The sequence below is a fragment of the Serratia sp. Sp408 genome (genome assembly GCF_057180665.1).
Map to the genome: position 1 here is coordinate 228,397 of NZ_JBXUFT010000004.1, position 102,143 is coordinate 330,539.

72 protein-coding genes, 3 tRNA genes and 3 pseudogenes (1 of these 78 running past the window's edge) are annotated in these 102,143 nt (G+C 56.9%); 30 read left to right on the forward strand and 48 right to left on the reverse strand.

All coding sequences use genetic code 11. The features are described 5' to 3' along the window. From AC2AXP_RS15045 to AC2AXP_RS15060, 4 genes are all read left to right on the forward strand, one after another. Window positions 1-136: the end of a PepSY-associated TM helix domain-containing protein gene (locus AC2AXP_RS15045; RefSeq protein WP_484381784.1), read on the forward strand. The gene continues 1,253 nt to the left of window position 1, outside the view; 136 of the gene's 1,389 nt are visible here — the last part of the coding sequence; its start codon lies off the left edge, out of view; it ends in the stop codon at window positions 134-136. 79 nt (window positions 137-215) lie between these two features. Further along, entirely contained in the window at window positions 216-545 is a 330-nt protein-coding gene (gene osmE, locus AC2AXP_RS15050) for an osmotically-inducible lipoprotein OsmE (protein WP_004960655.1), read from the forward strand. Between the two features lie 157 nt (window positions 546-702). Then, window positions 703-790 (forward strand) — tRNA-Ser (locus tag AC2AXP_RS15055). Between the two features lie 237 nt (window positions 791-1,027). Further along, window positions 1,028-1,103: transfer RNA gene (locus tag AC2AXP_RS15060), tRNA-Thr, on the forward strand. Between the two features lie 41 nt (window positions 1,104-1,144). Here AC2AXP_RS15060 and AC2AXP_RS15065 read toward each other — a convergent pair. The 6 genes from AC2AXP_RS15065 to AC2AXP_RS15090 form a co-directional block, all read right to left on the reverse strand. Next, entirely contained in the window at window positions 1,145-4,291 is a 3,147-nt protein-coding gene (locus AC2AXP_RS15065; RefSeq protein WP_233092351.1) for a DUF4214 domain-containing protein, read from the reverse strand. A gap of 186 nt (window positions 4,292-4,477) precedes the next feature. Next, complete coding sequence (locus AC2AXP_RS15070; RefSeq protein WP_156000356.1) at window positions 4,478-4,636, reverse strand: hypothetical protein; 159 nt, start codon at window positions 4,634-4,636, stop codon at window positions 4,478-4,480. Between the two features lie 129 nt (window positions 4,637-4,765). Then, window positions 4,766-5,140, reverse strand: a complete 375-nt coding sequence (locus AC2AXP_RS15075; RefSeq protein ID WP_004960662.1) for a VOC family protein — start codon at window positions 5,138-5,140, stop codon at window positions 4,766-4,768. 257 nt (window positions 5,141-5,397) lie between these two features. Further along, window positions 5,398-5,474: transfer RNA gene (locus AC2AXP_RS15080), tRNA-Pro, on the reverse strand. Between the two features lie 75 nt (window positions 5,475-5,549). Next, the gene (gene yejM, locus AC2AXP_RS15085) at window positions 5,550-7,337 is read right to left on the reverse strand and encodes an LPS biosynthesis-modulating metalloenzyme YejM (protein WP_004960691.1); all 1,788 of its coding nucleotides are present in this window, start codon (window positions 7,335-7,337) and stop codon (window positions 5,550-5,552) included. 10 nt (window positions 7,338-7,347) lie between these two features. After that, window positions 7,348-7,575: a YejL family protein gene (locus AC2AXP_RS15090; RefSeq protein WP_004960694.1), complete on the reverse strand. Its 228-nt coding sequence runs from the start codon at window positions 7,573-7,575 to the stop codon at window positions 7,348-7,350. Between the two features lie 159 nt (window positions 7,576-7,734). Between AC2AXP_RS15090 and yejK the strand changes: the two genes are divergently transcribed. Further along, window positions 7,735-8,742 carry a nucleoid-associated protein YejK gene (gene yejK, locus AC2AXP_RS15095; RefSeq protein ID WP_198773446.1) on the forward strand — a complete coding sequence of 336 codons (1,008 nt, stop codon included), beginning with the start codon at window positions 7,735-7,737 and terminating at the stop codon, window positions 8,740-8,742. 92 nt (window positions 8,743-8,834) lie between these two features. Here yejK and rplY read toward each other — a convergent pair whose 3' ends face one another. Both rplY and radD read right to left on the reverse strand, forming a co-directional pair. Beyond that, a complete protein-coding gene (rplY, locus tag AC2AXP_RS15100; protein ID WP_004960703.1) occupies window positions 8,835-9,119 on the reverse strand; it encodes a 50S ribosomal protein L25 in 285 nt (94 codons plus the stop codon). A gap of 173 nt (window positions 9,120-9,292) precedes the next feature. Next, window positions 9,293-11,050 carry a DNA repair helicase RadD gene (gene radD / locus AC2AXP_RS15105; RefSeq protein ID WP_004960704.1) on the reverse strand — a complete coding sequence of 586 codons (1,758 nt, stop codon included), beginning with the start codon at window positions 11,048-11,050 and terminating at the stop codon, window positions 9,293-9,295. Window positions 11,051-11,306: 256 nt separating this feature from the next. Between radD and rsuA the strand changes: the two genes are divergently transcribed. The 3 genes from rsuA (at window position 11,307) to AC2AXP_RS15120 (ending at window position 14,197) form a co-directional block, all read left to right on the forward strand. Further along, window positions 11,307-12,020, forward strand: coding sequence for a 16S rRNA pseudouridine(516) synthase RsuA (rsuA, locus tag AC2AXP_RS15110; RefSeq protein WP_004960707.1), 714 nt, complete (start codon window positions 11,307-11,309; stop codon window positions 12,018-12,020). Window positions 12,021-12,054: 34 nt separating this feature from the next. After that, on the forward strand, window positions 12,055-13,266 hold the full coding sequence (locus tag AC2AXP_RS15115; protein ID WP_039991894.1) for a Bcr/CflA family multidrug efflux MFS transporter: 1,212 nt from the start codon (window positions 12,055-12,057) through the stop codon (window positions 13,264-13,266). Between the two features lie 586 nt (window positions 13,267-13,852). Beyond that, window positions 13,853-14,197, forward strand: coding sequence for a YejG family protein (locus tag AC2AXP_RS15120; protein ID WP_004960716.1), 345 nt, complete (start codon window positions 13,853-13,855; stop codon window positions 14,195-14,197). Between the two features lie 8 nt (window positions 14,198-14,205). On the opposite strand, the gene yejF is transcribed toward AC2AXP_RS15120, so the two are convergent. From yejF to AC2AXP_RS15165, 9 genes are all read right to left on the reverse strand, one after another. Beyond that, window positions 14,206-15,798, reverse strand: a complete 1,593-nt coding sequence (gene yejF / locus AC2AXP_RS15125; protein ID WP_198773444.1) for a microcin C ABC transporter ATP-binding protein YejF — start codon at window positions 15,796-15,798, stop codon at window positions 14,206-14,208. A gap of 1 nt (window position 15,799) precedes the next feature. Continuing rightward, window positions 15,800-16,825 (reverse strand): ABC transporter permease, encoded by a 1,026-nt coding sequence (locus tag AC2AXP_RS15130; RefSeq protein WP_004960721.1) that lies wholly within the window; start codon window positions 16,823-16,825, stop codon window positions 15,800-15,802. Further along, window positions 16,822-17,898 (reverse strand): microcin C ABC transporter permease YejB, encoded by a 1,077-nt coding sequence (locus tag AC2AXP_RS15135; RefSeq protein WP_004960725.1) that lies wholly within the window; start codon window positions 17,896-17,898, stop codon window positions 16,822-16,824. The genes AC2AXP_RS15130 and AC2AXP_RS15135 overlap by 4 nt, the downstream gene beginning before the upstream one ends. Window positions 17,899-17,908: 10 nt before the next feature. Then, a complete protein-coding gene (locus tag AC2AXP_RS15140) occupies window positions 17,909-19,717 on the reverse strand; it encodes an extracellular solute-binding protein (protein ID WP_484381785.1) in 1,809 nt (602 codons plus the stop codon). Between the two features lie 81 nt (window positions 19,718-19,798). After that, complete coding sequence (locus tag AC2AXP_RS15145) at window positions 19,799-21,394, reverse strand: cyclic di-GMP phosphodiesterase (protein ID WP_004960732.1); 1,596 nt, start codon at window positions 21,392-21,394, stop codon at window positions 19,799-19,801. Between the two features lie 101 nt (window positions 21,395-21,495). Next, the gene (locus AC2AXP_RS15150) at window positions 21,496-22,161 is read right to left on the reverse strand and encodes a TetR/AcrR family transcriptional regulator (RefSeq protein ID WP_004960736.1); all 666 of its coding nucleotides are present in this window, start codon (window positions 22,159-22,161) and stop codon (window positions 21,496-21,498) included. A 156-nt stretch (window positions 22,162-22,317) separates the two neighbouring features. After that, window positions 22,318-22,893, reverse strand: coding sequence for a bifunctional murein DD-endopeptidase/murein LD-carboxypeptidase (mepS, locus tag AC2AXP_RS15155; RefSeq protein WP_004960739.1), 576 nt, complete (start codon window positions 22,891-22,893; stop codon window positions 22,318-22,320). Between the two features lie 414 nt (window positions 22,894-23,307). Further along, window positions 23,308-24,012, reverse strand: a complete 705-nt coding sequence (locus AC2AXP_RS15160) for a phosphatase PAP2 family protein (RefSeq protein WP_004960745.1) — start codon at window positions 24,010-24,012, stop codon at window positions 23,308-23,310. 48 nt (window positions 24,013-24,060) lie between these two features. Continuing rightward, entirely contained in the window at window positions 24,061-25,035 is a 975-nt protein-coding gene (locus tag AC2AXP_RS15165) for a CobW family GTP-binding protein (protein ID WP_039991896.1), read from the reverse strand. 319 nt (window positions 25,036-25,354) lie between these two features. Here AC2AXP_RS15165 and AC2AXP_RS15170 point away from each other — a divergent pair, with 319 nt between their 5' ends. Next, complete coding sequence (locus tag AC2AXP_RS15170; protein WP_004960753.1) at window positions 25,355-25,666, forward strand: type 1 fimbrial protein; 312 nt, start codon at window positions 25,355-25,357, stop codon at window positions 25,664-25,666. Window positions 25,667-25,717: 51 nt separating this feature from the next. Here the strand turns inward: AC2AXP_RS15170 and AC2AXP_RS15175 are convergent, their stop codons facing one another. Next, complete coding sequence (locus AC2AXP_RS15175; protein ID WP_039991897.1) at window positions 25,718-27,193, reverse strand: mannitol dehydrogenase family protein; 1,476 nt, start codon at window positions 27,191-27,193, stop codon at window positions 25,718-25,720. 314 nt (window positions 27,194-27,507) lie between these two features. Here AC2AXP_RS15175 and uxuA point away from each other — a divergent pair, with 314 nt between their 5' ends. Beyond that, complete coding sequence (uxuA, locus tag AC2AXP_RS15180; RefSeq protein ID WP_004960759.1) at window positions 27,508-28,701, forward strand: mannonate dehydratase; 1,194 nt, start codon at window positions 27,508-27,510, stop codon at window positions 28,699-28,701. Between the two features lie 131 nt (window positions 28,702-28,832). On the opposite strand, the gene yeiP is transcribed toward uxuA, so the two are convergent. Together yeiP and mtr are read right to left on the reverse strand one after the other, a co-directional pair. Continuing rightward, window positions 28,833-29,405: an elongation factor P-like protein YeiP gene (gene yeiP / locus AC2AXP_RS15185; RefSeq protein ID WP_004960762.1), complete on the reverse strand. Its 573-nt coding sequence runs from the start codon at window positions 29,403-29,405 to the stop codon at window positions 28,833-28,835. Between the two features lie 157 nt (window positions 29,406-29,562). Then, a complete protein-coding gene (gene mtr / locus AC2AXP_RS15190) occupies window positions 29,563-30,798 on the reverse strand; it encodes a tryptophan permease (RefSeq protein WP_004960765.1) in 1,236 nt (411 codons plus the stop codon). A 274-nt stretch (window positions 30,799-31,072) separates the two neighbouring features. Between mtr and AC2AXP_RS15195 the strand changes: the two genes are divergently transcribed. Then, window positions 31,073-31,327, forward strand: coding sequence for a YkgJ family cysteine cluster protein (locus tag AC2AXP_RS15195; protein WP_039991899.1), 255 nt, complete (start codon window positions 31,073-31,075; stop codon window positions 31,325-31,327). Window positions 31,328-31,331: 4 nt separating this feature from the next. On the opposite strand, the gene AC2AXP_RS15200 is transcribed toward AC2AXP_RS15195, so the two are convergent. The 4 genes from AC2AXP_RS15200 to AC2AXP_RS15215 all read right to left on the reverse strand — a co-directional run bounded on the left by AC2AXP_RS15200 (window position 31,332) and on the right by AC2AXP_RS15215 (window position 37,048). Continuing rightward, window positions 31,332-32,510: a sugar efflux transporter gene (locus AC2AXP_RS15200; protein ID WP_198773440.1), complete on the reverse strand. Its 1,179-nt coding sequence runs from the start codon at window positions 32,508-32,510 to the stop codon at window positions 31,332-31,334. A gap of 186 nt (window positions 32,511-32,696) precedes the next feature. Further along, on the reverse strand, window positions 32,697-35,177 hold the full coding sequence (torA, locus tag AC2AXP_RS15205; protein WP_198773439.1) for a trimethylamine-N-oxide reductase TorA: 2,481 nt from the start codon (window positions 35,175-35,177) through the stop codon (window positions 32,697-32,699). Window positions 35,178-35,190: 13 nt separating this feature from the next. Next, on the reverse strand, window positions 35,191-36,351 hold the full coding sequence (locus AC2AXP_RS15210; protein WP_004960781.1) for a NapC/NirT family cytochrome c: 1,161 nt from the start codon (window positions 36,349-36,351) through the stop codon (window positions 35,191-35,193). Window positions 36,352-36,625: 274 nt separating this feature from the next. Beyond that, window positions 36,626-37,048: a nucleotide triphosphate diphosphatase NUDT15 gene (locus tag AC2AXP_RS15215; protein ID WP_273869518.1), complete on the reverse strand. Its 423-nt coding sequence runs from the start codon at window positions 37,046-37,048 to the stop codon at window positions 36,626-36,628. Window positions 37,049-37,295: 247 nt separating this feature from the next. Here AC2AXP_RS15215 and fruB point away from each other — a divergent pair, with 247 nt between their 5' ends. From fruB to fruA, 3 genes are read left to right on the forward strand one after another with little or no spacing between them, the layout of a single operon-like run. Then, on the forward strand, window positions 37,296-38,429 hold the full coding sequence (fruB, locus tag AC2AXP_RS15220) for a fused PTS fructose transporter subunit IIA/HPr protein (RefSeq protein WP_004960786.1): 1,134 nt from the start codon (window positions 37,296-37,298) through the stop codon (window positions 38,427-38,429). Next, a complete protein-coding gene (fruK, locus tag AC2AXP_RS15225) occupies window positions 38,426-39,367 on the forward strand; it encodes a 1-phosphofructokinase (protein WP_004960790.1) in 942 nt (313 codons plus the stop codon). Before fruB ends, fruK begins: the two co-directional genes overlap by 4 nt. Before the next feature lie 11 nt (window positions 39,368-39,378). Continuing rightward, on the forward strand, window positions 39,379-41,070 hold the full coding sequence (gene fruA / locus AC2AXP_RS15230; protein ID WP_004960793.1) for a PTS fructose transporter subunit IIBC: 1,692 nt from the start codon (window positions 39,379-39,381) through the stop codon (window positions 41,068-41,070). Window positions 41,071-41,177: 107 nt separating this feature from the next. Here fruA and nfo read toward each other — a convergent pair whose 3' ends face one another. Both nfo and AC2AXP_RS15240 read right to left on the reverse strand, forming a co-directional pair. Then, the gene (gene nfo / locus AC2AXP_RS15235; protein ID WP_039991900.1) at window positions 41,178-42,017 is read right to left on the reverse strand and encodes a deoxyribonuclease IV; all 840 of its coding nucleotides are present in this window, start codon (window positions 42,015-42,017) and stop codon (window positions 41,178-41,180) included. A 100-nt stretch (window positions 42,018-42,117) separates the two neighbouring features. Further along, a complete protein-coding gene (locus AC2AXP_RS15240; RefSeq protein ID WP_484381786.1) occupies window positions 42,118-43,194 on the reverse strand; it encodes a YeiH family putative sulfate export transporter in 1,077 nt (358 codons plus the stop codon). 253 nt (window positions 43,195-43,447) lie between these two features. Here AC2AXP_RS15240 and yieE point away from each other — a divergent pair, with 253 nt between their 5' ends. Beyond that, window positions 43,448-44,326 carry a DNA-binding transcriptional regulator YeiE gene (gene yieE, locus AC2AXP_RS15245; protein WP_039991901.1) on the forward strand — a complete coding sequence of 293 codons (879 nt, stop codon included), beginning with the start codon at window positions 43,448-43,450 and terminating at the stop codon, window positions 44,324-44,326. Window positions 44,327-44,493: 167 nt separating this feature from the next. Continuing rightward, complete coding sequence (locus tag AC2AXP_RS15250) at window positions 44,494-45,972, forward strand: amino acid permease (RefSeq protein WP_484381787.1); 1,479 nt, start codon at window positions 44,494-44,496, stop codon at window positions 45,970-45,972. 38 nt (window positions 45,973-46,010) lie between these two features. Here the strand turns inward: AC2AXP_RS15250 and AC2AXP_RS15255 are convergent, their stop codons facing one another. Beyond that, window positions 46,011-46,958 carry a GGDEF domain-containing protein gene (locus AC2AXP_RS15255; RefSeq protein ID WP_004960805.1) on the reverse strand — a complete coding sequence of 316 codons (948 nt, stop codon included), beginning with the start codon at window positions 46,956-46,958 and terminating at the stop codon, window positions 46,011-46,013. 356 nt (window positions 46,959-47,314) lie between these two features. Here AC2AXP_RS15255 and AC2AXP_RS15260 point away from each other — a divergent pair, with 356 nt between their 5' ends. Beyond that, the gene (locus AC2AXP_RS15260) at window positions 47,315-48,397 is read left to right on the forward strand and encodes a FecCD family ABC transporter permease (protein ID WP_004960809.1); all 1,083 of its coding nucleotides are present in this window, start codon (window positions 47,315-47,317) and stop codon (window positions 48,395-48,397) included. Further along, window positions 48,397-49,185 carry an ABC transporter ATP-binding protein gene (locus AC2AXP_RS15265; protein WP_004960811.1) on the forward strand — a complete coding sequence of 263 codons (789 nt, stop codon included), beginning with the start codon at window positions 48,397-48,399 and terminating at the stop codon, window positions 49,183-49,185. Before AC2AXP_RS15260 ends, AC2AXP_RS15265 begins: the two co-directional genes overlap by 1 nt. A 54-nt stretch (window positions 49,186-49,239) precedes the next feature. Here AC2AXP_RS15265 and AC2AXP_RS15270 read toward each other — a convergent pair whose 3' ends face one another. From AC2AXP_RS15270 to puuR, 4 genes are all read right to left on the reverse strand, one after another. Continuing rightward, the gene (locus AC2AXP_RS15270) at window positions 49,240-51,231 is read right to left on the reverse strand and encodes a ligand-gated channel protein (protein WP_198773987.1); all 1,992 of its coding nucleotides are present in this window, start codon (window positions 51,229-51,231) and stop codon (window positions 49,240-49,242) included. A gap of 242 nt (window positions 51,232-51,473) precedes the next feature. After that, complete coding sequence (locus tag AC2AXP_RS15275; protein ID WP_198773988.1) at window positions 51,474-52,469, reverse strand: ABC transporter permease; 996 nt, start codon at window positions 52,467-52,469, stop codon at window positions 51,474-51,476. Then, window positions 52,466-53,977, reverse strand: a complete 1,512-nt coding sequence (locus AC2AXP_RS15280) for a sugar ABC transporter ATP-binding protein (RefSeq protein WP_039992644.1) — start codon at window positions 53,975-53,977, stop codon at window positions 52,466-52,468. The genes AC2AXP_RS15275 and AC2AXP_RS15280 overlap by 4 nt, the downstream gene beginning before the upstream one ends. Before the next feature lie 165 nt (window positions 53,978-54,142). Continuing rightward, the gene (gene puuR, locus AC2AXP_RS15285; RefSeq protein ID WP_004960821.1) at window positions 54,143-54,700 is read right to left on the reverse strand and encodes an HTH-type transcriptional regulator PuuR; all 558 of its coding nucleotides are present in this window, start codon (window positions 54,698-54,700) and stop codon (window positions 54,143-54,145) included. A 358-nt stretch (window positions 54,701-55,058) separates the two neighbouring features. Between puuR and AC2AXP_RS15290 the strand changes: the two genes are divergently transcribed. Further along, entirely contained in the window at window positions 55,059-56,477 is a 1,419-nt protein-coding gene (locus tag AC2AXP_RS15290) for a glutamine synthetase family protein (protein ID WP_004960823.1), read from the forward strand. A 536-nt stretch (window positions 56,478-57,013) separates the two neighbouring features. Continuing rightward, window positions 57,014-58,384, forward strand: coding sequence for an APC family permease (locus AC2AXP_RS15295; protein WP_004960827.1), 1,371 nt, complete (start codon window positions 57,014-57,016; stop codon window positions 58,382-58,384). Window positions 58,385-58,474: 90 nt separating this feature from the next. Here AC2AXP_RS15295 and sbcB read toward each other — a convergent pair whose 3' ends face one another. Continuing rightward, window positions 58,475-59,902 carry an exodeoxyribonuclease I gene (gene sbcB, locus AC2AXP_RS15300; protein ID WP_484381788.1) on the reverse strand — a complete coding sequence of 476 codons (1,428 nt, stop codon included), beginning with the start codon at window positions 59,900-59,902 and terminating at the stop codon, window positions 58,475-58,477. Between the two features lie 71 nt (window positions 59,903-59,973). After that, a complete protein-coding gene (locus AC2AXP_RS15305; RefSeq protein WP_004960835.1) occupies window positions 59,974-60,198 on the reverse strand; it encodes a hypothetical protein in 225 nt (74 codons plus the stop codon). Between the two features lie 249 nt (window positions 60,199-60,447). Here AC2AXP_RS15305 and AC2AXP_RS15310 point away from each other — a divergent pair, with 249 nt between their 5' ends. After that, window positions 60,448-61,557, forward strand: a complete 1,110-nt coding sequence (locus tag AC2AXP_RS15310; RefSeq protein WP_039992645.1) for an SDR family oxidoreductase — start codon at window positions 60,448-60,450, stop codon at window positions 61,555-61,557. Window positions 61,558-61,561: 4 nt separating this feature from the next. On the opposite strand, the gene AC2AXP_RS15315 is transcribed toward AC2AXP_RS15310, so the two are convergent. Then, window positions 61,562-62,308 (reverse strand): S24 family peptidase, encoded by a 747-nt coding sequence (locus AC2AXP_RS15315; RefSeq protein WP_004960840.1) that lies wholly within the window; start codon window positions 62,306-62,308, stop codon window positions 61,562-61,564. Between the two features lie 173 nt (window positions 62,309-62,481). On the opposite strand from AC2AXP_RS15315, the gene AC2AXP_RS15320 reads away from it, so the two are divergent. Both AC2AXP_RS15320 and tmaR read left to right on the forward strand, forming a co-directional pair. Then, window positions 62,482-63,249, forward strand: a complete 768-nt coding sequence (locus tag AC2AXP_RS15320) for an N-acetylmuramoyl-L-alanine amidase (protein ID WP_004960842.1) — start codon at window positions 62,482-62,484, stop codon at window positions 63,247-63,249. 240 nt (window positions 63,250-63,489) lie between these two features. Next, entirely contained in the window at window positions 63,490-63,807 is a 318-nt protein-coding gene (gene tmaR / locus AC2AXP_RS15325) for a PTS system regulator TmaR (protein WP_039992647.1), read from the forward strand. Between the two features lie 292 nt (window positions 63,808-64,099). Here tmaR and AC2AXP_RS15330 read toward each other — a convergent pair. The 6 genes and pseudogenes from AC2AXP_RS15330 to AC2AXP_RS15355 form a co-directional block, all read right to left on the reverse strand. Next, window positions 64,100-64,452: pseudogene (locus AC2AXP_RS15330) on the reverse strand (MmcQ/YjbR family DNA-binding protein). Window positions 64,453-64,560: 108 nt separating this feature from the next. Next, a complete protein-coding gene (locus AC2AXP_RS15335) occupies window positions 64,561-65,400 on the reverse strand; it encodes an amino acid ABC transporter ATP-binding protein (RefSeq protein ID WP_004960852.1) in 840 nt (279 codons plus the stop codon). 14 nt (window positions 65,401-65,414) lie between these two features. After that, a complete protein-coding gene (locus AC2AXP_RS15340; RefSeq protein ID WP_039991904.1) occupies window positions 65,415-66,329 on the reverse strand; it encodes an amino acid ABC transporter permease in 915 nt (304 codons plus the stop codon). Between the two features lie 38 nt (window positions 66,330-66,367). Then, window positions 66,368-66,871, reverse strand: coding sequence for a GNAT family N-acetyltransferase (locus tag AC2AXP_RS15345; RefSeq protein WP_004960857.1), 504 nt, complete (start codon window positions 66,869-66,871; stop codon window positions 66,368-66,370). Window positions 66,872-66,885: 14 nt separating this feature from the next. Beyond that, complete coding sequence (locus AC2AXP_RS15350) at window positions 66,886-67,809, reverse strand: ABC transporter substrate-binding protein (protein ID WP_371901896.1); 924 nt, start codon at window positions 67,807-67,809, stop codon at window positions 66,886-66,888. A 219-nt stretch (window positions 67,810-68,028) separates the two neighbouring features. Continuing rightward, window positions 68,029-69,213, reverse strand: coding sequence for a M20 peptidase aminoacylase family protein (locus AC2AXP_RS15355; RefSeq protein ID WP_004960865.1), 1,185 nt, complete (start codon window positions 69,211-69,213; stop codon window positions 68,029-68,031). 228 nt (window positions 69,214-69,441) lie between these two features. Between AC2AXP_RS15355 and AC2AXP_RS15360 the strand changes: the two genes are divergently transcribed. Beyond that, entirely contained in the window at window positions 69,442-70,428 is a 987-nt protein-coding gene (locus AC2AXP_RS15360) for an MsnO8 family LLM class oxidoreductase (protein ID WP_039991905.1), read from the forward strand. 9 nt (window positions 70,429-70,437) lie between these two features. Beyond that, window positions 70,438-71,775: an LLM class flavin-dependent oxidoreductase gene (locus AC2AXP_RS15365; RefSeq protein ID WP_430299681.1), complete on the forward strand. Its 1,338-nt coding sequence runs from the start codon at window positions 70,438-70,440 to the stop codon at window positions 71,773-71,775. 358 nt (window positions 71,776-72,133) lie between these two features. On the opposite strand, the gene fyuA is transcribed toward AC2AXP_RS15365, so the two are convergent. From fyuA to ybtA, 7 genes are all read right to left on the reverse strand, one after another. Further along, window positions 72,134-74,155, reverse strand: a complete 2,022-nt coding sequence (gene fyuA / locus AC2AXP_RS15370; protein ID WP_484381789.1) for a siderophore yersiniabactin receptor FyuA — start codon at window positions 74,153-74,155, stop codon at window positions 72,134-72,136. Window positions 74,156-74,285: 130 nt separating this feature from the next. After that, on the reverse strand, window positions 74,286-75,863 hold the full coding sequence (gene ybtE, locus AC2AXP_RS15375; RefSeq protein ID WP_484381790.1) for a yersiniabactin biosynthesis salycil-AMP ligase YbtE: 1,578 nt from the start codon (window positions 75,861-75,863) through the stop codon (window positions 74,286-74,288). A gap of 3 nt (window positions 75,864-75,866) precedes the next feature. Next, on the reverse strand, window positions 75,867-76,670 hold the full coding sequence (ybtT, locus tag AC2AXP_RS15380; RefSeq protein ID WP_273869485.1) for a yersiniabactin biosynthesis thioesterase YbtT: 804 nt from the start codon (window positions 76,668-76,670) through the stop codon (window positions 75,867-75,869). After that, window positions 76,667-77,767, reverse strand: coding sequence for a yersiniabactin biosynthesis oxidoreductase YbtU (gene ybtU / locus AC2AXP_RS15385; RefSeq protein WP_273869482.1), 1,101 nt, complete (start codon window positions 77,765-77,767; stop codon window positions 76,667-76,669). Before ybtU ends, ybtT begins: the two co-directional genes overlap by 4 nt. Further along, window positions 77,764-87,255: a yersiniabactin polyketide synthase HMWP1 gene (gene irp1 / locus AC2AXP_RS15390; RefSeq protein WP_484381791.1), complete on the reverse strand. Its 9,492-nt coding sequence runs from the start codon at window positions 87,253-87,255 to the stop codon at window positions 77,764-77,766. Before irp1 ends, ybtU begins: the two co-directional genes overlap by 4 nt. 88 nt (window positions 87,256-87,343) lie before the next feature. Beyond that, window positions 87,344-93,454, reverse strand: a complete 6,111-nt coding sequence (gene irp2 / locus AC2AXP_RS15395; RefSeq protein ID WP_484381792.1) for a yersiniabactin non-ribosomal peptide synthetase HMWP2 — start codon at window positions 93,452-93,454, stop codon at window positions 87,344-87,346. 190 nt (window positions 93,455-93,644) lie between these two features. Next, window positions 93,645-94,604 (reverse strand): yersiniabactin transcriptional regulator YbtA, encoded by a 960-nt coding sequence (gene ybtA, locus AC2AXP_RS15400; protein WP_273869476.1) that lies wholly within the window; start codon window positions 94,602-94,604, stop codon window positions 93,645-93,647. Window positions 94,605-94,860: 256 nt separating this feature from the next. Between ybtA and ybtP the strand changes: the two genes are divergently transcribed. The 4 genes from ybtP to ybtS are packed head-to-tail and all read left to right on the forward strand — an operon-like array spanning window position 94,861 to window position 100,964. Beyond that, window positions 94,861-96,573, forward strand: coding sequence for a yersiniabactin ABC transporter ATP-binding/permease protein YbtP (gene ybtP / locus AC2AXP_RS15405; RefSeq protein WP_484381795.1), 1,713 nt, complete (start codon window positions 94,861-94,863; stop codon window positions 96,571-96,573). Then, window positions 96,560-98,362, forward strand: coding sequence for a yersiniabactin ABC transporter ATP-binding/permease protein YbtQ (ybtQ, locus tag AC2AXP_RS15410; RefSeq protein WP_484381793.1), 1,803 nt, complete (start codon window positions 96,560-96,562; stop codon window positions 98,360-98,362). Before ybtP ends, ybtQ begins: the two co-directional genes overlap by 14 nt. Beyond that, complete coding sequence (gene ybtX / locus AC2AXP_RS15415; RefSeq protein ID WP_273869472.1) at window positions 98,355-99,632, forward strand: yersiniabactin-associated zinc MFS transporter YbtX; 1,278 nt, start codon at window positions 98,355-98,357, stop codon at window positions 99,630-99,632. Before ybtQ ends, ybtX begins: the two co-directional genes overlap by 8 nt. A 27-nt stretch (window positions 99,633-99,659) precedes the next feature. Beyond that, the gene (gene ybtS, locus AC2AXP_RS15420) at window positions 99,660-100,964 is read left to right on the forward strand and encodes a yersiniabactin biosynthesis salicylate synthase Irp9/YbtS (RefSeq protein ID WP_484381794.1); all 1,305 of its coding nucleotides are present in this window, start codon (window positions 99,660-99,662) and stop codon (window positions 100,962-100,964) included. A 117-nt stretch (window positions 100,965-101,081) separates the two neighbouring features. Here ybtS and AC2AXP_RS15425 read toward each other — a convergent pair. Next, a pseudogene (locus AC2AXP_RS15425) lies at window positions 101,082-101,192 on the reverse strand (Arm DNA-binding domain-containing protein); the annotation flags it as partial. 484 nt (window positions 101,193-101,676) lie between these two features. On the opposite strand from AC2AXP_RS15425, the pseudogene AC2AXP_RS15430 reads away from it, so the two are divergent. Further along, window positions 101,677-102,015: pseudogene (locus tag AC2AXP_RS15430) on the forward strand (DinB family protein); the annotation flags it as partial. Between the last annotated feature and the right edge of the window lie 128 nt (window positions 102,016-102,143).

Consider the following 102,143-nt stretch of genomic DNA (forward strand, 5'->3'; position numbering starts at 1 on the left):
TACGCCGAAGGGATGGTTGAGCGTTATTGTGGTGTGCACGCTATTGCTGGCGTTTGCCTTGCCGGTGATGGGCATCAGTCTGCTGCTGTTTCTGTTGTGCGATCTGCTGCGTTATCTTTGGCAAAAACAGCACTGAGCGTTAAAGTGAAATTTGTCGAAAAGCCTTTTGCCATCTAGACTTAGAAGACAATAAATGCACGTTAAGAGGACAAGCTATGACGAAGAAGCTGGTTTTAGCCGTTAGCACAGCCGCGGTATTTTCCATTCTTGCTGGCTGTACCGCTTACGACAGGGCCGCCAGTTACGTTAAGGAACCTGTGGTAAGCGATGTGAAAGTAGGGATGACTAAGCAACAGGTACGCGCTATCGCCGGACCGCCGTCCACCTCTGCGACCCTGATCCATGCACAGGGCACCTGTGATACCTATGCGGTCGCGCCACGCGATGGCAAGGCGCAAACCTATTTCGTCAGCTATAACGATACCGGTCACGTGATGAACAAGGGCTATCAGAGCTGTTCGGAATACGACTCACAGCCTAAATAACTGGCTGCGAAACAATCAAAAGAGCCCCGTTTTTGCGGGGTTCTTCATTTTTAAGCCGCCAAAAGGCTGAAGATTAATCACTTGTGCGGCAAGCTGCATTTTTTTATCAAAAAACGATAGACATTTCAGAACGGTATCGCTAATATCTGCGCCCATCGGAAGGATGGCTGAGTGGTTTAAGGCAGCGGTCTTGAAAACCGTCGAGTGTAACAGCTCCCAGAGTTCGAATCTCTGTCCTTCCGCCAAATTCAAACCCCAGGCTCACTAGCCTGGGGTTTTTGCTTTTTGGAGCGGGTTTAACGCCGCGCCGCTTGTCGGAACGCCAGCGCCGGGCAGGCGTGTTACGCAGTTGCAGGGCGCAGCACCGCATTAGCGGGATTTTTAGCCGATTGAATCAATAATCTGTTGATTAGCCTTGATTGTTCTCGTTTGGCTGTATTATATTGCGCTCCACGGAAACAGACCGACTTTCCAACAGATTCGCCGGCTTAGCTCAGTAGGTAGAGCAACTGACTTGTAATCAGTAGGTCACCAGTTCGACTCCGGTAGCCGGCACCATAAAAGAAACCCCAGCATTTATGCTGGGGTTTTTTCTTGCGTCAGGCAAACGTCTCATGCTGGGCGGCGGCAATGCCGCTCAGGGCAACCTCTGGCGAGTCATAGTGTAATTGCAATGCCGTTTGATAAATGTCGCGATCGCCGAGAGAAAACACCATATCCCGATCGTCAAACGACTGATTGGCGTTGTTGTCCACGATCACATACAGCGCGTTCCCCAGTTTCAACGCACCCACTTCAGCCAGTTGTCCATCGCTGGCACCTGCGGTCGCCGCGCTCAATACCGAAGAGAACAGCGCCTGGGCGGAGCCGTTGGCGGCACCGTCAATCGAGTCAAACAGGGCATTCAGCTTACTGCTGCTGGTGTAATCCCCGTACACCGCCATCTGCTTTTCGGCCCTGGAGGAAAATGACCATTGATGTCCGGCTTCTCCGGCAACGATCCTGTCTAGCGGCGACAGCACATCAATGACTTTCACCATGCTGTCGACGCTGCTGTGCTCGAAGGTGGTAATATCGACGCCTGAACCACTGCCGCCTGATACCGTGGTGTTGCCGATAACCTTGAAGCTGTCATCGGCATTGCCGCCGGTGACGCGCAGCTGATAGCCGCTCAATCCGTCGAGCAGTTCACTGAAACGTGCGTTGTCTTGCAGCGAGAGCAGGTTTTGATAAAAATCACCGCCGCCGGTACCGCCGACGTCAAGGGTCAGGTTGTATTGCATCTGGGTGTAGGGCAGCATGTCGTCCTGCATCGCGCCGACATGCTGCAACGAGTCGCTAAAGTCGGCCTTGATGTGCAGGTTAACCTCATAATTACTGCTGTATAAGCCAATGCCATCAACGGTGACGTCGGTGAGGTGGTTATTACCGCCGGACAGGGTCAGCGAGGTATTTACCGACTGGACAAAAATACTTAGCGCTCCTGCCGGTTGCTCACCAAAGTGTGAGGTAAGGCCGAGGGTGCCCGCATCAATATATTGCCCTTTATTGGGGGCAGCGCCTGAACCTACGTCCAAATCACGCATAATACTCACCGTCAGCGCCTTCTGGTCGTTGTTGATACGGGGGTAATGTGCGGTTTCCAACTGCAGATGGCTGTCGCTGCCGAGGTTGTTGGCAATCACCAGTTGATCCTCAAGCGGAACGTTGATAACGCGAACCTGATCCGGTTTTGCCGTTAGCAGCATGGCCGGGAACTGTGCATTCACATAATCGATCCGATCCTGGGTAAGCGAGGCTACGTCGTCATGATCAGGGTTGTTAATGGTCGCCATATTGACATACAAACCGCGATCGAAGACTTTTGCGCCGTCGTTGCCAACCCGCTGGCCATCCAGATAAATTTCACCGGTACCGGTATAGCCGCTCAGCTCGACGTATTGGAAGTTGCTGAAGTTTTTCAGGTTATGGCTGACGGCGCCAGTGATGCTGCCATCAGGCTGAGTGGTTAACTGAATGGTTTTGGTAATAAAATTGGCGTCCATGATGGAATAGGCGCTTTCGGCTGTGAACTCCTTACCGCTGGCGTAAAAATTCTCGCTGACGTTGTTGGCTCCGCCATTGACGCTGTTTCCTTGCCAGCGCAGCGTATTGATACCGTCATCCAGATAAATCTTCAGATTGGCCTGGCTGAGATCGGCATCGCCAGTGAAGAGCACATTATCGTTTTCTACGCCCAACTGCAGCGTGCCTGCGGCAGCGTTGAGTGCTGCGTTATTCAGTTGCAAGCTTAACGATTTATCCTGATTGACCAACGAAGCGACGGTCGTCGGGTTGGCGGCCAGATCGCCGGTCAGTGTGACGCCGTCGAGATCCATAGCGTGCGACAGATCGACGCTCGCGGCATGGTTCACCTGCAGCACCAGCGAGGTAAAGAGCGTGAGCTCGCTGTCGGTTACCTTATGGTAGCCGTAGCCGTTAACATCGCCCGACGGATTGCCGCCGTCCTGGCTGACATCCAGTTGCGGGATTGTTTTGTAGCCAAGCGAGGTGGCCAGAGCATGATTGAACTCGAAAATCTTGCTGACGGACACCGGATTGTTACTGCCGATCAGACTTTCACCGGTGCGGAAGGCCTCCAGCACTACTAGCGAGGCCTGCAGTTTATCGTTGCCCGCGCGCAGTAAAATGGCCTGGCTTTCCATCTCGCTTAACGGTCGCTGATTACCATGCAGGGTGTAATAGAGTTTCACATAGTCTTCGGCTCCGCTGAATTCGCCGCTTTTGGCGAGAATTTTCAACAGATCGTACTCGCTGGCACCACTGGCGAGAAACTTGGACCAGGCTTCCAGCCCAGAGGCGTCCACGCCGCGCCCGGCTATCGACAGGTACAAGGCGGCCACGGTTTCCTGGTGTTCCGCCGTTGGCATTTCTCCCGGACCGTACACATGTTCTACCTTCGCCAGTTTTTGCTGGGCGGCTGAGTCACTTTCGGCGGTCGAGGTACGCAAATCGTCAATCATCATGCTGAGAACGGCGCCGCGACTTAGCTGCTGTTCGGCCATGGCGCCGAGATAATGGTTCATCGCGACCTCGTTGGGCGCGTGGGTAAACAGCTGAACATAAATCTTGTTGATGAACTCGCTGTCGTTGAGGGCAGCGAACTTCGCCGGTCTGGTGTCGATAAATTTCTGTGCAACATTGGCAAAGGTATTTGTTCCACTGCCGATGACGTTACCCCAATAAGTCACGCCATCGGCAGTGGCGATGGCGCCAACGGCATAAAATAGCGCCAGTACATCTTGAGCCCCGCTGTGGGCTGCCGGCGTATCGGCAACGCCCGGATAAAGTGCCTGCATAATAGAATCATCCAATATGGTTTGCTGTTGCAGCATCGTCTCATCCTGGCCCTGATAATTGAGCAATGCATCTGACAGGCCGGCAGCAACGTTGCCGAGGGTTTTCCCACTATTTAACTGATTGACCAGTGAGGTAACTTCGCTAGAGGACGGCGGTTGCTGATACAGGTTGCTATAAACAAACGATACCTGCTGTTCCTTTGACATCTCACCGTAATGACGTTGTCCGTCAGGGCTACGGATCAGCCAGGCGGCAAGTTCGCTGGTACTCATACCGTCCATCAGTTTTTTTGCAAAGTATTCCACGTCTTTTAATGCCGGCTTTTTGCCCAGAGTGGTCTGGAAAATGCTGGCTGCGCTTTGTTGATACAGTAATACGTTCATCATGTTTCCTTGGTGAATAGCCACAAGTAGCACTATAGCGTAGTACCATTTTTCGATTTTTTGCCATGTCAGCCAGGGAAAGAGGTTCTATTTCAGCAGGATATAAATAAAATTGTTAATTATTTCATTTTTAATTGAACGGCTTTCGGCGCAGGAAAACGGACGCCGTCTAATGGCGCCCGCATGGGGTCAGTAGGTTTGTGGCCCCACCGAAGGCGCACACTTGGCGTCGGCGCTGGCTTCATTGCAGTGTGGGGTGGGGTCGCCAGTTGGCGGTGGTGGTGGGCCACTGCCGGAAGAGCAGGCAGCAAGCAGCAAGGCTAATAACAGAGGGATTGAACGTTGCATCGAGCCTCCTTAAATCATGCTCAGGGCACCTTTAAGGTATAGCAGAGAAACCCCGTTTCAGGTATGGGTTATGCGGGCGGGCGCGGCCAGCAGACGGGCAGACCGAACAGACCGGCGTCAGGGGCAGCGCTAGGTATCCGGCTGATGGCAGACCGCTTCAATATTGTGGCCATCCGGACCGATGACAAAGGCGGCATAATAATTTGCATGGTAGTGCGGTCGCAAACCGGGTGCGCCGTTGTCCTGCCCACCGGCTTCCAGTGCGGCACGATAAAACGCGTCGACCTGCCGGCGGCTGTGCGCAATAAACGCCAGATGCAGCGGGGCCGGTTTTTCCGTGGTTTGAAACAGACATAATGAAACATTACTTTCTGTGCCAAGTTCAACGCCGTAAGTCGGCTCGCCCTCGGACAATATGCTGACGCCGAGAGGCTCCAGAGCCTTGAGAAAGAAGGACTTACTGACGTCATAGTCACTGACGCCGAATTTTACGTGGTCAAACATCTGCTCACCTCACTGTTATCCTGTGGTTGCAAACCCGCGATGGAGGGATGATTAAGCAGTATAGTCGCTGGTGGCGCTGGCTGGCCGCACGGCCTTTGCCGGCTATGAGCGAGCCGTTGTGCCGCAACGCCGAGTGATGGAGCGTTGGCGGCCACCGACAGGTTGAGATGTTCTGCCATGGTCAGCGGGGCAATGGCGATACCCTATGACAGGCATAAAAAAACCAACCGCAACGGGTTGGTTTCTAAAGGAATGTTTGGTCGGCATGAGAGGATTCGAACCTCCGACCCCCGACACCCCATGACGGTGCGCTACCAGGCTGCGCTACATGCCGACGCGATAAAAACAGTCTACCTTTTCCCGATGCCATTGCAAGATGGCCGCGTCTGATTGCTTTAGTTTTAAGCAGTTAGTTGGCAATAAAGCGTTTTACATCGGTCAGAACCTGCAACAGCAGACCAAGCTGCGGTTTTTCGTCCTTTATTTCGCTATCGTTCTTGTCGTAGGCGCGGTAATTGCCGTTGTTGTCCAGCACGATGGTTTGCGTCGGCGTGGTGATCACCAGCAGATCGCTGTTGCCGGTAGCAACCCAATTGTTACGTCGTTGAGCGGTAAACAGGTCTTCACCCTGTGAATAATCGTTGGCCGCGGTTTTAACGTGCAGCAACCGCTGCATCAGGGTGCGCATCACGTCGTTATGGTTGGTCAATTTGTTGATGGTCTGCGCCGGCGTGCCTGGCCAGTGGATCACCAGCGGCACCTGCAACTGCGCCGGGCTGAAGCTACTGCCGGCACCCCAGTGGCCTTTGCCGGTATCGTTGAATTCAACGCCGTGCTCGGCGGTGATCACCACCACGGTTTTTTCCAGCATGCCACGTTGCTTCAGCGTGTCGAGCACCTGGGCGATTTGCGCGTCAACCTCGCGTGCGCCGCTGCGGTAGCGTTGCATAAAATCGGCCGGCGTTGGCGTATCGCCATTGTCGGACGCCACTGTGTCATTGCCGCGCAGGTTGAGATAGGAGAACCACGGCATATTGTTGCCTTGATCCGCCAGCCAACGCTGCCACTGCTGCGTGGTGGCGCTGTCGTTTTGCACCTGCGCCGGCGGCAGGGTGAAATCGGTCAGCAGTGCCTGACGGTAAAGCGGTGCGTTGAAACCGTCCGAAGAGAACAGGCCGAACTGATAACCCTGGCTATTGAGCGCATTGATCAATGCTGACGACTTGCGCGATGCCAGAATGCCGTCCAGGTAAGTCGGGGAAATGCCATAGAACAAGCCGAACAGGCTGGTATCGGCATGGTTGCCGGTACTGTAGTGATCGGTGAAGCGCACGTTTTCCTGCGCGAAGCGGGTGAGGGCGGGCATGTCCTGCGCCACATCCTGAGTGCGTATGCCGTCTACCACGATCATCAGCAGGTTATAACCGCTGCCCTTGTCGCTGTAGCTGAGATCGTTGAGAGGATACTCAACCGCAGCAGCAGCCGGGTTGCCTTGCTGCACCAAACGGCGCTCGTATTCTTGCGGGTCGAGCAGGCCGTGTTTTTCCAGGAACTTGCGCGCGGTCATCGGGTACGACAGCGGCAGATTGGCGCGCTGCATGGTAATCGGCCGATAGAAATTGGCGTCCGCCCAGATGTAAATCAGGTGCGAGGCAAAAAACGACACAATAAACAGCGCGGCCAGCGGCTTGCCGAAGCTGCGGCGATTCAGGCTGCGCAGCTTTTGCCAACTCCAGGTGGCGAACAGCATTTCCACCAGGAAAATCACCGGCACGCAAATGAACATCAACTGCCAGTCGCGCGCCAGTTCGCTCTGGTCCGGGTTGACCACCAGTTCCCATACCACCGGATTCAGGTGCAGGTGGAAGCGGGTGAACACCTCGCTGTCGACCAGCAGCAGGGTCAGCCCGGCGGTAGCCAGCGCGGCGGAGATAAAGCGCAGCAGCCGCTGCGACATCACCACGAAGGTGAGGGGGAAGATGATCAGCAGGTAGCCGGCAAAGACGATAAAGCTGACGTGCCCCAGCAGGCTGACCAGCGCATACACCCGGCCCAGCAGCGAGGCAGGCCAGTCGGCGACAAACAGATAGCGGCTGCCCAACCCAAGGCTGAGCAGAATGTTGAACAAGGCGAACCAGTGCCCCCAGCTGATCATCTGGGAGACTTTTTCACGATAACGCTGACGGTTTGTCACCATAAATTAAGTATTAATGCGCTTTGTCGTCACGGATAGAAGCCTGTAGGGCTTCAGCAAACGATCTCGCCAACGTCTGCCGCTGTGCGGGAGAGACGCTGGTGTTGATCAAGTTGGTTACCATGTTGCCCAACACCATCAAAGAGAGATCGGTGGGAGTATGGTGTTTTTCCAGAACGTTGACTAGCTCAGAGAGCAGTTGTTCAACATGTTCGTCACTGTAACGGGATGATTGTGGCATAAAGTTGAGCTCAAAACCTGACAAAGTCCCATATCTTACCGTATAGGGCCGTGATTTTCCGCTCTAATTTATCGCTACCTGCGGATCGTCGCCATCTTTCAATTGCAGCTCTCTGCCTTCGGTGTTTGAATACGCGCTCAAAGAACAGGAGGATTTATCATGAGTCTGGATATTGACCAGATCGCACTGCACCAGTTGGTAAAACGCGACGAACAAACGCTGGATGTGGTGCTGCGCGATTCCCTTCTTCCCGCCAATGCGGCAGTGGAAGAGATGATGGCGGAGCTGCACCGCGTTTACAGCGCCAAAAGCAAGGCTTACGGCCTGTTCAATGAAGAGAGCGAGTTGGCGCAGGCGTTGCGGACCTGCCGCAAGGGCGACGAAGATTTCCTGGCATTCAGCCGTGCCGCCACCGGACGTCTGCGCGACGAGCTGGCAAAATATCCGTTTGCCGAGAGCGGCGTGGTACTGTTCGGCCAATACCGTTACCTGGCGGTGGAGTATTTGCTGATCGCGGTGCTCAACAGCTGCAACAGTATGCGCGTCAACGAAGAGCTGGACATCAGCACCACCCATTATCTGGACATCAACCACGCGGATATCGTTGCGCGCGTTGATTTGACCGAATGGGAAACCAACCCGGAATCCACCCGTTATCTGACCTTCCTCAAAGGGCGGGTTGGCCGCAAGGTGTCCGATTTCTTTATGGACTTCCTGGCGGCGGCCGAGGGCCTGGACACCAAGGCGCAAAACCGTGGGCTGTTGCAGGCGGTAGACGATTACTGTGCCGATGCGCAACTGGACAAAAACGAACGGCAGAGCGTGCGTCAGCAGGTGTACAGCTATTGCAACGAGCAGTTGCAGGCAGGGGAAGAGATTGAACTGCAAGCGCTGTCGGCGGAAATCGCCCCGCTGGGCGAAAAAGACTTTTTGCAATTTTCCAGCGAGCAGGGTTACGAACTGGAAGACAGTTTCCCGGCGGATCGCGGCACCTTGCGCCAACTGACCAAGTTTGCCGGCAGCGGCGGCGGCATCAGTCTCAACTTTGACGCGATGTTGCTGGGCGAGCGCATTTTCTGGGACGCGGCCACCGACACCTTGACCATCCGGGGCACGCCACCCAATCTGCGCGACCAGCTACAGCGTCGGTTGAACGGTGGCAAATAGTGCCAGCGGATCGCAGACAATAAAAAACGCCGCATTTGCGGCGTTTTTTACTTCGGCGTCCCGAAATACTAAAGCTCGATAACGTTGTGCGATTAAGCGCGAACGAAGTCGATGTGGGTCAGTTTTGGCTTGAAAGCGTGACGCTGTACAGCCTGAACTTTAACTTTAGTTTCTTTGCCGTCGACAACCAGAACGATAGCTTCAGCGTAGAACTCTGGTTTAGCTTCCATGTTCTTGACAGAATCATGGTCTAATTCGATAGCGATTGCAGCGTCTTTGCCACCGTAGATGATAGCGGGGAACTTGTTAGCTGCACGCAGGCGGCGGCTCGCACCCTTACCCTGCTCTTTACGTACTTCTGCATTGATAGTGAACATTGTTTTTTCTCTCGAAAGAAAATTTACCCTGCTACAGGCGACCCAGTAACAGGTTCGATAAAGCAGTTTTACTCGCGTTTACGCCGGGCGGACCCAGGTAAAGCGGGCGGCATTTTAACGGAAAGCCACCGCCAGGGCAATGAAAACCTGCCGGTCAGGCGGGGGGATGGCGGTCAATACAGTTGGTTGGCTCGCCGGAAACGCCCCTGATAATCAAATACCTTTTCGCGAATTTGCCAGAACTGGCCGCGTTTGCGCGCCACGACGAAATCAGGATGGCGCAGCAACGCCTGCTGCCTGAGAATATCGGCGGCATGCTGCCAACTGAAGGGCACCCCCGGCGCACGCTGGTGTGGGCGTAGAAACAGCATTTCAAACGCCTTGCGCTGTGCCGGCGTCTGCAGGCGGAAACGTTCGCTGGTGCTGGTGCCGTCTTCGTCGTAATAGGTGGCCTTCAGCCATTCGCCCTTATCATCGCGGCCGCTGTCCAGCGTCATGCCGCCGCAGCGCAGCACCAGCGCATCTTTCAGCTTCAGCGCCGCCTTCAGCATATCGTCAGGATCGACCAGTACTTCCTGACATTGGTGGCAGCGGCGGGCGGCAATGTCGTTTTCTGCCCCGCAGTGCGGGCAGCTTTTGAAACGGAAGCGATAATCGCACTGTTCGCGCTGGCCGTCATCATCCTCCATCCAGCCCTGGCAGCGGCGGCCATAATGCTCGATGATATCGCCGTTGTCGGTGCATTTGCCCCAGAATAAGTTGGCGAAACCGCAGGCCGGGCAGAAGACCTGTACCGGCTGACTGTCGCCGTGCGGTTTGCGCACGCCGACTTCCGGTGTAAACAGGTCATGCGGATTGCCGGCGTAATCGAGGATCAGGCAATCGTGCTTGTCCGGCGCCAGCCGCAGACCGCGCCCGACGATTTGCTGATACAGGCTGACCGATTCGGTCGGACGCAGAATGGCGATCAGATCGACATGCGGCGCGTCAAAGCCGGTGGTCAGTACCGCGACGTTGACCAGATAGCGCAACTGCTGGCGCTTGAAGGCCTCGATCAGCGCATCGCGCTCGGCCGGCGGCGTTTCCGCGCTGACCAGCGCCGCCTCACCCTGCGGCAATAAACCGTGGATCTCGCGCGCATGCTCGACGGTGGAGGCAAAAATCATCACCCCCTTGCGGCTGTCGGCATATTCGACAATCTGACTGATGATGTGCGGTGTGATGCGGTTTTGCTGCTTCAATTCCCGGTTCAACGCGGCCTCGCTGAACAAACCTTGATCGTTGGCCTGCAAGCGGCTGAAATCGTATTGCACGATGGGCATATCGAGCCGCTCCGGCGGCACCAGATAGCCGTTTTTGATCATGTAGCGCAGCGGCAGTTCATAAATACAGTCGCGAAACAGCGCGTTGGCGTCGCCGCGCGTGAAGCCGTGGTAGTGAAACTGATAAATCCAGCCCTTGCCGAGTCGATAGGGGGTGGCGGTCAGACCCAGCAGCCGCAGCTGCGGGTTGCTGCGCTGCAAATGCTGGATGATTTGCTGGTACTGGCTGTCGTCATCGTCGCTGATGCGGTGGCACTCGTCGATAATCAACAGTGAAAATGCGCCGTCGAACAGTGGCAGATTGCGCGCCACGGACTGTACGCTGCCGAACACCACCTTACCGGCGCTCTGCTTTTGTTGCAGACCGGCGGCGAAAATATCGGCCTCCAGGCCATACGCGCAGTATTTGGCGTGGTTTTGCGCTACCAGCTCCTTGACGTGCGCCAGTACCAGCACCCGCCCGCGCGCGCGCTTCGCCAGTTCGGCGATCACCAGGCTCTTGCCGGCACCGGTCGGCAGGACGATCAGCGCCGGTTCGGGGTGTTGACGAAAATGGGTGATAGTGGCTTCGACCGCCTCCAACTGATAGGGGCGTAGGGTGAATGCCATGAAATAACGCCTCTGGCCGTAAAAATATTCCGCGTATAGTACCGTTTGTGCGCATTGGTTGCGACCAACAGCAAAATTGCCCTGTCATGGCACCGTTTCCACCGCTATAATCATCGGACAGCAATCGCTGTTTCCCCACGCGATTTTACTGATTCACCCTCTCCGAGCCGGCCATTGCACCTGATGCAACGGTGGTTCGTCATATTTTAGCGATACGATCAAAGCGATCATAACAACGACAGGCAAAGCAGACCCCATGCGACTGGACAAGTTTTTATCTCAGCAGTTAGGTATCAGCCGCGCGCTGGTAGCGCGTGAACTCCGAGCAAAGCGCGTCACCGTTGACGGTGAAGTGGTAAGAAGCGGGGCGCTGAAGCTGACGCCGGAAACGGAAGTGGCGTTTGACGGCAATGTGCTGGAACAGCTGAACGGGCCGCGCTACTTCATGCTCAATAAACCGCAGGGATATGTCTGCTCCACTGACGATCCCGATCATCCCACCGTGCTGTATTTTCTTGAAGAGCCGGTGGCCTACAAGCTGCATGCCGCCGGACGACTGGATATCGATACCACCGGCCTGGTGCTGATGACCGACGACGGCCAGTGGTCGCACCGTATCACCTCGCCGAAGCATCACTGCGAGAAAACCTATCTGGTGACCCTGGAGCAGCCGTTGGCGGCAGACACCGCGTCGCATTTTGCCGCAGGGGTGCAACTGCATAATGAAAAAGATCTGACCCGGCCGGCGCAACTGGAACAGCTTGACGAACATCGGGTGCGCCTGACCATCAGCGAAGGGCGTTATCACCAGGTGAAGCGCATGTTTGCAGCGGTCGGCAACCGTGTGGTTGACCTGCATCGCGAACGCATTGGCGCCATCAGGCTGGACGACGATTTGGCGCCGGGCGAATACCGCCCGCTGACCGAGGAAGAGATCGCCAGCGTCGGCGCTCCGCATTTACAAGATTAATTAACCGCTGCGGCTGATAAAGGAGTCGTTGAACGTGCAACAGAACCGGACCTCTCATCTGGGTTTAATCTTTATATTGGGCTTGCTGTCGATGCTGATGCCGTTGGCGATAGACATGTACTTGCCCAGTATGCCGGTAATCGCCAGGGAATTCGGCGTTGAACCAGGGCGGGTGCAAATGACGCTTAGCGCCTATATGTTCGGTTTCGCCATCGGTCAGCTGTTCTATGGGCCGATGTCGGACAGCATCGGCCGCAAGCCGGTGATCCTGTGGGGCACGTTGATCTTTGCCCTGGCCGGCTGTGCGTGCGCGATGGCCGACTCGGTGGAACAGCTGGTCAACCTGCGTTTTCTGCACGGTCTGGCGGCTGCGGCGGCCAGCGTGGTGATTAATGCCCTGATGCGCGACATGTTCACCAAGGACGAATTCTCGCGCATGATGTCGTTCGTCATTCTGGTGATGACCATCGCGCCGTTGCTGGCGCCGATGATCGGCGGTGCGCTGCTGTTGTGGTTCAGCTGGCACGCGATCTTCTGGAGCATGGGAGCGGCGGCGCTGATCGGCTCGCTGCTGGTGGCGCTGTACATCAAGGAAACCCTGCCCAAAGAGCGGCGGCAAAAATTCCATTTGCGTACCACGTTGGGCAACTTTGGCTCGCTGTTTCGCCATAAACGGGTGCTGAGCTATATGCTGGCCAGCGCCTTCTCGTTTGCCGGCATGTTCTCGTTCCTCAGCGCCGGGCCGTTTGTCTACATCGAGCTGAACCACGTCTCACCGCAGCATTTTGGTTACTACTTTGCGCTGAACATCGTATTCCTGTTCCTGACCACGTTGGTCAACAGCCGCAACGTGCGCCGTTTTGGTGCCATCAACATGTTCCGACTGGGGCTGATGGTGCAGTTGGCGATGGGCATCTGGTTGCTGGTGGTCAGCGCGGCCGATCTGGGCTTCTGGTCGCTGGTGCTGGGCGTGGCGGTCTATCTTGGCTGCATTGCGATGATCTCTTCCAACGCCATGGCGGTGATCCTCGATGACTTCCCGCATATGGCCGGCACCGCATCCTCGCTGGCCGGTACGCTGCGGTTCAGCATCGGCGCCATCGTCGGGGCACTGCTGTCGCTGGTGCCGGGCAAAACGGCATGGCCGATGGTGATCTCGATGGCGCTGTGCAGCATTATCGCCGTATTGTTCTATTTGTATGCCAGCCGTCCTCGCCATAACCGGGTCAAACCGGTCGCAGTATAGTCACTTGGCCGGGGCGAACCGCATCGCCCCGCACTTTCCCCTGTAATTTCAGCCGTTGCCGAGAGTTGCAATCTTTCTTTTGTTGCTAAATATAAGTCAGCTAATTAAACGCTGATTAAATGCGCTGCGGCTTTTTTGCTAAAAAAAGCGCTGCCAGCGCGGGGTGACGATCGGTGTTAAACCTGTGTCGTGGCTGGCGCTGCGGCGGGGGAATAGAGGTGTCAGCATTATTAATCAGGGGGTTAAGCACATGTTTATGACGGCAGCCCAGATGGTAATGTTTAAACAATGTAAAATTATGGCGATGGAAAAGTAATCGTTATGCAAGAAAAAAGGGTTGAGATTGTAAGCGGAAAGGGTTACATATAACGCAAAAATGCGAGCTGAGTCGCAAAATGCCGTGGAACACGCGCATGCAGTCAGTAAAAAAATGCGAAATCAGCGAGTACAGGGTGTCGTTAACTGTTTGTGACAAATTTTACGTTTTGATAACGTACATTCACGGCAGAGTCAGTATCTAACGGCTATAACTTAGTTACCCTGTATGTAAAAAAAATGTTTCATCTTTTCAAACTAGGGATTTCATGTGGATAGTATCCAACTTTCGGTAGTGCATCGCTTACCGCAAAGTTATCGTTGGCTAACGGGGTTTACCGGCGTCAAGGTTGAACCGATTCCGCTAAGCGGCTTAGACGAAGATAACAACCTGATCGGCCTGAAGCTGCTGAGCCATGACGGCAATGAAGCCTGGCGCGTAATGCAACAGCTCAAAACCTCTCTGCAAGAGATCCAGGTTGACTGCGCGGTGGTGGAATGGGAAGGGCAGCCTTGCCTGTTTGTTCATCGCTGTGACGAAAGCGCAACCATGTGCCGGTTAAAAAACGTCGGTGCGGCGATCGCCGAGCCAATGAGCGCACAATATCCCTTCTAGCTACCGCGTTAATCCGCCAACTGCAATAACTGTTGCGTATAGTCTGCGGCAGGCGCAGTAAAGATCGCCTGGCAGTCGCCCTGTTCCACTACTTCGCCCTGACGCAGTACGATCAGCTGATGACACAGCGAGCGCACCACCTGCAAATCATGGCTGATAAACAGATAGGCCAATCGGTGGCGCTGCTGCAACGTTTTCAGCAGCGTCAGGATCTGGGCCTGCACCGACTTGTCCAGCGAAGAGGTCGGTTCGTCGAGGATCAGCAGCCGAGGCTGTAAAATCAGCGCGCGGGCAATGGCGATGCGTTGGCGTTGCCCACCGGAAAACTCGCTCGGATAACGATGGCGTAGCGCCGGATCCAGCCCGACCTCCTGCAATGCGGCAATCACCCGTTGTTCACGCTGTTGCGCGCCGAGTTGCTGATGGACTTCCAATCCTTCGGCGACGATCTGCTGCACATTGAGCCGCGGATTGAGCGCCGAATAAGGATCCTGGAACACAATCTGCATCTGGCTGCGATAGGGTAGCAGCTGTTTCATATTGAGCTGATGCAGCGGTTGGCCATTAAACCAGATGGCGCCGCGCGAGGTCAGCAGACGCAGCAACGCCAGCCCGGTGGTGCTTTTACCCGATCCCGATTCGCCGACCAGGCCGACGCTTTCCCCTGATTTCAGGCTGAAACTCAGATCCTTCAAGGCGTAATGCTGACCGACCGTACGCCGCAACAGGCCGCGACGAATCGGGAAGCTGACCTGTAAGTTTTCTACCCGCAACAGCGGGGCGGCATCGGCCGGCAGCGGCAGCGGATCGCCGACCTCCTCGGCGGCCAACAGCTGCTGCGTATAGGCATGTTGCGGCGCATAGAACAACCGTTGACGGCTGTTCTGTTCCACGCATTGCCCCTGCCGCATCACCGCCACGTTATCTGCCAGGCGACGCACGATGTTCAGGTTATGGGTAATAAACAGCAGGCTCATGCCCAATTCCTGCTTCAGCTCTTTCAGCAGCAGCAGGATCTGCGCCTGGATGGTGACATCCAGCGCGGTGGTTGGTTCATCGGCGATCAGCAGTTTGGGTTGGGTCAATACCGCCATGGCAATCATTACCCGCTGCCGTTCGCCGCCGGAAAGCTGGTGCGGATAATCTTTCAACCGACCTTTGGCGTTGCGGATGCCGACCCGATCGAGACATTGAACGATCTCTGCTCGCGTCGCGTCGCGCCGCATGCCACGGTGCAGCATCAGCACTTCTGCCAGTTGTTTTTCGATGGTGTGCAACGGGTTGAGTGATACCATCGGCTCCTGAAAAATCATTGAAATCTGATTGCCGCGCACCTGGCGCAGCTCGGCTTCGCTGGCGTGCAGCAATGAACGCCCGTTGAAATGGATGTCGCCGCCCTGATACACCACCGGCGGTGTGGGCAGCAGGCGCAGCACCGACAGCGCGGTCACGCTTTTGCCCGAGCCGGACTCACCGACCAGCGCCAGCGTTTCGCCGTGTTCGATCTGTAATGAAACGCCGTTGACTACCTGGTTTAGCGCCTCGCCGTGGCGGAAAGCGACGCTAAGATCCTGAATCGAGAGCAGGGGAGTGCTAGCCATATCAATATGCCTTGCCGGGATCGAAGGCGTCGCGTACCGCTTCGCCGATGAAGATTAACAGAGACAGCAGCAGCGCCAGCACCAGAAACGCGGTAATGCCGAGCCAGGGCGCTTGCAGGTTGTTTTTGCCTTGCAACAGCAGTTCGCCGAGCGAGGGCGAGCCGATGGGCAGGCCAAACCCGAGGAAATCCAGCGAGGTCAGCGTGGTGATGGAGCCGCACAAAATGAACGGTAAGAAGGTCAGCGTTGCCACCATGGCGTTGGGCAGCATATGGCGATGCATGATAGTACGATCGGGCACGCCCATCGCCCGCGCCGCACGAATGTAATCATGGTTACGGGCGCGCAGGAACTCGGCGCGCACCACCCCCACCAGGCTCATCCAGCCAAACAGAATGGTAATCGCCAGCAGCCACCAAAAGTTCGGCTGCACGATGCTCGACAGCAGAATAATCAAAAACAGCGTCGGCATGCCAGACCACACTTCGATAAAACGCTGTCCCCACAGATCGAGACGGCCGCCGTAATAGCCCTGTATCGCGCCGACGCAAATGCCGATGACGCTCGACACCAGCGTCAGCGCCAGCCCGAACAGCATGGAAATGCGAAAACCGTACAGCACGCGCGCCAGCACGTCACTGCCATTGCTGTCGGTGCCCAGCAGGTTATGGCGCGACGGCGCAGACGGGAAGGGCACGTCGGTAGCAAAATTGATGGTAGCGTAGCTGAAGCGGATCGGCGCCCACAGCGCCCAGCCGTGCTGCTCTATCTGGCGGAGAACGAACGGATCCTGATAATCGGTGGTGGTTTGCAACTCGCCGCCGAAGGTGGTTTCGCTGTAATCAACCATCACCGGCAGCAGCCAGCGACCGTCGTAGCGCACCAGCAGCGGCTTGTCGTTAGCGATCAGGTTCGCCGCCAGGCTGAGTACAAACAGCAGCAGAAAAATCCACAGCGACCAATAGCCGCGACGGTTGTTGCGAAAGCGCGCCCAGCGCGCCTGATTGATCGGGCTTAGGCGACTCATTGGCGGGCCTCAAAATCAATGCGCGGATCGACCAGCGTGTAGGTAATATCGCTCAGAATATTCAGCAGCAGGCCAATCAGGGTGAAAATGTACAGCGTACCGAACATCACCGGGTAGTCACGCTGCAGGGTGGCATCGTAGCCCAGCAGGCCGAGGCCGTTGAGGGAAAACATCACTTCTATCAGCAGAGAGCCGGTGAAGAACATGCTGATAAAAGTAGCCGGGAAGCCGGCGATCACCAACAGCATTGCATTGCGAAACACGTGACGATAGAGGATTTTCTGTTCGTCCAGTCCTTTGGCGCGCGCGGTGACCACATACTGTTTGCGCACCTCGTCGAGAAAGGCGTTCTTGGTCAGCATGGTCAGGGTGGCAAAGCCGCCGATCACCGTCGCCAGTACCGGCAGCGTAATATGCCACAGATAATCGGTGATTTTCCCGTACCAGGGTAGGGTGTCGAAATTGCTGGAAACCAGCCCGCGCAGCGGGAACCAGTCCAGATAGCTGCCGCCGGCGAACACCACGATCAGAATAATGGCGAACAGAAACGCCGGTATGGCGTAGCCGATGATGATCAGGCTGCTGCTCCAGGTGTCGAACGCGCTGCCGTTACGCACCGCCTTGCGAATGCCAAGCGGGATCGACACCAGGTAAATGATCAACGTGCTCCACAGTCCGAGCGTGATCGAGACCGGCATGCTTTGGCCGATCAGCTGCATTACCGACGCGCCGCGAAACAGGCTGTCGCCGAAATCCAGACGGGCATAGTTCCAGAGCATGGTGAAGTAGCGCTCATGCAACGGCTTGTCGAAGCCGTAGCGCTGGGTGATTTCGGCGATCACTTCAGGATCCAGCCCGCGCGATCCACGGTACTGGCTTTCCGGGCGCGCATGGCCAAGACCGTCACTGACGCCGCCGCCACCAAAGCCGCTGGTATGGCCGAGTTCGATGGCGGCAATCGCCTGATCTACCGGTCCTCCGGGGGCTATTTGCACGATAAAGAAGTTGATGGTGATGATGGCCCACAGGGTCGGGATCACCAAAAGCAGTCTGCGAATCAGATAAGCGCCCACCGGTTGCCCCCTATTGCTGCTGAGCCGGCAAACGCGCGGCTTTATTGACGTCGAACCACCAATTGTCGAAGCCGATGTCATAGGCAGGGCGGATGGCCGGCAGCGAGAACTTGTCCCAGAAGGCGTAGCGATCGTGGTTGGAGTACCACATCGGCAGCATGTAGTGATTCCAGGTCAACACCCGATCGAGCGCCCTGCCGAGCGGCAGCAGGGCTTGCTCATTGCCCTGATTTTTGGCGATCTGTGCAAGCAGCGCATCTACCGCCGGATCGCTGACGCCCGGCGTGTTATAGCTTGAATCGATATAGGCGGAACCCCAGTATATCTGGAGGTCGGCGCTCGGGAACGGCATCGCCGGATAGACGGTCGACACCATATCGAAGTCACGGTTACGGACGCGGCGGGTGTACTGGCTGGCGTCGATTTCGCGGATCTCCATGGTGATGCCGAGCCGTTGCAGGTTGTGCTGGAACGGCAACACGTACTGGAAGTTGCTGCCGCTCAGCAGCAACAGCTCAAACACCAACGGTTGGCCGGTTTTGCCGTTGACCAGACGCTGGTCTTTCACTTGCCAGCCGGCATCCTTCAGCAACTGTGTGGCTTTCAGCAGATTTTGACGATCGTTACCGCTGCCGTCGGAGGTGGGGGGTTGATAAATGGTGGTAAACACCTCCGGCGGCACTTGGCCTTTCAGCGGGGCCAGCTGCGCGAGCTCGGCGGCATCCGGATAACCTTTGGCGGCGTAGGGGGTGTTCTGGAAATAACTGTTGGTGCGTTGATAGGCGTTGTAATACAGCGCTTTGTTCATCCAGTCGAAGTCGAACGCCAGTGAAATGGCTTCACGCACCCGGCGATCGGCAAACTGCGGCCGTTTAATATTGAACGCCAGCCAGCGGGCGTTTTGCGCCGCTTCGTTGGTTTCATCATGCTTGATGATGTAATTGCGGGCAAAGTTGCCCCCCTGGTACTGGGTGGCCCAGCTTTTTGGCGAACCTTCGGCGCGGAAGTCGTAGGCGCCGGCCTTGAAGGCTTCCAATGCCACCTTGTCATCCAGGTAATAATCGTAACGCAGGCTATCAAAATTAAAGCGTCCGCGGTTGACCGGCAGATCTGCCGCCCAGTAATCGCGAACCCGCTGATAGGTGATGTATTGGCCGAGGCGGTAGCTGCCGATCTTATACGGGCCGCTGCCGAGCGGCGGTGTGCCAAGCGGTTGGTTCAGCGGGTGGTTTTTCCAAAAGCTTTCGGGCATTACCGGCAGGCTGAGCAGGCTGAGCATCTGTTCGCGATCCGGCTTGGGCAGTTCAATGCGCACCGTCAGACGCGAAATGGCCTTGACCGTCACCCCTTTGTAGTAGGAGCGGAATTGCGGCACCCCTTCGGTCATGAATTTGCCAAAGGTGAAGGCTACGTCGTTGGCGGTGATCGGGCTGCCGTCATGGAAGCGGGCGCGGGCGTTGATGTCCAGCTCCATCCAGCGCATGTCCTGCGGATAGCGTGCCGATTCGGCAACCAGCGGGTAATAACTGGCCGGTTCGTCATGCGATTGGGTGAACAGGGAATCGTACAGTTCGCCGGTGCGCTGGCCGGGGACGCCGCGGCTGGCGTAGCGGTTGAAGTTGTCGTAGGTGCCGATAGCCGCCAGCCGGACATTACCCCCTTTGGGCGCCGCCGGATTGACGTAGTCATAATGGCTGAAGTTGGCAGAGTATTTCGGCTCGCCGAGCAGAGCGAAAGCGTATCCTTCGTTGATGGCTTCGGCCTGTGAAGCAAAACTCAGTGCCGAAAGCACCAGAGCAGCAAAAACGCGCATGGACATTTTTACGGTAAGCTCCTGCTGTGTAATCAATTAAACAGCGCACAGCATATCATTGCCAGCTGCGGCATGGGGTAAAGAAGTTTAAATATCGGCCATGGCATCGGTCTGGTGTGGATACACCGCGTTAACGCCGCAAAACTCGACAAATGCCTCTGCGCTCAACGGCTTGCTGAAGTAATAACCTTGCATGAAGTTGACGCCATGCTGGTATAAATAGTGCCGTTGTTCCGCGGTTTCAACGCCTTCCGCCACGGTTTGCATCTTGAGTTTTTTTGCCAGCGTCAATACCGCATCCAGCACCGGGGCGGTGACCGTGTCCTGACCGATGGTGCTGACGAAGCCACGGTCGATCTTCAGATAGTCCATGCTAAAGCGCTCCAGGTAAATCAGCGCGCTGTGTCCGGTGCCAAAATCATCGATCGCCACCTCGATGCCTTGCCGGTGCAGCCAGTCAAATTCCGCCAGCGCGCTCTGTTCTTCCAGCATGCCGCGTTCGGTAATTTCAAACACCAGGGTGAAATGATCGGCCGGCAATTGCGCCAGCAGTGCACGTACATCCTGGTGGAACGACGGGGCGCTGAGATGGTGGGGAGAGAGGTTGAGTCCCAGTTTGGCTCCGCGCGGCAGCACCGTCGCCAATCGGGGCGCATCTGTGGCTATCAGCGTAAACAGGTGACGAGTCAGCGGCACAATCAGATCTTCGCTCTCCGCGTAGGGAATGAATAAATCCGGCGGAATGCGTCCTTCGATCGGATGCTGCCAGCGAATCAATGCCTCCAGCCCGGAAACCGCGTTGCTGGCGCTATGTAATACCGGCTGGTATTCGACAAAAAATTCGTTGTGCCTGATAGCGCGCATCATCGCGCGTTCAGGGCTCTGGCGCAGCATCAGCATGTAATAGCACAGCACGCCGATCAGCAGTGACAATACCAGGCTGCCCAGTACCGTCAGGCGTATATCGTTAGGGGTCAACTTTTCGTTATAAAACTGAATGGCCAATGGATAACCGGGAATCGACAGCCGGTAGGAACGGCCGTTCGGCAGTTGATCCAGCGAGAGCAGGTCGGGACCAAAGGTGGTCAGGGCGCGGTTGCCCATGATGATGGCAATGCCGGGCGCTTCTTCATCATGCGAAGTAAACAGCAGATACGGCAGCAAATCGATATCCAGCGTTGCCAGCACGCCAGTGTTCTCCGCGCCGGGCTGGCGCAGCCATACGGCGACCGCCGGTTTGTCGGGCACCATCGGCGTGCCTTGCTGCAATTTGAGGTCGAGTGGCTGATGCCAGTTAAGATCCGGGTAAATGTCCCTCATCGCCAGCATCATGTCGCCAGTGGCGGATGAACAGTAGGCATAGCCGTTCTTGATCAGCAGGAAAGTGCGCACGCCGCTGGTGAACGCGGCCTGATAGGTAATGTCGGCCTGCATGGTCAGACAGGGTTTGTCGGTCAGCGAGGTCAGCTCGCGCATGGTGTCGGTCAGGTGGTTAAGGTAGTTGACGGTAAACTTCTGCGTCCGCTGCTCCACCAGGCGCTGATATTGTGCGCGCTGATGATCGATTAAAAATAGCGTCACCGAGATAAACAGCAGAAAAAAGACCAGGGCGGCAACGGTACTTTTAATCAGGCTGCGCCGACGGTGTGAAACGTGGCGCGCGAATGCTCTTTTTAAGCCCATAAACCTGCCCCCTGAGCATGGCATAACAGTCTGTTTTTATTATAGCGGCAGCTTTTACTATATCTCATTAACCGCGATCTGGTCATTTTTGCCGGCAGGCGTTAGTCGCACTTCAAATAACGCATCACCACCTCCACCGTCATTTGGCGGTAATAGGCCAGCTTTTCTTCTGCCGAGCGATTGCCTTCAAACAACGTGTCGAAGGTGTACTGGTTCGCGGCGTAGTGAAAGCAGAGCGAACTGATCACCCGGTGCAGGTCACGGGCATTCACCTGCGAGTCGAACAGCATCTGCCGTTTGCCGCGCAGCAGTATTTCCTCCAGCGTGTGTAAGGCGCTGGTATTGAGCAGTTTCAGTTTTTCCGACTGGCGGGCATATTGCCCGCGTTGCATATTCTCCATGCTGACCAGGCGGATGAACGCCGGGTGCGCGGCGTGATAGGTGAAACTGGCTTCAACCAACCGCTGCATTGCCGCTTTTGGTTCCACCGTCGCCAGATTAAGCGCAATTTCATCCTGACGAATATGGGCATAGGCATATTCCAGGACGGCAATATACAAAGATTGTTTATTTTTAAAGTGATAGACCACCATGCGCTTGGTGGTTTCGGCTTGCTCGGCAATCCGTTCCAGCCGCGCGCCTTTCAGGCCGGCCTCGGAAAACTCGGTCAGGGCGCTTTCGAAGATACGCTGTTTCAGGCCTTCAGGATCGTTTTTACGTGTGCCTTTCGGGGATGTTTCGCGGGTAGCGCTCAAAGTCGGCTCCATTACCTGGCGGATTCAGTAAACTGAAATCTTGTCACAATTTAAAAGCAGACGGTAGAAAGTGCAAATTTAACCGGCATATAGCAGAAAAAAACGCCGCCCACGAGGGGCGGCGCTAGTTCGTTCGTTTGGGATTCTGGACTTCGGACGGGTTGCGACTCAGCTGCTGGTGAGCACTCGCCGCGCTTCGCGATAACGTTTATTCCAATAGTTATCGGTCAGCTTCGATATCATCACGCCGCTGCTGGTAGAGGCATGAACGAATTGATCGTTACCCAGGTAGATGCCGACATGACGTCCGGTTGAACCGGCGCGGAACAGCACCAGATCGCCAGGGCGCAATTTGGTTCGCTGGATCTTCTTGCCGACGTCTTCCTGACCGTAGGTCGAGCGCGGCAGATCCATACCAAACTGTTCGCGGAACGTTCGCTGTACAAACGCCGAGCAATCGATGCCACGCTTGGTTTCACCGCCTAAGCGGTAACGAACGCCTTTCCAGTCAGCATACTGGTCCATAATTTTTGACTTGATGTCAACATTACGCACCATCGCTTCGAATTCATCCTGAGACGCTTGCAGTAAAAGACCGTTTTTGTCATTAACTGCATGCGTCTCAGTTTGTGCGTTATCCAAGTTCGATGTGTGAGTCGTACTACATGCGGAGAGCAGAATCGCTGCCGCAACGGCAGGTACCAACCGCAAAACATATCTCAGAAAAGGTTGAGATGTGACCATTGTTATTGTTTTCCCTTGAAGTCCTTAACGACGGATGTCGCTATCAGAAAATGCCAAACGAAACGAGACTAGTCTGCTGCTGTTTCACCGACAATCAGTTACCGCTGAAAATGTGCTGGAACGCACAGTTTTCCTTGGTTTCTTACTGAAAGGCAGTAAACCAGATATAAACGTTGTTGAGATTACCGGAACGAATAGGGGATTGCGAGACTTTTTTCGGCGCTTTTTTATATAAAATAGCGATGTAACATAATGTAAATATTCATATAAAAAAGCAAAGCTGATTCTGTCGGCAATTTGTTGCAAATCAGGCGGTGAAAGGGGATGGCGGGCGATAGATGCGGATAGCCTAGCGCGGATGGAATCCGCCTGACGGCGGCGCGGCCTTCAGGCGGTCATAACGGTCTCTTATGGCTACTGCGGGCGATTTTTCCCAGGGAGTCGGCGATTCAAACCGTTAATCAAGGCATCGCAGGCCGGCGTCATCAGCCACCAACTGGCACCAACCAGCACCACCGACAGGGAGCCGACGGCAATATCGGTAAACCAGTGCGCGCCAATCATCACGCGCGGCAATGAAAATACCACGGTAATCAGCACGGCGCAGGCAAATGCCCAAACGTTAAAGTAACGCAGCATAAAACAGGCAAAAATCATCAGCATCATGCCGTGATCGCCAGGGAAACTGTCCCACGAAGCATCTTTGGTGGGGATACCGGTCAATTCGCTAACGCGATTGACGTGTTCAAAGCTGACCGACGGGCTGGGGTGTTTTACCGGCAACAGGTGACCCAACTGGTTGAGCACCACTGCGGTCAGCAACATCACGATGCCGGTGACCAGCAGACGACGGCGCCCGGCGGCGTCTTGTTTGAGGAAAAAATAGAGATACAGCAGGCCCATGGCGATCAGCGAAATGCCGTCAAATGCGCGGTTATTGGTGATGGCCACCAGATGCAAAAACGCCGGGTCGGTCGCCAGATGGCGATTGAAGAAGAAGAAAATTGCCGAGTCCAGCGCAAACCACTGGCCGTGATTCGCCGGCAAGTACCAGGATAAAAAAAGCGCGATGCCCAGTATATTGAGCAACAGGATGATCGGTAAATTGCGGCGCGTCATGAAATAACCTGTATCTATAGTCTAAAAACGGGAACAACGGTAAAACCATTAACTTAAACGAATCTTAAACAGATCGGATTGCAGCGCATTCCAATCGGCATCGGCGCTGTGGATCAGTTCAATACGGCTGTCGAGCGGGGCGCCCGGGCGGGTTTCGATGCTGAAATCCTGTCCTTGACGGTTTACCAGCAGCGTGCCTTCATTAATGCGTACCACCGCTTTGGCGCGGTCAACCGGCGCCAGCCGCACCCATTCCATCATGCCGATGGTGTCGAATTCGGTGTCGCCGTCAAAAATCCATCCGCAGGCGGTATAACCCTGTCCCTGATTCAGCGCACGGCGCCAGCGGCTGTTTTCCGGCAGGCGCAAGGCCGCCAGACCCTGGCTTTTGCCGTGCGTATGATGATGCTGCGCATCCGGCAATGCTGTGCTATTTGTGCGAGGGCGGTCGAGCAGCTCCACCGCCAATCGGCCGTGCTCGATGCTCAAGAGCGGGCGCTCGCCGGCAAACTGCGTTTGCCAGGCTTGTAATGCCTCAACGTCCTGCGGCTGCCAGGTATCGCTTTTATTGGCGATGATAATGTCGGCTGCCGCCAGTTGATCGCGAAAATTCTCGTTTTCCCTGTAGCGGGCGTCGCTGAGTTGACGCGGATCCAGCAGGCACAGCGTGGCGCGTAAATCAATCCAACCGCCATAGGTTTCCTGTGTCAGCAACGACAGGATCTGCTTCGGATGCCCGAGGCCGGTGGGCTCAATCAATAAACGATCGGGTTTGGACTGCTGCAACAGCATGTTTAACCCGACCTGCATCGGCAATCCATTCACGCAGCACATGCACCCGCCCGGGATCTCTTTCAAAACGGCGCCGCTGTCGGCCAGCAAGGCGCCATCGATACCGATTTCGCCAAATTCATTTACCAGCACCGCCCAGCGTTCATTTTCTGGTTTATTTGCCAACAGGTGGCGGATGGTCGTGGTTTTGCCGCTGCCGAGGAAACCGGTGATCAGGTTGGTTTTTGTCATGGATATCATCCTGATGTTAATGGATTTAACATATTAATCATTAAGGCTAATTGTACGTTTTATCAGCACCAGGCCGGCCGGCGTGTTCCGCGTCACAAATATGGCAGATAAAGATGCCGCTTTCTGGCGTCGAAATCCCTCTTACGTTACAAGAAAATTCCTATTAAAAACCATGTATTAGGAGGGGGCTCTATTTGTTATTAGCTTGTTTTCATGTAGTTAATTACCCAATTACTCAACAAATATACTGCCTTACCTTGCGATTATTCTTAGGAAGATCCTCTATGTTTAAATTGGCTTAATTAAAAGTGAGGTTGCCATGAATACCCGTCGGTTTATCACGATCGTAGGACTTGCAGTTTCATGGATAGCAGGCAGTCATGCCGAAACCAACGGCGGAGTGATTTATTTCTCCGGCGCCATTGTGGAGAGCCCTTGCACGCTTTCCGTCACTGAGACAACTGCCAATACGCAATGTTATCGCAACGGACGCCACTATCAAAGCCGACAGCACACCCTGTCACACTTCGATACCACCCGCAAAAACCTTCCACTGAATTTAGGTTCGACAGAAATGGGCTGGGTGAACCAACAACAAAAACTGGCCGTCATGACGGTGGTCTACCGCTAATCCCCTACGCCGTGCCGGGTCGATTGGCCCGGCACGGCAGCTCGGACATGCTTACGCCTGGTTAACCCAGTCCTGTACCGTCTGACGGGCACCCCGATCGCGTAGTGACAGGTAGGCTTGGGTCACCGAGTCAACAAACCGTTGATCCTTTGGCAACTGCTCGCCAAACACATTGCTCAGCGCCAACAGCGCCTGAACCCGACTTTCATCATCCGGCGTGCTGCTAACCACCTGTTGCAGGCTGTTGAGCAGCGGATCGCGGATATCAATGGCATTGCCAGCATCGTCAACGCCGCCGACATAGCGCATCCAGCCAGCGACCCCCAGCGCCAGACCGGCGAAGCTGCCGCCGTGCTGCAAATGCCAACGTACCGAATCCAGCATGCGTTGCGGCAGTTTTTGCGTACCGTCCATGGCAATTTGCCAGGTGCGATGCTGCAAGGCCGGGTTGCTGTAGCGGGCGATCAATCGATCGGCGTAGGCGGCCAGATCGATACCGCTTACGCTCAAGGTCGGCGCCTGCTCTGCCAGCATCAGACGGTGGGCGGCCTGTCGGTAGTGATCATCCGTCATGCAGTCGTTGATGTATTGATAGCCGCCGAGATAACCGAGGTAAGCCAGGAACGAGTGGCTGCCGTTCAGCATACGCAGCTTCATCTGCTCGAACGGCAGTACGTCGTCCACCAACTGCGCACCGGCCACTTGCCAATCCGGGCGTCCGGCGACAAAGTTGTCTTCCACTACCCACTGGATGAACGGTTCGCAGGCGATGGCGCATTCATCACGCACTCCACCGAGCGCAGCGGCGATTTCATCCAGCGTTTCAGGCGTGGCGGCCGGTACGATACGGTCAACCATGGTGCTGGGGAAGGTGACGTGGGCGGCGATCCAGTCGGCCAATGCGGCGTCGCGCGCCTGCGCCAGACCAATGACCGCATTGCGTACCACGTGGCCGTTTTCCGGAATATTGTCGCATGACAGCACGGTAAATGCCGGTAGCCCACGTTGTCGGCGCAGATGCAGCGCTTCAACCAGAATGCCCGGCACGCTGCTCGGCTGTGCCGGGTTGGCCAGATCGTCACGGATGGCCTGATGCTGCAAATCCAGTCGACCGCTGCCGGGTTCGATGCAGTAGCCTTTTTCGGTAATGGTCATTGACACAATTGCCACCTGCGGTTCCGCCAGCTTCGCCAGCACCGCGTCGATGCCTTCCAGCTTGCGGTGCACGCTTTCATGCACTGCGCCGATAATGATGGCCTGATTACCGTCGGCGCCTTTTTCCAGCACCGTATAGCAATGCGCCTGCTGGCGCAGTGCTTCAAACAGCTTGTCGCCGCCGTATTGGCTGATCTCGCATAGCCCCCAATCGCCACCCTGGCGTTCAAGCACGCGATCGGTCAACAGCGCCTGATGAGCGCGATGAAATGCGCCAAAGCCAATATGCACAATGCGGCTGCGCAACGCGCTGCGATCGTAAGTGGGCTGCCGTACGTTGGCGGGAAGCGGCTGGTTGGCGATAGTCTTCATGCAAAGCTCCATAGCAAGGTAAAGGATTCGGGGTTGCCGGCAAAAGTTATCAGACCAGTTGGTCGAGCGGTATACGCTGAATTTCACGCTAGCCAGCATCGATCTGTCCACTTAGCGCTGCTGATTGTTGTCTCCAAAATAGATTGGAAGCGTGAGGTGGATCAACCAAATAACGATTCTGTTTTGACAGCCTGCTGCGAAGGAGTAAGGTTAAAGCTGAATGATATCTATCGCAAGTTGGTATAACAGCATTGTCTGAAATGTGCGATCTGCCTCACCACTGCGCAGTCAATAACCCAAACAAGGATAACGGTATGGAACAAACGTGGCGTTGGTACGGGCCGAATGACCCGGTTTCTCTTGATGATGTCCGCCAGGCCGGGGCTACCGGGGTCGTCACCGCTCTGCATCATATTGCCAACGGCCAGGTTTGGCCGGTCGAAGAGATCAGGGCGCGCCAGGCGCAGCTGGCTGAAAAAGGGCTGGTGTGGTCGGTGGTGGAAAGCATCCCGGTGCACGAAGAGATCAAGACCCACAGCGGTGACTATCAACGGCATATCAGCAACTATCAGCAGTCGCTGCGTAATCTGGCGGCGTGTGGCATTGACACCGTATGCTACAACTTTATGCCGATCCTCGACTGGACGCGTACCGATCTGGAATACACCCTGCCGGATGGATCAAAAGCGCTCCGCTTCGATCAGATCGCGTTCGCGGCGTTCGATCTGCATATTTTGCAGCGCGCCGGGGCAGACAAAGATTACAGCGAACAGGAACAGGCGCAGGCGGCGGCCTATTTCAAGGCGATGAGCGAGGCGGAAATCGCCAGGCTGACCGGCAATATCATCGCCGGCCTGCCGGGTGCGGAAGAGGGCTATACCCTCGATCAATTCCGTGCGCGACTGGCAGAGTATGACGCCATCGACAAGGCGCAACTGCGTGAAAACATGGCCTACTTCCTGCGTGCCATCGTACCGGTGGCGGAAGAGTCCGGCATACGACTGGCGGTACACCCGGACGATCCGCCGCGGCCAATCCTCGGCCTGCCGCGCATCGTTTCCACCATTGAAGACATGCAATGGCTGAAAAGCACCGTCGACAGCATCCACAACGGATTTACCATGTGTACCGGCTCGTATGGCGTCCGCGCCGATAACGATCTGGTGAAAATGATCGAAACTTTCGGCGATCGTATCCATTTCACCCACTTGCGTGCCACCTGTCGTGAAGAAAACCCGAAAACCTTCCACGAGGGCGCCCACCTGCACGGCGATGTCGATATGGTGGCGGTGATTGAGGCGATCCTCAGCGAAGAGCAGCGCCGTCTGCGAGCCGGAGATCGCCGGCCGATCCCGATGCGTCCGGATCACGGTCACCAGATGCTGGATGACTTGAAGAAGAAAACCAACCCGGGCTATTCGGCGATTGGGCGGTTGAAGGGATTGGCGGAAATTCGCGGCGTCGAACTGGCGCTCAAGCGGCGCTTCTTCCCGGATCTGTTGCCATAAGCGGCAACAAGGTCCAATGGATTTCACGCTGCGGCCAGGCGCCAGGCGCACGAATCCCCAGCCGTCTGCATCAATCAGTGACTGGGGTGAGCGTTTGCCGCCAACCACGCGGCAGCGTGAAAGACGATGGGCTAGTCTGCGCGGCTCATGTAGCGGCGTTCGGCGATATGAATCCGGATCTTGTCACCGGTGCTGAGGTATTCCGGTACGTGGATCACCAGGCCGGTTGCCATGGTTGCCGGCTTGTTGCGTGCGCTGGCTGAAGCCCCCTTGATGCCTGGCGCGGTTTCCACAATTTCCATATCCACGGTTTGCGGCAGTTCCAGCGCCAGTACCTGGCCGTCCAGCGTCAGTACCTGCATGCCTGGCAGACCCGCTTCTGGAATAAACAGCAGTTCTTCTTCGATCTGCTCTTTCTTGAAAATGTATGGGGTGTAGTCCTCTTCGTCCATAAAGACGTATTCTTCGCCATCGATGTACGAGAAGGTGACTTTGCGACGTGACAGCGAGATGGTATCGAGAATATCGTCGCCTTTAAAACGCTCTTCAACTTTCAAACCGGTGCGTACGTCCGAAAAGCGCATTTTGTATAGCGTACTGGCGCCACGGGCGCTTGGGCTCTGCACGTCGATGTCTTTCACCAGCAGCAGTTTGCCGTTGTAGCTGATCGCCATGCCGCGTTTGATTTCGTTAGCTCTTGCCATAAAAATAACCTGTCAGTAAGGATCCGGGGGAAGTTGCGACAAATTACTCGCGCCGGATGATTCAGGCAAGCGCAACGGGTGAAAACATGGCGCAAATCAGCTTTCGGGGCAGCAGGTGGGGGCAGAGCGCATGGCTCCGCCCCTCTGATAGGCAGGGTTAGCTAAACACCGGCAGCAGACCGAACAGCGCCAGCAGGTGTGCGACGGCGTTGATCAGGCCAAACAGGATGATGAACAGCACCATTCCCTGACCGCCGGGAGCCTGGTAACGGGCATTGGCAAAGCGGCGACGGCTGGCGCGCGCCATTAATGCCGGCACGATAACCGCCCAGATGGTGGCCGCCAGACCGGCAAAACCGATGGCGTACAGAAAACCGTTCGGCAACAGCAACGCGGCCAGGGTAGGCGGCGCGAAGGTAACCAGTGCGGTTTTGCTGCGGCCGGTGGCGTCATCGCTGAATTTGAAAAAATCGGCGATATAGTCGAACAGTCCAAGCGACACGCCAAGAAACGAGCTGGCCAGGGCCATATAAGAGAAGCCGTTGAGCAGTTGGCTGACGGTCTGGCTGCTGGAGACGTTACCCATCTGTTTGAGCAGGCTGCCGATATTGCCGCCTTCGGCGATCACCTGTTTAAAAGCGTCACGCGCAATGTTGCCCTGAATCACATACTGCCACAGGATGTAAATCGCCAGCGCCAGCAGCGTGCCGTACACCAGGCTGCGTACCACCGCGCCGCTGTCCTTTTGGTAGTATTTCACCAATCCCGGCACGTTGCCGTGGTAGCCGAACGAGGTCAGCAGATAGGGCAGCGCGGCCAGCGCATAAGGCAGATAATGCGCATCGCTGTCGCGTTGGTTGAACAGTATCGCCGGTTGCACATGGCTGAACATATCGCCGACCGACATCACGAAGGTAATGACCATACCGCCGATCAAAATGGTGCTCAGGCGATCCACCGCGCGGGTCGACAACCAGACGATAAACGCCACCACTGCGGCAAACAGCAGGCCGGCGCTGGTCTGACCGATGCTACCGAGCGTATGGGCGATGATCGAGCCGCCGGCAGAAATATAGGCATAGGTGAGAATATACAGTACGAAGGCGATGGAAATGCCGTTGATGGCGTTCCAGCCTTTGCCAAGCAAGTCTTTGACTACGGTATGGAAACTGGCGCCCGCCGGATAATGCAGCGTGGCTTCCAGGATCATCAGGCCGGAGATCAACATGCAGGCCCAGGTATACACCAGCAACGCGATCGAGCCGTTAAACCACACGCCAGAAGTGACAATGGGGATCGAAAACATGCCGGCACCGACGGCGGTACCGGCAATGATCATCGCGCCACCGATAACCGATGGGCGAGAAAGCTTCTGGATGGTGTCCGTGGACATGCGGGCTCCTGAATGACCGATGCGGTCGTGAGTTCTTTTGTACTAGCTTAATGGTACGCGCTGGGCTGGTGCATGTAAAGCGCTTATTATGCGTAAACGGTGCGTCAAACGAGCTGGCGGTGCCGTTTTTTAGCGAGGCAGGGGGAGGGGGCGTGGCAAACGCTGATGGCCGACGGACTGGTGGCTGGCATAGTGGTACGATTATGCTGGCGGTGTCGGTACGCGACTGCTATTGTCGCGCTTCAATTCCGCCAGCCCACCAGGAGACTCGCTGATGGACTGCCGTCCCGACTGCGGCGCATGCTGCATCGCGCCTTCAATATCCAGCCCTATCCCCGGCATGCCGAACGGCAAACCGGCCAATACTCGCTGCATTCATCTTGATGAACAGCTGCGCTGCGGCCTGTTCCATTCACCGTTGCGGCCAAAGGTCTGCGGCAGCCTGCAGGCCAGCCGCGAAATGTGCCATGACCGCCGCGAAGAGGCGCTGATCTATCTGGCCAGGCTGGAAGCGGACACCGCGCCGTAAGCCGTCAGGCGTCCTGTAATTTCCACAGGCACAGCGCTGCAGCAATCACCATGGCCACCGCCGAATAAAACACGGCGTGGTAATTCCAGATTTCCGCCACCGAACCGGCGATTGAACCGGCGATGATCCAGCCTACGCGGGTGGTATTGGTGAACAGCGTGGTGGCCGCGCCGGCCTGACCGGGCATCAGATCCTGAAAATACAGCATGCCAATCCCCGCCAGCACGCCGATAAATACCGCGTTGAGCAATTGCAGCGCGATCAGTTGCCAACTGCCGCTAATAAACAGCAGTGCGACATAGAACAGCAACCCGCCGATCACCGCACCGCGCATCAGGGCGCGTTTGCCAACGCGTTTTGCCACCATGCCGGCCAGCAGCATGATGGGGATTTCCAGGCCGGCGGCGGTGCCCATCAGGATACCGGCCAGCTTCTCTGATAGCTGCAATTCATGCACTACATACAGCGGCATATTGATCAGGTACATGCCGTTGGCGGTCCACATGCAGGTACAGGCAATAAACAGCAGCAGCGTATCGCGACGGTTCTGGCGCGGCGCCTCCAGCAGCGTACCGGGCGTCGGCGTGCTTTTGCGCATTGACGGCAGCAGCTTCCAAACCAACGCGCCGCAGACGATAAACGCAGCGGCGGCGGCCAGATACATGACTTTAAAACCAAAACCCAACGCCAGCGCAAAGGCAACCGGCGGGCCAATCACCCACGCCAGCGAAACCTGCGCACGCAGAATCGAGCTGAACATCACCGCTTCCCGACCGGTGCGCTCGGCATGTTCGCGCGCCAGGGCAAACATTTGCGGATTGGCGGTAGAGCCAAAGCTGCTCAAAACGACCCCGACCAGCAACAGCACAAAATAGTTACGGTTCCAGGCGAACAGCACGCAGCCCAGAGCGCCAAGCATACAGCAGAGGAAAATCAGCGATTTGCGGTCGCCCTTTTGATCCGAACGGCGCGCCAGATACTGGCTGACCAAAATGCCTATCACCGCACTGCCGGTGAAGAACAGCCCGATCATGGTTGGCCGCACCTTGACTTCGGTCGACAAAAACAGGCTCAGCGTCGGCGTTTGCAGCGCCCCGGCAATCCCGGTAAGAAAAGCCACGACAAGAAAAGCCAACGAGGTGAGGTCGGGCAAGCGCCGCGTTAGCGCAGGAGTAGTTTGCATAAGTGCTTAATAAATGGCTGGAAGGAAAGTCGCGCGTATAATACGCCTGTTTAAAAAAAACAAAAACCAGTTTCATTGTCGCCAGGAGCAAAACGCACGCTGACATAAAAAAACAGGGCGATGCTTGCCATCGCCCTGCCATTGATGTTGCCTGAGCCTATCGTGCAGGCCCGTCGCGGGGGGACGCTACGCGCCGGCCGGCACGTCGTGTGCGGTATTTTTCAATACCTGTCCCTGATACTTTTCGATTTCCAGCTGTGCCATCTGCCCGCAGTTGCCTTGCGCCAGGCTGGAGGTGCCGACGTCGAAGGTCAGACAGTTGACGTTGCCGTTCTTGCAAATCGAGCCCGGCTGTGAGGGATCGGCCGGATCGAACCATGCTCCTTCGCTGATGCGTACCGCACCGGGGCGCACATCCTCACTGATCAACGCGCCGACCAGAATCTGGCCGCGATCGTTGAATGCACGCACCAGATCGCCATTGGTAATGCCGCGCGACTGGGCATCCTGCGGGTTGATCATGATCGCCTCGCGATCGGCCACCGCGTACTTTTTGCGTAACGGGGTATTGTCCAACTGCGAATGCAGGCGGTTGATCGGATGCGCGGTATTGAGTGACAGCGGATATTTCGCCGCTTCCGGTCCGCGATACCATTCATGCGGCGGCATCCAGGTTGGGATCCCTTTGCAATCCTGATAATCCATCTTGGCGATGGCATCGGAATAGATCTCGATTTTCCCCGAGGGGGTGCCGAGCGGATTGAGCAGCGGATTTTCGCGGTAATCGGCGAAGCGCACCCATTGCTGATTGGCTTCCGGCACCGGGAATCGCACGTAGTTATTGGACTGCCAGAACATATCGAACGGCGGCAGAGCCACGCGGGCGTTGCGCGCCTGCTGTTTCATATCGTCGTACATGCCCTTCAGCCATTGGGTTTCGTCTTTGCCTTCGGTGAAGGCATCTTGCACGCCGAGCTTGGCGGCCATGGCGGCAAAAATATCGAAGTCGTTACGCGCTTCATGCTGTGGTGCCACGCATTGATGCATCGGGAAGACATACAGCTGCGAATAATCGCCGCCCATCTCCAGATCATTGCGTTCATAGCTGGTGGTTGCCGGCAGCACGATGTCGGCATATTTGGCGGTAGCGGTCCAATAAGGTTCGTTGACCACGATGGTTTCCGGCCGCTGCCAGGCTTTGATCAGATTATTGGTGTCCTGATGCTGGTGGAAGGTATTGCCTCCCGCCACGTACACCATTTTTACCTCGGGGTAGGTGACGTCGGCTCCGTTGAAATGAATGGTTTTGCCAGGGTTGGCAAGGCATTCGGCGATGCGCGCCACCGGGATTGGCGACGGCGAGTTCTTCGGCGCGTTGCCGGCGGAAATACCGGCGATAATGCCGCCTTTCGCCGTCGGACTGCCGCCGGATGAGTAGTGGTAACTAAAGCCGAAACCGCCGCCGGGCAGGCCAACCTGGCCGAGCATTGCTGCCACCGTGACCAGCAGCCAGTGTTGCTGTTCGCCGTGATGCTGGCGCTGAATGCCCCAGCCGCCCATGATCATGGTACGGTTCTTGGCCATATCGCGCGCCAGTTGCCGCAGTACCTCGGCGTCGACGCCGCTGATGTCGGCTGCCCATTCGGCAGTTTTTGGCGTGCCGTCTTCCTCCCCCAGCAGGTAGGCGGCAAAACGGTCAAAGCCGACGGTGTAGGTTTTCAGGAAGTCCGGATTATGCAGTTTTTCGCTCAACAGCGTATGGGCGATGCCGATCAGCATCGCGCTGTCGGTGTACGGGCGCGGCGCAATCCACTGCGCATTGACGAATTTGGCGCTGTCGTTATGCACCGGATCAATGCTGATCACCCGGGTACCTTTTTTCTTCAGCGCTTCAAACCCGGTTTGGCCATAGTGATCCGGTACGTTCCAGCTATTTCTCAACGTGACCATCGGATTACAGCCCCAGAGGATCACCAGTTGGCTGTTTTCAATTACGTTTGGCCAGGCGGTTTGCTGTTCATAAACCTCCATCGAACCGACCACGTGCGACATGATCACCTGCGCAGCACCGGTTGAATAATCCCCGGCGTAGCCGAGAAAACCGCCGGTCAGATTCATCAAACGTTGCAACAGCGTGCGGCTGTTGTGCAGCATACCGACGCTCTTCCAACCGTAGGAACCGGCATAGATCGACTGTGGACCATGCTGTTGCTGCAAACGGGCGATTTCGTTGCTCACTAACGTGATGGCCTTGTCCCAGCTGACGCGCACCCATTCATCGTGGCCGCGCAGTTCGGGGCGGCTACCGGGGCCGCCTTCCAGCCAGCTTTTGCGCACCATCGGATATTTGATGCGGTTTTCGGCGTGCACCTGGTACGGCGCCATAGTGATCAGATCGTTCGGGTATGGATCGTCCTTGACCGGCTGTACGCCGATCATTTTTCCGTCCTGCACGATGGCTTCAAATGCGCCCCAGTGAGCGCCGGTCAGAATGCCTTTTTGCGCCTGACGCAGTACCACAAACTGCGGTAGCGCCTGGCTGATGGCTTGCGCCAGCGCGTTTTTTGGCCACAGCCCCGCCAGCAACGGTGCGGCGGCCAGCGCGGTGGCGCCGGTCAGAAAGCGGCGACGACTCATTTTTAATGGTTGTTGTGAATACGATTTCATCTGCGCTTCTCCCTTAAAGCTTGGCCGAGGTGGCCGGCGGCATATCGCTGGCGTGTTTCTGCACGTATTGCGTCAATACACGCAGCTGTTCCTGCGTCAGTGAGGTACGTGGAGCCATGCCCTTGATTACGCCGATCCATTGGTTGGCGTTGAAGCGATCGAGCGCGGTCAGACCATGGCAACCGGTACAGTTGGCCGACATCATGTCTGCGCTGTAGCGCCAGATTTTTTGTTGATCGTCAATCAGCTGCTTACGCGGCAACCACACCTGCAGGGAAACCTGGTGCCATACCAGCCCGGTTTCTGCGTCGGTCATGGTGTTGGCAGATTTCAGCTGTTTGCGCGCGTCTTCACCCAGCAATACGCTGAGGATGCGCTTGCCCTGTGCGGCATAGAATACTTCGCTGACGCCGTCCTGTTGCCAACCGGCCACTTCGGCCAGCACCTTGTCACCGTCCTGTTTCACCACCCGCACTTCGGTTGAAGGCATCAGGTTGCCGGCGTTGTGTTCATCGTTTGGCTGCAAGAAGAACGGTTCGGTCGCAATGGTGTATAGCGTGGTGGCCGTCGGTGAGGTTTCAGCCGCCGCCTTCGCCAGTTCGGCGGCGCCAGCCTGCGCTGCGCCGCTCATGTCCGGCAGAATGTGCGCAACCCCCTTATGGCAGTCGATGCAGGTTTCACCCTGTTTGATCGCCACCGGGTGCTGCACGCGCGCTTCAGCGCTTTGCGCGGTGATGTCCATGGCGTCAAAGCTGTGGCATGAACGACAGGTGGCGGAATCATTCTCTTTTAGCGTTTTCCACACCGACTGTGCCATTGCCAGTTTGTGCGCTTCGTATTTTTCCGGCGTGCTGATGGTGCCGGCCATTTCGCCGTAAATGTCTTTCACCGCGCGAATTTTGGTCCACAGATACTCCAGTGGTTCGTGCGGCACGTGACAGTCGGCGCATTCAGCGCGGATGCCTTTGGTATTCTGGAAGTGAACGCTGCCCTGATATTCGGCGAGAGGTTGCTGCATGGTATGACAGGAAACGCAAAAAGCGGTATCGCTGGTTTTATGAAATACGGTGGCGGTGCCGGCCAATAGCGCTGCGCCAAGAACGATGCCAATGAGTAACAGCCACAACCATCCCCACCGGCGTCGCTTTTCCAAGCCAGTTGTTTTTTTGCTCATATTGAACCCACTTATAATTATGAAATCCCGAAGATGCCTTGCCAAAAAGCTCGATGGGTATTAACCCCTTATACCCATGCAATTATAGAGCCTATTTATTTGTGTGACTAACACATTGGGGGTAATTGTAGGTAATAATTCGACGTTTGCTGAAAAATAAAGCGCTGTGTTTTATTTTATATAACGAAAGGCGGCAGGATTAGGCATTTGTCTGGCGAGGGAATTGGCAGGGGAAACCCGCGCGGTGGCTGGCAACGCCGCGCTGGGTATGACATTAACGCGCCGGGCGGTAGTATTGCCCACGTTGCCACAGGGTAACGGCCATTTTACTGGCTTCGAAATGCGGTTCGGGCAGGGCGTCTGGCGAACACCAACGCCATTGCGCGCATTTTTCCGGTTCGAGGCGCTGTGGCTCACCGCCAGCGTGTTGTGCCAGCATGCAGATGGATACCGTGTGTTTACCTTCTTCACGCCAGGTTTGCAGGTTATTGCAAACGCCGATAAAACGCGGCAACGCGATATGCAAGCCGGTTTCCTCCAGCACCTCTCGTTGAGCGCACTGTTCAAAACTCTCCCCGACGTCCAGATGCCCACCGGGAATCGACCAGTAAGGGGCATGCTTGCCGCAGCGTTTGCCCAACAGAATATCTCCCTGCGCGTTAACGATGATCACGCCTATGCCGGTCATGACGCTCATGCTTTTCTCCTTCAGCAAATTTCAGCAGATTATGCCACTTCCGACGCGTAGCGGGGGAGTGCTGGGGAAAAATGTGCGTAAGCTCAAAAATCTGCTACGTCCTGATGGAGAAAACTTGCTTTCAGCATGGGCTGATTACACACTCCTTGAAACGTTTCAGCGTTATCGGACTGACTGGGTTGGTTTGGATAACGCTCCTTTTTCTCAATGAAGCTGAAACGATTCAATTCAGCAGGAGAGGAGAGCCATGTTCCAGTTGTCACAGCAAGACATTCACCTGGGCGCTGCCGCAGGCAGCAAGCAGGACGCCATCCAGCAGGTGGCGGCCGCCCTTACCGAGGCTGGCTGCGTCGGCGCCGGCTATGTGGACGGTATGTTGCAGCGCGAGCTGCAGACCTCCACCTATCTTGGCAATGGCATTGCCATTCCCCACGGCACCACCGATACCCGTGATTTGGTGTTGAACACCGGCGTACAGGTGTTTCAGTTTCCGCAAGGCATCGAATGGGGCGAAGGCCAGACCGCCTATGTGGTGATCGGCATTGCCGCGCGTTCAGATGAACACCTGGCGCTGCTGCGCCAGCTGACGCACGTGCTGAGTGATGACAGCGTGGCGGAGCAACTGGCGAAGACCACTTCAGCGGACGAACTGCGCAGCCTGCTGATGGGTGAAAAACAGGCGGCCGAATTCCAGTTTGACGCGTCGCTGATTGCGCTCGATGTGGCCGCCGACAGTCTGATGACGTTACAGGCGCTGAACGCCGGTCGTCTGCAAAAGATTGGTGCGGTTAGCGCCGAGTTCGTCAGCGACGTCATTACCCGCAAGCCGCTGAACCTGGGCCAGGGCATCTGGCTGAGCGACAGTACCGAAGGCAATCTGGGCAGCGCGGCCACCGTTAGCCGTCCGGCACAGGCGTTCGACGAAGAGGGTGAAAAAGTGGCATTGCTGCTGACCGTCGCCGTGGCCGATCGACAGCCGCTGACGGTGCTGAACTATCTGGGCGATCTGCTGCTGGCGCAAAAAGCTGAACGTCTGCTGAACGCTGACGCTGCCGGGGTGCTGGCATTGCTGACCAGTGAGGTAGCGGAGGAAAGCAGCGTACTGACCGCTGAATACATCATTCGCAACGAACACGGCCTGCATGCGCGGCCGGGAACGGCGCTGGTCAACGTGATCAAACAGTTCAGTAGCGAGATCACCGTGACCAATCTGGACGGCAGCGGCAAGCCGGCCAACGGGCGCAGCCTGATGAAAGTGGTCGCGCTGGGGGTGAAGAAAGGTCATCGTCTGCGCTTTACCGCCAGCGGTGAAGATGCCGAAGTCGCGCTGAAAACCATCGGCGAGGCAATCAACGAAGGACTGGGCGAGGGCGCAGCATGAGCAGAAGAGTCGCAACCATCACCCTGAACCCGGCTTACGATCTGGTGGGTTTTTGCCCCGAGATCGAACGTGGCGAAGTGAATCTGGTTAAAACCGCCGGCCTGCACGCCGCCGGTAAAGGCATTAACGTTGCCAAAGTCTTGAAAGATCTTGGCATTGACGTCACCGTCGGTGGTTTTCTGGGCAAAGATAATCAGGACGGCTTCCAATTGCTGTTCAGCGATCTGGGCATTGCCAATCGCTTTCAGGTGGTGCCGGGCCGTACGCGCATCAACGTCAAACTGACGGAAAAAGACGGTGAAGTGACCGACTTCAATTTCTCGGGCTTTGAGGTAACACCACAGGATTGGGAGCGTTTTGTCAGTGATTCACTGAGCTGGCTCGGCCAGTTCGACATGGTGGCGGTCAGCGGCAGCCTGCCGGCTGGCGTCGCGCCGGAAGCCTTTACTGACTGGATGACCCGTTTGCGCGCCCAGTGCCCGTGCATCATTTTCGACAGCAGCCGCGAAGCGCTGGTGGCCGGTTTGAAGGCCGCGCCGTGGTTGGTCAAGCCAAACCGCCGTGAATTGGAAATCTGGGCCGGTCGCCGACTGCCAACGCTGGCGGATGTGGTGGAAGCCGCCCATGCGCTGCGCGATCAGGGCATTGCCCACGTGGTGATTTCATTGGGTGCCGAAGGTGCGCTGTGGGTGAATGCATCGGGTGCCTGGATTGCCAAACCGCCGGCATGCGAAGTGGTCAGCACGGTTGGCGCTGGCGATTCGATGGTCGGCGGCCTGATCTATGGTCTGTTGATGCGTGAATCCAGCGAACATACGCTGCGTTTGGCCACCGCCGTTGCCGCCCTGGCCGTCAGCCAGAGCAACGTTGGCGTGACCGACCGTCCCCAGTTGGCCGCGATGATGGCGCGCGTCGATTTAACACCTTTTAATCAATAGCAGGAGGCAGAATGAAAACGCTGCTGATGATAGACAGTTCGCTGGGGCAGGCCCGTGGCCACCTGGCGCAACGCATGCTGAGTGCGGCTGCGGCCAAACAGGGGCTGCAACTGGTTGATTCTCTGGCTGATGCCGAGCTGGTGGTGGTGGCCGGGCAGTCTGTGCCCGCAGACGCCGCCCTGAACGGTAAAGCGCTTTACCTCGGTGATGTCGAGCAGGCGGTGCGCGAACCGCAGGCCTTCCTGGCTGCGGCCAAGGCGCACGCTCAGCCGTATCAGGCACCTGCGGTCGCCGCCGTGCCGGCGAAAGCCGCCGGGCAAAAACGCGTTGTGGCGATCACCGCGTGTCCGACCGGCGTGGCGCATACCTTTATGGCTGCTGAAGCGATTGAAAGTGAAGCGAAAAAACGTGGCTGGTGGGTGAAGGTAGAAACGCGCGGCTCGGTAGGCGCTGGCAATGCCATTACGCCGGAAGAAGTGGCCGCGGCGGATTTGGTGATTGTTGCCGCCGACATTGAAGTCGATCTGGACAAGTTTGCCGGTAAACCGATGTATCGTACCTCTACCGGTCTGGCGCTGAAGAAAACCGCGCAGGAGCTGGACAAGGCGCTGGCGGAAGCCGAAGTCTACCAGCCGCAGAAAAGCGGCGCTGCCGCCTCCACCGGCGGCAAGAAAAAGGAAAGTGCCGGTCCATACCGTCACCTGTTGACCGGCGTGTCGTACATGCTGCCGATGGTGGTAGCCGGGGGCCTGTGCATCGCACTGTCGTTCGTGTTCGGTATCAAGGCCTTCGAAGAGAAGGGCACGCTGGCGGCAGCGTTGATGCAGATTGGCGGTGGTTCCGCTTTTGCCCTGATGGTGCCGGTATTGGCCGGTTACATCGCATTTTCCATCGCTGACCGTCCGGGCCTGACGCCGGGTCTGATCGGCGGGATGCTGGCGGTGAGCACCGGCGCCGGTTTCCTCGGCGGCATTATTGCCGGTTTCCTCGCGGGTTATGTCGCCAAGGCGATCAGCGGCAAGCTGCGCCTGCCACAGAGTATGGAAGCGCTGAAACCGATACTGATCATACCGTTGGTTGCCAGCCTGATCACCGGTCTGGTCATGATTTACGTGGTCGGCACGCCGGTCGCCAAAATCATGGAAGGCCTGACCCACTGGCTGCAATCGTTGGGAACCGCCAATGCGGTACTGCTGGGCGCGATCCTCGGTGCGATGATGTGTACCGATATGGGCGGCCCGGTGAACAAGGCGGCTTATGCCTTCGGCGTCGCGCTGCTGAGTTCTTCGGTGTATGCGCCAATGGCGGCGATCATGGCGGCCGGTATGGTGCCACCGCTGGCGATGGGGCTGGCTACGCTGCTGGCACGTCGCAAGTTCGAGAAGTCCGAGCAGGAAGGCGGCAAAGCGGCATTGGTACTGGGGTTGTGCTTTATTTCCGAAGGGGCGATCCCGTTCGCTGCACGTGACCCGATGCGCGTACTGCCGTGCTGCATCGCCGGCGGCGCACTGACCGGCGCGCTGTCAATGGCGTTCGGCGCCAAGCTGATGGCACCGCACGGTGGCCTGTTCGTACTGCTGATCCCGGGCGCAATTTCACCGGTGTTACTGTACCTGCTGGCGATCGTCGCCGGGACGTTGCTGGCCGGGGTATCTTACGCAGTGTTGAAGCGCCCTGAAGCGGCGGTGACCAGCGCGGCGTAATTCCCTGCCTCAATACGCACAAACCGGTCAGGCTATCCTGACCGGTTTGCGTTGTAATCTGCTGATGTTGCTGATGTTGCTGATGTTGCTGATGTTGCGGTGAGAGGTTATTGCTGCGCCTTCAGCCAGGCGATTTCTTCCGCCCAGATATCCGGGTTGACGGTTTCGAGGATCAGCGGAATATTGTCAAAACGCGCATCGCGCATGATGTAGCTGAACACCGTTTTACCGATATTACCTTCCCCCAGGCTGTGATGGCGGTCGACCCGACTGTCGAACTGGCTCTTGGCATCGTTCAGGTGCATGCCGCGCAGATAGTTAAAGCCGACGATATCGCCCAGAGCCTTGAACGTTTGCTCGCAGTTTTCTTCGGTACGCAGATCGTAACCTGCGGCGAAGGCATGGCAGGTATCAATGCACACGCCGACCCGGCTCTTGTCTTCCACCCCGTCGATGATCGCCGCCAGATGTTCAAATCTGAAGCCCAGATTGCTGCCCTGGCCGGCGGTGTTTTCAATCACTGCGGTTACGCCTTGGGTTTTATCCAGCGCGATGTTGATCGATTCAGCGATCAGCGCCAGACAGCGATCTTCGTCGATCTGCTTCAGATGGCTGCCAGGATGGAAGTTCAGCAACGTCAGCCCCAGCTGTTCGCAGCGCTGCATTTCATCGATAAACGCTTCGCGAGATTTTTCCAGCGCCTCTGCGACAGGGTGGCCGAGGTTAATCAGGTAACTGTCGTGCGGCAAGATCTGCCCCGGGCCGAACCCGTATTGCGCGCAGGCGCTCTTGAATTTATCTATCACGTCGGCAGGCAGCGGTGCCGCTTTCCATTGACGCTGATTTTTGGTGAACAGGGCGAATGCGGTCGCCTCCAGTTGGTGTGCGCGGATAACTGCTTGATCCACGCCGCCTGACGCGCTGACATGTGCACCGACAAACTTCATTTTCATTCTCCTGTATTATCGGCGTCATTATGGCATTGATAGCGGCGGATTTGGAAGGTGGGGAGGGAAACGGGCCCGCTTTCGGGCCCGTAGAGGGGGATTACAGCAGATGTTGTACCAGTTGGTTGATGGCAGCGCCGCCGACAATCAGCCAGACAAACAGCAGCGTGGCCAGCAGAATCGGCTTGACCCCAGCCTGTCGCACCGCGCTGATGTGGGTAGTCAGACCCAGTGCGGCCATCGCCATCGCCAGCATCCAGGTATCGGCGGTAATCAGGTGTTGCACTACCGGCGCCGGGATCAGATTGAATGAGTTTAACCCGGCAACGGCGATGAACAGCACGGCAAACCACGGAATGGTGATGGCGGATTTTTCACTTTTATCCGCCTGGCCGCCACGACTGATATAGCCGGAAAGCAGCAGCAGGAACGGTGCCAGCATCATCACGCGAATCATTTTTGCAATTACTGCCGCATTTTCCGCTGCAGGACCGATGGCATGACCGGCGGCCACTACCTGTGCCACCTCATGAATGGTGGAGCCGGTATAGATGCCAAAGGTTTCCTGGCTGAACGGCAGCCACTGGAATTGCTGGTTGAGATGGAACAGCCACGGATAGGCGAAAATCGCCAGGGTACCGAACACCACCACGGTGGAGACTGCCACTGCCACCTTACTCGAATCGGCTTTCAACACCGGCTCGGTCGCCATCACCGCCGCAGCACCGCAGATACTGCTGCCAGCGCCGATTAGCATCGCGGTCTGGCTATCGATGCCAAACACTTTTTTCCCCAGCCAGCAGGCGAGCCAAAAAGTGCTGGTGAGGGTCAAGGCATCAATAATGATGCCGGTGGTGCCGACGTCGGCAATTTGCTGAAAGGTCAGGCGAAAGCCGTAAAGGATGATCCCCAGGCGCAACAGCCGCTGTTTGGCCAACTGTACACCGCTGTGACAGCTGGGTTGCAGCCATGGGTAAAGCGTATTACCGATGACAATGCCCAACAGGATCGCCAGCGTCAGAGCGCCGAGTCCCAAGCCGGCAATCCACGGCACTTCGCCAGCCCAAATGGCGATGGCGGTCAGCGCGGCGGTCAGCGCCAGCCCGGGCACCAGGCGCGTCAGGCCGAACAGCGGGAAACGCCGTTCGGGGAACAGTGGGGTGGTATTGGTCGCCATACATAAGTCCTTGTGCTGTTTCTCTGCCAACAAGGATATAGCGCCGTGCTATAAAAGATAAATTGATTATATATTTATAACCAATCTAAATAAGTGGTATAACCGCCGTGGTGAGTCCACAATCGTTTTGGGCAAACGTGATAATCTTAATAACAGGTTCCAGTTAACAGGTTGGCTACCCGTGGGGCCGACATTCATTTCAGGTGTTCACGCGGCGCAAGATAACCCGCTCACCCTCATTATCGAGACGGCTATGCATATTACCTTACGTCAGTTGGAAGTGTTTACCGAAGTGCTGAAAAGCGGTTCGACCACTCAGGCCTCGGTGGTGTTGGCGCTGTCGCAATCGGCAGTCAGCGCGGCGTTGGCGGATCTGGAGGGGCAACTTGGCGTACAGTTATTCGATCGCGTTGGCAAGCGGCTGGTGATCAACGAACATGGCCGTTTACTGTATCCCAAAGCGCTGGCGCTGCTGGAACAGGCCGGAGAGATTGAACAGCTGTTTCGTCATGACGGCGGGGCGTTGCGCATCGCTGCCAGCAGCACCATCGGCAACTATCTGCTGCCGGCGATGATGGCGCACTATCGGCAGGATTTCCCCAATGTGCCGTTGGAGTTGAACGTCGGCAACAGCCAGGACGTGATTGGGGCGGTGGCGGATTTTCGCGTTGATCTGGGGCTGATCGAAGGGCCGTGTCATATGCCGGAACTGGTTACCCAGCCGTGGCAGGACGATGAGCTGGTGGTGTTTGCCGCCCCGGACAGTCCGTTGGCGCAGCGGCCGCTAAGCCTGGAGGCGCTGGCCAACGCCCCCTGGATCCTGCGTGAGCGCGGTTCTGGCACGCGTGAAGTACTGGATCACCTGTTACTGGCGCATCTGCCGCATTTTCAACTGGTGATGGAGCTTGGCAACTCGGAAGCGATCAAACACGCGGTGCGTCACGGCATTGGCATCAGCTGTCTGTCACGGCGGGTAATTGGCGAGCAGTTGGCGGCCGGCACGCTGGTGGAGTTGCAGGTACCGCTGCCGCCGCTAACGCGCACGCTGTATTTGATCCATCATCGGCAAAAACATATTTCCAACGCGCTTGCGCGTTTTCTCAGCTATTGCACCCTGCCAGCACAAGCATAAAAACCTGTGCTGCTTCACATTAATGAGACGAAGTCGGGCAAATCAGGTTGCTGCTAATAATTGCCTCTGAATTATGAAGCTATCTTATATCATTGCAATGTTGCTAGTGCGCCGGCGGGTATTTGTTACAATCCGCCCTCATTTTTTGAAGAGCAGATAGGGTAAGAATGGCTCAGCAGGATATAAAAACATCGGGGCAACCAGCACCCGGGCTACGCCGCGAGCTAAAAGCGCGGCATTTAACCATGATTGCCATTGGTGGTTCCATCGGTACCGGCCTGTTTGTCGCCTCGGGCGCAACGGTTTCTCAAGCCGGGCCGGGTGGGGCGCTGTTGTCCTACGCGTTGATTGGCCTGATGGTGTACTTCTTGATGACCAGTCTGGGCGAACTGGCGGCATTTATGCCGGTTTCCGGCTCATTTTCCACCTACGGCGCCAAATACGTTGAAGAAGGTTTCGGCTTCGCGCTGGGCTGGAACTATTGGTACAACTGGGCGGTTACCATCGCCGTTGATCTGGTCGCCTCGCAGTTGGTGATGAGTTACTGGTTCCCTGATACGCCCGGCTGGATCTGGAGTGCCTTGTTCCTGGGTCTGATGTTCCTGCTGAACTACATTTCGGTGAAAGGCTTCGGCGAAGCCGAATACTGGTTCTCGCTGATCAAGGTCACGACGGTCATCATCTTCATTGCCATTGGCGTATTGATGATTGTCGGCATCCTGAAGGGCGGCGAACATGCTGGCTGGCAAAACTGGACCATTGGCGACGCGCCGTTTGCCGGCGGCTTTTCGGCAATGATAGGCGTGGCGATGATCGTCGGCTTCTCGTTCCAGGGGACTGAACTGATCGGCATCGCCGCCGGCGAATCCGAGAACCCGGGCAAGAATATCCCGCGCGCGGTGCGTCAGGTGTTCTGGCGTATTCTGTTATTCTATATCTTCGCCATTCTGATCATCAGCCTGATCATTCCTTATTCCGATCCGAGCCTGCTGCGTAACGACGTAAAAGACATCAGCGTCAGCCCGTTCACGCTGGTATTCCAGCATGCCGGCCTGCTGTCTGCGGCGGCGGTGATGAACGCGGTCATTCTGACGGCGGTGTTGTCGGCCGGCAACTCCGGCATGTATGCCTCGACCCGCATGCTGTTCACGCTGGCGTCGGAAGGCAAGGCACCGCGCATTTTCGCCAAACTGTCGAAGGGCGGCGTACCGCGTAATGCGCTGTATGCCACTACCGTGGTGGCGGGCCTGTGCTTCCTGAGTTCGATGTTCGGCAACCAGTCGGTGTATCTGTGGCTGCTGAATACCTCGGGCATGACCGGTTTCATCGCCTGGTTGGGGATTGCCATCAGCCACTATCGTTTCCGCCGCGGCTATATGCTGCAAGGGCGTGATCTGAGCGATTTACCGTACCGTTCCGGTTTCTTCCCGTTGGGGCCGATCTTCGCTTTCGTGCTGTGCCTGATCATTACCCTGGGCCAGAACTACCAGGCGTTCCTGGAAGATAAAATCGACTGGTATGGCGTGACTGCCACCTACATCGGTATTCCGCTGTTCCTGATTATCTGGTTCGGTTACAAGCTGACGCGCGGCACTCGCGTGGTGAAGTACAGCGAAATGGAATTCCCGAAGATGGACGTGAAATAACGCCCTGATCCGATCAAACGCGGCGCTGCGGTGCCGCGTTATTTCCCTCCCCGTTTTGCCTCTGCCAGCACCTGCTGGGCCGCCGTTAACAGACCGTCCACCGTTTGATCATGCCGTGGCCGTAAAATCAGGATGCCGGTAGTTAGGCTCAGACTGACGCTGCCGAACGCGCCGAAGTCAAAAGGCGCAGCCAATGGCGGGGTAATGCGCGCCAGCAGCTCGTTTTCCGCGCCGTACGGCAGGTCATGCAGCAGAATCAGAAACTGTCCACCAAGATAGTGACAAAGATGATCGCTCGGGCGGATCAGCGTCTTCAGGCGTTCGCCGAGCGTGCGCAGCACGTCATCACCGATTTGCACGCCGTGACTCTGATACAGCGCCGACAAAGGGCCGAATTCGAGAATGAACATATGCGATAGGGAATGCGCGATTGGCGAAGGCTGACATACCTCGGCCAGTATCGCTTCGACACCGGTGCGATTGAGCAGGCCGGTCAGCGGATCCCGATGCGCCGCCCGTTGCTGCTCGGCAGCCAGCTTCACGCTCTGCGCCAGCTGGCGGTGATGACGGCGGATAAGCCCGTGTGCCAACCATAACCACAACGGCAGAATATCCGCCAGCAGATAAAGGTTCTGCACGCCGGAAAACGGCGTCGCCAGCAGGTAGGGCGTGGTCAGCAGGGTGATTTCCAGCATGGCCAAGCGTGGCGCGGCGGCGTGGTACTGTATCAGCCAGAAGGCCAGCCCGCACAGCAGTAAACCGGCGCCAGACATCAATACATAGCGACCGGAAAGTACCGCCAGCACCGCCAGCGTTGACAGCAACACTGCGCCGACGACATACAGCCACAACGCATTGACGGACACGGGTAATGCCTGGCGCATCTGGCTCTGGAACCGGCAGTCATCGGCGTGTAACGGGCTGTGCAGCAACCAGCGCAGCAGTAACGGGCGTTTAGCCGCGTTGGCGGTGGGTAACGTTCTCATAAAGCCTCTTTATATCCCTATTAATATGGCCGAAACGGCGCGCTCAACTGCGGCCATGGCTGGGATTCTATGTGCTTTTTTGGCGATTTGTCATAACGCTGGAGGCGACGGTGGGTTTTTCAGAATGTTTAACCTGAGGAAACATATACTTTCACTGGGAAACTAATTGTAATTCTATTTATAAAACAAATGATTACGCTGTAATTTTTGTTGCCATGGCTATCGCTGTGATTGATAAGTATTATCGTTTGCTTTATTGTTAGCGCCTATTGCCGCGCAGATGCTGCGCACTTTTCCGCTGCAATCACCGGGTTGACCGGTGGTAATCATTTCGTCGTAACAGGTAGCCAAAAATAATGAGCGTAACCACCGATCCTTTGCCAGACGCAAAGGGGCAATCCGGCGTCCAGGTGATGGGGCACTATCAGCATATTCTGCGCCATCGCCTGATAATCATGGGGATTCTGGCGCTGGCGATCGCCGGTTCACTGCTGCTGGACTTTACCATGGGGCCGTCCGGCCTTTCGCTGTCTTCCCTCTGGCAAACGCTAATCGACCCTGCGGCGGCCGATGCCGGCACGCGGGTCATCGTCTGGGATATTCGTCTGCCGTACGCGCTGATGGCGGTGGTGGTTGGCATGGCGTTGGGGCTGGCCGGTGCAGAAATGCAGACCATCCTTAATAATCCGCTGGCCAGCCCGTTTACCCTGGGGGTTTCTTCGGCGGCGGCGTTCGGCGCCGCGCTGGCTATCGTGCTGGGCATTGGGCTGCCGGGGGTTCCTGCCCAGTGGTTTATTTCCGCCAATGCCTTCGTCTTTGCGTTGCTGGCTGCGTTGATGCTGGACGGCATCACCCGCTGGACGCGGGTCGCCACCTCCGGCGTGGTGCTGTTTGGCATTGCGCTGGTGTTCACCTTCAATGCGCTGGTGTCGATGATGCAGTTTATCGCCAGTGAAGACACGCTGCAGGGATTGGTGTTCTGGACCATGGGCAGCCTGTCGCGCGCCTCATGGGATAAGCTCGGTATACTGTTTGCGGCGTTTGCCGTGCTGCTGCCGCTGTCGATGATGAGCTCCTGGAAACTGACCGCGCTGCGTCTGGGTGAAGATCGCGCCGTCAGCTTTGGCATCGACGTACGCCGCCTGCGGCTGGCGACCCTGCTACGCATCAGTATTCTTTCGGCACTGGCGGTGGCATTCGTTGGGCCGATCGGCTTTATCGGGCTGGTTGCGCCGCATATCGCGCGCATGATGTTTGGCGAAGATCACCGTTTCTACCTGCCGGCCAGTGCGCTGATTGGTGCGCTGGTGCTGTCGATGGCCTCGGTGGCATCGAAAAACCTGGTGCCGGGCATCATTATTCCGGTCGGTATTGTCACCTCGCTGGTTGGCGTGCCGTTTTTCCTGAGTATTATTCTACGCCACCGGGGGAACGTCTGATGAACCAGGGCCTACGTATCGCCGGCTTTTCTGCCGGTTACCCAAAACGCCCGGTGATCGTCGATCTATCGGTACCAATGCTGCCGCGTGGCAAGATTACCGTGCTGTTGGGGCCGAACGGCAGCGGCAAGTCGACGCTGCTGCGCTCGCTGGCTGGCCTTAACCCGGCGCAGGGCCAGCTGTGGCTGGACAACAATGACCTGATGCAAATGCCGTTCGCCCGCCGCGCCGAACAGGTGGTATATCTGCCGCAGTCGCTGCCGGCCGGCGTGCATTTGCACGTGCTGGAATCGATTATCGTCGCGCAGCGCGCCTCCGGCGGCCGGAGCAATGCCGGCAGCGAAGCGGAGGTGATGGCGCTGCTGGAACAGCTCGGTATCGCCCATCTGGCGCTGAGCTATCTGGATCAGCTGTCCGGCGGCCAGAAGCAACTGGTTGGCCTGGCGCAGTCGCTGATCCGTCAACCGTCCTTGTTGTTGCTGGACGAACCGCTCAGCGCGCTCGATCTGAACTATCAGTTTCACGTGATGGACTTGGTACGCCGTGAAACCCGCAAACGCAATATCGTGACGGTGGTGGTGGTGCATGACATCAATATTGCCTTACGCCACGGTGACCACGTTCTGATGCTGCAAAACGGCAATATGATCGCCGACGGGCTGCCGGAGCAGGTGATCACGCCGCAAAGCCTGGCACAGGTCTATGGCGTGCGCGGTCGCATCGAGCGCTGCTCGCAGGGCACGCCGCAGGTATTGATTGACGGGTTGGTGACCGAGCCGGTGGTGTAACGGCTGGTGGAGTAAGCGTCAGAATAAAAAGGCCCGTTTAGGGCCTTTTGTCCGTTAGAAGCTGTAGGTCATGCCTACCGTGTAGCGGCGGCCGTCCAGCGTGGTGTTGTAGTCGTCGTAATTGACGTTTTTATCCAGAATGTTGTACACCCCACCGGTGACCAGCAGGTTTTTGTTCGCCTTATAGCTCAGGCCCATGTCAACGAAAGTGTATGACGGCGTGCTCTGCGCGATCGAGGTGCGGCTCAGGTATTCAGAGGTTTTACTGCGGAAGTTGACGCGCGACCACAGGCTGACGTCGTGGGTTGCCTGCCAGTCCAGCGTCGAGTTGATCATGTGCTTGGGCATCTGGTTCAACGGCTTGCCTTCGAACTGACCGCTCTTTTGCTCGGACGAGGTATAGGTGTAGTTGGTGTTCCACTGCCAATCCTTGCTGATCTGCCAGCCGAAGGTGGCTTCCACGCCGCGCATGTTGGCTTTATCGACGTTGACGCGGTCGCTGATAAAGTCATAGTGGGTGGTACCAATCATGCAGTCTGGCGTATCTTCGCAGCGCCTTACTTCGGTAATTTTATCTTTAAAGTCGGTATTGAATACCGTGACGCCGGCGTTGATGCCCTTGAGGTTATCCCACATCAGGCCGATCTCTTCGCTCAGGCTTTTTTCCGGCTGCAAATCCGGGTTGCCGACGATAATGCCGGAGCGCACGCCGCCGCCGGTGGCCTGGCCCCAGTTGGGCGAGGACTGACGCAGGTCAGGTGAGCGGTAGCCGGCAGATACGCCGCCTTTCAGTGTCCACTGCTCGGCCAGGTGCCATACGCCATACATGCGCGGCGTCCAATGGCTGCCGTAGTTTTGATCCTGATCCATCCGTAGGCCGGTAGTCAGACTGAAGTCGTTGGTCAGCGCCCATTCATCTTCGGCAAATAATGCCCAGCTCCAGCGCGTCAGCTGGTTCACATCCTGCGCCGCTACCAACTGGTTGCCGCCGTCAGCCAGCTTTTCATAACGATATTGGCCGCCCAGATTGAGCATATGATCGCCCAACTCGAACTGGTTCTGGGTATTGAAGATGGTGTTGTACATCTTCATGTTACGGCCGGGGTTGTTGGTTTCTTCGCGTTGAACGTAGCTGTTGGTATGGCCAAAATCATAGTAGCCGTTATGCGTCAGCGCATAGTTGGTGCGGGTATACAGGCTTTCGCTCACCTGGCTTGGGGTGCATTTGCCTTTGCTGCAACGTTCGGCGGCCACCGACTTGCCGGGCGTGCTGTTACGATCCTGCAATGAACGACCAATTTCAAAGTCGAATTCGTTTTTATCATCTGGCGTCAGGCTGAACACCGCCGTACCGCTGCGCATGCGCTGCTCGTTGTAGCCGTTGACAATTTCGTCTTCGGCGCGGTGCGACAGCAGGCCGTTGACGCGCAGACCGAGCAGGCCGTCGATCAGCGGGCCGGAGGCGTAGGCGTTGGTCTGGAACAGATCGCCGGAATCGCGGCGCTCCTGGAAGGTGGCGTCGGCGTGCAGCGAACCTTTCCAGCCCTGGGTGGTGCTGGTTTTGCGCGTAATGACGTTGATCACGCCGCCCATGGCATCGGAGCCGTACAGTGATGACATCGGACCGCGTACCACTTCGATTCGTTCGATGGCCTCCAGCGGCGGCAGCCAACCTTGTTCGATACCGGCGTTGTCGCTGTTCGGCCGGGTGCCGCGAGTATCGACGCGCTTGCCGTCCACCAGAATCAGCGTGTATTTGGATGACATGCCGCGAATGCTGATATCGCTGCTGCTGCCACCGCCGCTAACCACCACGCCCGGCACGTCTTTCAGCGCATCGGTAACGTCGCGATAGGCTTTTTCTTCCAGCTGCTGGCGGGGGATCACCGAGATCGACGCCGGCGAGTCCTGAATTTTCTGTTGGAACCCGGAGGCGGTAACCACCATGGTGTCCTGTTGATCGTCCTGGCTGGCTGCAAAGGCAGCGTGGCTGGCAAATGACGCAAGGATTAATGCGGCGAGCTTATTATAGTTTGGCATTTCCATGAATGAACGATTCCTGGCCAGAGAAACAGGCAGCTCTGCCTGTTAACCTACTGAGTTAAAAATGAAAACCCTTGCATCTCTGTGGATGAAAAGGCCCGAGGGGTGGTGCGTAAGGGTATTGTAAGGAAATAAAAACGAATGTAAATGCAAATGATAATTCGTATCATTTGTATATTTGATCAGGGGTTGGTCAGGAATAATTCAACGAGGGGGAAACGGCACGCTGCAGCGTGCCGGGGGATTCAGCGCTTTTGGATGTAGGTGATGGCCAGCGCCAGCGCCAATACCAACCCTTTGATGATATCCATTGCGTAGTAGGGGACCGACAGCATCACCAGGCCGTTTTGCAGTACGCCAAGAATGATTGCGCCAATCAGCGTGCCGAAGGCGTTGGGTTTGCCAGACCCAGCCAGCGAAAAGCCGATATAGGCTGCCGCCACTGCATCCATCAAATAACCGCCGCCGGCGTTGACCTGCGAAGAGCCGATACGTGACGCCAGAAGAATGCCGCCAAGCGCCGCCAGTAGCGACGAAAGCACGTATGCGATAACCCTGTAACGCAGGGTGCGAATGCCGGAGAGCCGTGCCGCTTGCGCATTGCCACCGATCGCATACATGCGGCGTCCGTGCTTGGTCAGCGACAGGAACAGCTGCACCACCAGCGTTACCGCCAACATGATCAGCACGATCACCGGCACCTGGCCCAGGGCGGAAAAGATCTGTGGAATGACGCCTTCGGCCATCTCACCGCTGGGCAATAGCATATTCTGGGTGATCGAGCCGCCATAGCTGTAGGTCATCGCCACGCCCTGAATGACGAACAGACTGGCGAGGGTGGCCAGCATATCCGGGATCTTGAGCACCACGATCAGAAACGCGTTGAACAAACCGACCAGGGTGCATAGCAACAGCGTCAGGACAATCGCCCCAGTGGTGCCAAAGCCGTACCAGACAAACAGCGAGATCACTAGCGCATTAGCCAGCGATGCGGTCGATCCGACGGAAAGATCAAACCCGCCAACCGACAGCGAAATGGAAACGCCGATGGCGATCACCGTGACGATGGCGATCGAACGCAGAATATTGATGATGTTGTTGGGATCGAGAAAATTGTCCGACGCCAGGCCGAACAGAGCGACCAGAGCAACGACGGTGAGCAGCATCCCCCATTTATATAAAAACTCGAACAGCCGATGACGCCAGGGTTGGGCGTTGGGCAGGGAAAGGTCTTTACTCACGCTGGGGTTCCTCCGGTGGAATACAGTAACAAGGTTTCTTCATCAATATCGGCAGCGTTGAGTTCAGCCACGATGCGGCCATCCCATAACACGCAAATGCGATCGCACAGGCCAACCAGTTCGGAGAATTCACCCGAGGCATAAATGATGCCTTTGCCGTCACGCGCCAACTGGTCTATCAACGCAAACAAATCCTGCTTGGCCTTGATGTCCACGCCCTTGGTCGGTTCATCGAAAATCAGCAGATCGGCATCGCCGCGCAGCCATTTGCCTATCGCCACCTTTTGCTGGTTGCCGCCGGACAGTCGCGCCAGTCTCTGCTGCGGCCCGGCGGCGCGTATGCCCAGACGGCGGATCACCTGCTGCGCCCAGTCCAGCGCCTGCCGCTGGCTGAAAACGCCCCAGCGGCAGAAACCGTCGTCGGCAGCGACGCTCAGGTTCATGGCAATGGTTTCGTCAATAAACACCCCCTGTTGGCGGCGTTCTTCCGGCACCAGCGCCATACCTAGCACGACGGAACGATGCGGCGAATCAGGCTTCCAGCGTTTGCCATGCAGTTCGCCATGTTTGATGCGTGCCGGCGTGGCGCCAAACAGCGCCTTGCACAATTCGGTTTTGCCTGCACCGGCCAGGCCGGCGATGCCGAGAATTTCACCCTGTTGCAGCGTCAGGGAAATGTCGCGCAATTTATGGCGATCGCTCAGGCCGCGCACCGACAGCAACGGCCGTGGCTGTGGCGTAGGGCGACGCGGTGGAAAGATGTCGTCCAGGCGATGGCCGAGCATTTTTTCGACGATCTGTTCGCCGCTCAACCCGCGCATGGCGTCCTCACTGACCTGTTGGCCGTCGCGCAACACCGTCAAGCGGTCGCATACTTCGCTCAGTTCATGAATGCGGTGTGAGATAAACACGATGCCGATGCCTTCAGACTGTAAACGGCGCACCACCGTGAACAGGCGTTGGCTTTCGGCGCGGTCCAGCGGGGCGGTCGGTTCATCCAGCACCAGAAAACGGCAGCGGTGCGATAGGGCGCGCGCCAGCAGTACCTGCTGCTTTTCCGCCAGCGTGCAGTCTGCCAGCCGCCGCCGCAGATTGATGGTCAACGCCAGTTGATCGAGCAGGGCCTGCGCCTGTGTGTACAGCTGACGCCAGTTCAACAGCTGACCGGGCTGGTTGAGCCAGTCGAGCATGATGTTTTCCGCGACCGACAGCGTCGGGATCAGGGCGACGTCGACCTCCTGCTGTACCACGTGAATACCCAGCTGCCGCGCGTGCAGCGGGGAATGAATGTCGACCGCATGGCCGTCGATTAAGATATTGCCGTGATAATGGCTATGGGCGCCGGACAGGATCGCCATCAGCGTCGACTTGCCGGCACCGTTGGCACCGACCAACGCATGGATGGATCCTCCCGTCAGGGTAAAATTCACATTTTGCAAGGCGTTGAAGCCGGCAAAGGCGATCGAGATATTGCGCATCTCCAGGCGGGAGGGCGTAGCGGTTGGCATCATGTGCATGAAGACGTTTAGGTGTTTAGATGGCTAAAGTGGTTCTTTTTTAACATAGATTGCCGTTTTGGCAACGAACGAAATGGCATAAGAGAGATGAAAATGGTTGTTGCATTACCGATCCCCCGTCCGGGTGGCGCGACGGGCGGGGGAAATGGCCGGCGATCAGAAGGTGGTGGGCGTATGTGCGCTGACGATACGGCAGACGCGGGTTGAGGTATTGCTGAAACTGTGAGGAATGCCGGTATTGATCGCGTAGCTCTGGCCGGCGCTGAGAGCATAGCTCTGGCCGTTGATGGTCAGCACGATCTCGCCCTCCAGCAAGGTGCCGACTTCTTCGCCCTGGTGCTTTATTTTTTCGCCGGTGGTGGTGCCTGGCGGGTAGGTTTCCAGCATCATCGCCAGCGTACGCGTCGGGCTGCCATTATGCACCAGTTTCATCGATACCCCCTGACTGCCGATTTCTATCAGATCGTCGGCGTCGATCACCACTTTCGGTTGATCCAGCCGCTCCGGTTCGGCAAAGAATTCCGACAGCGATAAGCCATACACTTTCAACAGTTTTTGCAGGGTGCTGATGGCAGGGCTGACCTTGTCCTGCTCGATGGTACTGATGGCACTGTGGGTCAATCCGGACAGTTCGGCGACCCGGCGCTGTGACAAACCCAATTGCTGACGGATTTGCGACAGGCGCTTACCTGGCGCCAAGCTGACTTCGCTCATAGTGGTACTTCCTTCTAAAAGAGATGGCTGGCAGAAAGGTTGCCGCCATAGGGCAGCAAGACGATGACGGTGGAAAATATATTGCCCATGATGATACCTGACTCACCGAAATAAATTCCGTATGTCGAAACAATCTATCGCCTTTTCGGTCAATATTTTATCAATTTAGCAGTGGGTGGCGAATAATCAATCACCATTGTAACATTTGCAAACCAATTCTGTTAAGGCTATGTTTCATATTATGGATGTTATTTTGAGCGCCGGCCGGTGGCGCTGTCTAAAGAGAGTTGATTCGCTATGTTAAACGTTCGGTAAGCGGCGCCACGGCGTCTTTCCAGGGCATAATGGCAGGTGAAGTATGCAAACCCATATCGCAGCAGTTGAAAATTTTGCACAGCATAATGAAGAAAGGCGAAGTAGCGCGTTCCAACGTGAGGTTGCTCACTATTTGGAACGCCACCCTGCAACGCAGTATATCGACATTCTCCTCACCGATCTCAATGGTTCCTTCCGCGGTAAACGTATTCCCGTCTCCGGGCTGAATAAACTGGAAAAAGGCTGTTATTTCCCCGCATCGGTATTTGCCATGGATATTTTGGGCAACGTGGTGGAAGAAACCGGTCTGGGCCAGGAGCTGGGTGAGCCGGACCGGGTGTGTATGCCGGTAGCGGGCACCTTGACGCCGTCGGCAGCGGATGCGGAAAATATCGGCCAGCTGTTGCTGACCATGCTGGATGAAGATGGCACTCCCTTTGACGTTGAACCCCGCAATGTGCTGAACCGAGTGTGGCAGATGTTGCGCCAGCGCGGCATGTTCCCGGTGGTAGCGGTAGAGTTGGAGTTCTATCTGATTGACCGACAGCGCGATGCCGAAGGGTATCTGCAACCGCCGTGCGCGCCCGGCACTCAGGAACGCAACGTGCAGAGCCAGGTGTATTCGCTGGACAATCTGAACCATTTTTCCGCGGTGCTGAACGACATCGACAGCCTGGCTCAGATGCAGGGGCTGCCAGCGGACGGCGCGGTGGCCGAAGCCTCGCCAGGCCAGTTTGAAGTGAATCTCAACCATACCGATAACGTGCTGCAGGCCTGTGATCACGCGCTGGCGCTGAAAAGGCTGGTGCGCCAGGTGGCGGAAAACCACGATTTGCACGCCACGTTTATGGCCAAACCCTATGAGGAATATACCGGCAGCGGTATGCATATCCATATCAGCATGGTGGACGGCAACGGGGTCAATCTGTTTGCCGACGCGGACGGCGGCGACTCCGCGCTGCTGCGCCGCGCTCTGGCCGGGATGATTACGCTGATGCCCGCGTCAATGGCGCTGCTGGCACCCAATGTCAATGCCTTCCGCCGCTTCCAGCCAGGGATGTACGTGCCGACGCAGGCGTCATGGGGGCACAACAACCGTACCGTGGCGTTGCGTATTCCCTGTGGTGAACCACAACATCACCGGGTCGAATATCGGGTTGCCGGTGCCGATGCCAACCCTTATCTGGTGATGGCAACCGTGCTGAGCGGCATTCTATACGGCCTTGATCACACATTAGCGCTGCCCGAGCCGGTGACCGGTAACGGGTTGGAACAGCAAGGGCTGCCTTTCCCTATCCGCCAGAGCGACGCGTTGTATGAATTTGCCGAGCAGCCGGCGATGCAGCAGTATCTTGGCCAGCGCTTTTGCCATGTTTATCATGCCTGCAAGTCGAACGAGCTGATGCAGTTCGAGCGTATGGTGACCGAAACCGAGATCGACTGGATGTTGAAAAATGCCTGAAAAGAGGTATAAAGTAAGGCTAGTTAAATAACTTTTCGTGATATGACTTGCGGAATTATTAAGCCGTAAGGCGGTTTTCCAGTCGATCGCGAAAAGAATTTGTGTCAGAAGGCTTCTGGATCTTGTCATCCAGAGGCTTTCTGATGCAAAATATCCCCAATGCAGATAGCCGACGTTTTAAAGCGTCGGTTATTTTTTTGCATTTTTGTTTTGTAAACCGAGCGTTTCATACACCAAGCGAGGCCGGACTTCGAGCCGGATAGATAAACAGGTTTGTTCACGATCAACCAAAACTTTATGGTCGTGACTCATGAGGATAAGAAAGATGGGGCAATTTTTCACTTTAGCACCGGTGCCCGCCGGTTTCCGCTGCACTCGCAGCGATTATGGAGCAGCAGCCAAGGCCACCTTGACGCGTTATCCAGCTTCCAATACCCCTCTTTTAGAATTCAGTCGCACGTTGCGAAGTTTCCCCGCAACCTTGAGTCTTGGCGTGTCTATTATCCGCAAGTCTGAAGGTCAGGGGGGGCTGCGCAATGTCCGATAACATCATCAGCGCTGCCGCAGCGGCACCGCGCCCTCAATTGCGTAAAACCCTGACGTTGCTCCCGGTGGTAATGATGGGTCTGGCTTACCTGCAGCCAATGACCATTTTCGATACCTTCGGCATCGTTTCCGGCCTGACCGATGGTCACGTCGCGACCGCCTATGCCTTTGCGCTGCTGGCGGTACTGTTTACCGCGCTTAGCTACGGCAAACTGGTGAAGAAATTCCCATCTGCCGGCTCGGCTTATACCTATGCGCAAAAGGCCATTGGCCCGCACGTTGGCTTTATGGTCGGCTGGTCGTCGTTGCTCGACTATCTGTTCATGCCGATGATCAACATCCTGTTGGCCAAGATTTACCTGGAAGCCATCTTCCCGGGCGTGCCGTCGTGGATTTTCGTCGCGGCGCTGGTGGCGTTGATGACGCTATTCAACCTGCGTGGCATCAAGCTGGTCGCTAACCTGAACTCCATCATCGTGGTGGTGCAGGTCGCCATCATGATCGTGTTCCTTGGCCTGGTGATCAACGGCGTTTATCACGGCGAAGGCGCAGGTCACCTGGTCAGCAGCCGCCCGTTCTGGTCTGAGGATGCCCACGTGGTGCCGATGATCACCGGTGCGACCATCCTGTGCTTCTCGTTCCTTGGCTTTGACGGAATCAGTTCGCTGTCGGAAGAAACCAAAGACGCAGAGAAAGTGATCCCGAAAGCGATTTTCCTGACGGCGCTGATCGGCGGCATTATCTTTATCGTGGTGTCTTACTTCGTGCAGCTGTACTTCCCGGACATCTCGCGCTTCAAGGATCCTGATGCGTCACAGCCTGAAATCATGCTGTACGTGGCTGGCAAGTTCTTCCAGTCGGTCATTCTGGTGTTCTCCTGCGTGACGGTATTGGCATCCGGCATGGCGGCGCACGCTGGCGTTTCCCGTCTGATGTACGTGATGGGCCGCGATGGGGTATTCCCGCAGCGTTTCTTCGGCTATGTACACCCGCAATGGCGTACTCCGGCGCTGAACGTGCTGCTGGTGGGGGCGATTGCCCTGTCTGCGGTATCGTTTGATCTGGTTACCGCCACCGCGTTGATCAACTTCGGTGCGCTGGTGGCTTTCACCTTCGTTAACCTGTCGGTGATTTCCCAGTTCTATATTCGCGATAAAATGAACCGTAGCGTTAAAGACACGGTTAATTATCTGATTCTGCCGATCATGGGCGCGTTGACGGTGGGCGCGCTGTGGTTGAATCTGGAAAGCAGCTCGATGACGCTGGGCCTGGTATGGGCGGCAATCGGCCTGATCTACCTGGCGTTTGTTACCCGCAGCTTCCGTTTGCCGGTACCGCAAGCCAGCGAAGACCTGGCCTAAGCGCATAAAAAAGGGTTCCGCCAGCGGAACCCTGAGCAAGTCAGAATAGTGATAACCCGAAAGGCCGCCGTTGCGGCCTTTTTCTTTGCCTCAACCAACCAGTTGCTTGCCGTAATCGAACAGCGATTTCAGCAACGCCAGCTTGGCGCTGTCCGCTTCATGCAGGTTGTATAACGCTTCCAGTTGCAGCACATAACTTTGCACTTTTTCGGCGCTGAGCGCTGTCTGGCGATGTTGCAGCCAGCGACGTTGCTCGCCGTCATCCAGCGTATTGGGGTAATTGCGCGCGCGGAAACGGAACAGCAACTCCTGCATACGGTCATCGTTGAAGGTCAAATCCAGCGCCGGCAGATTTTGCGGTTTGGTCTGCTGAATGATTTTCATCGCCGCTTTGTCGGCGTCGCTGAAGAAGCCGTCATACAGCCTGGCATCGACGTTGTCACTGGCAGCAAAAGGTTCGGCGTCAGCATACAGTGCCACCACCTTTTCACGCACCTGCGGATGCTGGCGCAGGATCTGCAGATTGTTCAGACAGGCCTGGCGATCGATGCCCAGCCGGTCGGCATTCTCCGGCAGCAGCGTTTTTGCCGGCGCCAGCACCGGGCATTTGTTGATATGCACCAGTTTGATCGGCACCGGCGGCCGATCGGCGCTGAGCCGATCGCGGCGGGTATACAGTCGTTCACGCAGTTGGTCGGCATCCAGCTCCAGCAGCGGCGTCATGTCGCCGGCCAGGTCGCACACGATCAGCGCATTTTTATTGTCCGGGTGCCAGGCCAGCGGCGCGACCCAACTGGTGTTGCTGCGTGCGGCACCAAACATGCCGGAGACGTGCACCAGCGGCGTCATTTCGGCAATGTCGACCAGCGCGTTCAGCTTGTGTTTGTTGCGGTGTTGCAGCAGGTAATCAAACAGCCGTGGCTGGGCCTGACGTACCAGCTTGGCCATGGCAATGGTGGCATGCACGTCGGACATCGCGTCGTGCGCCTGTTCATGCGCGACGCCGTTGGCGCGCGTCAGGTGCTCAAGCCGGAAACTGGGGAAGCCGTCGTCGTTTTCTGGCCAGACGATGCCCTCAGGGCGCAGGGCGTAGCAGGCACGCATCACATCGAGCAAGTCCCAGCGGGAATTGCCGTTCTGCCAGCTGTAGGCATAAGGGTCGTAAAAACTGCGATAGAAGATGTTGCGGCTGACTTCGTCATCGAAGCGAATGTTGTTGTAGCCGACGATGCAGGTGCCGGGGACGCTGAAGGCCTGGTGTATCTGGCGGGCGAACTCCGCTTCGCACACGCCTTTTGCCAGCGCCTCCTGCGGGGTTATACCGGTAATCATCACCGCTTCGGGGTCGGGCAAGTAGTCATCGGCCGGGGCGCAGTAGATCACCAGCGGCTCTTCGATAATATTAAAGTCCATGTCGGTTCGCACGCCGGCGAACTGCGCCGGGCGATCCATCGATGGACTTTTGCCGAAGGTTTCATAGTCGTGGAAGTAGAATGTGGCCGGTGCCTTGCTGCTCAAAATCGCATCTCTTCAGTCGCGTAGGAATATCTCCCTATTGTAACGGCGTGCGGCGCGATGCCAAGCAGTGGTTATGCTTTCACATCGAAATGCGCGTTGTTACGCATGCTGTTCGTAGCAATGGCGTGCGGGTTTTTGGCGTGCGGACTGATACTGGCCTTTGCCATCTGGTCACTTTGTTGTGCAGAGTGTTGCAATAATCGTTCGCTCAGCGTATGTACACCCTGGATCACCGCTAGCCAGCACAGTGTGCAAAATAGCAGCACACCCAGCCAGACTTTTCTTTTGTAGCTCATGGTCGCTCCGAAAAGGACGGGAATAATTGTGCAGATTAAAACAGACGCAACATAAATAAGATATCAACGCACAAGAAATATCTTATCTGCAGCCGAGGGAGAGTGTTACCAATGGCGGTTTGATGTTTCAGGATATTCCTTAAGATAATATTAAGATGCTCTTTATTTTTCGTGCGTATTCTATTGATGATGCGTTTAATTGTTACCACATACAATCCGTCTCATTCAATGCCAATGTGGATGATGACCATGAAAACTTTACTACTGACGGGCGCTACCGGCTTTCTCGGAGGTGCGGTGCTTGAGAAGTTACTTATTGAAAAACAGCCAGTTAATTTCCTGTTACTGGTGCGGGCCAATAATCCTGCACAGGGCTTGACGCGTATTAAGGATAATATGGCCAAATTTAATCTTGCGCCTGATTTATTCAACAATATTAGCGAAGAAAATATTCTATTAGGGGACTTGTCCGAGCCGGAAGGATTTTTATCGGACCGTCGAATTAATCGGGTAACGCATGTTATCAATTGTGCGGCGGTGGCGTCATTTGGCAATAATCCGCTTATTTGGAAAGTCAACGTTGAAGGTACGCTGGCTCTGGCGAAGAGAATGTCGCAGGTTGGTGGATTGCAACGCTTTTTACACGTAGGCACCGCTATGTCCTGTGCGCCGGAGCAGGGGGCGCTGGTGTCGGAAAGCGGCGAGTTTGAATCTGACGCCGAGCACCTGGTGGAATATACCCGCTCCAAATCCACCATCGAACAGCGCATGCGTCGTGAATTGCCGCAATTGCCATTGGTGATTGCCCGGCCTTCGATCGTGGTCGGCCATACGCGCCTCGGCTGCCAGCCATCGAGCAGTATTTTCTGGGTGTTCAGCATGGCGCTGATGCTGCGTAAATTCATGTGCTCGCTGCAGGACAATATTGATGTCATCCCGGTCGATTATTGCGCCGACGCGCTAGTGATGCTGATCAACGGCGAACGACTGGAAAATGATCTGTACCATATTTCTGCCGGCGAAGAGTGCAGCGTCAGTTTTGCCGACATTGATCGGGCAATGGCGGCGGCGTTGGAAACCGCGCCGGTCGGCGATCGCTATGCGCAGGTCAGCTATGATGCGCTGGTGCAGATGCGCCGGCAGTTGAAAGACATTTTTGGTCCGTGCAATGAACGTCTGATGCTCAAGGCGATGCGTCTGTATGGTTCATTCGCCATGCTCAACGTACGGTTCAGTAACGAAAAAATCCTCAAGCTGGGCATGCCGAAACCACCGCGCTTCACCGATTATATCGCGCGTTGCGTGCAGTCGACGCGTGGCCTGTCGATTCCGCAGCAGATGGTGGTGGATTTCAAATAGACGTTTACCAGGACGAGGACGACCAGAATACCCGGCCCAGCACGATCAACTGTTCTTTGCGTTGCTGATAGCTGAGCTGTTCGTCCTGGTATTCTTCGCGGTTCAGCGAGCGGATGATGACCCCGCCGTCCGGCTGTTCGATCAGGATTTTGACCCGCAGCAGGTTGCCGTGGCGAATGGCGTAGGTTTTTCCTTCGCGTATGCGCGTGTCGTCGGTATTGATGCCCACCACGTCACCGTCCTGCAGGCGAGGCTCCATGCTCGAGCCGGAAATGCGGATAATGCGCGCGGCATTGACCGGAATGCCCATCTTGTGCAGATAGTAGCGGCGGAATATCAGGGAGAACGCTTCGAGATCGACAATATCATAGCAGCCGTCGCCGGCAGAGAAATCGATGTCCAGCAGCGGGATCTCCACAAACTCTTCCCGATCCTGCTCGGTTTCTTCCCACACCACCGGTTTTAGCCGCGCAGGCTGAAAGTCGGATCCCGCCGCGACGTTTTCAAACGGTCTTGCCAGCGATTTTTCATGGAACACGTCAAGCCAGCCGGTGGGCAGGCTGAGCCTGGCCTCAATCCGCCTGGCGAGGTTATCGCCAAGATTGCGGCAGGATTTGTCACCGGTGATTTGGCTGAGCGTGGGCGCAGAAGATTCAACCAGCCTGGAAAATTCATGTTGGTTGATGCCGTTGCGCGCATAGCGTGCCATCAGATCGCGCAGATTATTGCGCCGTATTTCTTTGATTTCCATCGGCCGATAATCGCACCGTTTGGCAAAAAGTGGAATATCCTGTTGCTAAAAACTTGCCCTCAATTTAGCAATCCGCTAAAAGTGGGGGAGCCACGAGGAACCGCCGCGGCTGTTTTGCCTATCGTGACGATCGGTGAACGGCATCTGCGGCAACCACCAAGAGGGAATCTGTGATGTTCACTATTGATTACAACAGTTATCGGTCGGTAACCAGCTTCAACCGCCGCGTGCGTTTTCTGGTGTTGCATTATACCGCGCAAAACTTTGCCGACTCGATAACCTCGCTGACCGGGCCCGCCGTCAGCGCGCATTATCTGGTGCCGGATCCGGACGATCAAAGTTATCGTGAGGCCGGCTATGGCGATCTGCGTATTTTCAACCTGGTGGATGAAAACGAACGCGCCTGGCATGCCGGCGCCAGCCAGTGGGCAGGGCGCACCAATCTCAACGACACCGCTATCGGCATCGAAATCGTCAATCTGGCGAGCGGCGACGGCGAAAATATTCACTTCCCACCGTTCAATTCCCAGCAGATCGACGCGGTGATCCAACTGACGAGCAATATTTTGCAGCGCTATCCGGACATTTCGCCGGTTAACGTGGTGGCGCATTCGGATATCGCCCCTGGCCGCAAAAGCGACCCAGGCCCGCAGTTCCCCTGGTTACAACTGTATCAGGCCGGTGTTGGAGCCTGGTATGACGCCGCGGTGCAGCATCGCCATCAACAGCATTATTGCCGTCACGGCCTGCCCGAACGTTCAGCGCTGCTGGCGCTGTTCGCCCGCTACGGCTACGACACATCTGCCGCCGACAGCGATGAAGGTTACCGTCAACTGGTGCGCGCCTTTCAATTGCATTTTCGTCAGCGCCAGTATGATGGTGTGATGGATGCCGAAACGGCGGCCACCTTGCAGGCGCTGGTGGACAAATACGCTGCTTAACGCCTGCTGATTGGTCGCGTGCCGCAGCCATCAATCCGCTGGTTTGCTTAAATAGCGTACCGTCAGCGAGTTGGAATAGCGGGTGAGATCATAAAGCAGGCGCTTCAGGTTTTTGCCAGCCTGCTAAAGTGAGTAAGATAACGGCATTGAGAGTTGTGTCGCACAGCCACAAACCTGTATCTTGGTGTCATTGTGGCCGTAAGCTAATGAATCTGTGTATTACAAAGCAAGGGTATGAAGATGGATAATGCAAATAAGCCGAGTTTTCAGGACGTGCTGGAGTTTGTGCGTATGTTCCGACGTAAAAACAAGCTGCAACGTGAAATCGTTGATAACGAAAAGAAAATCCGCGACAACCAGAAGCGAGTATTGCTGCTCGACAACCTGAGCGAATACATCAAGCCGGGCATGAGCATTGAAGACATTCAGGCGATCATTGCCAATATGCGCGGCGATTACGAAGATCGCGTTGATGACTACATCATCAAAAACGCCGATCTGTCGAAAGAGCGCCGTGAGCTGTCTAAAAAGCTGAAAGCCATGGGTGAAGTGAAATAACCTGCGGTCAGCGCCGGCGCAGGGCGCCGATTGCGCCTGAATAGCCCAAACCCGCATCAAGCGGGTTTTTTCATTTTGGCCGCAGCGCTCTGGTGCAGCGCTTTGAGCATTAGCGTCTGGACCAGGCCAGTGCCGCCGTTGCGCGCTGAGACCAGGCCGTTGCTTAGCCGTGCAACAGCAGCCAACTCTCCGGATACCTCTCACAGATAAATTCAGCCAATGCCCGCACCTTCGGTGTCGTCAGACGCCTTGAGGCGTGTCCCCCCCAGAGCGCCAGCTCACTGGCGGTGCTTCAGGATGTCAGTTGGTAACTGTCGGCAAGCCATTGGTGTATGTCCTGTGCGGACAACGGGCCGGGCAACAATATGCTGATCCAGTGCTCCTTGTTCATAGGATAAGCCGGCAGGATACCGTTTTTTGCCGCAGCGAACCGATATGCCCCGGGCGTGCCTTGACTTCAAGCAGGTCCCCCTGTCGATCGGTTGTCAGCCCCAGCTTGCTGCCGGGAACATTCATCACCAGTGCAAACCACTTGTTGCTGCGCTGATGGCGCAGAACCGCATAGTCAGGGAGATTACGCCACAGATACTCCGGTTCGGAGGCAAAATGTTGGCGGGCATAGTCGCATAACGTCTCTCTTTCCATCATGATTCCCTGCGTGTCCGTGTGTGACTTATGCCGTCAGTACCAGGGTCTATGGCTAAGGGATTCAATAACGCTATTGTATGCCTTTGTCGCCGCATCGGGCGCGGTTTACAGCACTTTCTGCAGGAAGCGCCGGGTCCGGTCATGGCGCGGCCGATCCAGCACCTGTTCGGCACGGCCGTTTTCCACCACGGCGCCATCGACCATGAATACCACCCGATCCGCGACCTGACGCGCAAAGCCGATTTCATGGGTCACCACCACCAGCGTGACGCCCGAGCGCGCCAGCGCCTTGATCACATCCAGCACTTCGCCCACCAGCTCGGGATCGAGCGCCGAGGTCGGTTCATCAAACAGCATCACCTTGGGATTGAGCGCCAACGCCCGGGCAATGGCGATACGTTGTTGTTGACCGCCAGACAGTTGGCGCGGCCAGGCGTGCGCCTTGTCCCGCAGACCGACGGTGTGCAGCAGTTCATAGGCGCGCGCGACGGCCTGTTTTCGGGACAGAAGACCGTGAACTATCGGGGCTTCAATGATGTTGTCCAGCACCGTCATATGCGGGAACAAATTGAAGTTCTGGAACACGTAACCGACGTGAGCGCGTTGTTTCAGGATGGCGCGCTCCTTGAGCTCATACAGGGTGTCGCCTTTCCGACGGTAACCGATGTATTCGCCGTCGATCTGGATAAAGCCTTCATCAACCCGTTCCAGATGATTAATGGTGCGCAGCAGGGTGGACTTCCCGGAGCCGGAAGGGCCGAGGATCACCGTCACGGTGCCGGGCTCAATCTGCAGGCTGACGTTGTCCAGCGCTTTATGCGCTCCGTAGTATTTACTCAGATTATTGATGTCGATGCGCCCGACGCTGGCGGTTTTAGTCGCCCACCTCGGTTCGAGCGGGGCGTTTTCCGGGCGGTTAACGAAGAGATCAAAGGCTTCAGACATGTGGTTTTCCCTTATCAATACCCGGCGATGCGCCAGCGGCGCAGGCGTTTGAACAGCGTCGGCGCCACCTGACGAACCGTGCCGCGGGCGAAGTAACGTTCGACGTAATGCTGCAAAATCGACAGTACGGTAGTGATTAACAGATACCAGACGGTGGCCACCATCAGCAGTGGAATAACCTGCTGAGTGCGGTTGTAAATTACCTGCACGGTATAAAACAGCTCCGGCATCGACAGCACATAAACAATCGATGTCCCTTTCGCCAGGCTGATAACTTCGTTAAAGCCGGTTGGTAGAATCGAGCGCAGCGCCTGCGGCAAAATAATCCGGAAGGTGCGGCGGTAGGCCGGCAACCCCAGGGCGGCGGCGGCTTCATGCTGCCCCTGTTCCACCCCCAAAATACCGCCGCGAATGATTTCTGCGGTATAGGCGGATTGCACCAGCGACAGACCGATGACGGCGACCGAAAACTGATCCAGCAAATCCACCGTTGGCGTGCTGAAAAAGGCAATATTGGTGAACGGAATGCCGAGCGACAGGTTGTCGTACAGATAGGAAAAGTTGTACAGAACGATCAGCACCAGCAACAGCGGCAGCGAGCGGAACAGCCAGATATATCCCCAGGCCAGCGCGTTGAGCAGGTAAGATGACGACAGGCGGGCAAGTGCCAGGGCGGTGCCCAACATCACGCCGAAAACGGTGCCGAGCAAGGTCAGCAACAGCGTTTTGCCGAGCCCTGACAAGATCACCGGATCAAAGAACCACTGACGGAATACACCCCATTCCCAGCGGTCATTGGTGGCGATCGACTGGATAATAGCCAACAGGATGAACGCGGCAAATAGCGCGCCGGCCAATCGCCACGGATAGCGTGCTGGCACCACTTTCAGTGGCGGATGATTTACGCGGGGAGAGGCATGCTGATTCATAGGCGTTCTCTTTCCAATACGGTGCACAATGGTGTGGACTAGCTGACCGGCAGGTCGACCTTCAGCGTCTTGGTAAACGGCAAACGCCCGTCATAGGGAGGGCGGGAATAGACTTCCGGATCGAGACGGGTGTCGAACAGCGGTTGATAGCCGTGGGACAAATACAGCCCGACCGCTTCCGGCTGGCGAAAGCCGGTGGTCAGAAACAGCCGCCGATAGCCATGCGCGACGGCGCGGCGTTCCAGTTCATGCAGCACTTTTTGCGCCAGCCCCTGACGGCGCAGCGCGCGCTGCGTCCAGATGCGTTTTAGCTCGGCGGTCTGCGGGTCGTAACGTTTATAGGCCCCCATGGCAATCGGCTCGGCGTTTCTCAGCAGGACGATAAACATGCCGTCGGGCGCGGAAAATGCGCGGTCATCCTCTGCTGGCCGATTGGCAAAGAACTCGCCGTAGCGATCGCGGTATTCGCCAAATAACCCGGCAATCACCGGTGCGATCAGCGGATCTTCCGGTACGGTCTGGATAAAAACGTCTTCACTCATGGTCCTGCTCCCTCTCAGTCGCCCAGCCCTGGCGGGTTAATCTCTGAATGGTCGATTTTTTCGATGCTTTCGCCCCAGCGATCCAGTACCTTGAGATAGGCACCGCTGGCGATGGCGCTATTGAGCGAGGCCTGTACGGCATTCACCAGCCCGTTGCCCTTCTTCAAGGTGACGGCGATATTGGCGGTGTTCGGCCAGCCGCCCGGCACGGTGCCAACCAGCCTGGTTTTGCCGGTCAACAGGGCTTTATACGCGCCGGTCACGTTTGGCCCAAAGGTGGCATCGGCACGGCCTGACTGGATCGCCAGCGTGGCGGCGGCGTCATCGGTGACATATTGCGGGATCAGCGCCGGCAGCCCTTTGGCCTGATTCTGTTTGTCCCACGCCAGCAATACCGCCTCCTGATTGGTGCCGGAGCCGACAATGATGCGTTTGCCGGCTATATCCGCTGCCGAATTGATCTTGGTGATTTTGCTGGTGGTTTTGACATAGAAACCCAGCGTATCCTGGCGGTAGGTGGCAAAATCGAACTTGGTTTTACGCTCTTTGGTGACGGTAATGTTGTAGATGGCGGCATCGTACTTGCCGGACGCCACGCCCAACGGCCAGTCCTCCCAGGCGGCCGGCACCACTTTGAGTTTCAACCCCAGTCCGTCGGCCACCAGACGGGCGATATCCGCCTCGCTGCCGATCACGGTTTTATTGTCGCGGGCGTACAGGCCAAACGGTGGGGCGCTGCCGAGCACCGCCAACGCCACGGTCAACGTGCCTGGTTCGACAAACTTGAAGTTGGCCGGGATTTTCGCCACCGCTTCCGCGCTTTTTGGTGTATGGATCGGTGTTTCATTGGCAATCAGATCAATCCCTGGCGCGGCCAGCGCCGGCATGCTCAATAGTGCCGCGATGGCGGTCGCCGTAATGGTTGCCCTGTATTTCATCATCATTATTATTTTTACCTGCATTATTATTGTTTGCATTGATAATTTTTGTACCGACGCTTTTACTATTCCCCAGCGTTATAGAGATGTAAAACAACAAAATTCAATAATCATAGAGAGAAAATGGCAATGCATTATTTGGCCGCCATTCCGCCAAATATGCTACGCAACAACCCGGGCATAGCCAGGGCTGTTGCTATTATTCGCTGCCGGTGATGGTTATTGGGCGCTTAATTCCCTGAGGGCTTTTTCTGCCAATTGCTGAAAATAATTTGCCGCAGGATAAATCGCCGCTTCATCAGGGTTAAATTGCGGATGATGCAGGCCGAATTCGCTGGCAGAACCGATGCTGACAAACGCACCCGGCACATGATGCAGATAAAACGCAAAATCTTCGCCGCCCATCTGCAGCGGAGCCACCTCGGCCTGGTAGCCAAACTCTGCGGCGGCCTGCAGGCTGAAATCTGCCCAGCGCGGCGTATTGACCACCGCCGGCGGCCCGTCAAACCACTGCAGTTCAGCCTTGGCGCCCAGCGCATCGGCGACGCCGCCGATCAACTGACGGATCCGCTGCGGGATCTGTTCACGGGTTGGATTGCTGTGGGTGCGTACCGTGCCCTCCAATAAGACGGTTTGCGGTAAGACGTTCCAGGTATTGCCGCCTTCGATACGCGTAACGCTGACCACGGCGGCCTGCTGCGCGCTGACGTTGCGGCTGACCACGGTTTGCAGCGCGCTGACGATCTGACTGGCGGTGACAATGCTGTCGACGCCTTCCTCCGGATGCGCCGCGTGCGCGCCTTTGCCGGTTATGGTGATCTGGAAGCGGTCAACGTTGGCATAGAACGCGCCGCTTTTGGTAGCGAAGGTGCCGACCGGCAATTCCGGGGCGTTATGCAGGCCGAAAATGACATCGACGTTTTCCAGCGCACCGGCGTTAATCAGCTGCGACGCGCCGCCGAATCGCTCTTCCGCCGGCTGAAAAAACAGCCGCACGCGGCCGGGCAATTGATCTTCGCGCGCCTTGAGCAGATAGGCCGCGCCGAGGATCACCGAGGTATGCACATCGTGGCCGCAGGCATGCATCACGCCGGCCTGTCGTGAACTGAACGGCACTCCGGAGGTTTCTTCAATCGGCAGGGCGTCGATGTCGCCGCGCAGCGCTACTACCGGCCCCTGTTGCGGACCGATCTCGGCGACAACGCCGGTTTTCAGCCCGAGCGGCAAGATACGTATGCCGGCGGCATTCAGCCAGTCGGTGATTTTTTGCGTAGTGACAAATTCCTGATTGGATAATTCAGGGTGCTGGTGTAATTCACGACGGTGGGCGATAAGTTTATTTTCCAGCGCGGAGCCCTGCTGTACAGGAGTCGGCTTAACGTCTTCGGCGAAAGAAATGCTCATGGCTAAATAACCTTATTGTTGGCACAGAGTGATTAATGCGATGTTGCTGATGATTATGCTAGTCAGCGCGGCGGAATTAACTAAATACGCAGTTGCTATAATTTATATGCATTTTATTCAGCGCGGCGTATAGCAAAATACTGACTATATAAGCGTGATTTTGGTATTTACCTTTGGCTTTATTTAATGGAACTCTTTTTATCACAACCGATAAAAAGGAATAGCCAGGTGAATTACCGACTGAGTTTACTAGACCAAAGCCCGATCGATGGCGGCCAGACGGCGACGCAGGCGCTCAAGGCCAGCCTGGCGTTTGCCCAGGCGGCAGAACGGTTGGGGTATCACCGCCTGTGGCTGTCGGAACACCACGACAGCGAGCAACTGGCGGGCAGTTCGCCGGAAGTGCTGATCGCCTGGCTGCTGGCGCAAACCAGCACGCTGCGCATCGGCTCCGGTGGCGTGATGTTGCAACATTACAGCCCGTATAAAGTGGCGGAAAACTTCCATCTGTTGTCCGCACTGGCGCCGGATCGGGTGGACATCGGCATCGGCAAGGCGCCCGGCGGATTACCGCTGTCCACTCAGGCGCTGCGAGCCCATGCCGCGTCCGCATCGGCGCCGGGATTCCCCGCGCAGTTGCAACAATTGACCCATTATCTGACGCACCTTGACCAACGTCTGGCGGGCAGAGAAGCGCGCGCATTGCCGTGCCCGCCGGTGGCGCCGCAGCGCTTCTTGCTGGGTGCCAGTAAAGAAAGCGCTCGTCTGGCTGCCTCGCTTGGCTGGAACTTTGTTTTTGCCGGCTTTATCAATACCTCCGCCGAGGTGATGCGCGAATCGATATTGGCATTTTATGAATACTCTGCCGGACAGGGGGAGGCACTGGTCAGCCTGGCGGCGCTGGCGGCGGAAAGCCGTCAGCAGGCCGCCGAGCAGGTGGCAGAAAAGCATAATTTTCGCGTCACGCTGGGGGATCGCCACGTCACGGTGGGCACGCGTGAACAGGCCGAAGCCTTTGTGCAACAGTCCGGCGCGACGCAATACCGCATTGAACGGCAGCCGTTGAACGTACTGCATGGCACTTCCGCGGATATTCACCGGCAGTTGGCCGATATTCAGCGCGATCTGCGGGTGAACGAATTTGTGATCCATACCCCACTGACAGATGCCGAAGTGCGTCTGGCATCCATCAAACTGCTGGCTGGCCAGCGGTAAGGAGATGACATGAGTCATGCAAAAAGTATCAAGCTGGGTCTGATGTTGCACGGTGCCGGTGGGCACATGAATTCATGGCGTCATGAAAAGGCGCCTGCCGATGCCAGCGTCAACTTCCCGTATTTTCGCGATTTGGCGCTGCGCGCCGAAGCCGCCGGTTTTGACTTCCTGTTTGTCGCCGACGGCCTGCACATCAACGAAAAGTCGCTGCCGCATTTTCTTAACCGCTTCGAACCGGTCGCGCTGCTGTCAGCGCTGGCCTCGGTGACCCACCGCATTGGTCTGGCCGGCACCATTTCGACTTCCTACAGCGATCCGTTCACCGTCGCGCGTCAGTTGGCGACGATAGACAATATCAGCCAGGGGCGGGCAGGCTGGAACGTGGTCACCTCGCCCTTGGCCGGGTCGGCGAAGAATTTTGGCAAACAGCACCCCGAACACGCGCTACGCTACCAGATTGCCGAGGAGTACATCAGCGTGGTACAGGGGCTGTGGGATTCGTGGGAGGACGATGCATTTGTACGTGACCGCGCCAGTGGCGTGTTCTTTGATGCGGCCAAACTGCATAAGCTGAATCATCAGGGGCAGTTTTTCTCGGTGGAAGGGCCGTTGAACATTCAGCGCTCGCCGCAGGGACAACCGGTGATTTTTCAGGCGGGGGCGTCGGATGCCGGTATCGCGCTGGCGGGCAAATCCGCCGATGCGGTGTTTACTAACGCCCGCACGCTGGCGGAAGCGCAGGAATATTCGGCGAAGTTGCAGGCGCAGGTCAGCAAAAATGGGCGTCATCCGGTGGGTATCTTCCCGGGCATCAGCCCGATCGTCGGCAAAACCATAGAGGAAGCTGAAGCCAAATATCGCTATTTACTGTCGTTGCTGTCGTTGGAGGACGCGTTGGCCTATCTTGGGCGTTTCTTCGAGCACCATGATTTCAGCCAGTACCCGCCGGACGGCCCGTTCCCCGAGCTGGGTGAACTGGGGCAGAACAGTTTCCGTTCCACCACCGACAGCATTAAAAAACGTGCGCGCGAGGAACAACTGACGCTGCGTGAAGTGGCCTATCAGACGACGCTGCCGCGCGGTGAATTCTTTGGCACGCCGGAGCAGGTTGCCGACCAGTTGATCCGCTGGGTAGAAGAGGGTGGCGCCAGCGGCTTTATCATCAGCGGCCCGGTGCTGCCCGAGGCGCTGGGCGACATTACCCGGCTGGTGTTGCCGGTGCTGGCGGCACGCGGATACTGGCAGCCGTCGACGGCGACTACGCTAAGAGAGCGGCTGGACATTCCATTCAAAACCAGCCGTTATAGCGTGCCGGCAACGCGGCGCGACACGGTGAACGAGCAGTAGCGTCCAGCGTCATCATCATGACGTTCGCCGTTGCCCGCGTTTTGCCGCGATGCCGATTGAACTGAACCGGCGTCGGCAAATAAAAGCAAAAAGCCCGCTTAAGTTTCCTTAAGCGGGCTTCTCTAAAATGGCACCTCTGACTGGCATCGCCTAAGCCAATAACCGGCTAATAAACAGCTAACATCTCTGTTGATTGAGAATATGCGGCCAATAGGTGAGAAAATGTTTCTTACATGGTGGGTTTCTCTCCTTAATCGGGCAATGCAACAGGCAACATTGTTTTGGGTGGATGCTGCTGGGTTACCGTTTTAACTGATGGCGTAAAAGGGATGCCCTTTCGGTATCCATTTTAAAATAATCAGAAGAAATCAATTCGCGTATTGATACCGACGGTGCGCCCCATATTGACCTGCGCGACGGCGCTGCTGCCGTTCATATATCCATAGGTACGGTAACGACGGTCGAACAGGTTATCGACATAGACGGAAACATTCATCCGTTCCGTCGCCTGCCAGCCCAGGCTGCTGTCCAGGGTGGCGTAGGCGCCTTGCTTCAGCTGGTTGTCGCCATCGAAATAATGCGGCCCGACCAGATTAACCGCCAGCCGGGGCATCAGTGCGCCATAGCGCGTATCAATCACGCCGTTCACACTGCTTCCCGCGCCGTAACGCGGTACGAACGGCACCCGGTTGCCGTGGTACAGCTTGCTGTCGTTGGTGAATTCGGAACGGATCACGTTGCCATTGATATCCCATGACCAGCCGGGGGCAAATCGCCATTTCGCTTCCAGCTCAACGCCGGTGGCGTCGGCTCTCCCCGCATTGCTTAAGGTCTGCATTCCGACCGGGCCAGAGTAGAGCTGCATATCTTTGGTGTGGGTATAAAAGGTGGCGGCTTGCAGCGTGACGTCAGCGGTTTCGTAACGGGTGCCAAGTTCATAGTTGATGGATTTCTCGGCGACGAACGGTTTGGCATCAAGACCCGCAGTAGGCACGATGTTGTACCCGGAAGGTTTATATCCCTGGGCTACACGGGTATACACTCTCCAGTCGTCGGTCAACATATAGCCTGCGGATAGCTGTCCGAGCACCTGATCGTCATTGCTCTTACCCTGGTCGCCAAACGGATTGCCGAGCATGCTGCCGTTATATTGTGTACTGGATTTATCATGCGAGAAGCGCACGCCACCGCCGATATCAAAACGATCGGTTAAATGCCAGGTCAGGTCACTGTATGCGGCCAGCGTTTCAGCGGTGGTATAGCCGGTACTGTTTAAATAAGGCATTGTCGGCATGTCGTAGGCTGAATTTAACTTCTCGCGGGTGTTCTGCCGGTACAGCCCAAACACCATATCAACGGTACGCGCATCGCCCAGGGTTGCGGCGCGCAACTCCTGCACATCCTGATTCCAGCGCTGAGGCATATTGACGATTAACGGACCGGAAGGGAAGGTGCGCGAATAATGCTGCTGTTGCCAGGCGCCGATCAGGTTGAAAACCCAGTCGTCGGTGGTGTATTTCCCACTCAGGGTCTGGCTGTCAGTGCAGCGCCGCATGTACGGGTCTGGTGAACCATCGCTAAGTGAGAGCTTACGGCCCTTAATATCATTCCATCCCACATAGGCGTCCTGGGTGGCACGGGTACATTCGCGTGAGGCGGAAAAGCCCATTTCCCAGGGCTGATCGTCCGGTGCCAGACGCAGTTTCACATTCCCTATGCTGGCGCGGGTGCCGCCTAAGTCATCGCTTCCCGTCGCGGGGTTAATCATGTCGCCGTCATCAACCTGGCGTAACAGGGTGACGCTGCCGTACAGCAGGCCATCCTGAATGGGGCCGCTCAGGTTGAACTTACTTCGATAACTGTCGCGGCTGCTGACACCGCCTTCAATATAGCCGCGCGGCGTGCTGTCCGGCTGCTGGGTGACGATGTTGACGATCCCGCCCTGAGCGCTTTTGCCATATAACGTTCCCTGCGGGCCTCGCAGCAACTCCACGCTTTGCACATCGGTAAGCGCCTGGATAGTGTTGGTGGAAAGCTGAGGGACGCCATCGACATACAGGGTGACGGCGGGGTTATAGAAGTCCTGCGCCGAAGAGACGCCGCGTAGCGAGATCGTCGAAAAAAGCATGTTGCCGCTATTTTCAATATTAAGCCCAGGTAAGACTCTGGGGAGTTTGTCGCTGGCGGTAACGCCGGCATCGCTTAATTCCGGCGCGCTGACAACGGTAGACGAGACATTGTTGGCTGATGCCGAGCGGGAAGATTGTTTACTGGCGGTAATCACCAGCGTGCTTTCGTCTTGCTGTGAAGTCTGGGCATGAGCAATGGCAGGGAGCAATAATCCCCCCAAGGCCAGAGGATAAAGCCGTGTCATTTTCATTATTGTGAGTCCCTGTAAAACGGCGAAATGCCAAAAATACCGACAATGGTGAATTGAGAATGATAACTATTTTCACTGATAGTGCTACCCGAAACGGGTTTATTTCAACCTGTTTCGGGTCGGTTTGCGCTTATTGGGCACAATCGCGATAACGGTCGACGGCGAGAGCCGTCAGGCGTTTTTTGTCTATCTTGCCGACGGCGGTGAGCGGCCAGTGGTCCAGAAACTCGATTTGGTCAGGAATTTTCCACGCGCTGAGCCCCATGCGGGTCAGTTGTTGACGCAACTGCTGATAGTCAGTTGGCGCCTGCTGCGCGATGATAAACGCGCAGATCCGCTCGCCAAGCAGCGTGTCCGGCGCGGCGACCACCGAGCAATCTTGCACTTGTGCTAAACGCATCAGTGCTGATTCCACTTCAGCAGCGGCTATTTTTTCTCCGGCGCGGTTGATCTGTTCTTTTATGCGCCCCTCAACGTGCAGGTTCCCCGCCTCATCGCGCCTGACATTGTCGCCTGTGCGGTAAAACCCTTGCGCAGTAAAGGCCTGTGCATTGTGAGCAGGGGCGAGGTAATAGCCCGAAATGGTATAAGGGCCGCGCGTTAACAATTGCCCGGTTTCGCCCGGCGCGACGTCGTTTTCGGCTTGATCAACGATGCGGATTTCATCCAGCGGGGACAACGGGCGCCCCTGGCTGTGGAGAATGGTGGTATGCGGATCGTCCAGTCGGGTAAAACAGAGCAGGCCTTCCGCCATACCGAAAACCTGTTGCAGGGTACAGTCAAAGGTGGCGATAACCTGCTCAGCAAGCGTCGGGTCGAGCCGGGCGCCGCCTACCTGAATGACGCGCAGCGACGAAAGGTCGCTGTCTTCCCACTCCCTGGCTTGCACCCATAATTGCGCCAGCGCCGGAACCAGGGCAACGTGAGTCACCCCTTCCTGCGAGATTAAAGGCATCACCTCATCACAGCTGGCGCTGTCGGCCAGCACCACTTTTCCGCCGCAGGCAAGCGTACCCAGAATGCCGGGGCAGGCCAGCGGAAAGTTATGCGCCACCGGGAGGACGGCGAGATATACGCTCTGTTGACTGATGCCGCACAGTTCAGCAGATGCGCTGAAGTTATAGCTATAGTCGGCATGTCGGCGCGGGATGAGTTTGGGCGTGCCGGTTGTGCCGCCAGAAAGTAGCAGCAATGCGGTGTCGGAAACATCAGGCTGAGGCCATGCCTGTCGCTCACCGTGAAGGGAGAAGAGCGGCGTAAAATCGTCGCTCACGGTCTCACCAGCGACCAGAACATGACGCAAGCAGGCGTGTTTGTGCGCCATCTGTCGGGCCAGTTCTGCGTGGTTTTCCCCGTGAATAACGTAAGCGACGGGTTGCGCCAGCTCAATCAGCGCGTCGATATCCAGCGCCCGTTGGGAGGGCATCGCCAGCACGGGGATAACGCCCAGTCTTAACAAGGCGAACAGCAGGGTAACAAACGCGTTGTCGTTGGGAAGCTGCACAATCACATGCTCCGCCGAACGCAAACCCAGTGATGACAGGCCTGCGGCAAGTTCGTCGATTCGTGCATCAAGCGCGCTGTAGGTTAACGACCCCTTTGCATCAACGACGGCAATTCGCGAGGCATAACGGGCTGCCCAGTGGCGCAACTGTTCGGCAATGGGTAAGGGATACTGTTCAATTAGAGATTCAAAGGAAGAATTCATGCGTCACCTTTCTGAAGTGCTGGGCTGTTTTTGCAAAGCGGTCATTGCAGAAAATGCGTGGGGAAAATGGTGGACAATATGCGTAAAAAAGGACCGGGCTTGTTGAATGGGATAGAAATGGTCGCCGTCAATCACCATTGGGCCTGTAACGTGACTCAGCCACTGACGCCAGGCATCGATCTGCTGCCAGGAGGCTTCGCGATCGTGGCTGCCGCATAATAACAATGCAGGCGTGCGCAGCGGCGGACAGACGTCGGGCGAGTCGTAGTGATAGCTCTCGGTGGCGTAAAAATCAGCGCGCAGAAGAGGAAGAAACAGCGACATTAATGCCTGGTTTTCCCGCAGTTCAGGAGAACATCCGCCAATGTCTATCAGTTCAGCGATAAAGCCGGCATCATCGCGATGGCTGAGCTGGCGTTCAGAATGCAGATGCGGGGCATGGCACCCGGAAATAATCAGTCCTTGCGGCGCATGCCCCCGTTGCTCCAGAAATCGGCAGGTTTCAAACGCCACCTGCGCCCCCATGCTGTGCCCGGCGAGTAAAAGCGGCGTGTCAGGCGATATGGTCTCTTCCAGTTCGTTCGCCAGCAGTGCCGCCAGTTGCGTAATGCTTCTGACCGGTGCCAGATGTCGAAGGCGATCGCGCCCCGGCCAGGTCACCAGAGAAAGCGCGCTGTTCGCCATTTGATTGTCTCGCCAGTGGCTAAACGCGCTACTGCTGCCGCCAGCGAAAGGACACATGACCAGATGTGCAGTATTGGCGTTCCGGGCGGGCCACAGCGGGATGCACATTGCAGATTGAGTCATAGCGCCTCCTTATCATCATCGTTGTAGAAATCGGCTAACCGGTCGTGGTGCGGCGGCGTCAGGTGTCTGATCTCCGCATTGCCGGTCTTACGTAAAATCTGCTGCCATAAACGTGATAACGCAGTCTGATGTACGCGTTGGCAGGCCGCTGGTGGATGTTCGCCCGCCAGATGGCTGCGCAACTGGTGTAGCAACCAACTGACGCCCTCCGGCCCGACGGTTTCGCAGCAGTCGCGCCAGCTCAGGGGCGCCGCCCTGCGCGTCAGACCCGGCAGATCGTGCAGGATCTCCGGTCTGCGGTAGAGACTGTGGGTGTTCTCCTGATGGTCTGTGACAAACAGACTGGATGACCAGATGACGGGGCCGTAGCTCGCCTCCAGCGAAAGGTGACCTTCCGGCCAGCCCAGCAGCAGGCGGTGCATGATAAGGCTATGCATATCTGGATCGTCAGGATCGAGATAGCGCTGAAGCAGCAGACAGGCTTCTCCCTCCGGCCAGAAGAGTCTCAGGCAGTGAAAATCGCTAAAGCTGCCAACCACGTCGCACTCCACGGCGGCGGCATCAACGCCCAGAGCCAGCAACAACAAATCCAGCGTGGAGTAGAGCAATTGTCGGCTGGTGGTAGCGTGTACCACCGGCGGCGTCTTAGCCAGGCAGCGACGCAGCTGCTGCGCATCGCGAAGCCATGTGCGTCCCGCGCGCGTATGCGGATAAAATGTGTTTACCCAATAGCAGCAACCCTGTTCCTGCGCCAGCGTTTGTAAGGAACGGATGTCATCCGGGTGGAGAGGATGCTCTTGAATGACGTGTACGCCACGCGCCAGAAAGTGTCTGGCAAGCTGCGTACCGGTTCCTCCGGCGACGGTCGAACGCACAACAATACAGGCGATATCCGGCATTCTGGTTATCTGTTCCGGCGAGGTATACAGCGGAATGCCAAACGCATGGGCCAGCTCTCTTGAGCGAGCACTTCCCTGCGCCAGCAGGCCAACCAGTTCCAGCCCCTCCGGGGGCTGCATAAAGGCATTCAGGTACATTTCGCCAAATTTGGCGCCCACAATCAGTACGCGTTGTTTTGCAGAGGTGGACGGCATCATAACGTGTTCTCCGGTTGCGTTGAGGTTGCGCAAAGCCAGCGCGTAATGTGTTGCGCACAAGCCTGAACGTGGGGGGCTTCCATCATGATTTGCCAGTGGCTGGCTTCAATCACATCGTCGTCGGCGTTGTTTATCCAGCCCTGCCACTCGGTTTCTGCTGGCGTCCAGCGCGCGGGTCTCCCGGCGGCATGCACCATGAGACAGGGGAGCGGAACGCTTTCGCCCGGCGTATGCTCAGTCAGTAAACGCAGCAGATGCGCGATGTTGTCGAGCCACGTTTCTGCCGCTTGCAGCGTCAGGTTTTGCGACACCATGCCGGCCGTTTTAGCGAGGCCGATAAAGTCGGCAAGTTGGCTGTCGGGCGTTTGCTGGTCAAAATGTTCGGGCAGCGCCAGAGGCGTTTGTCCTTCAGCTAACAGGCGCAGCAGGGCCGTGCGGTTTTCGCAACGGAAATCCTGTCGACACACGGGATCGATTAACGCGATCCGAACCTGCTCGCCTTTGGCGTACAGGCGCTGTGCGGCGCCCGCCGCAAGAAACGCGCCATATGACCAACCCGCCAACACATAAGGGCCGTGAGGCTGCTGGCGACGGATGCAGCCGACATACTCATCGATCATCTGGTCAAGCGTGGCAAAGCGCTGCGGCGATTTTGCTTGCAGGCCGAAAACGTGCCTGTTCAGCGCGCTGGCGAGCGGCAGCCAGGCGCTGATATCGCCGTCCGAAGCGTGGAAGACAAACAGAGTTTCGTCGCCGTCGCCCTGGCAAAGGGCGACTGGGTTGTCCTCTCCTGAGGTAGCCGTCTGTAGCTGGGCGCAGAAGTCGCTCAGCGTCGAATGGCTGAACAGATCCTGAAGGTTAGCCCTGGCAATCCCTCTCTGGTTTAGCTGCGCGACCATTCTTGTCGCCATCAGGCTGTCGCCGCCCAATTCGAAAAAGTCGTGATGCCTTGCCACGGGGCGAGACAGCAGCGATTGCCAGAGTTCAGCCACCTGTTTTTCCAGCGCCGGATCCCCCCCGGCAACTGGCGTGGGTTTGGCTGACTCAATCAGCGCATCAGACGGGGCATGCCGCGGCGTAAGTAACGCTTCTCTTTGCCGGATCTGTAAAACGGGCAGAGCGGTGCCAAAGCGCTGCTGTAAATAGCGGTTCACGGCTTCTTTATCCGGGCGATTTACGCCAGGCGAACGCGCCACCAGCAGATGCTGGCGCAGCGGCGACGATTCCTGCGCGGGCCACGCCAGCTCGTTGGCAAACCCGGCCTGAACGAGGACCTCTTGCCATGCGGAACGGGTGAGCATCGGTTTCTCATCCCGGCGGCGGAAATCGCGGTATCCGCTTAATCCCTCAATAAAGCCCACGCTCGCCAGTTGGAATACGCTGTTTCGCTCCGTCGCTTCAACGATCAGCAAACGTCCGCCGGCTTTCAGCAACAGTTTTAATCTGCGCAACGTCTGGACGACATGGCTGGCGTCGTGGAGCACATTGACGGCAACGATCAGGTCGTAACCCGACTCCGGGTGGGCGGTGAAATCCAGCGGCTGGTTGATGTCGAACAAGGCATAAGACACCCGCGATTCATCATGAAAGCGGGCTCTGGCGTCATTGAGGAACTGTGCGGAGACGTCCGTGAAGTGGTACGACTGCCGCGTGTTCCGCGTGGCCTTCAGCACCGGCACGGTAGTGGCGGCGGTTCCGGCGCCAACCTCCAGAATCCGTTCTGCGCCGCACAAGGCGGCAATCTGCGCGCTATAGCGATTCAGACAGGCGCTGGCGGGGTTGTCGCGATACAGCGCATCCGTCACACGCCATTGCTCGTTGAACAGCAATTCCAGCGGAGAACACTGCCCGGAGAAGAGGGCGTCGTGCCGGGCGATACAGGTTTCCAGATACTGCGCCAGCGCCTGGCTCCATTGGCTTTGCGGGCACGCTTCCTGAGGCTCAGGAATCTCGCTGAGCGGAACGCGGCACCGCCAGCTTTCACCCTCGCGGATTAACCACTCTCTTTCCGTCAGACACTGTAGATACTGGCGCAGCAGACGCTGGTGAGACGCTTGCGCGGACAACGCCTGTACTATTGCGCTAAAGCGATAGGCGATCTCCGGCGTGGTAAACAGGCCGTGACGATTTAGCGTAGCCGCGATCCCCTGTAGCGCACGCGCCTCCAGCCAGCGCCAGGTCGCTTCCAGCTCATCAAGTTGCGCCTGCTCAGGCAACGGCAGTGCCAACTGGGCGAGAACGTCCTCATCAGGCGTCGCCGCTGATGGCGACGGATCGTCGGCCATCACGATATCCAGCGTCAACGCGCCTTTTTCGGTTATTTCCGCTCTGGCCTGCCGGATGCCGGGGTATTCGAGCGTCGCCTGCTCAATATCCCGCAGGTCGTAGTCCGCCTGCGCGTTCAGCGGCCAGCGGCGGCGAGGAGCGTGCCCGGCGATGCCGCTGGCGAGAGTCCTCAGGCTTTCAGGGTCGGCGATGACGGCTTGCAGGATGGCGCAGTAGTCATTAAACATCGCCTCGGCAGCACCGGGTTCCAGCACGTTGTCCATGCAGTACCAGCTAAACGTCAACGCGCCGTCGCTCTCCATGACCTGATGATCCAGCCAGACCTGCGGTGTTTGCGTGAACACATAGCAGGGTTCGCCGAACAGATGGCTCATCGCCTGATCGATAGTCATGCCTTCCAGCGTCATCCCCAGCATACTGGTAAACACCACCGGCATCAGCGGTTGACGTTGTGACCCGCGCAGGCGGCCCAGCTCACGGATCACCTCAACACCGTTCATTTCACTGTGCGCCATGTTTTGCCAGAGGCGCTGTTGGGTCTGCTGCATCTGCTCTTGCAACGTCACCGGCGCTGAGAAGTTAAAATCAACCAGCGTGACGGAGGTAAAATCACCAATCAACTGGTTGATTTGCGGATGGATCGGCTGACGATTGAAGAAAGTCAGGTTCAGCGTAAATGCCGTGGCGCGACTCCAGCGCTCAAGGGTAGTGGCAAACAGCGTGAGCAGCGCGGCAGACGGTGTGACGCCTTGCTGCTGCCAACGCTGTTTCACGGTCTGCCATTCTTTCTTGCAGATCGTCGATTTGAAGGTGGTGAAGTGTGGCGTTTCCGGGGGGATCTCAACCACCGGCAGCTCTGGCGCCAAGGGCAGTTGCGGCAGTTTTTCCTGCCAGTAATCCCAGGCATCGTGCCATGCCGATGTCTGTCGGCGCGCCTGTTCAGCCATCACATAATCACGGAAGGTAATAGCGAGAGGCGCCAGCGTTTCGCCGCGCCAGACCTGTGCCAGATCGTCCATCATGACTTTAAAACTCTGCACATCGAACTGCAAAAGGTCGAGGTTCATGTGCAGGCGGTAATGACAATCGTCGATTTCGCTGACCACCAGCTCAAAAAGAGGCCACTGGTCGGCAGGCAAAACGCGATAGCTCAGTTCATGCCGCCGTTTTTCCAGCGCGATGCGTTGTTCTTCCGGGGAAAGCGCGCGCAGATCGTCGCGTGGGATGCGATATTCCGGCGTTGTCGCCAGGATTCGCTGCTGCCCGTCGGCATCAACCACCATGCGCAACATATCGTGGCGTGCGATGAGCTGGTTCCATGCTTTCTCCAGTATGGCGAGATCGAACTCATCGTGGCGTTTATCCCACTCAAACAGGACGTGACAGGCGACGCCGCCATAGCCAATGAGGTGGGTTCGCCCCAGCCAGTAGGCGTGCTGAATGGGCGTCAAAGGGAAAGGCGCATAACGCTCGTCGGCGTCGTGCTGCAACACTTCCGGCGGCGATACGGCAGGCGTCGTCTCTGGCTTAGAACAGATAAGCTGCGTGAGTCCATCAGGCGACAGATCCTGCCACGCCCGTTCCGCATTGATGCGTACGCCCAGGTAGTGCTGAATATCGCTACTGAGTTCAAGGAAGAGCAGCGAGTCCATGCCGAGTTGCAACAGATCCTGGTTTGGGCTCAGTGACGCCGGATCGCTCAGCCTTAGCTGAACCGCAATCCGCTTTTTCAGCCATGCCATCACCGCCGTTTTATCGCTCAGGCTGCCGTTAAAGGCGTTGTCATCAGCAGGAGGAATGACAGCCGTTGCGGCTTTTTCTATGGCACTGGTGTTAAACAGAGCCTGTTGTAACGGGGGCATTTTGTCGGTAAAAACGCGCATCGCCAGTCGCCACGGGGCGCCGCGCATCACCGCCTGTTCCAGGTGCCAGCAGCCTTCGGCATCGCTTAACGCGCCCATACCACGGCTGGTGAGCGTTGCCAGCATCTCCGGCGTGGCCGCCCGGCCACTTTCTCCCCATGCGCCCCAGGCGACAGAGAGCGTTTTCGGCGCATCAAGGGCGGAAAACTGCTGGGCCAGCCCGTCCAGGTAGCCGCAGGCCAGCGCATGGGCGCTCTGACCCGGCGCGCCGAGGGTAGAGGCAGCGGAAGAGTAGAGAATAAGATAGCGTCCGTCGTGGTTGCGCAGGGTTTGCAACAGCTGGTTTGCCGCCTGCGCTTTTACCGCAAAAACAGCGGCCAGCTGGTGGTTATCAAGCTCCTGCAAGGGCACGTCAGCCAATACGCCAGCGGTATGAATCGCTCCGGCAATGCCGCCGTTGGCCGCCAGATCGTCAAGAACCGTGGCCAGTTGCCCTGCATCGCCCACATCACAACGGCAGACGCGAATCTCCACGTCCGCTGTGTTGCCTGGCCATGACGCATCCACGCGCGGTGCCAGCAGGGCGATGCGTCGTGCCCCTTTTTCTCTGAGCCAGTTCACGGCAAGGCGGCCTAATCCGCCAAACGCTCCGGTCACCAGATGCCAGCGGCTGTCGCCGGTAAACACGTTTGCCGGTAATTCGGCGGCGCAGCCCGTATTGGACGCCAGTGAAGGGAGCCAGAGGGTGTTACTCCGTGCGGCAAGCCAGCGCTGTGATAGTGAGACTGCGCTCAACCCTTGATGCAGCGTTTCCCACGGGGTGTTTTCGGCGAGATCGATGGCGGCAAGCAACCGTTCCGGCTGTTCGTTGGCCGCGACGCGAAGCAAGGCCCATAGCGCGTGATGGGACGCAGAAAGTGCCTCATTTTCCTCTACTCGCCAGGCGCGGCGAGTGACCACAATCAATCCGGCTGCGCTGGCGGTGAGCGTCGCCATCACTTTCTCCGCTAAGGCCAGCGTATCCTCGCTCTCCTCAACAATCATCAGTCGCGAAGATGCGTGCGGATCGTGAATGATGCCGTATTGCGCCAGTTCGTCGCGGCGCGTAAGCGTATCGGCGCTGAAGCTGAAGGTAAGCGGATGGCCAACACTGGCGACGTTGAGGGGCGTCCAGCGCCATTGATAATGCGTTTGCGGCGTAGGAAGAGGCGCGGCGGGCGATAGCGGCAGCCACTCGCCATCAGGATGACGGGCTTCAACGCGCATCTGACCGCGGGAAAAAGCTTCGTTTTGCCAGCTTAAGCGAACCTCCCCCAGCCACTCCGGGGCGGCGACGAGGGGGAGAGCCACAGGGAGAGCGTCGCCATGACGCTGTGAGAGCAGGCGCCAGGCCTCCTGCCAGCGAGCGTTAAACCGTTCGGGTTGACCTGCGCAGTCAGACCAGTCGGCGAGATAATCACCGTTATCCGTCAACGCCTGCCCCAATACGGGTTCTGATGGCGCGGTGAATGTTACGGCACTGACCGCCTGACCGGGGAGCGTAGCGAGAATGATATGTTCGCTCATCCCGGCGGTCGGGCTGCCATCCTGCGGTAGCCACTCTACTTTGCTGAATCCGGCGTGGCGGCACTGTTGCTGCCACTGAGCGGTGGTGAGGAATAACTCGCCTTCGCGGGCGTCGAGATCCTGTAGCGGAAGGACCAACGGGCCGAAAACGAAATCAAACAGACGCATTGGCTGGGTGATTTCGCGCATCAGCAGACGCCCGCCCGGCTTGAGCAGGGGGCGCAGATTATCAAGCGTGCGGCCAATATGGCGGGTGGCGTGAATCACGTTCGCCGCCACAATAAGATCGTAAGACTGTGCCTGGAACCCCTGAGACTGCGCCTCTTTTTCGAGATCCAGCTCGTTGTAACGCACAAAGTCATAATCGGCGAATTTCTGCTGGGCGCGGCGGGTGAACAGCGCCGAGATATCGGTGAAATGGTACTCCAGCGCCGGAACGCCGTTGAGTTCCGGCAGCAGCCACGCGGTGGTGCCGCCGGTTCCGCCGCCAACTTCAAGAATACGCAATGGCTGGCGGGGCTGACGAGTCTGGAGCATGCCGCGTAATACCCCGGCGGCGATTTGGTTGAAATAGCGGCCGAAGCTGAATTCCTGATACAGCACCTCCACGCCGTCGGAGGCGCTTTGCGGGAAAATAATCGCTACCGGTTCTTCCGCGCCGCTCATCATTTCATATAACCGATCGCCGGCACGGGCGATGGTGTGGGGAATAGCCTGAAAACCTTCACAATAACCGGCAAGTTCCGTCAGCAGTGATTCCCGCTGTTGATGTTCAATGGGGCGGGCGCGAGCGTATTGCCCATCGATGCAGCGGTAATCGCCGTCGACCACGCAGTTATTCAGCAGGCGCTGGAGTAGCTGCTGGTAGCGGGGAAGCAGACGTCCACGGCGCATGATGGTCATGGCGTCCACGCCGTTTTCAATGGCATCGCCAGTACAGCGTTGTACCAGTTGATCGACATAGATGGCGTGCAGTCGCGTGGCACACTGTTTGAGTGCGTCCAGGCGGGGGAGATCGAGCGCTGTCGCGGCGCGACTCGCCACTTCCAGCCCGGCAGACAGCGCTGTGTCGGCAGGCTCGCAGGCCGGGGAGACGCGCTCTTTCCAGTAACGCTCACGATCAAACGGATAACATGGCGCAGCGATACGTTGTCCATCGCCCGCCAGTAGGTCAGCCCACGGTAGGGTGACGCCTGCCGCGTACAGCTGGAGAAGCGCCTGATTAAGGACAGCGCTCGCCTCCTGGTTACGCCGGGCGCTGGCTATCCAGTATGCGTTATCGCGGTATTCGCGCAGCCCGGAAGAAATCAACTGGGCATCGGGCCCCATTTCAACAAAAACGCGGGCGCCGAGCTGATGCGCCACCTGAATACTCTGGATAAAACGCACCGGCTGGCGCATGTGTCGGCGCCAGTAATCCGCCTGGTTGAGCGTTGACTCATCAATAACGTCCGCGGTGAGTGTGGATATCAGCGGTACTTGCCCCGGCTCGGCGAGCAGACCCGCGCAGGCGGCCTGGAAGCGATCGAGTATTGGTTCCAGTAAAGCGGAGTGCGCCGCGCCGGTTACGCTCAGGCGTCGATAGTTAATGTCATGCTGCGAGAGTGTGGCGCAAAATAGCTCGAGACGGGCTTCCGGTCCGGAAAATACCGTATGTTGCGTGCCGTTGTTGGCGGCGAGATCCAGCTCAAACTGGCGAGCCAGCGGCATCAGCGAATCTTCGTCTGCAAATACCGCCACCATCGCGCCGCTTGCGCACTGCTGCATCAGTGCGCCGCGTCGACAAACCAGGGGCATGACCTGTTCAATCGTATAGTGGCCGCAGACGACGGCAGCGGCGAATTCACCGACGGAATGGCCAATGGCGAAGTCTGGCTTCAGTCCTGCAGCGCGCCAATGCGCCGCCATCGCAATGTCAAAGGCGACAATCGCCGGCTGGGCCCAGGCCATATTGTCCAGCTGCGCAGAGTCGGGGTTAAACATCGCTTCGCGCAGTGACGGCGTGAGCATGTCGCCACAGGCGGAAAAACAGCGATCCAGCGTGTCGGCAAACGCCGTTGAGTGCTGGTACATTGTCTGACCCATGGTGCGCCAGTGCGAGCCCTGGCCGGTAAACAGCCACACCTGCTTGCCGCTGGCGCCGTGGCCGCTGTAAACCAGCGCCCCCGATTTCTCACCGGCCCAGGCGCTCAGCGTAGCGGCGGTTTCACGGTTTAATGGCGCCGCCAGGCGGAAGGGAAGATCGAGACGGCGCGCGTGCAGGGCCGTGAAGGCCAGATCGCTGGCATCCGCATTCTCCCTCAGCGCCCCGGCATAATCCGCCGCCAGCCGCCGCAACGCGCTGTCGCTGGCGGCGCTGAGCAGCAGCGCGGTACTTTTTCTGCCACCATCCGTATTGAGGTGGCGCGCGTTGAGCGCGTCGGGCAGCGAGGCGACGATCATATGGCAGTTGGTGCCGCCAATACCAAAGGAGGAGACGCCGGCATAGCGCATTTCGTCCTGCCACGCCTGCGCCGACACCGGTATGGTAAAGGGGCTCTCTTCAAGCTTCAGCGCCGGGTTTGGCGTGTGAAAATTCAGTAATGGAGGAATTTGCCCGCGGCTGACGGCCAGAACGGTTTTTAGCAGTCCGGCAATGCCCGCCGCGGTATCCAGATGGCCCATATTACTTTTCACGGAACCGAGCGCACAGCGCTGATCCTGCGGGCGAGGCGCATAGACGTTGCGTAACGCTTCAATTTCAATCGCGTCGCCCAGCGGTGTGCCGGTGCCATGGGTTTCAATGTAACCTACCTGCCTGTCGTCGATGGCCGCCAGCATTAACGCCTCTTCGATGACCGCCTGCTGCCCTGCGACGGAAGGGGCGGTATAGCCGACCTTTCTGTTGCCGTCGTTGTTGACCGCGCTGGAGAGGATCACCGAGATAATCGGATCGCCTGACAGCAGCGCGTCTCTCAGGCGACGCAGCACCACGCAGCCGAGACCGTTACCGGCCCAGGTGCCCTCAGCCGAGGCGTCAAAGGGACGACAGTGACCATCAGGAGAGAAAATCATTCCGGGCTGGTAGCGGTAGCCCGCCTGCTGGGGGAAAGAGAGCGCCACGCCGCCGGCAACCGCCATATCGGATTCGCCTGCGCGCAGGCTTTCACAGGCCAGATGCACGGCAACCAGCGAGCTGGAGCAGGCGGTCTGTACCGATAACGCCGGGCCGTGCAGGTTGAGTTTGTACGCGGCGCGGGTGGCAATATAGTCTTTATCATTGCCCATCAGAGATTGCAGCCCCTTTACCTGCGCGACTTCTGTCACGTTCAATGCTTCGCGACCGGGGTAGGTACTCATCCGGGAAGAGGCGAAAACGCCGGTCTTGTGGGGGACGTCACCAGGGGCATAACCGGCATGTTCCAGCGCATGCCAGACCGCCTGCAAAAACAGGCGCTGCTGGGGGTCCATCGATTCCGCTTCCTGTCGCGAATAGCCAAACAGGGTGGCGTCGAAGCAGTCGGCGTTGTCTAGCACCGTACCGATATTGACATAATGAGGATCGTCAATGATGGCGGCATCCAGACCGACGGCCAGGAGCGCTTCGCGCGTAAAGCGTCGGCTGCATTCACGACCTTCCAGCAGGTTTTGCCAGAACGTTTCGCCATCCGGCGATTCAGGGAAATGGCAGGCGTAGCCGATAATCGCGACAGGCTCGCAGCCCGGGTAGTATTGAGCGATCGATGCATCAATGGAATCTGCTGTCGGCGCAGAAGAGAAGCGCAAGTTATCCATAATCGGTCCCGTTTCCTAAGATTCACAAAGTCAATGGAACGCCATGCATTCGCGATGGCGTTCAGGGGAAAAATCAGTTTGCTTCGCGCTATATCCGCCGCTGACGACGGCGAACCGGGCGAGGACGTTTTGTTTTCTCCGCCGAAGCGACGCCGGCCAGATAATCGGCCAGGGTGGCAGGAGAAGGGTGGCTGAAGAGGTCAAGCAACGTCAGGGTGGAAAATTCGTGACGTTGTAATAAAACGTGCAGTTGCACCAGATTCAGCGACGTTGCGCCCGCCTCAAAGAAGTTTTCTGCGGGCGTGACAGACTCGCCAACCACCTCGCGGAAGGCGTCGCAAATCAGGCTGACGGTGCTCTCGTCCGCCACAATGTGTGGCTGAGAGTGCTCGGGGCATACGCGCTGTGAGCGCTCTGCGCATTGCCCTGCCTGTTTAACGGGAGGCGCCAGCGCGGTGAGCGGCAGTTGCCAGCTGCTTTCATCCTCGGCCATTCGGTTTAGCAATGCGCAATACTGTTCAAACTGGCGCTCCACCTGCCCGGCAGGAAACAGCGCGGCGACAAAATCCCAGTTAAAGCGCAGTTCGCCTTCGGATTCATAAACCTGGTGATCGAGCCAGACCTGCGGCGTCTGGGAGATGCCCCAGACCGGTTTGAGAAAATTACGCCGGGCGAGGAAGTTATCCTGCTCAAAGCCCAGCGCGCTGGTAAAGACGACGGGCATCGGAATGGCGGGCACGTTTTGCCGTTGCGCCAGTTGACGCATCACGCGGATGGCCGACACATCGCGGTGGTTGAGGTTGTGGCTCAGCCGCTGCTGTAGTGACTGCGCGCAGTGCAGCCAGCTTTTGCCGGGATGCCAGCTCAGCAACATCAGCGAGGTAAAATCGCCCAGAATCTGGTTGATTTGCGGGTGCAGCGGTCGCCTGTCGAAAAGCGTAAGGTTAAGCGTGAACTCAGGCTGCGCACTCCATGCAGAGAGAACCGTTGACCACACCGACAACAGCACGGCCGACGGGGTGAGATGGGCGTCAGCCGCCCGTTTTTTCAGACGATGCCAGCGCGTGCTGTCCAGCGCGCCGTTCAGGCGGGCGAAGCGCGGTGTTTCAACCTCCTGAGGCAAGCAGCGCAACGGCAACGCAGGCGCCGGAGGAATATCATCAAGCTGCGCCTGCCACCATGTCAGAGAATCTGGATTGGGCGACTGTAGCGAGGGTTGTTGCAGATAATCCCTGAAGGTGACGGGCAGCGGCGGAGGCAGCTGTTGCGGGTAGCGGTAGCCGTGCTCCAGCTCCGCCAGCAGGATCTGCATGCTCAGACCGTCAAGCAACAGGTTATCCAGACACAGCCACAGGCGGGCGGGCATCCCGTCCACGTATCCAACCTGGAGATCGAATACCGGCCACACTTCGGGATTGAGTACCTGATGCGCCAGTTTTTCGCGTACCCGCAACGCCTCTTCTGGCGTATGGAGGGTGTGTGCGGGTATCAGCCAGGGGGGCGTCTGTTCGAGCACCTGTTGCCGTCCATCACGCACGACGGCGCGCAGCATATCGTGACGGGCGATTAATCGGTTCCAGACCGTCTCCAGCCGGGTGAGGTCCAGATCGGCAATTTCAAATTCAACAAAGAAATGTGAGCCGACGCCGCCCAGGGCAAAGCCCGGCTGACGCCCCACCAGGTAAGCCTGCTGCACATCGGTAAGCGCAAAGGGCTGGTAGCGTTCTTCAGGGGAGTGGACGAAGGGTTGTTCGACCGGGACGTCGATTTTCCGCAGCGTGGCGGCAAAATCCGCCAGCCGGGGATGATTAAACAGGTCGCTTAATTGCGCTTCATAACCTGCCTGATGGAGTTGCCCGGTCAGACGGGTCGCCAGCAGGCTATCGCCGCCTTGCTGGAAAAAGTCGGTTTCTCTGGTGACATTGCCAGTCGATAAGAGTTGCTGCCAGAGGGCGGCAACCTGTTTTTCAATGTCGCCCTGGGGTAAATCCGCTTCGGCCTGGTTTTCCGCTTCAGGGGTATGACGACGCTTCAGCGCCTGATAGTCAATTTTCCCGTTCGCCGTCAGCGGTAAGGCGTCGAGGAAAACGATTCGTTGCGGCACCATCCACCCAGGCAGGCGCCCGGCGAGGGCGGCCTGAAGTTGACGGGGATCGCGGCGCACTTGGCTATCGGGACATTGTACGAGGAAGCGTTGTAACCCCGCGACGTCATCGCCATGCTGACAGTTGAAGGCGGCTGCGCTAAATAACGCAGCCCAGTCGGCGCTATTATGCAGTAAGGCCTCCGACTGCCCATCGGTTAACAGAAGCGTACTGAGCAAGGCGGACGGCGTTAACTGGCGAAACTCCATCAAGTAGAGCAGCGCGCCGGGAACGGCAAGCTGTTGTAATGTCGCAAGGAGCCCGGGATCTTCCGGCAGCAGACGATGCAGGGCGTTATTAAGCCAGATAATGTCCGCCGAGTGAGCGTGCGCCGCCAGCGTGTCTGCATTCCAGGGGGATAGACGAGCACCAGGCCAGGAGGCGAGCCTCTGCCGGGCGCTCAGCAGCATCTCCTGGCTCTGCTCAAGCCCGACATACTCAATCTGTCCGGCGTTGAGCTGTGTTAACAGCGATTCTGCGGCGCGGCCAGTGCGAGTTCCCACCTCAAGCAGGCGTACCGGGCGCTGTAAGCGTTGTGCAAGCTGTTGGCAAATTGTCGCCAGTTCCTGAACATACAGGGCGCTGGCCGGATGGTTGAAGGCCAGGCTTTCCGGCGACCACTGCGCGTCGTTGAGTAACGACAGTTCGTCACGGGTGCCGCGAAGAATTTGCGATAACGTTAAATCATGTCCGCTGAAATGCGGATGTTTATCTTCGCGCTCTTCACCAGCACAGACCTGATAACCTTCAACCACGGGCTTCAGTCGCCGTTGCGTCACCAGGAATGCTAACCAGCGTTCCACCACGGCCTGCCAGCGCGGCTGGATAGCGAGTGAGTTCATCAGGGGGAGAGGATCGGTGCCAGTGGTGTGACCCGGCTTTAGTTTTAACAGGCGATGCTGAAGGAAATCGGCTACCTGTTCTGCGGAGATCTCTGGCGAGATGACGCCACAGGGCAACGTTCCAGCAAGCGTGTGCCACGCCTGCGGCAGTGCCGGATCCCGATGATCGGTAATGCAAAAAAACTCGCCCTGAGGAACAACGTATGCCGCCAGCGTTTTTTCTTTTTCGCCGATCGCCAGAACGGTTGCTTGTTTCACTCCCGTCAGTTGGCTGAGCGCGCTTTCGATTTCGCCCAGCTCGATGCGATATCCTCCGACTTTGACCTGCTTGTCGCGACGACCGAGAAACTCTATTGTGCCGTCTGGCCAGTAGCAGCCGAGATCGCCGGTGCGATACCAGCGCTCGTCCGGGGGGAGCGTCAAAAATTGCTGCTCGCTGCGCAGGGGATCGTTGAAATAGCCTTCTGCGACCCCGATACCGCCAATCCATAATTCGCCCGGCACCCAGTCAGGGCAGTCCCGGCCCCGTTCATCCACCACCCGGTAGCGTTGGTTGGTTAGCGGAAAACCGTAAGGGATGGAACGCCAGTGGGCAGGGACGTCGTGAATTTCGCAGGCGTTAGACCAGATAGACGCCTCGGTGGCACCACCCATCGCGATAAATTGTCCTTGTGGGCGGAAGGCCCGATAACGGGCGGGGAGGTCAAGCCCGATCCAGTCGCCGGAAAGCATCACTGCGCGCAGGTTTTCCGGCATGGCGTCGGCGAACCCTTCACACCAGGTCAGCAGCATATCGAACAGTGCCGGGACGCTGTTCCAGAGTGTGACCTGATGGCGTTGGATCAGCTCACACCATGCGTGAGGATCGCGCCGTTGATTTTCCATCACTATAATCAGTGCGCCGCCCGCACGCAGTACGCCAAAAATGTCGTAAACCGATAAATCAAAATGCAGGGCGGAGAGGGCCAGCACCCTGTCATCGGGGCCAACCTGATAACGGGTATTGATATCGCAACAGGTGTTGAGCGCTCCCCGGTGCGAAATGACTACCCCTTTCGGTGTGCCGGTAGAACCGGAGGTGTAGATAATATAGGCCGGTTGCGTGGGGTCGCGTACCACCGGGTTGACGATCGGCTCCGCCTCAATGGCCTGCTGCCAGGCAAGGACGGGAATATCGTCTGACCAGGCGTTGGCGTCGTGCTGGCAAATGAGCACCAGCCGGACGCTGGCATCAGAGTAGATTTTCTCGCGCCGTGTGGCAGGCTGGTCCAGCGAAACCGGAACGTAAACCGCCCCGGCCAGCAGGACGGCCAGAACCGCAACAAGTTGTCCTGCGCCTTTCGACATCGTGATCGCCACATTATCGCCGGGCTGAACTCCGCACTCGATTAACCTGCCCGCGCAACGGTGGGCATAGTCTGTCAGCTCATGATAATTCCACTGATAATGTCTGTCCGTTACCGCCAGCGCCTGCGGCTGTTGCAGGGCGATACGGAAAATGCCTTCATGCAGCAAGCCTTCGGGAATGGGGGTGCCGGTGGCGTTGACCCGTTCGCGTATCGCGCGCTGGCTGGCGGGCATCATATCTGCGAACGGCTTTTGCCAGGCGCTTTCGTCATCGCAGAGTTGGTTAATCAACTGGCAGTAAGCGTCGAACAGCGTTTCGACTAGCGCGGGAGGGAACAGCGCGTCGTTGCTGTCCCATTGCAGCCAGACCTCGCCGTGATGCTCGAACGCCAGATGATCTATCCAGACCTGCGGCGTTTGCGAGATGCCCCATTCCGGCTCGCCCAACGGTGATTTTGCGCGGCTGCTGTAGAGGGAGCGGCCCAGATTGCTGGTAAATACCACCGGGGCACCGTGGGGGTAGCGCTGCTGGCGTTTGAGTTCACGGAGTAGTTCGACGCCGGACCAGTGGCGATGCTCCCAGTCCTCTGTAAACGTCAGCTGGTTTTTACGCGCCAGGTTGCCGACGGTATCGCCGTCGCAGGCGGTATCCAGCAGAAGAATATTGGTGAAATCGGCAAGCATCGCGTCAATTGCCGGGTGCAGCGGCTGGCGGTCGAATAAGGTGATGTTAAGCAGCAGACGCGTCAGGCCGCCCCAGCGAGCCAGCACGGCAGAAAAACAGGTCGCCAGCGCCATGGTCGGCGTCACGCCATACTCACCGGCCCGGTTGCTAAAGGCGTGCCAGCGTGTTGCCGGGACAATCATGCGGCGTCGGGTATTACGAACTTCACGCAGCGTGGCGGGTTCGCAGGCCAGCGGCAAGACGGGCGCGGGGGGAAGCGTCGATGCTTTCGCCAGCCAGTAAGCGCGCGCGTCGTCTCTCAGTGGTTGATTGATCTTCTGCTGGTGCAGCAAATACGAACGGAAATCATAGCGGGTGTCGATAGCTGACAGCGATTCTCCGGCCAGCAGGGCGTTAAGCTCATCGAAGAAAAGCGTAAAGCTGGAGGCATCCATAATCAGCAGGTCAATATTGACATGGAGGCGGTGGCGATTGTCCGGCAAGAGCGTCAACTGAAAATCAAACGTTTCGCCGATCTCCACGCGTAAAAGACGGTGGCTCAGGCGCTGGCGCAGCGTGTCCAGATAAGCCTGGTGGCTTTCAGCGTCATTATGGCGTAAATCATGAACGGTGACGCCGTTCCAGTAAGGTTGCGGTAGCCAGATCTGCTGCCCGTCGGGGCGAAAGGCGATTTGCAGCATTGGGTGGCGTTGCTGCAAGGTCGTGATGGCCTGCTCCAGCTGCGACGCCGTCAGACAATGGCCTTCAAACTCCTGATACAGGTGGCAACCCACGCCGCCAAGCGTCTGCCCCGGCATGCGGCCTGTCAGGTAGGCGTGCTGTACCGGCGTCAATGGGAAGGGGGTGCTTTCGGTCATGTTTGGCCAGGATGATTCGTCGGGCAGCGCTTCTTCTTCCGCGTTCTCCGGCGACCGGCTGAGCATTAACTGATTCCATGCCGCCAGCGTGGGGGCGGCATACAGCTCACGAAGGGTAAGGTGGTAGCCATTTTTACGAAACCAGTGTAACCATCTCATCAATCTCATTGAATCCAGGCCTGCCTGGATCAGATTGCTCTCTTCATGTAACTGCTGCGGCGTTAAATTCAGTTCCTGTATGAGCCGCTCGCGTAACTGTTGGTAATTAGCCGCGTGGCAGTTGTCCGGTAATAGCGAATCCTGAGATGATGCGCTAGAAATCATTCTTCCTCCTGATGGCACGTCTTACCGAAATTCATTTCTTATATGAGAATAATAATTATTAACAATTGAATGCTACCCGAAACGGGTTTATTTATGCCCGTTTCGGGTTGGTAACAGGTGGAAAGAACAGAGGCCCGGATGGGGTATCCGGGCCTCTGTCAGGGAGGAATTTATGGGGACGCGACCCCGGTTACATCACGCGTTTAAAGGTCGAAGGGGTTACGCCAAACTGTTTCTGGAAGGCGGCAGAGAAATGGCTGGCGTTGGCATAGCCCAGATCGGCCGCCACCGTCATGACAGAGGTATTGCCGTTGGCCAGGCGTCTTCTGGCTTCCTGCATTCGTTCAGCCTGAAACAGACCATAGACGCTGTTGTTGAACAGAACTCGGAAGCCTCGCTTAATTTTGAGAACGCTCAGGCCGGACTCTCTGGCCAGCTCCAAGGCGCCCGGCGCTTGCGTCAGATCGGCCAGCAGCAGATCCTTCGCCCGCAGCAGTTTCTGGCGGTCCATCGGGTTGATGTGGCAGGAAAGGCAACTGACGTCTTCGCGATGCTCATCCAGCACCAGACTGAGCATGACCAGACTTTGCCCCTGCAACCATAGCGTCGACGGCTTTTGTTCATGACTGAAGCCGCCGTGCATGCGCATTAGCGCGTGACGCAAGGCCTGAGCCGTTAAGTGGGTTTCAGCATTACAACGCTGCTGCTGGCAACAGCAGTGGGAGTCGATCTTATTCTTAATGGCCGCGCTAATATCCGGTACCCACAGCGCGAGGGTTTCAGGGCTGAAGGAGAGGGTAATGCTCTCGAATCGGCCACAATAGGAGGCGCTGCCGCGGCAGTCTGGCGTATGGGTAATGTAATGGCGATTACGCGCAAGCTCCCAGTCGGTGTGACGCCTGAGTCCCTGAATCGCAAAGCGTGATGTGCCTTCCAGGATGCACGAGAAGTTAATCCTGCCCAGATCGTCGTATAGCTGCAACGTCTCAGGCTGCGCAAAATGGCCCCTCCAGAGCAAAATATCCATACCTTCCTGCAACGAACAGCGCAGCAGTTCACACTGAGCAGGAATATTGCCATTGTTTGTAGGTTTCCCGACCACCAACTGGTGAATAGAGATTTCAGATTGCGTTTGCGCTGACTCCGTCATGACCTGGTTATCTCCCTGTGGCTTAGACCAATGCGGGTATAAATAGAACCGAATGGGGTAGATGAGTTATTGATAATGGTTATTATTCACAATAATTCTCCGAGCGCCACCCTGAATTGTCGTTTTTGGCGCCCGTAAAAATTCATCAGGAAATTCAGTCACTCCCATGTCATCTCAATCATCCAATACTGAATCGCTGTCCCGATTTCCTCTCTGGCAGGTGATTATACCGGTGCGCCGGAAGGTTATTTTAGCTATGGCGCTGGCGGGGCTGGCGGCATTAACCAGCTTGGGGGCGCTTCTTTTTCTGGCGTGGAGCCTGCGCGATTTTCGCACGACGCCTGACGCTATTCCGGCCTGGCCGCTGGGCGGCGTGATCGGCTGCGTGGTCTTGACTTTTGTTCTGCGCTTGCAGGCGTTCAACATCTCTCATTATGCGGCTTTTCATCTGGAGAACATTCTGCGCAGCAGGTTAGCCCGTAAAGCATTGCAGCTTCCGCCTGGCGTGTTACAGCAAATGGGTAGCGGATCGGTGGCGAAAGTGATGCTGGATGACGTGAAGTCGTTACATATCTTTGTGGCTGACAGTACGCCGCTCTATGCCCGCGCGATCATCATGCCGCTGGCGACAATCATTATCTTGTTCTGGCTGGACTGGCGGCTGGCAATTGCGACGCTGGGGGTACTGGCGTTTGGCTCGGTTGTTCTCGTGCTCGCCCGCCAGCGTTCGCAAGATATGGCTCAGCGTTATCATAAGGCGCGCGAGCAGGTTAGCGCGGCGGTTATAGAGTTCGTGCAGGCCATGCCCGTGGTGAGAACGTTTGATAGCGGCAGCACCAGTTTTTTACGCTACCAACGCGCCCTTGAAGAATGGGGCGATGTGCTCAAAACCTGGTATCGCAAAGCCGGTTTCTCAGCGCGTTTTTCCTTCTCGATTCTGAATCCTCTCCCGACCCTATTTGTCCTGATCTGGTCGGGGTACGGCCTGCTGCACTATGGCAGTCTCGATTTTATCGCGTGGGTGGCCGTTTTACTGCTGGGCAGCGGAATGGCCGAAGCCGTGATGCCAATGATGATGCTCAATAACCTGATCGCGCAAACGCGTTTAAGCATTCAGCGTATTTATCAGGTTCTCGCGATGCCGGCGTTATCGCTACCGCTGTCTGATCAGCAGCCGAAAGAGGCGAGCATTACCTTTGAGCAGGTGAGCTTTCATTATCAGCAAGCGCGTACTGGCGCCGCGTTGCAGGAGGTGAGCTTTCATGTGCCTGCCGGGCAAATTGTGGCGTTGGTCGGGCCAAGCGGCGCCGGAAAAAGCACCGTGGCGCGCTTGCTGCTGCGCTACGCCGATCCAGACAAAGGCCATATCCGTATTGGCGGCGTGGATCTGCGCGATATGCAGACGGACACCCTGATGAAGCAACTCTCGTTTGTGTTTCAGGACAACTTCCTTTTTGCCGACACGATAGCCAATAACATTCGTCTGGGCGCGCCGGATACGCCGCTGGAGGCGGTAATAGCGGCGGCCAGAGTGGCGCAGGCCCATGAGTTTATTAGCGCGCTGCCAGAAGGTTACAACACGCCAGTCGGGGAACGCGGAGTATTTCTCTCCGGCGGCCAGCGGCAGCGCATTACTATCGCCCGGGCCCTTTTGCAGGATCGCCCCATTTTGGTCCTTGATGAGGCGACGGCGTTTGCTGACCCAGAAAACGAAGCTGCGCTTATCAAGGCGCTCGCGGCAGCCATGCGCGGTCGGACGGTCATCATGGTCGCACATCGTCTCTCAATGGTGACTCAGGCCGATGTGATATTGCTGTTTTCCGACGGCCAGCTCAGGGAAATGGGGAACCATACGCAACTGCTGGCGCAGGGCGGCCTGTATCAACGGCTCTGGCAACATTATCAGCAGGCGCAGCATTGGGTGCCGGGTGGAGCACAAGAAGAGGTGGTGGAAAATGAAAGACAATAATCCTGCGGATAACCAGGCCTGGCGCGTCATCTGGCGCCAGCTTATCTCCAGCGTTGGCAGTGAGGCCAGGATGCTGCGGTGCAGTATGCTGGCGCTGTTGCTGGCGGCATTTATGCAGGGGATCGCCTTTGCCTGTCTTTATCCGATCATTGATATGCTGTTACGGGGAGACGCGCCGCAACTGCTCAACTGGGCTGTGGCCTTCAGCGTTGCCACGATTGTGACGCTGGCGCTGCGCTGGTATGGCCTGGGCTTTGAATACCGTGGTCATCTGGCGCAGGCCACCCATGAGTTGCGCCTGCGACTTGGCGAGCAGTTACGCCGCGTGCCGCTGGAGAGGCTCCAGCGCGGCAGGGCGGGTGAAATGAACGCCTTGTTGCTGGGCAGCGTGGATGAAAACCTCAATTATGTTATTGCGATAGCCAATATTTTGCTGCTAACCATTGTCACGCCGCTAACGGCGTCGCTGGCGACATTGTGGATAGACTGGCGGCTGGGGCTGGTGATGTTGCTGATCTTCCCTCTACTGGTGCCGTTTTATTACTGGCGCCGCCCGGCCATGCGGCGACAAATGCAGACGCTTGGGGAAGCGCACCAGCAGCTGAGTGGTGATATCGTTGAATTTGCTCAGGGGATGATGGTATTGCGCACCTGCGGCAGCGATGCCGATAAAAGCCGGGCGCTGCTGGCGCATTTTAATGCGCTGGAAAACTTACAGACCCGCACTCATCGTCAGGGCGCTGGCGCGACGATGCTGATCGCCAGCGTCGTGGAGTTGGGCCTACAGGTGGTGGTGTTATCCGGGATCATCTGGGTAGTGACGGGCACCCTGAACCTCGCCTTTCTGATTGCCGCCGTCGCGATGATTATGCGCTTCGCAGAACCGATGGCGATGTTTATCAGCTACACCTCGGTTGTGGAACTGATCGCCAGCGCCCTGCAACGGATTGAGCAGTTTATGGCGATAGCACCGCTTCCCGTCGCAGAGCAAAGCGAGATGCCGAAACGTTACGATATCCGCTTTGACAACGTCAGCTATCGCTACGAAGAAGGTGACGGCCACGCACTTAATAATGTTTCTTTGACCTTCCCGGCAGCCAGTATGAGCGCGCTGGTGGGCGCCTCCGGCGCAGGCAAAACCACGGTCACCAAACTGTTAATGCGCTATGCCGATCCGCAGCAAGGGCAGATTTCTATTGGCGGCGTCGATATTCGCCACCTGACGCCAGAACAGCTCAATAGCCTGATTTCTGTTGTTTTCCAGGAGGTCTGGCTGTTTGATGACACGCTGCTGGCGAATATCCGTATCGCGCGCCCACGGGCGACGCGGCAGGAGGTGGAAGAGGCCGCCCGCGCGGCGCAGTGCCTTGAGTTTATTTCCCGTCTTTCGCAAGGCTGGCTGACGCCAATGGGGGAGATGGGTAGCCAGCTATCGGGCGGCGAGCGCCAGCGGATTTCCATTGCCAGAGCGTTATTGAAAAACGCGCCGATCGTCATTCTCGATGAACCAACCGCCGCGCTGGATATTGAAAGCGAGCTGGCGGTGCAAAAAGCGATCGATAACCTGGTCCACAACCGGACGGTGATTATCATCGCTCACCGTTTATCCACTATCGCCGGGGCCGGAAATATTCTGGTGATGGAAGAGGGACAGGTGGTTGATCAGGGTACTCATGCGCAATTGCTCTCCCGTCATGGACGTTATCAGGCGCTTTGGCAGGCGCAAATGGCCGCGCGCGTGTGGCGCGACGACGGGGTTTCCGCGTCTGGAGAGTGGGTGCATGAGTGACGTTCAGTCGAATGTGAAACCGCTGACGTTGACGACCAGGCGGGTGATTTTTGCTATTGCCGGCGTCTATGTGACGCAGAGCCTGGTATCGGCGCTGTCTATGCAGTCCTTACCCGCGCTGGTGCGCGCTGCTGGCGGTTCGCTGGCGCTTGCCGGTGCGACAACCCTGTTCATGTTGCCTTGGGCGCTGAAGTTTATTTGGGCGCCGTGGATCGAACGCTGGCGGCTTCCGCCCGATAGCCCCGAACGCCGTTCCCGCATGTTAATCCTGCGTGGTCAGGTCGCGTTAGCGGCGATCCTGATGATTGCCGCAGCGATTGGTTGGTTCGGGCGAGAAGGGGGATTTCCTGATGCGCAAATCGCCGCGTTATTTATTCTGTTTATGGTGGCAGGTACTGTCGCCTCCACCATTGATATCGCCAGCGACGGCTTTTGCGTTGATCAACTGACCCGCGCGGGTTACGGCTGGGGAAACAGCGTGCAGGTCGGCGGCAGCTATCTGGGAATGATGTGCGGCGGCGGGGTGTTCCTGATGCTGTCGGCAGCATCTGCCTGGCCTGTTGCCATGCTGATGATGGCGGTGCTGATTATGGCGCTGTCATTCCCGCTGTGGCGTATTACGGAGCCGACGCGAACAGCGGCTATCCCACATGTTCCGGCGTTAGGTTATGCGCTAAGGAGGAAACAGGCGCGCCTGGGCTTGCTGCTGGTATTGATGCTGAATTCAGGCATGCGGTTTGTACTGCCTCTTCTGGCGCCGCTATTGTTGGATCATGGGTTAAGTATGTCAGCGTTGGGCGCGCTGTTCAGCGGCGGCAATATTGCGGCGGGCATAGCAGGGACGCTGGCCGGCGGATTGCTGATGAAATACACCTCACCCGGCAGAGCGCTGTTGACGGCTTATGGTGTCCAGGGGATCGCGCTGCTGGCGGTGGTGGTGACGCTCATGATGACGCCGGGTCATCTGCTGCCGATTCTCCAGTGTCTGGTCATTGTCCAGTCCATTTCGCTGGCCTGTGCGCTGGTCTGTCTTTATGCCACGCTGATGTCGCTTTCATCGCCTTTGCAGGCCGGTGTCGACTTCACCCTCTTTCAATGTACTGACGCGGCAATTGCCATTCTGGCTGGCGTTATCGGCGGCGTTGTTGCTCAACATTTTGGCTATGCGGCCTGCTTTCTGTTTGCCGGTGCATTCACGTTGCTGGCGGCGTGGGTTGCTTATATCCGGCTGCATGCGGCAAGAGAACTGATGACAAGCGCAATTGATTGATCCGGGAATAACACAGAGAGGTAAGGGATGAAAATCAGTGAATTTCTACACCTGGCGTTACCAGAGGAACAATGGCTGCCGACGATTTCTGGCGTTTTACGCCAGTTCGCAGAAGAAGAGTGTTATGTCTATGAGCGTCAACCCTGTTGGTATTTAGGCAAGGGGTGCCACGCACGGCTGCACATTAATGCCGACGGAACGCAGGCGACATTTATTGATGATGCCGGGGAGCAAAAATGGGCGATGGATTCCATTGCCGACTGCGCGCGTCGTTTTATGGCGCATCCTCAGGTGAAAGGACGTCGGGTATATGGACAGGTTGGGTTCAACTTTGCGGCGCATACACGGGGGATTGCCTTTAACGCCGGAGAGTGGCCGTTGCTGACGTTAACCGTTCCCCGTGAAGAACTTATTTTTGAAAAGGGAAATGTCACCGTTTATGCGGACTCCGCCGATGGGTGTCGACGTCTGTGCGAGTGGGTGAAAGAGGCTGGTACAACGACGCAGAACGCACCACTGGCGGTGGATACCGCCCTCAATGGTGAGGCGTATAAACAACAGGTTGCGCGCGCCGTTGCGGAGATCCGCCGTGGCGAGTATGTCAAAGTGATTGTCTCGCGCGCCATTTCCCTGCCATCGCGGGTTGATATGCCCGCCACGCTGTTATACGGGCGGCAGGCAAACACGCCTACGCGTTCGTTTATGTTCCGTCAGGAAGGGCGCGAAGCGCTGGGCTTTAGCCCGGAACTGGTGATGTCAGTGACGGGCAATAAAGTGGTCACTGAACCGCTTGCGGGCACCCGCGATCGCATGGGAAACCCTGAGCATAATAAGGCGAAAGAGGCAGAACTGTTGCACGACAGTAAAGAGGTGCTTGAGCACATACTTTCTGTCAAAGAAGCTATTGCTGAACTGGAGGCCGTTTGTCAGCCGGGCAGCGTGGTGGTTGAAGATTTAATGTCGGTTCGCCAACGCGGCAGCGTTCAGCATTTGGGGTCTGGCGTGAGCGGTCAGCTTGCGGAAAACAAGGATGCCTGGGATGCGTTTACCGTGCTGTTTCCGTCGATTACTGCCTCAGGTATCCCTAAAAATGCTGCCCTGAACGCGATTATGCAAATTGAGAAGACGCCGCGAGAGCTCTATTCCGGCGCAATCCTGCTGCTGGACGATACGCGCTTCGATGCGGCCTTAGTCCTGCGGTCCGTATTTCAGGACAGCCAACGCTGCTGGATACAGGCGGGGGCGGGAATCATCGCGCAATCTACGCCGGAACGTGAACTGACGGAAACGCGGGAGAAATTAGCGAGCATTGCGCCCTATTTAATGGTTTAAGGGTGACTGTTTTTAACCCCACAACTCGGAGAGTCCAAAGACAATTGAGTGACTCTCTGCCTCTTCTGTGACGTTACTCCTTATTTCTTTTCTCTTGATACGATATTTGAGATATCAGAGACGTGAACCGCCCGGATTGACTAAAAGGTACAGGCCATGAGAATCGGAAACTTTGAAAGGTTTAGCGGGTGGTTTTAAGCTGCGGATTTTAGTGTCGTTCAGAGACATAGGGTGGTCACTCCATAATCGAACTGAAATGACCCCAAATCAGACTACCAATCTTGCCCGATGCGGAGGGGGAAAAGAAAATGCATCGGGAAGCCTTTTCACACTAACTTGTTGAATCTAAATCGTATAAAGAGTCGTGAAGATGCATGAAAACATAAATATGGCTCCCTGACTGGGATCGCCTTTGCCAGTAAGTGGCTAATAAGTAAGCTAATCCTGAAAGCTCTCCCGGTCAAGACCACCAGAATGACCACCAATAGTTGCGGTTTCCATAAATCTGGTATGAGCGTTCCGCTGCATGGGTGAACATGACTATTTTACTCTCTGAAAATGAAGCGTAGTTAGAGGTAACGTCGAAGGCGTTTATCCTATGTGAAACTGTGTGCAAAGAGGTTTAACTGTCGGCTGAGTGCCAGGAGCGGAAGTTAGTAGAGAGCCCTTTTTGTTACTGATATGATCATAAAATAGATAAAAGAGGTGACGCATGGGTACTGACACTATAGTTACGCTGTTTAGATACAAGCGCTGGATAGATATTGAAACACTACAAGCGATTAAAAGAATTGATGCATCTGCGAATGCAGAAAAACGCCATCTGACGCTCAGATTGATGAATCACATACATGTGGTTGATATGATCTTCAAGGCTAACATTACCGGGCAGAAGCATTTCTACACCGCACTGAATACGCCAGAGACCCCCTCTGCTGATGAGCTTCTGATAACGATGGCAGAATGTACAGACTGGTATATTCAATATGTCAATTCTATATCCCTTGCTGACCTTACGGAAACAATTAAATTCCAGTTTGTCGATGGTGGACTGATCTTACCCAGCAATAGTGGACACGCGACTAAGTGAGTAAACTCTCAAGCAAGAGGTGACTCACATGACAAAACCAGCATCAACCACTAAAAAGCCACGCAAGCAACATACACCTGAATTCCGCG

Coding starts and splice junctions, on each gene's coding strand:
- osmE (WP_004960655.1), top strand. CDS start 216: ATGACGAAGAAGCTGGTTTTAGCCGTTAGCACAGCCGCGGTATTTTCC.
- AC2AXP_RS15065 (WP_233092351.1), bottom strand. CDS start 4,291: ATGATGAACGTATTACTGTATCAACAAAGCGCAGCCAGCATTTTCCAG.
- AC2AXP_RS15070 (WP_156000356.1), bottom strand. CDS start 4,636: ATGCAACGTTCAATCCCTCTGTTATTAGCCTTGCTGCTTGCTGCCTGC.
- AC2AXP_RS15075 (WP_004960662.1), bottom strand. CDS start 5,140: ATGTTTGACCACGTAAAATTCGGCGTCAGTGACTATGACGTCAGTAAG.
- yejM (WP_004960691.1), bottom strand. CDS start 7,337: ATGGTGACAAACCGTCAGCGTTATCGTGAAAAAGTCTCCCAGATGATC.
- AC2AXP_RS15090 (WP_004960694.1), bottom strand. CDS start 7,575: ATGCCACAATCATCCCGTTACAGTGACGAACATGTTGAACAACTGCTC.
- yejK (WP_198773446.1), top strand. CDS start 7,735: ATGAGTCTGGATATTGACCAGATCGCACTGCACCAGTTGGTAAAACGC.
- rplY (WP_004960703.1), bottom strand. CDS start 9,119: ATGTTCACTATCAATGCAGAAGTACGTAAAGAGCAGGGTAAGGGTGCG.
- radD (WP_004960704.1), bottom strand. CDS start 11,050: ATGGCATTCACCCTACGCCCCTATCAGTTGGAGGCGGTCGAAGCCACT.
- rsuA (WP_004960707.1), top strand. CDS start 11,307: ATGCGACTGGACAAGTTTTTATCTCAGCAGTTAGGTATCAGCCGCGCG.
- yejF (WP_198773444.1), bottom strand. CDS start 15,798: ATGGCTAGCACTCCCCTGCTCTCGATTCAGGATCTTAGCGTCGCTTTC.
- AC2AXP_RS15130 (WP_004960721.1), bottom strand. CDS start 16,825: ATGAGTCGCCTAAGCCCGATCAATCAGGCGCGCTGGGCGCGCTTTCGC.
- AC2AXP_RS15140 (WP_484381785.1), bottom strand. CDS start 19,717: ATGTCCATGCGCGTTTTTGCTGCTCTGGTGCTTTCGGCACTGAGTTTT.
- AC2AXP_RS15145 (WP_004960732.1), bottom strand. CDS start 21,394: ATGGGCTTAAAAAGAGCATTCGCGCGCCACGTTTCACACCGTCGGCGC.
- AC2AXP_RS15150 (WP_004960736.1), bottom strand. CDS start 22,161: ATGGAGCCGACTTTGAGCGCTACCCGCGAAACATCCCCGAAAGGCACA.
- mepS (WP_004960739.1), bottom strand. CDS start 22,893: ATGGTCACATCTCAACCTTTTCTGAGATATGTTTTGCGGTTGGTACCT.
- AC2AXP_RS15160 (WP_004960745.1), bottom strand. CDS start 24,012: ATGACGCGCCGCAATTTACCGATCATCCTGTTGCTCAATATACTGGGC.
- AC2AXP_RS15165 (WP_039991896.1), bottom strand. CDS start 25,035: ATGACAAAAACCAACCTGATCACCGGTTTCCTCGGCAGCGGCAAAACC.
- AC2AXP_RS15170 (WP_004960753.1), top strand. CDS start 25,355: ATGAATACCCGTCGGTTTATCACGATCGTAGGACTTGCAGTTTCATGG.
- AC2AXP_RS15175 (WP_039991897.1), bottom strand. CDS start 27,193: ATGAAGACTATCGCCAACCAGCCGCTTCCCGCCAACGTACGGCAGCCC.
- uxuA (WP_004960759.1), top strand. CDS start 27,508: ATGGAACAAACGTGGCGTTGGTACGGGCCGAATGACCCGGTTTCTCTT.
- yeiP (WP_004960762.1), bottom strand. CDS start 29,405: ATGGCAAGAGCTAACGAAATCAAACGCGGCATGGCGATCAGCTACAAC.
- mtr (WP_004960765.1), bottom strand. CDS start 30,798: ATGTCCACGGACACCATCCAGAAGCTTTCTCGCCCATCGGTTATCGGT.
- AC2AXP_RS15195 (WP_039991899.1), top strand. CDS start 31,073: ATGGACTGCCGTCCCGACTGCGGCGCATGCTGCATCGCGCCTTCAATA.
- AC2AXP_RS15200 (WP_198773440.1), bottom strand. CDS start 32,510: ATGCAAACTACTCCTGCGCTAACGCGGCGCTTGCCCGACCTCACCTCG.
- torA (WP_198773439.1), bottom strand. CDS start 35,177: ATGAAATCGTATTCACAACAACCATTAAAAATGAGTCGTCGCCGCTTT.
- AC2AXP_RS15210 (WP_004960781.1), bottom strand. CDS start 36,351: ATGAGCAAAAAAACAACTGGCTTGGAAAAGCGACGCCGGTGGGGATGG.
- AC2AXP_RS15215 (WP_273869518.1), bottom strand. CDS start 37,048: ATGAGCGTCATGACCGGCATAGGCGTGATCATCGTTAACGCGCAGGGA.
- fruB (WP_004960786.1), top strand. CDS start 37,296: ATGTTCCAGTTGTCACAGCAAGACATTCACCTGGGCGCTGCCGCAGGC.
- fruK (WP_004960790.1), top strand. CDS start 38,426: ATGAGCAGAAGAGTCGCAACCATCACCCTGAACCCGGCTTACGATCTG.
- fruA (WP_004960793.1), top strand. CDS start 39,379: ATGAAAACGCTGCTGATGATAGACAGTTCGCTGGGGCAGGCCCGTGGC.
- nfo (WP_039991900.1), bottom strand. CDS start 42,017: ATGAAGTTTGTCGGTGCACATGTCAGCGCGTCAGGCGGCGTGGATCAA.
- AC2AXP_RS15240 (WP_484381786.1), bottom strand. CDS start 43,194: ATGGCGACCAATACCACCCCACTGTTCCCCGAACGGCGTTTCCCGCTG.
- yieE (WP_039991901.1), top strand. CDS start 43,448: ATGCATATTACCTTACGTCAGTTGGAAGTGTTTACCGAAGTGCTGAAA.
- AC2AXP_RS15250 (WP_484381787.1), top strand. CDS start 44,494: ATGGCTCAGCAGGATATAAAAACATCGGGGCAACCAGCACCCGGGCTA.
- AC2AXP_RS15255 (WP_004960805.1), bottom strand. CDS start 46,958: ATGAGAACGTTACCCACCGCCAACGCGGCTAAACGCCCGTTACTGCTG.
- AC2AXP_RS15260 (WP_004960809.1), top strand. CDS start 47,315: ATGAGCGTAACCACCGATCCTTTGCCAGACGCAAAGGGGCAATCCGGC.
- AC2AXP_RS15265 (WP_004960811.1), top strand. CDS start 48,397: ATGAACCAGGGCCTACGTATCGCCGGCTTTTCTGCCGGTTACCCAAAA.
- AC2AXP_RS15270 (WP_198773987.1), bottom strand. CDS start 51,231: ATGGAAATGCCAAACTATAATAAGCTCGCCGCATTAATCCTTGCGTCA.
- AC2AXP_RS15280 (WP_039992644.1), bottom strand. CDS start 53,977: ATGCCAACCGCTACGCCCTCCCGCCTGGAGATGCGCAATATCTCGATC.
- puuR (WP_004960821.1), bottom strand. CDS start 54,700: ATGAGCGAAGTCAGCTTGGCGCCAGGTAAGCGCCTGTCGCAAATCCGT.
- AC2AXP_RS15290 (WP_004960823.1), top strand. CDS start 55,059: ATGCAAACCCATATCGCAGCAGTTGAAAATTTTGCACAGCATAATGAA.
- AC2AXP_RS15295 (WP_004960827.1), top strand. CDS start 57,014: ATGTCCGATAACATCATCAGCGCTGCCGCAGCGGCACCGCGCCCTCAA.
- AC2AXP_RS15305 (WP_004960835.1), bottom strand. CDS start 60,198: ATGAGCTACAAAAGAAAAGTCTGGCTGGGTGTGCTGCTATTTTGCACA.
- AC2AXP_RS15310 (WP_039992645.1), top strand. CDS start 60,448: ATGAAAACTTTACTACTGACGGGCGCTACCGGCTTTCTCGGAGGTGCG.
- AC2AXP_RS15315 (WP_004960840.1), bottom strand. CDS start 62,308: ATGGAAATCAAAGAAATACGGCGCAATAATCTGCGCGATCTGATGGCA.
- AC2AXP_RS15320 (WP_004960842.1), top strand. CDS start 62,482: ATGTTCACTATTGATTACAACAGTTATCGGTCGGTAACCAGCTTCAAC.
- tmaR (WP_039992647.1), top strand. CDS start 63,490: ATGGATAATGCAAATAAGCCGAGTTTTCAGGACGTGCTGGAGTTTGTG.
- AC2AXP_RS15335 (WP_004960852.1), bottom strand. CDS start 65,400: ATGTCTGAAGCCTTTGATCTCTTCGTTAACCGCCCGGAAAACGCCCCG.
- AC2AXP_RS15340 (WP_039991904.1), bottom strand. CDS start 66,329: ATGAATCAGCATGCCTCTCCCCGCGTAAATCATCCGCCACTGAAAGTG.
- AC2AXP_RS15345 (WP_004960857.1), bottom strand. CDS start 66,871: ATGAGTGAAGACGTTTTTATCCAGACCGTACCGGAAGATCCGCTGATC.
- AC2AXP_RS15350 (WP_371901896.1), bottom strand. CDS start 67,809: ATGAAATACAGGGCAACCATTACGGCGACCGCCATCGCGGCACTATTG.
- AC2AXP_RS15355 (WP_004960865.1), bottom strand. CDS start 69,213: ATGAGCATTTCTTTCGCCGAAGACGTTAAGCCGACTCCTGTACAGCAG.
- AC2AXP_RS15365 (WP_430299681.1), top strand. CDS start 70,438: ATGAGTCATGCAAAAAGTATCAAGCTGGGTCTGATGTTGCACGGTGCC.
- fyuA (WP_484381789.1), bottom strand. CDS start 74,155: ATGAAAATGACACGGCTTTATCCTCTGGCCTTGGGGGGATTATTGCTC.
- ybtE (WP_484381790.1), bottom strand. CDS start 75,863: ATGAATTCTTCCTTTGAATCTCTAATTGAACAGTATCCCTTACCCATT.
- ybtT (WP_273869485.1), bottom strand. CDS start 76,670: ATGACTCAATCTGCAATGTGCATCCCGCTGTGGCCCGCCCGGAACGCC.
- ybtU (WP_273869482.1), bottom strand. CDS start 77,767: ATGATGCCGTCCACCTCTGCAAAACAACGCGTACTGATTGTGGGCGCC.
- irp1 (WP_484381791.1), bottom strand. CDS start 87,255: ATGGATAACTTGCGCTTCTCTTCTGCGCCGACAGCAGATTCCATTGAT.
- irp2 (WP_484381792.1), bottom strand. CDS start 93,454: ATGATTTCTAGCGCATCATCTCAGGATTCGCTATTACCGGACAACTGC.
- ybtA (WP_273869476.1), bottom strand. CDS start 94,604: ATGACGGAGTCAGCGCAAACGCAATCTGAAATCTCTATTCACCAGTTG.
- ybtP (WP_484381795.1), top strand. CDS start 94,861: ATGGCGCTGGCGGGGCTGGCGGCATTAACCAGCTTGGGGGCGCTTCTT.
- ybtQ (WP_484381793.1), top strand. CDS start 96,560: ATGAAAGACAATAATCCTGCGGATAACCAGGCCTGGCGCGTCATCTGG.
- ybtX (WP_273869472.1), top strand. CDS start 98,355: ATGAGTGACGTTCAGTCGAATGTGAAACCGCTGACGTTGACGACCAGG.
- ybtS (WP_484381794.1), top strand. CDS start 99,660: ATGAAAATCAGTGAATTTCTACACCTGGCGTTACCAGAGGAACAATGG.